The sequence below is a fragment of the Streptomyces sp. NPDC017991 genome (assembly GCF_044328075.1).
In the GTDB taxonomy this organism is placed as follows: domain Bacteria; phylum Actinomycetota; class Actinomycetes; order Streptomycetales; family Streptomycetaceae; genus Streptomyces.
Genome location: NZ_JBIRGP010000012.1, coordinates 113,166 through 228,508 on the forward strand (window position 1 = coordinate 113,166; position 115,343 = coordinate 228,508).

General features: G+C 70.8%; 91 protein-coding genes and 1 pseudogene (2 of these 92 cut by a window edge). 61 read left to right on the forward strand and 31 right to left on the reverse strand.

Going from position 1 to position 115,343, the window contains the following annotated elements; translation table 11 throughout:
• On the reverse strand, positions 1-313 hold the beginning of the coding sequence (locus ACH4DZ_RS31310; RefSeq protein WP_398290771.1) for an aldehyde dehydrogenase family protein. It extends 1,193 nt beyond the left edge of the window; the window shows 313 of its 1,506 coding nt (coding positions 1-313); the start codon lies at positions 311-313; its stop codon lies off the left edge, out of view.
• Positions 314-442: 129 nt separating this feature from the next.
• Between ACH4DZ_RS31310 and ACH4DZ_RS31315 the strand changes: the two genes are divergently transcribed.
• The 8 genes from ACH4DZ_RS31315 to ACH4DZ_RS31350 all read left to right on the forward strand — a co-directional run bounded on the left by ACH4DZ_RS31315 (position 443) and on the right by ACH4DZ_RS31350 (position 9,168).
• Positions 443-1,228 (forward strand): IclR family transcriptional regulator, encoded by a 786-nt coding sequence (locus tag ACH4DZ_RS31315; protein ID WP_398290772.1) that lies wholly within the window; start codon positions 443-445, stop codon positions 1,226-1,228.
• Positions 1,229-1,282: 54 nt separating this feature from the next.
• Entirely contained in the window at positions 1,283-2,485 is a 1,203-nt protein-coding gene (locus ACH4DZ_RS31320; RefSeq protein WP_398290773.1) for a CaiB/BaiF CoA transferase family protein, read from the forward strand.
• A complete protein-coding gene (locus tag ACH4DZ_RS31325; RefSeq protein WP_398290774.1) occupies positions 2,482-3,348 on the forward strand; it encodes a citryl-CoA lyase in 867 nt (288 codons plus the stop codon). The genes ACH4DZ_RS31320 and ACH4DZ_RS31325 overlap by 4 nt, the downstream gene beginning before the upstream one ends.
• A gap of 164 nt (positions 3,349-3,512) precedes the next feature.
• Complete coding sequence (locus ACH4DZ_RS31330) at positions 3,513-5,696, forward strand: PQQ-binding-like beta-propeller repeat protein (RefSeq protein WP_398290775.1); 2,184 nt, start codon at positions 3,513-3,515, stop codon at positions 5,694-5,696.
• 44 nt (positions 5,697-5,740) lie between these two features.
• Complete coding sequence (locus tag ACH4DZ_RS31335; RefSeq protein ID WP_398290776.1) at positions 5,741-6,757, forward strand: ThuA domain-containing protein; 1,017 nt, start codon at positions 5,741-5,743, stop codon at positions 6,755-6,757.
• A gap of 79 nt (positions 6,758-6,836) precedes the next feature.
• Positions 6,837-8,030: an acyl-CoA dehydrogenase family protein gene (locus ACH4DZ_RS31340; protein ID WP_398290778.1), complete on the forward strand. Its 1,194-nt coding sequence runs from the start codon at positions 6,837-6,839 to the stop codon at positions 8,028-8,030.
• Between the two features lie 97 nt (positions 8,031-8,127).
• Complete coding sequence (locus tag ACH4DZ_RS31345; RefSeq protein ID WP_398290780.1) at positions 8,128-8,622, forward strand: GNAT family N-acetyltransferase; 495 nt, start codon at positions 8,128-8,130, stop codon at positions 8,620-8,622.
• A gap of 36 nt (positions 8,623-8,658) precedes the next feature.
• A complete protein-coding gene (locus tag ACH4DZ_RS31350; protein ID WP_398290782.1) occupies positions 8,659-9,168 on the forward strand; it encodes an SRPBCC family protein in 510 nt (169 codons plus the stop codon).
• A 76-nt stretch (positions 9,169-9,244) separates the two neighbouring features.
• On the opposite strand, the pseudogene ACH4DZ_RS31355 reads toward ACH4DZ_RS31350, so the two are convergent.
• Positions 9,245-10,007: pseudogene (locus tag ACH4DZ_RS31355) on the reverse strand (PIG-L family deacetylase).
• A 19-nt stretch (positions 10,008-10,026) separates the two neighbouring features.
• Positions 10,027-10,563 (reverse strand): DUF6328 family protein, encoded by a 537-nt coding sequence (locus tag ACH4DZ_RS31360; protein WP_398290783.1) that lies wholly within the window; start codon positions 10,561-10,563, stop codon positions 10,027-10,029.
• Between the two features lie 326 nt (positions 10,564-10,889).
• On the opposite strand from ACH4DZ_RS31360, the gene ACH4DZ_RS31365 reads away from it, so the two are divergent.
• On the forward strand, positions 10,890-11,315 hold the full coding sequence (locus ACH4DZ_RS31365) for an SRPBCC family protein (RefSeq protein WP_189767685.1): 426 nt from the start codon (positions 10,890-10,892) through the stop codon (positions 11,313-11,315).
• A gap of 52 nt (positions 11,316-11,367) precedes the next feature.
• Here ACH4DZ_RS31365 and ACH4DZ_RS31370 read toward each other — a convergent pair whose 3' ends face one another.
• The gene (locus ACH4DZ_RS31370) at positions 11,368-12,441 is read right to left on the reverse strand and encodes an alkene reductase (protein ID WP_398290785.1); all 1,074 of its coding nucleotides are present in this window, start codon (positions 12,439-12,441) and stop codon (positions 11,368-11,370) included.
• A gap of 128 nt (positions 12,442-12,569) precedes the next feature.
• On the opposite strand from ACH4DZ_RS31370, the gene ACH4DZ_RS31375 reads away from it, so the two are divergent.
• Positions 12,570-12,950, forward strand: a complete 381-nt coding sequence (locus ACH4DZ_RS31375) for a MerR family transcriptional regulator (protein WP_398290787.1) — start codon at positions 12,570-12,572, stop codon at positions 12,948-12,950.
• 75 nt (positions 12,951-13,025) lie between these two features.
• On the opposite strand, the gene ACH4DZ_RS31380 is transcribed toward ACH4DZ_RS31375, so the two are convergent.
• Positions 13,026-13,907, reverse strand: a complete 882-nt coding sequence (locus ACH4DZ_RS31380; protein WP_398290789.1) for an alpha/beta hydrolase family protein — start codon at positions 13,905-13,907, stop codon at positions 13,026-13,028.
• Positions 13,908-14,183: 276 nt separating this feature from the next.
• Here ACH4DZ_RS31380 and ACH4DZ_RS31385 point away from each other — a divergent pair, with 276 nt between their 5' ends.
• The 6 genes from ACH4DZ_RS31385 to ACH4DZ_RS31410 all read left to right on the forward strand — a co-directional run bounded on the left by ACH4DZ_RS31385 (position 14,184) and on the right by ACH4DZ_RS31410 (position 27,793).
• Complete coding sequence (locus ACH4DZ_RS31385) at positions 14,184-14,774, forward strand: TetR/AcrR family transcriptional regulator (RefSeq protein WP_398290791.1); 591 nt, start codon at positions 14,184-14,186, stop codon at positions 14,772-14,774.
• A gap of 81 nt (positions 14,775-14,855) precedes the next feature.
• Complete coding sequence (locus ACH4DZ_RS31390) at positions 14,856-15,710, forward strand: DUF4132 domain-containing protein (RefSeq protein ID WP_398290793.1); 855 nt, start codon at positions 14,856-14,858, stop codon at positions 15,708-15,710.
• Entirely contained in the window at positions 15,707-20,914 is a 5,208-nt protein-coding gene (locus ACH4DZ_RS31395; protein WP_398290795.1) for a hypothetical protein, read from the forward strand. Before ACH4DZ_RS31390 ends, ACH4DZ_RS31395 begins: the two co-directional genes overlap by 4 nt.
• A 164-nt stretch (positions 20,915-21,078) precedes the next feature.
• Positions 21,079-22,248, forward strand: a complete 1,170-nt coding sequence (locus ACH4DZ_RS31400) for an AAA family ATPase (RefSeq protein WP_398290797.1) — start codon at positions 21,079-21,081, stop codon at positions 22,246-22,248.
• 5 nt (positions 22,249-22,253) lie between these two features.
• Positions 22,254-25,979 carry a DUF5682 family protein gene (locus tag ACH4DZ_RS31405; RefSeq protein WP_398290799.1) on the forward strand — a complete coding sequence of 1,242 codons (3,726 nt, stop codon included), beginning with the start codon at positions 22,254-22,256 and terminating at the stop codon, positions 25,977-25,979.
• Positions 25,976-27,793: a hypothetical protein gene (locus ACH4DZ_RS31410; protein ID WP_398290801.1), complete on the forward strand. Its 1,818-nt coding sequence runs from the start codon at positions 25,976-25,978 to the stop codon at positions 27,791-27,793. Before ACH4DZ_RS31405 ends, ACH4DZ_RS31410 begins: the two co-directional genes overlap by 4 nt.
• Positions 27,794-27,815: 22 nt before the next feature.
• Here ACH4DZ_RS31410 and ACH4DZ_RS31415 read toward each other — a convergent pair whose 3' ends face one another.
• Complete coding sequence (locus tag ACH4DZ_RS31415; RefSeq protein WP_398290803.1) at positions 27,816-29,021, reverse strand: cysteine desulfurase-like protein; 1,206 nt, start codon at positions 29,019-29,021, stop codon at positions 27,816-27,818.
• A 220-nt stretch (positions 29,022-29,241) separates the two neighbouring features.
• Here ACH4DZ_RS31415 and ACH4DZ_RS31420 point away from each other — a divergent pair, with 220 nt between their 5' ends.
• From ACH4DZ_RS31420 to secD, 4 genes are all read left to right on the forward strand, one after another.
• Positions 29,242-29,739 carry a DUF2975 domain-containing protein gene (locus tag ACH4DZ_RS31420; RefSeq protein ID WP_398290805.1) on the forward strand — a complete coding sequence of 166 codons (498 nt, stop codon included), beginning with the start codon at positions 29,242-29,244 and terminating at the stop codon, positions 29,737-29,739.
• A complete protein-coding gene (locus ACH4DZ_RS31425; protein WP_398290807.1) occupies positions 29,739-29,975 on the forward strand; it encodes a helix-turn-helix domain-containing protein in 237 nt (78 codons plus the stop codon). The genes ACH4DZ_RS31420 and ACH4DZ_RS31425 overlap by 1 nt, the downstream gene beginning before the upstream one ends.
• Positions 29,976-30,122: 147 nt before the next feature.
• A complete protein-coding gene (locus tag ACH4DZ_RS31430; protein WP_398290809.1) occupies positions 30,123-30,584 on the forward strand; it encodes a hypothetical protein in 462 nt (153 codons plus the stop codon).
• 70 nt (positions 30,585-30,654) lie between these two features.
• Entirely contained in the window at positions 30,655-32,946 is a 2,292-nt protein-coding gene (gene secD, locus ACH4DZ_RS31435) for a protein translocase subunit SecD (RefSeq protein ID WP_398290811.1), read from the forward strand.
• Between the two features lie 259 nt (positions 32,947-33,205).
• On the opposite strand, the gene ACH4DZ_RS31440 is transcribed toward secD, so the two are convergent.
• On the reverse strand, positions 33,206-33,829 hold the full coding sequence (locus tag ACH4DZ_RS31440; RefSeq protein WP_398291107.1) for a DinB family protein: 624 nt from the start codon (positions 33,827-33,829) through the stop codon (positions 33,206-33,208).
• Between the two features lie 26 nt (positions 33,830-33,855).
• Complete coding sequence (locus ACH4DZ_RS31445; RefSeq protein WP_398290813.1) at positions 33,856-34,494, reverse strand: TetR/AcrR family transcriptional regulator C-terminal domain-containing protein; 639 nt, start codon at positions 34,492-34,494, stop codon at positions 33,856-33,858.
• 50 nt (positions 34,495-34,544) lie between these two features.
• On the opposite strand from ACH4DZ_RS31445, the gene ACH4DZ_RS31450 reads away from it, so the two are divergent.
• Entirely contained in the window at positions 34,545-36,086 is a 1,542-nt protein-coding gene (locus tag ACH4DZ_RS31450; protein ID WP_398290815.1) for an FAD-dependent monooxygenase, read from the forward strand.
• Between the two features lie 49 nt (positions 36,087-36,135).
• On the opposite strand, the gene ACH4DZ_RS31455 is transcribed toward ACH4DZ_RS31450, so the two are convergent.
• The 7 genes from ACH4DZ_RS31455 to ACH4DZ_RS31485 all read right to left on the reverse strand — a co-directional run bounded on the left by ACH4DZ_RS31455 (position 36,136) and on the right by ACH4DZ_RS31485 (position 43,470).
• A complete protein-coding gene (locus ACH4DZ_RS31455) occupies positions 36,136-38,526 on the reverse strand; it encodes an ATP-binding cassette domain-containing protein (protein WP_398290817.1) in 2,391 nt (796 codons plus the stop codon).
• Positions 38,527-38,622: 96 nt separating this feature from the next.
• Complete coding sequence (locus ACH4DZ_RS31460; RefSeq protein WP_398290819.1) at positions 38,623-39,036, reverse strand: VOC family protein; 414 nt, start codon at positions 39,034-39,036, stop codon at positions 38,623-38,625.
• A gap of 80 nt (positions 39,037-39,116) precedes the next feature.
• On the reverse strand, positions 39,117-39,665 hold the full coding sequence (locus ACH4DZ_RS31465; protein WP_398290821.1) for a TetR/AcrR family transcriptional regulator: 549 nt from the start codon (positions 39,663-39,665) through the stop codon (positions 39,117-39,119).
• Positions 39,666-39,676: 11 nt separating this feature from the next.
• On the reverse strand, positions 39,677-40,258 hold the full coding sequence (locus ACH4DZ_RS31470) for a sugar O-acetyltransferase (RefSeq protein WP_398290823.1): 582 nt from the start codon (positions 40,256-40,258) through the stop codon (positions 39,677-39,679).
• Between the two features lie 141 nt (positions 40,259-40,399).
• The gene (locus tag ACH4DZ_RS31475) at positions 40,400-41,680 is read right to left on the reverse strand and encodes an MFS transporter (RefSeq protein WP_398290825.1); all 1,281 of its coding nucleotides are present in this window, start codon (positions 41,678-41,680) and stop codon (positions 40,400-40,402) included.
• A gap of 182 nt (positions 41,681-41,862) precedes the next feature.
• Entirely contained in the window at positions 41,863-42,447 is a 585-nt protein-coding gene (locus tag ACH4DZ_RS31480) for a TerD family protein (RefSeq protein WP_398290827.1), read from the reverse strand.
• 183 nt (positions 42,448-42,630) lie between these two features.
• Positions 42,631-43,470, reverse strand: a complete 840-nt coding sequence (locus ACH4DZ_RS31485; RefSeq protein ID WP_398290829.1) for a GntR family transcriptional regulator — start codon at positions 43,468-43,470, stop codon at positions 42,631-42,633.
• Between the two features lie 314 nt (positions 43,471-43,784).
• On the opposite strand from ACH4DZ_RS31485, the gene ACH4DZ_RS31490 reads away from it, so the two are divergent.
• The 5 genes from ACH4DZ_RS31490 to ACH4DZ_RS31510 all read left to right on the forward strand — a co-directional run bounded on the left by ACH4DZ_RS31490 (position 43,785) and on the right by ACH4DZ_RS31510 (position 50,029).
• On the forward strand, positions 43,785-45,041 hold the full coding sequence (locus tag ACH4DZ_RS31490; RefSeq protein WP_398290831.1) for an extracellular solute-binding protein: 1,257 nt from the start codon (positions 43,785-43,787) through the stop codon (positions 45,039-45,041).
• Positions 45,042-45,109: 68 nt separating this feature from the next.
• Positions 45,110-46,099: a carbohydrate ABC transporter permease gene (locus ACH4DZ_RS31495; RefSeq protein WP_398290833.1), complete on the forward strand. Its 990-nt coding sequence runs from the start codon at positions 45,110-45,112 to the stop codon at positions 46,097-46,099.
• Positions 46,096-46,935, forward strand: coding sequence for a carbohydrate ABC transporter permease (locus tag ACH4DZ_RS31500; RefSeq protein WP_398290835.1), 840 nt, complete (start codon positions 46,096-46,098; stop codon positions 46,933-46,935). The genes ACH4DZ_RS31495 and ACH4DZ_RS31500 overlap by 4 nt, the downstream gene beginning before the upstream one ends.
• A 51-nt stretch (positions 46,936-46,986) precedes the next feature.
• The gene (locus tag ACH4DZ_RS31505; protein ID WP_398290837.1) at positions 46,987-48,519 is read left to right on the forward strand and encodes a beta-N-acetylhexosaminidase; all 1,533 of its coding nucleotides are present in this window, start codon (positions 46,987-46,989) and stop codon (positions 48,517-48,519) included.
• A gap of 82 nt (positions 48,520-48,601) precedes the next feature.
• Positions 48,602-50,029 carry a cellulose binding domain-containing protein gene (locus tag ACH4DZ_RS31510; RefSeq protein WP_398290839.1) on the forward strand — a complete coding sequence of 476 codons (1,428 nt, stop codon included), beginning with the start codon at positions 48,602-48,604 and terminating at the stop codon, positions 50,027-50,029.
• Positions 50,030-50,094: 65 nt separating this feature from the next.
• Here ACH4DZ_RS31510 and ACH4DZ_RS31515 read toward each other — a convergent pair whose 3' ends face one another.
• Positions 50,095-50,808 carry a TetR/AcrR family transcriptional regulator gene (locus ACH4DZ_RS31515; RefSeq protein WP_398290841.1) on the reverse strand — a complete coding sequence of 238 codons (714 nt, stop codon included), beginning with the start codon at positions 50,806-50,808 and terminating at the stop codon, positions 50,095-50,097.
• Positions 50,809-50,936: 128 nt separating this feature from the next.
• On the opposite strand from ACH4DZ_RS31515, the gene ACH4DZ_RS31520 reads away from it, so the two are divergent.
• Complete coding sequence (locus tag ACH4DZ_RS31520; RefSeq protein WP_398290843.1) at positions 50,937-51,797, forward strand: NmrA family NAD(P)-binding protein; 861 nt, start codon at positions 50,937-50,939, stop codon at positions 51,795-51,797.
• A gap of 23 nt (positions 51,798-51,820) precedes the next feature.
• Here the strand turns inward: ACH4DZ_RS31520 and ACH4DZ_RS31525 are convergent, their stop codons facing one another.
• Together ACH4DZ_RS31525 and ACH4DZ_RS31530 are read right to left on the reverse strand one after the other, a co-directional pair.
• Positions 51,821-53,458 carry an amidase gene (locus ACH4DZ_RS31525; protein WP_398290845.1) on the reverse strand — a complete coding sequence of 546 codons (1,638 nt, stop codon included), beginning with the start codon at positions 53,456-53,458 and terminating at the stop codon, positions 51,821-51,823.
• Between the two features lie 341 nt (positions 53,459-53,799).
• Positions 53,800-54,015 carry a hypothetical protein gene (locus tag ACH4DZ_RS31530; protein ID WP_398290847.1) on the reverse strand — a complete coding sequence of 72 codons (216 nt, stop codon included), beginning with the start codon at positions 54,013-54,015 and terminating at the stop codon, positions 53,800-53,802.
• Positions 54,016-54,025: 10 nt separating this feature from the next.
• Between ACH4DZ_RS31530 and ACH4DZ_RS31535 the strand changes: the two genes are divergently transcribed.
• From ACH4DZ_RS31535 to ACH4DZ_RS31550, 4 genes are all read left to right on the forward strand, one after another.
• Positions 54,026-54,814, forward strand: a complete 789-nt coding sequence (locus ACH4DZ_RS31535) for a BTAD domain-containing putative transcriptional regulator (protein WP_398290849.1) — start codon at positions 54,026-54,028, stop codon at positions 54,812-54,814.
• Between the two features lie 127 nt (positions 54,815-54,941).
• The gene (locus ACH4DZ_RS31540) at positions 54,942-57,899 is read left to right on the forward strand and encodes a polyketide synthase (RefSeq protein WP_398290851.1); all 2,958 of its coding nucleotides are present in this window, start codon (positions 54,942-54,944) and stop codon (positions 57,897-57,899) included.
• A complete protein-coding gene (gene redW, locus ACH4DZ_RS31545; RefSeq protein ID WP_398290853.1) occupies positions 57,896-59,074 on the forward strand; it encodes an L-prolyl-[peptidyl-carrier protein] dehydrogenase in 1,179 nt (392 codons plus the stop codon). The genes ACH4DZ_RS31540 and redW overlap by 4 nt, the downstream gene beginning before the upstream one ends.
• Positions 59,075-59,141: 67 nt before the next feature.
• Positions 59,142-59,456 carry a RedY protein gene (locus ACH4DZ_RS31550; protein WP_398290855.1) on the forward strand — a complete coding sequence of 105 codons (315 nt, stop codon included), beginning with the start codon at positions 59,142-59,144 and terminating at the stop codon, positions 59,454-59,456.
• A 47-nt stretch (positions 59,457-59,503) separates the two neighbouring features.
• Here ACH4DZ_RS31550 and ACH4DZ_RS31555 read toward each other — a convergent pair whose 3' ends face one another.
• The 7 genes from ACH4DZ_RS31555 to ACH4DZ_RS31585 form a co-directional block, all read right to left on the reverse strand.
• The gene (locus ACH4DZ_RS31555) at positions 59,504-60,136 is read right to left on the reverse strand and encodes a DNA-binding response regulator (protein WP_398290857.1); all 633 of its coding nucleotides are present in this window, start codon (positions 60,134-60,136) and stop codon (positions 59,504-59,506) included.
• Between the two features lie 452 nt (positions 60,137-60,588).
• Positions 60,589-61,851, reverse strand: coding sequence for a RedV protein (locus ACH4DZ_RS31560; protein WP_398290859.1), 1,263 nt, complete (start codon positions 61,849-61,851; stop codon positions 60,589-60,591).
• A 14-nt stretch (positions 61,852-61,865) separates the two neighbouring features.
• Positions 61,866-62,648, reverse strand: coding sequence for a 4'-phosphopantetheinyl transferase family protein (locus ACH4DZ_RS31565; RefSeq protein WP_398290861.1), 783 nt, complete (start codon positions 62,646-62,648; stop codon positions 61,866-61,868).
• A 10-nt stretch (positions 62,649-62,658) separates the two neighbouring features.
• Positions 62,659-63,549, reverse strand: coding sequence for a DUF6206 family protein (locus tag ACH4DZ_RS31570; RefSeq protein WP_398290863.1), 891 nt, complete (start codon positions 63,547-63,549; stop codon positions 62,659-62,661).
• Between the two features lie 10 nt (positions 63,550-63,559).
• On the reverse strand, positions 63,560-64,003 hold the full coding sequence (locus ACH4DZ_RS31575) for a DUF6041 domain-containing protein (protein ID WP_398290865.1): 444 nt from the start codon (positions 64,001-64,003) through the stop codon (positions 63,560-63,562).
• A gap of 123 nt (positions 64,004-64,126) precedes the next feature.
• Positions 64,127-65,365: a beta-ketoacyl-[acyl-carrier-protein] synthase family protein gene (locus ACH4DZ_RS31580; protein WP_398290867.1), complete on the reverse strand. Its 1,239-nt coding sequence runs from the start codon at positions 65,363-65,365 to the stop codon at positions 64,127-64,129.
• A complete protein-coding gene (locus ACH4DZ_RS31585) occupies positions 65,362-65,610 on the reverse strand; it encodes an acyl carrier protein (protein ID WP_398290869.1) in 249 nt (82 codons plus the stop codon). The genes ACH4DZ_RS31580 and ACH4DZ_RS31585 overlap by 4 nt, the downstream gene beginning before the upstream one ends.
• A 449-nt stretch (positions 65,611-66,059) precedes the next feature.
• Here ACH4DZ_RS31585 and ACH4DZ_RS31590 point away from each other — a divergent pair, with 449 nt between their 5' ends.
• The 12 genes from ACH4DZ_RS31590 (at position 66,060) to ACH4DZ_RS31645 (ending at position 87,191) form a co-directional block, all read left to right on the forward strand.
• Positions 66,060-67,067 (forward strand): beta-ketoacyl-ACP synthase III, encoded by a 1,008-nt coding sequence (locus ACH4DZ_RS31590; RefSeq protein WP_398290871.1) that lies wholly within the window; start codon positions 66,060-66,062, stop codon positions 67,065-67,067.
• A gap of 53 nt (positions 67,068-67,120) precedes the next feature.
• Entirely contained in the window at positions 67,121-67,375 is a 255-nt protein-coding gene (locus tag ACH4DZ_RS31595) for an acyl carrier protein (RefSeq protein WP_398290873.1), read from the forward strand.
• A gap of 61 nt (positions 67,376-67,436) precedes the next feature.
• On the forward strand, positions 67,437-67,697 hold the full coding sequence (locus ACH4DZ_RS31600) for an acyl carrier protein (protein WP_398290875.1): 261 nt from the start codon (positions 67,437-67,439) through the stop codon (positions 67,695-67,697).
• Positions 67,694-69,589, forward strand: coding sequence for an aminotransferase class I/II-fold pyridoxal phosphate-dependent enzyme (locus ACH4DZ_RS31605; RefSeq protein WP_398290877.1), 1,896 nt, complete (start codon positions 67,694-67,696; stop codon positions 69,587-69,589). The genes ACH4DZ_RS31600 and ACH4DZ_RS31605 overlap by 4 nt, the downstream gene beginning before the upstream one ends.
• A 7-nt stretch (positions 69,590-69,596) precedes the next feature.
• Positions 69,597-71,294 carry an amino acid adenylation domain-containing protein gene (locus ACH4DZ_RS31610; protein ID WP_398290879.1) on the forward strand — a complete coding sequence of 566 codons (1,698 nt, stop codon included), beginning with the start codon at positions 69,597-69,599 and terminating at the stop codon, positions 71,292-71,294.
• Positions 71,295-71,305: 11 nt separating this feature from the next.
• A complete protein-coding gene (locus ACH4DZ_RS31615) occupies positions 71,306-79,459 on the forward strand; it encodes an aminotransferase class I/II-fold pyridoxal phosphate-dependent enzyme (protein WP_398290881.1) in 8,154 nt (2,717 codons plus the stop codon).
• A gap of 190 nt (positions 79,460-79,649) precedes the next feature.
• Positions 79,650-80,372, forward strand: coding sequence for a thioesterase II family protein (locus ACH4DZ_RS31620; protein WP_398291109.1), 723 nt, complete (start codon positions 79,650-79,652; stop codon positions 80,370-80,372).
• A 13-nt stretch (positions 80,373-80,385) separates the two neighbouring features.
• Positions 80,386-81,483 carry an SAM-dependent methyltransferase gene (locus ACH4DZ_RS31625; RefSeq protein ID WP_398290883.1) on the forward strand — a complete coding sequence of 366 codons (1,098 nt, stop codon included), beginning with the start codon at positions 80,386-80,388 and terminating at the stop codon, positions 81,481-81,483.
• A gap of 19 nt (positions 81,484-81,502) precedes the next feature.
• The gene (locus ACH4DZ_RS31630) at positions 81,503-84,229 is read left to right on the forward strand and encodes a PEP/pyruvate-binding domain-containing protein (RefSeq protein WP_398290885.1); all 2,727 of its coding nucleotides are present in this window, start codon (positions 81,503-81,505) and stop codon (positions 84,227-84,229) included.
• Between the two features lie 80 nt (positions 84,230-84,309).
• On the forward strand, positions 84,310-85,548 hold the full coding sequence (locus ACH4DZ_RS31635) for a Rieske 2Fe-2S domain-containing protein (RefSeq protein ID WP_398290887.1): 1,239 nt from the start codon (positions 84,310-84,312) through the stop codon (positions 85,546-85,548).
• Positions 85,548-86,201: a methyltransferase family protein gene (locus ACH4DZ_RS31640; RefSeq protein WP_398290889.1), complete on the forward strand. Its 654-nt coding sequence runs from the start codon at positions 85,548-85,550 to the stop codon at positions 86,199-86,201. The genes ACH4DZ_RS31635 and ACH4DZ_RS31640 overlap by 1 nt, the downstream gene beginning before the upstream one ends.
• A 72-nt stretch (positions 86,202-86,273) precedes the next feature.
• Entirely contained in the window at positions 86,274-87,191 is a 918-nt protein-coding gene (locus tag ACH4DZ_RS31645; protein ID WP_398290891.1) for a lysophospholipid acyltransferase family protein, read from the forward strand.
• A gap of 37 nt (positions 87,192-87,228) precedes the next feature.
• Here ACH4DZ_RS31645 and ACH4DZ_RS31650 read toward each other — a convergent pair whose 3' ends face one another.
• Positions 87,229-88,173 (reverse strand): helix-turn-helix domain-containing protein, encoded by a 945-nt coding sequence (locus tag ACH4DZ_RS31650; RefSeq protein WP_398290893.1) that lies wholly within the window; start codon positions 88,171-88,173, stop codon positions 87,229-87,231.
• Between the two features lie 157 nt (positions 88,174-88,330).
• Here ACH4DZ_RS31650 and ACH4DZ_RS31655 point away from each other — a divergent pair, with 157 nt between their 5' ends.
• From ACH4DZ_RS31655 to ACH4DZ_RS31665, 3 genes are all read left to right on the forward strand, one after another.
• Complete coding sequence (locus tag ACH4DZ_RS31655; protein ID WP_398290894.1) at positions 88,331-89,368, forward strand: saccharopine dehydrogenase family protein; 1,038 nt, start codon at positions 88,331-88,333, stop codon at positions 89,366-89,368.
• Positions 89,369-89,511: 143 nt separating this feature from the next.
• Positions 89,512-90,579, forward strand: coding sequence for a phospho-N-acetylmuramoyl-pentapeptide-transferase (gene mraY, locus ACH4DZ_RS31660; protein WP_398290896.1), 1,068 nt, complete (start codon positions 89,512-89,514; stop codon positions 90,577-90,579).
• A gap of 87 nt (positions 90,580-90,666) precedes the next feature.
• The gene (locus tag ACH4DZ_RS31665) at positions 90,667-91,326 is read left to right on the forward strand and encodes a class I SAM-dependent methyltransferase (protein WP_398290898.1); all 660 of its coding nucleotides are present in this window, start codon (positions 90,667-90,669) and stop codon (positions 91,324-91,326) included.
• 90 nt (positions 91,327-91,416) lie between these two features.
• Here ACH4DZ_RS31665 and ACH4DZ_RS31670 read toward each other — a convergent pair whose 3' ends face one another.
• A complete protein-coding gene (locus ACH4DZ_RS31670; RefSeq protein ID WP_398290900.1) occupies positions 91,417-92,076 on the reverse strand; it encodes a hypothetical protein in 660 nt (219 codons plus the stop codon).
• A gap of 136 nt (positions 92,077-92,212) precedes the next feature.
• Positions 92,213-94,699, reverse strand: coding sequence for an excinuclease ABC subunit UvrA (gene uvrA / locus ACH4DZ_RS31675; protein ID WP_398290902.1), 2,487 nt, complete (start codon positions 94,697-94,699; stop codon positions 92,213-92,215).
• 215 nt (positions 94,700-94,914) lie between these two features.
• On the opposite strand from uvrA, the gene ACH4DZ_RS31680 reads away from it, so the two are divergent.
• Together ACH4DZ_RS31680 and ACH4DZ_RS31685 are read left to right on the forward strand one after the other, a co-directional pair.
• Positions 94,915-95,154, forward strand: a complete 240-nt coding sequence (locus tag ACH4DZ_RS31680; RefSeq protein WP_107017285.1) for a hypothetical protein — start codon at positions 94,915-94,917, stop codon at positions 95,152-95,154.
• The gene (locus ACH4DZ_RS31685; protein ID WP_398291111.1) at positions 95,151-95,525 is read left to right on the forward strand and encodes a toxin Doc; all 375 of its coding nucleotides are present in this window, start codon (positions 95,151-95,153) and stop codon (positions 95,523-95,525) included. Before ACH4DZ_RS31680 ends, ACH4DZ_RS31685 begins: the two co-directional genes overlap by 4 nt.
• A 96-nt stretch (positions 95,526-95,621) precedes the next feature.
• Here ACH4DZ_RS31685 and ACH4DZ_RS31690 read toward each other — a convergent pair whose 3' ends face one another.
• Complete coding sequence (locus tag ACH4DZ_RS31690) at positions 95,622-98,216, reverse strand: PA14 domain-containing protein (RefSeq protein ID WP_398291113.1); 2,595 nt, start codon at positions 98,214-98,216, stop codon at positions 95,622-95,624.
• A gap of 491 nt (positions 98,217-98,707) precedes the next feature.
• On the opposite strand from ACH4DZ_RS31690, the gene ACH4DZ_RS31695 reads away from it, so the two are divergent.
• The 6 genes from ACH4DZ_RS31695 to ACH4DZ_RS31720 all read left to right on the forward strand — a co-directional run bounded on the left by ACH4DZ_RS31695 (position 98,708) and on the right by ACH4DZ_RS31720 (position 105,899).
• The gene (locus ACH4DZ_RS31695) at positions 98,708-99,721 is read left to right on the forward strand and encodes a LacI family DNA-binding transcriptional regulator (protein WP_107017287.1); all 1,014 of its coding nucleotides are present in this window, start codon (positions 98,708-98,710) and stop codon (positions 99,719-99,721) included.
• A 164-nt stretch (positions 99,722-99,885) separates the two neighbouring features.
• Positions 99,886-100,977: an ABC transporter substrate-binding protein gene (locus ACH4DZ_RS31700; protein ID WP_398290904.1), complete on the forward strand. Its 1,092-nt coding sequence runs from the start codon at positions 99,886-99,888 to the stop codon at positions 100,975-100,977.
• Position 100,978: 1 nt separating this feature from the next.
• Positions 100,979-102,577, forward strand: coding sequence for a sugar ABC transporter ATP-binding protein (locus ACH4DZ_RS31705; RefSeq protein ID WP_398290906.1), 1,599 nt, complete (start codon positions 100,979-100,981; stop codon positions 102,575-102,577).
• Positions 102,570-103,532, forward strand: coding sequence for an ABC transporter permease (locus tag ACH4DZ_RS31710; RefSeq protein ID WP_398290908.1), 963 nt, complete (start codon positions 102,570-102,572; stop codon positions 103,530-103,532). The genes ACH4DZ_RS31705 and ACH4DZ_RS31710 overlap by 8 nt, the downstream gene beginning before the upstream one ends.
• Complete coding sequence (locus tag ACH4DZ_RS31715) at positions 103,529-104,560, forward strand: ABC transporter permease (RefSeq protein WP_398290910.1); 1,032 nt, start codon at positions 103,529-103,531, stop codon at positions 104,558-104,560. Before ACH4DZ_RS31710 ends, ACH4DZ_RS31715 begins: the two co-directional genes overlap by 4 nt.
• A gap of 250 nt (positions 104,561-104,810) precedes the next feature.
• Complete coding sequence (locus tag ACH4DZ_RS31720; protein ID WP_398290912.1) at positions 104,811-105,899, forward strand: glutamate--cysteine ligase; 1,089 nt, start codon at positions 104,811-104,813, stop codon at positions 105,897-105,899.
• 66 nt (positions 105,900-105,965) lie between these two features.
• On the opposite strand, the gene ACH4DZ_RS31725 is transcribed toward ACH4DZ_RS31720, so the two are convergent.
• Positions 105,966-107,780, reverse strand: coding sequence for an ABC transporter ATP-binding protein (locus tag ACH4DZ_RS31725; RefSeq protein WP_398290914.1), 1,815 nt, complete (start codon positions 107,778-107,780; stop codon positions 105,966-105,968).
• Between the two features lie 299 nt (positions 107,781-108,079).
• Between ACH4DZ_RS31725 and ACH4DZ_RS31730 the strand changes: the two genes are divergently transcribed.
• Both ACH4DZ_RS31730 and ACH4DZ_RS31735 read left to right on the forward strand, forming a co-directional pair.
• On the forward strand, positions 108,080-109,282 hold the full coding sequence (locus ACH4DZ_RS31730; protein ID WP_398290916.1) for an FAD-dependent oxidoreductase: 1,203 nt from the start codon (positions 108,080-108,082) through the stop codon (positions 109,280-109,282).
• 187 nt (positions 109,283-109,469) lie between these two features.
• A complete protein-coding gene (locus ACH4DZ_RS31735) occupies positions 109,470-110,108 on the forward strand; it encodes a hypothetical protein (protein ID WP_398290918.1) in 639 nt (212 codons plus the stop codon).
• Positions 110,109-110,217: 109 nt separating this feature from the next.
• Here ACH4DZ_RS31735 and ACH4DZ_RS31740 read toward each other — a convergent pair whose 3' ends face one another.
• Positions 110,218-110,781, reverse strand: coding sequence for a GNAT family N-acetyltransferase (locus ACH4DZ_RS31740; protein ID WP_398291115.1), 564 nt, complete (start codon positions 110,779-110,781; stop codon positions 110,218-110,220).
• A 73-nt stretch (positions 110,782-110,854) separates the two neighbouring features.
• Between ACH4DZ_RS31740 and ligA the strand changes: the two genes are divergently transcribed.
• The 5 genes from ligA to ACH4DZ_RS31765 form a co-directional block, all read left to right on the forward strand.
• Positions 110,855-113,014, forward strand: a complete 2,160-nt coding sequence (gene ligA, locus ACH4DZ_RS31745) for an NAD-dependent DNA ligase LigA (RefSeq protein WP_398290920.1) — start codon at positions 110,855-110,857, stop codon at positions 113,012-113,014.
• 116 nt (positions 113,015-113,130) lie between these two features.
• The gene (locus ACH4DZ_RS31750; RefSeq protein ID WP_398290922.1) at positions 113,131-113,703 is read left to right on the forward strand and encodes a hypothetical protein; all 573 of its coding nucleotides are present in this window, start codon (positions 113,131-113,133) and stop codon (positions 113,701-113,703) included.
• A 160-nt stretch (positions 113,704-113,863) separates the two neighbouring features.
• The gene (locus tag ACH4DZ_RS31755; protein ID WP_189767551.1) at positions 113,864-114,010 is read left to right on the forward strand and encodes a hypothetical protein; all 147 of its coding nucleotides are present in this window, start codon (positions 113,864-113,866) and stop codon (positions 114,008-114,010) included.
• A gap of 293 nt (positions 114,011-114,303) precedes the next feature.
• Positions 114,304-114,744 (forward strand): hypothetical protein, encoded by a 441-nt coding sequence (locus ACH4DZ_RS31760; protein ID WP_398290924.1) that lies wholly within the window; start codon positions 114,304-114,306, stop codon positions 114,742-114,744.
• Positions 114,745-115,115: 371 nt separating this feature from the next.
• On the forward strand, positions 115,116-115,343 hold the beginning of the coding sequence (locus ACH4DZ_RS31765; protein ID WP_398290926.1) for an endonuclease/exonuclease/phosphatase family protein. Its footprint extends 714 nt past the window's final position; only the first 228 of its 942 coding nucleotides appear in the window; it begins with the start codon at positions 115,116-115,118; the stop codon falls past the right edge of the window.

Here is a 115,343-nt window from a genome sequence, read left to right on the forward strand (position 1 = left end):
GTTTGCCCAGTTCCAGGGCGAGGAGGCGGGCCAGCCCCTCGCGGTGGGCGGACGCGGCGCGGGATGCTCGTTCCAGGACGTCGGCGCGCAGTGCGGGGGCGAGGCCGGCCACCGTACGGGCCGAGGAACGGGCCCAGGCCAGGGCGCGGGCGATCTCGTCCCCGGTCGCCGTCGAGGTCCGGCTGACGACGCGGCGCAGGTACGGGCCCGTCCGGGTCGACGCGGGTCCGCCGCCACCCCATTGTCCGGCGACGTAGGGAGGCGCTTCGGCCACCGCCGCGTCCATGCCGGCTTTGAGAAGGGAATCGAGCATGAGGTCTCCCAGGAAACCGCTCAGTGGTACTGGTGGACTGCTCTGTGGGTCGGCGTGTAACGTACGGGCGCCAACTCGCGGTGACAAGAGGGCCGTTCGAGGAAGTTTCGAAGCAGAGGGGGAAGGCGCGTGAGCGGGACCGACCATGAGGGGGCGGCGGCCGAGGCGACCGGGGTGCGCAGTGTGCGCAGGGCTCTGGACATCCTGGGGCTGCTGACCGAGGATCAGCCGACGGTCACGCTGCGGGAGATCGTCGATGCCACCGGGCTGGCCAAGACCACGGTGGTCCGCATGGTGCAGACCCTTGAGCAGTGCGGTCTGCTCTGGGACACCCCGGCCGGCTACACGGCGGGTCCCGGCCTGTGGCGCTGGGCCCACCTCGCGCACACCAGCTGGGAACTGCCGCGCGAGACACGCAAGTTGATGCGTGAACTGGCCGAGGAGCAGCAGGAGACGGTCAATCTCTTCATGCTGCGCGGACTGTCCCGCGTCTGTGTGGCCCAGCAGGAGAGCCCGCAGCCGCTGCGCCATGTCGTACGGGTCGGTGACGAACTCCCGCTGTGGGCGGGTGCCTCGTCGAAGATCCTTCTTCGTACGGCTCCCGATGCCCTGCTGCGCCGGATCGCCGCGGGCTCCCCGCACGGTGAGGGGCACGCCAGGCAGTTGCGGGTGTGGGCGGATCTGGCGGCGGAGCGGGGCTTCGCGGTCAGCCGGGGTGAGCGCGACGAGGGGCTGACGGCCGTCGCCGTGCCCGTCGTGGGGCGCGGTGGGGCCGTGGTCGCCTCGCTCTCGCTCAGCGGTCCGAGCCATCGCTTCCCCGAGTCCGTCGTCGAGCGGTTCGCCACCGCGCTCGCCGAGGTGTCCCGGCGGATGTCGGAGCAGGGTTTCGACCATCCGCTCAGCCCGACGAAGTGAACCAACGACCGCAGGACCCGCTCGAACCGCTGTGACCGCAGAAGGAGCCGGTGCATGTCCGAACGACCGCTCTCAGGAATCCGCGTACTCGATCTCACCAATGTGCTCGCAGGGCCGTACTGCAGTTACCACCTCATGCTGCTCGGGGCCGAGGTCGTCAAGGTCGAACAGCCGGGCAGGGGGGATCTCGCACGGAGTCTCGGACCCGATCCGGAACTGAACCGGGCCGGTATCGGCGCCTCGTTCCTCGCCCAGAACGCCGGCAAACGATCACTCGTCCTCGACCTCAAGGATCCCGGCGACCGGGCCGACTTCGAGGAACTGCTGCGCGGCGCGGACGTCCTCCTGGAGAACTTCCGGGCCGGCGTGCTGGCCCGGATGGGGTACGGGGCCGACCGGCTGCGGGAGCTGAATCCGCGGCTGGTCAGCTGTGCGATCACCGGCTTCGGGCAGTCGGGGCCGATGAGTGCCGCGCCCGCCTACGACCAGATCATCCAGGGGCTCTCGGGGATGATGAGCATCACCGGTACCACCGACACCGCCCCGCTCAGGGTGGGTTTCCCGGTGTGCGACTCGCTGGGCGGTCTCGGCGCGGCTCTCGCGATCAGTGCGGCCCTGGTCGGACGGGAGAGGACCGGACAAGGGGCCCGGCTGGACGTCTCCATGCTGGAGGTCTCCCTCTCCGCGATGGGCTGGGCCGTCTCCAACTACCTGGTCAGCGGGGTGGATCCGGAACCGATGGGCGACCAGAACGCCACCGCGGCGCCTTCCGGGACGTTCGAGACCGCCGACGGGGGGCTGAACATCGCGGCCAACCGGCAGGAGCAGTTCGTCACGCTCTGCCGGCTCGCCGGGCTGCCCCGGCTGATCGACGACCCGAGGTTCGCCGAGCGGGAGGCACGGAAACGGCACCGCGCGGAACTCAACTCCGAACTCAACGCGGCGTTGCGCCGGAAGACCGCTCTGGAGTGGGAGGCCGTGCTGTCCGCGGCCGGTGTCCCGGCGGCCCGCGTCCTGACCGTCCCCGAGGCCGTCGAGCTGGAACAGCTGGCGCACCGCGGCTTCTTCACGGATCTGCCCTATCCGGACGGGTCCGGCCGCACGCTGAGAGTCAGCGGCAACGGCGTCCTGGTGGACGGCGAGGCGCTTTCGCCCGACACCCCGCCTCCGCTGCTCGACCAGCACGGCGAGGAGCGTGAGCGGCTGATCGCCCGCTGGCGGGCGCACCGCCACGCCGCCGAGGCCCGGGCGTCATGACGCCGGCCGGGCCGCAGGACGGCCTGGTCGCCCAGTGGTGGGCCACCGCCGTCAGCCGGGTCGAGCCCGGCATCATCGAACTGCGCGAGCACCCGGTACAGGACCTCATCGGCCACGCGACCTTCGTGGAGACGATCTGGCTGATGCTTCGCGGTGAACTCCCCCGCACCGAGCAGGCCGGGCTCCTGGAGGCCGCCCTGGTGGCCGGCGTCGACCACGGCCCGCAGGCGCCCTCGATCGCCGCCGCCCGGATGGCCGCCACCTGCGGGGTGGGGCTCAACAGTGCCGTGGCCACCGGCGTGAACATGCTCGGCGATGTGCACGGCGGGGCAGGTCAGCAGTGTGTCGAGTTGCTGAGCGAGATCGTCGAACGGCACGGCCGGGGTGCCGAACGGCCCGCCCAGGGAGCCGAACAGCCCGACCGGGACGCGGAGTTCGAGCTCGCCGTGGCGGAGGTCGTCGGTGAGTGGCGGGCCCGCTCGCGCTACCTGCCCGGCTTCGGTCACCGCTTCCACCCCCGCGATCCGCGCCGCGACCCGCTGCTCGCCCTGGTGGACCGGGCCGTGGCGGACGGTCTGGTGCAGGGCTCCCATCTGCGGGCGGCCCGCGCGGTGGAGGAGCTGCTCAACCGCGGGCGTGACGGAAGCAGGCCCGTGCCCATGAACATCGACGGCGCCACGGCCGTCATCTACGCCGAGCTGGGCTTCGCCGCACCACTGGCCCGCGGACTGTTCGTGCTCAGCCGCAGTGTCGGCATCCTGGCGCACGCCTGGGAGGAGACCGGGCAGGGGCGCCGCAACAAGAGCCCCATGCCGCCGTCCATGGTGCCGGTCCACCTGACGGCGCCAACAGCGCACCCGTAAAACCTGGTTGACCCTCGCGTCGACCCTGATGGCTCGGAAATCCCTGTCACGTGTCTTGTCATGGACGCACAGCCGTCCCTAACGTGACCTCCCATCACCTGAACCCATTCTGCGGCTCGCACGAACCATCTAGCGGACCTTGATCGAATCGAGGGAACTCGGCGATGGAAAGACGGACCTTCCTCCTGACGGCCGCGGCGGGCAGCGCGGCCGGCGTCCCCACCCTGGCGTCCACCGCGGAAGCGGCCTCCGGCAGCGCCGCGAACGGCGCCGCGAACGGCGCCCCGGGCCTCGCGCTCCCGGTCCCCCGGCAGTCGGCCGCGCTCGGCACCACCGGCGGCGACTGGCCCAAGGTGGGCGGCGACTACGGCAACCAGAACCACTCCACGCTCCAGGACATCACCCCGGCGAACATCAAGCGGCTCGGCGGGGCCTGGCACATCAACCTGGAGGGCGGCTCCACCAGCGCGTACCAGCAGTGCACGATCGTCGTGCACAACGGCGTGCTGTACGTCGAGACCACCCAGCAGAACGTCTTCGCGATCGACGGCAGGACGGGTGAGGTGATCTGGAGGACCGGCCTCGGGACCGAGACCACCAACATGCGCGGGGTCGCCGTCGCCGAGGGCAGGGTCTTCACCATCTCCGGCGCCGACATCGTGTACGCCCTCGACCAGAAGACCGGCGCGGTCGTCTGGCAGAAGCCGCTGATCGTCGACGACAACGGCGGCGACGACGGCTGCGACAACGACAGCGGCCAGTGCGGCGGCAACAGCGGCGGCCTCGCGGGCGCGGTCGTGCACTGGGACGGTCTGGTCTACATCGGCACCGAGGGTTCGACCGCCGGGGCCCGCGGACGCGGGTACGCGCTCGACGCCCGGACCGGCGCCGTCGTGTGGACCTTCTGGGGCCCGCCGGGACCCGGTGCGTACGGCCACGACACCTGGGAGGGCGACTCCTGGAAGACCGGCGGCGCGGTCCCCTGGATCCACCCGGCCGTCGACCCCGAACTCGGCCTGGTCTACTGGACGTTCGGCAATCCGTATCCCCGAACGGACGGGTCCTCGCGCGGCGGGGACAACCTCTTCGCCAACTCGATCGTCGCCATCGACGCCAAGACCGGCAAGCGGCGCTGGCACTTCCAGTCGGTCCACCACGACATCTGGGACGCCGACAACGTCATGGCGCCGGTCCTCGCCGACCTGCTCATCGACGGCAGGAAGCGCAAGGTCGTCGTCTACGGCTCGAAGACCTGCTGGTACTACGTCCTCGACCGCCGTACGGGTGAGGCCGTCCACGGTATGGAGGAGCGGCCGGTCCCCCAGCACATCCTGCAGAAGACGTCACCCACCCAGCCCTTCCCCGGCGGCGAACCGTTCGTGTCCCCGTACCCGGAGCTGGACAAGACGACCCGGCCCGTCCCCTTCTATCCGACGGGCGGCCTGTACGAGGTCTTCTGGGACCGGGCCACCATCCTCTTCCCGGGGGCGGGCGGCGGAGCCGACTGGGGCTTCCCCTCCTTCAGCCCCCGGACCGGATACGTCTACGTCGGTTACGGGCTCGTCAACTCCTCCTACTCCAACGCCCGCGGCGGTCGCGTCAACACGGCCCGGCCGCTCGGCGAGCTGTTCGGCGGCGGGCTGGTCGCGATGGACCCGCGCACCAACTCGGTCGCCTGGCGCAAGGAGGGCCACTGGTCGCTGGCCCACGGCAACGGCATCCTCACCACCGCGGGCCGCGTCCTCTTCCAGGGCCGCCCGGACGGCGTCCTCGAAGCGATGGACGACACCGACGGCAGGACCCTGTGGACCTGGCAGTGCGGCGCCGGGGTCAACACCGTCCCGGTGTCGTACGAGATCGACGGCGAGCAGTACGTGGCCGTGCTGGCCGGAGGCAACGGCCTCCCCTTCCCCGACATCCCCCGGGGCGACCACCTCTGGGCGTTCAAGCTCGGCGGCAAGGTGGGCCAGGCTCCCGCGCCCACTCCCCCGTCCCGCCGCAACCAGATCCGTACCGCCGCCGTGACCGGGGCGGCGGCACGCGACACCGTCACGCTCGGCCGCGTCTGGAACACCTCCACGGGCGCGCCCGGAGCCACCGAGAACACCGTCGCCCAGAACGCCATGGCGCCCCAGCACCTGACGGTCCCGGCCGGCACCACCGTCACCTTCACCAACCCCGCCGACAACGCCCAGGTCCATGGCGCGGTCGCCTTCTTCGACGCGGAGTTCGACACCGGGCTGCTGATGCCGGGCCAGTCGTACACGTACACCTTCGGCGGGCCCGGCGAGTACTTCTACAACGACCCGGCCTTCCCGCAGTCCACCGGGAAGATCGTCGTCCGGTGAAGCGCCGTTCAGTGCATCGCCGTCCAGAAAGAGGGCCGGTCACCATGACATCCGGAACACGCGCGGCGCGTACGGCCGTGTCCGTGGTCGCCGCCGCAGCCGCCACACTCCTCGTCGCACTGGCCGCCTTCTTCGGCCTTCAGGAGCAGGGGGACGCGCGGGGCGGAGGCGTACCGGCGGGAGCCCGACACACGCGCTCCGCCGCGGAGTTGGGCAGCCCGGACTACGGGGTCTGCCGTGGCGTGCGTGCCGAGTGCTACCACGACTGGGGCAACTTCTCCCCGGCCACCGACGGCTACCGGGTGCTCCTCTACACACGCACCGCCGGCCCCCGCCACGCGAACCTCGGTCCCGCGCTCGGCGCCGGACTCAACCCGGCGCTCGCCGACACCAACGTCGTACAGAACGCCCTGGTCGAGATGGGCAGGGAGCACGGTTTCACCGTCGACTGGACCGAGGACGTCACCCAACTCTCCACGCCCGCACGGCTCTTCCGGTACAACGCGGTCGTCTTCCACTCCACCAGCCGCGACGCCCTCGACGACGCCGCGCAGACCTCCCTGCGCCAGTACATCCGCGGCGGCGGTGGCTTCGCCGGAGTCCACAACGCGTTCGGCACGGAGTACAACTGGCCCTGGTACGAGGGCCTGCTGGGCGGCGCCAACTTCTACGACCACGGACCCGGGCAACGCGGCAAGGTCGTCGTACAGAACCGGCGCGACTCCTCCACCGCCGGTCTGCCGGCCCGCTGGGACTTCTCCGACGAGTGGTACAACCTCGTCCCGGCCCCTTCGAAGGTCCGCGTCCTGGCCACCGTCGACGAGTCCACGCTCGCCGAGGGTGTCACGGGCAATCAGGGGCACCCCGGCCATGGCAGGAACCACCCGGTCGCCTGGTGCCAGTACTACGACGGCGGACGGGCCTGGCTCACCACCCTCGGCCATGACGCCGAGGCGTTCTCGACGGACGGCTCGTTCCCCGGCGCCGAGCACTTCCAGCGTCTGCTGCTCGGGGGCATCGAGTCCGCCATGGGCAAGGAGCCGTTCTGCCGGGCGGGCTGACTCACTCCTGCGCGGTACCGGTTCGCCCATTCGCCGAATTCCCGTGCATCCTACAAGGAAAGCGTGGAAGAAGGCGAAGATGAGATCTTCCATGGATGACGGGATCGTCGCCGACTTCTACGACTTCGAGTCCGCGCTGTCGGACGAGGAACGCAAGATCCTGCTGAAGACACGCGCCTTCATGCACGACGAGGTCAAACCGCTGGTGAACGAGAACTGGGCCGCGGGCACCTTTCCCCAGGAGCTGATCACCAAGTTCCGGGAGAGCGGCCTCGTAGGACTGTCGTACGAGGGCTACGGCGAGCACCGTCCCGCCGTGAGTCACCTGCTGACCGGGATGATGGCGCTGGAGATGAGCCGGGTGGACGCGTCGGTCGCCACGTTCTTCGGCGTGCACACCGGCCTGGCCATGTACTCCGTCCACGCCGGTGGCAGCCAGGAGCAGCGGGACCGCTGGCTGCCCGGCATGGCCGCCATGGACACCATCGGGGCCTTCGCCCTGACGGAACCGCTCGACGGATCCGACGTCGCGGCCGGTATGGGCACCACGGCCGAGCGGCAGGGCGACACCTGGGTCCTCAACGGCGCCAAGCGGTGGATCGGCAATGCCACCTTCGCCGACCATGTCGTGGTCTGGGCGCGGGACCTCGCGGACGAGCAGGTCAAGGGATTCGTGGTCGGCAAGGGCACACCCGGCTTCACCACGGAGAAGATCGCGAACAAGATCTCCCTGCGGATCGTCGAGAACGCCGACATCACCCTGACCGATGTCAGGGTGCCGGAGGCCGACCGGCTCCAGAACGTCGAGTCCTTCCGTGACGTCGCGGAGGTGCTGCGCGCCACCCGCAGCGGGGTCGCCTGGCAGGCGCTGGGGGTGATGATCGGCGCGTACGAGCTGGCGCTCGCCTATGCCACCGAGCGCGAGCAGTTCGGCCGGCCGCTCGCCGGATTCCAGCTCGTGCAGGATCTGCTGGTCAAGAGCCTCGGCAACATCACCGCCTGCTGGGGCATGCTGCTGCAGCTCGCGCGGCTGCAGGACTCGGGCGTGTTCAAGGATCAGCACTCCTCGCTGGCCAAGGCCCATGTCACGGCACGTATGCGCGAGGTCGTCGGCTGGGCCCGGGAGATCTTCGGCGGCAACGGGATCGTGCTGGACTACGACGTCGCCCGCTTCTTCTCGGACGCGGAGGCCATCTACTCCTTCGAGGGGACCCGGGAGATGAACACGCTGATCGTCGGGAAGGCGGTCACCGGCGAGAGCGCGTTCGTCTGAGGCCTGGTGTTATGGGCCCGGTGCTCCGGGCCCTCCGGGGCCGGTGCTCCGGGGCCTGGTGTGAGGACGGCGATCTCCTGCCTGTGATACTCGCCTGATGAACCGGAGCATTACAGGCAGGAGTGGCTCGATCTCGGTACGCCGGGCCACCACGCGGGACGCCAAACGGCTCACGCGGCTCGTACGCGGCTCACGCGCCTACGAGGGCCGGTACGCGGCCATGGTGGCGGGCTACCGGGTCGGCCCCGACTACATCGAGACCCACCGCGTCTTCGTGGCCGTCGCCGCCGCGGAGGGGCACGAGGGCCAGGTGCTCGGGTTCTACTCGCTCGTCCTTGCCCCGCCGGAACTGGACCTGATGTTCGTCGCCGATCAGGCTCAGGGTCGCGGGGTGGGACGGCTCCTTGTGGCACACATGAAGTCCGAGGCACGGGCAGCCGGGCTCGACCGTGTCCGCGTGGTGTCCCATCCCCCCGCCGAGGGCTTCTACCGCAGCGTGGGCGCGGTGCACGTCGGAACCGCGCCGGCGACGCCGCCCGCGGTGGTGTGGGACCGTCCCGAGCTGGAGTTCCACTTTCCTACTTGCCAGTAGACTTGCCGGTAACTTCTGCGTCCATGGAGAGTGCCCATGCCCCGCACGTTCACCGTCACTCGTAGCATCCTGGTCGAGGCGTCGCCGTCGACGGTGTACGACCAGGTCGGCCGGCTTTCGCAGATGGGCCGCTGGAGCCCCGAGAACCTCGGCGCGACCGTCCCGGGCGGGGACGTGCCGGCCCAGGTCGGGATGGTCTTCGAGGGGCACAACAAACGTCGCGGCTTCCGCTGGACGACCCGCTGCACGGTCACCGCGGCGGAGCCCGGCAGCCGCCTCGCCTTCCGCGTCCACGCGATCGGAATCAGGCGTCCGCGCCTCAAGGCGCCCATCGCCACGTGGGAGTACCGGTTCGAGGCGGAGGGCGGCGGCACCCGGGTGACGGAGACCTGGACCGACGACCGGCGCTCCTGGCCCACGCTCGTGGCCAACGCCTTCGACCGCGTGGCCACCGGCGGCAAGACCTTCGCCGTCTTCCAGGTCGGCAACATCGACAGAACCCTGCGCAACCTCAAACGGGAACTGGAAGCACCGGCACACCCCTGACGGGACCTGACGGGCCCTGGTGGGCTGGGCTTGCTGCGCTCGACGCGCTTGACGGCCCTGGTGCACGGCGTCCGGCTCAGGCCGTCAGTTCTGTCCGCGGGACCGCGACGGAGCGGAGGTCGTGGCGGATGTACCACTCGGTGGAGAGCAGCCGCGCCCGGTCGGACGCCGGGAGACCGGCGATCAGTGCCGGGACGGCTCCCCTCTCCACCTCTGTGCGGTGAGCCAGCACGGCGGCCACCTTCCGCTCCAGCCAGGGGCCGACGTCGACCGTCGCGGTGATCCACTCGTCCGGCACGCTGCGCATCGTCTTACCCCTGGGGGCCAGGTGTCCGGCCCACGCCCGGACCGCCGAGTGCGGGTGCGTGGCCAGGTACAAGGCGCTCGGCTGCCAGGGTTCACCGGCGTCCGGGTGGAGCCGCTCCAGGCCGGCCGCCTGGACGGCGAGCATCGTCACCCGATGGGTGTGGACATGGTCCGGATGGCCGGTCAGCCCGCCGTAGGCGTCATGGGTGACCACGACCTCCGGACGGAACTCCCTTAGGTGCGCCACCAGTTCGCCCGCCGCCCGGTCGAGCGGCACATCGCAGAACCGCGCCCTGCCGGGTGCCGACCGGGGGGACGCGGCCGTCGGCGTGGCCGAGCAGCCGTGGAGCGCCGGCGCCGAGGATCCGAAGCGCCTCGGCCAACTCCGCGGCGCGCCCGGTGTCCGGGGCCCACGTCGCGGTGACGACCGCGACGCGCGCGCCCGCCGCGGCGTGCCGCGCGAGCACTCCGCCCGCCGACAGGGACTCGTCGTCCGGGTGGGCGAACACCGCGGGCAGACTGGGTGCGGTCATGGGACCTCAGGGGTTCTCGTCACGGGTTCTCGTCACGCGAGGCGCGTCGGCGCAGCCAGAGCGGCAGCGCGTACCAGCACACGGCGAAGTACAGCATCACCCCGGCGACGAGGAACTCCGCTATCAGGCCCGGCAGAACGACGCGCAGGATGAGCAGCAGTGTCGAGCCGATGGTGAGGGCGAGCAGGGCCATTCCGAACATCATCAGCCGGTGGGCGGTCTCCACCAGCTCGTCCTTCATCCGCTGGCCGGACAGGAAGCGGTGGATCGAGACCGGGGCGATGAGCGAACCGGTGGCCGCCGCACCGAGGACGACGGTGACCACGTAGATCGTCCGGTCGATGGTCCCGAGGTCCTGGAACCCGGCGGTGAAGGCCACGCTGAGCAGGAAGCCGAAGAGGATCTGTACGCCGGTCTGCGCGACCCGGGTCTCCTGGAGGATCTCGTTCCAGCGACGGTTCGCCTGCTCTCTCGGCGCTTCCGCGTCCTCCCGGGCGTCCCTGGGTTCCGAGACCTCGGAGGGAATCGTGGGGGCGGGCGGGTCCGTCACAGCCATGATGTCCTCCACAGGTACGGATACGGGTTCCGGTACGGGCACGAGTACGGGTCCGGATACGAGTCCGGGTCCGGATACGGGTGCGGGTTCGGGTGACGGGCCGTGTGCGGCACGTCGGAGAGTGCCGCATACCCCGCATGGTCTGCGTCAAGCCCGTTCGCCTCGGAGGCAGTTGGGACACCGGCAGTGTGCACGGCGCCGGGTGGGCCCGTCGACGGGTCGGGAGCGGCCTGTCATCCGCCGCGTGTGGGAGGGGAGCGCGCGGGTATCCGGGCCCTGCCGATCCGCCCGGACCGGCGCCGAACCGACCACGAAAGGCGGCCCCCGTGTCCGCATCCCTGGTGGAGACCGTCGACATCCAGGCCCCTGTTTCCGTCACCTGGGCCCTGTGGAGCGATGTGACGAGGTGGCCGTCCTTTCTCAGCCACGTACGGCTGGTGGAGCCCCTGGACGAGCGGCGCTTCGCCTGGCAGCTGTCCCTGCCCGGCGCGGACAAGAACTTCGTCGCCGAACTGGCCGAGGTGGTCCCCGAGGAGCGGATCGCCTGGCACACCGTCGAGGGCGTGCACCACGCGGGAGTTGTCACATTCCACCGCCTCAGCGACACGTCGAGCCGCGTCACCCTGCAGATCGAGTACGACCCGAAGGGTTTCGTCGAGCGCCTGGGCGCCCTGACCAATCTGGACTCGACGCTCGCCAACTACGACCTCGGCGAGTTCCAGAAACTCGCCGAGACCGCCGCGTCGGCCTGACTCCGCCGTCCCGCCGTCCCGGCCCCTCGATCCGGCGTTCCGCCGACCGGTGTCAGGCGCTGTACTGGTGGGCCGGGTAGGTCAGGTATCCGGCGTCACCGCCCTGGTAGTAGGTCGCCTCGTCGACGGGGGCGATGGGGACACCGGTGCGCAGGCGTTCCACGAGGTCGGGGTTGGCGATGAAGGCGCGGCCGAAGCTGATGAGGTCCGCGCCCAGGCCGAGCCAGTGGTCGGCGTCCGACCGGCCGGTCTGCTTGGGCCCCATGGGGAGGACCGGATTCATGACGAGGGTGCCGGGCCAGGCGCGGCGGAGCTCCACCAGCACCTCTTCGTCCGTGGTCGCCTCGATGTGCACGTACGCCACGTCCAGCTGCGCCAACTCGCCGAGCAGAGCGGTGTAGAGCTCCGTGACCTCCGTCTCCTCCACTCCCCAGAAGGTCCCGCCCGGCGAGAGCCGGATGCCGGTGCGCGCCGCGCCGACGGCCTCGACGGTCGCGGACACCGCCTCGACGGCGAACCTGATCCGGTGGGCCACGGAGCCGCCGTAGCCGTCCGTACGCAGGTTGGCGTTGGAGGAGAGGAACTGCGAGATCAGATATCCGTTGGCGCCGTGCAGTTCCACGCCGTCGAATCCCGCGTCCACGGCTCGGCGGGCCGCGTCTGCGTAGGAACGGGCGTGTTCCGGCACCTCGGAGGTCTCCAGTGCGCGGGGCACGGGCGCGGGCTGGGGTCCGGTCGGCGTGAACACGTCGCCGACGGCGGCCACGGCCGACGGGCCGACCGGCTGCGTACCCGTGGTGTCGGGGTGCGAGACGCGCCCGCCGTGCATGAGCTGGGCGAAGATCCGTCCGCCGTTGGCGTGCACGGCATCCGTCACCGGCCGCCACGACGCCTGCTGCTCATCGGTGTGCAGACCCGGCGTCCCCGGGTTGGACTGCCCGATCAGACTGGGCTGCACGCCCTCGGTCACGATCAGCCCGGCGCTCGCCCGCTGCGCGTAATAGGTGGCCATCGACGGCGTGGCCAGACCGCCGGCCGCAGCCCTCACCCGGCTCATGGGGGCCATCACCACGCGGTTGGGCAGCGTCAGGGCACCGAGGTCGTAACGCTGGAACAGGCTCGTCACTTGCGACTCCTTCGCGATCCGTGTCCCGGGTACCGGGCACAACGGTTACGCTAAAACCTGACATTGACGTCAGGGGCAAGTTCTGTGACCCAGGTAACAGCGGAACGCGGGGAGAGCGGGGAGAGCGCATGCGTATCGGAGAGCTCGCCGAACGGGCCGGTGTCAGCGTCCGGTCGCTGCGGTACTACGAGGAGCAGAAGCTGCTCACCAGCACCCGCAGTGCGAGTGGGCAGCGGCACTACACCGACTACGAGATCGAACGCGTCAGGTTCATCCAGAGCCTCTACGCGGCCGGCCTGTCCAGCCGGACCATCGCCGAGCTGCTGCCCTGCGTCGACTCACCCAGCGAGGAGAACTCGGACGCCGCCCTCGACCGCATGACCCAGGAACGCGACCGGCTCAGCACGCACATCGCGGAACTCGTCCGGACCCGCGACGCCCTCGACCAGCTGATGGTGTCGGCCCGGACATACCGCGACCAGCTCCAGGAGGCCACGACCTCCGTCTGACCGGGCCGTGCCACTGACAGCCCGATTCCGCCTGACACCGCCGTGTCATGCCACGGTCGGCGGTCGCGCGGAGCGTCACTTGGATTCGATCCGGCCCACTGGTTCGGCACCTTCCGCAAGCGCCTTTCGCACCGTCGCCCAGCTGTCGTCCTCGATGCCGAGCGCATGGCGGAGGTAGGCCCAGGTGACCCGCTGGAGCAGGGCGACCCGCTCGGGGTTCTCGTCCGTCGTCTCCTGGACCTCGTAACCGGCGATCCCGCCGAGCGAGTGTTCCGCCCCGAACAGGGTGAGCAGACTCTTGTCACCCGGGCTCAGGAAGTACGGGTCGGCGAGCCATTCCGGCCCCCGGACCGACAGCGGGGAGTCGTCCCGGTCCCCGGCGACCACGAGGGCCGGTGCGGTCATGTTCTCGAAGCTCGGGTTCATGAACGGAAAGTGCTCGGCCGCGAACGGCGTCAGGTCGGCTCCACCCCTTCCCGCCGTGGCGAGCAGCACGCCCGCCTTGATCCGCGCGTCGGACAGGTCCACTTCCTCCTTGCTCACCGGATCCAGGACCCGCAGGCCCAGCAGATTGCCCGCGGTCTGACCGCCGAAGGAATGCCCGGCGGCGGCGATACGGGTCCGGTCGAGGCGACCGCCCAGACCGGGAACGGCCGCTTCCAGCAGATCGAGCCGGTCGAGAACCCGCTTCATGTCCTCGACGCGGTATCGCCAGATCCGCGGCGTACGGGGATCGTCCTGGGCAAGGCCCACCGTGCGGGAGTCGAGGTGGGTCGGCTGGACGACGACGAAGCCATGGGCGGCCCAGAAGTCGGCCAGCGGGCCGTAGCCGTCGAGCGACGAACCGAAGCCGTGCGAGAGGACGACGATCGGCAGCCCGCTCCCGGTCACCGGCGCGGAGATCCTCACCCGGAGGTCTTCGCCGCGGCCGGGCGCCTCCAGTGTCACCGGCTTCACCGAGACGACGGGGGTGGGTGCGAGTTCCAGTGCGGATGCGAATGCGAATGCGATGGACGCGCTCGATGGAGTTGGCGGAGTTGCCGGAGTTGACGCAGTCACGGGGATTCCCTCTTTCGACCGTTCGACGTGCTGACTCTGCGCGGTTGGCCACCAGCTCCCCCACCTGCCATCATGGGGAAACGGGACAACGTCCCGCATTGGGATCGAACATACGGGACACTGTCCCGTTTAGTAAAGCCGGCGATGGAAGCCGACAGTGAGAGGGACGGTGCGGTGAGCGGAAACGATCAGGGCGCGGGACGTACGGCCCGCCCCAAACGTGCGGACGCGCGCCGCAACGAAGAGGTCCTGCTCGACGCGGCCGCCGCGGTCTTCGTCGCGTCGGGCGTCGAGGCGCCGATCCGTGACATCGCGACCGAGGCAGGCGTCGGGACAGCCACGATCTACCGTCACTTCCCGACCCGGGCGGACCTCATCGTCGCCGTCTACCGGCACCAGGTGGAGGCCCTGGCCGAGGCCGGCCCCGCGCTGCTGGCGTCCAGCGCGAATCCGTACGCCGCACTGGCACAGTGGATCGACCTGTTCGTCGACTTCGTGGTCACCAAACAGGGGCTCGCCTCCGTGCTGCAGTCCGACGACCCCTGCTTCGACCCCCTGCACTCCTACTTCCTTGAGCGCCTCGTGCCCGTGTGCGCCGAACTACTCGACGCCGCGGTCGCGTCGGGGGAGATCGACCCCGGCATGGATCCGTACGCACTCATGCGCGGCGTCGGCGGACTCTGCGCGGGCGCGGGCAACAACCCACGCTACGACGCACGTCGACTGGTGGAACTTCTCGTCACGGGCCTGCGCCGCCAACACTGAGAGGTCGGCTCCGAGGGAGCGTTGTCAGTGGCCTCACCTAGAGTTCTCGCCACTTGATCGGTGAAGTGCGGGGAGGCACATATGGGGTGGGTCACGGCCGGCGATTACGAGGTCGGCCTCGACGGCGGAAAGGTGGTGTGCCGCAACGCCGCGGGACGGCGGTTGAAGTCCGTGCCGACCAAACTCGCGGAGGATCCCGCGGTCATGGGACTGCGGCAGCTCGCCGAGTGGCTGGAGCGGCACGAGCGCCAGTGCCTCACCGACGTCGAGAAGTGGATGGTGCGCTCGCTTCCGGTGCCCTTCGCCGTCATCGCCCGGGTGTGGCCGGATCCCGCCTGGCGGAGCGCGCTCCGCGATCTCGTCGTCACCGGTCCGGACGACGAAGTGGCCGGATTCCTGCGGGACGTCGACCTCGACCGCGGCCTCGGTCTGGTCGACCTCGACGGGGACAGCGTGCGCATCACCCCCGAACTCGTCCGTCTCCCCCATCCCGTCCTTCTCGACGACCTGGAGGAACTGCGGGAGTTCGCCGTCGAGATCGGTGTCGAGCAGCGCGCCCAGCAGCTCTTCCGCGAGGTGTGGCACCGTCCCGCGGCCCTCGACGCCGAAGCCACCACCGTGGAGGACTACGCGGGCGGCGCGTTCAAGCAACTGCGCTTCCTGCAGGGCCGGACCACCCAGCACGGCTACCGCGTGCGCGGCGGCAACGCGGTCTGCTCCGTGCGGGAGGACTCCCGCGGCGTCGAGGCCCGCGTCTGGATCGGCGACTACGACGGCTTCGAGCAGGCCGAGACCGGCCCCCTGATGTGGACGGACGGCACGGGCCGGGTGCTGAGGCTCGGTCAGGTGGGGCCCGTCGCCTGGTCGGAGGGCATGCGCATGGCGGCCACCCTGTTCGCCGGGCGGGACATCGAGGACGAGGAGCAGGCGGCATGACCACGTACGCGCACATCGACACGGCCGCGTTGCTCGACGCCGGCGCCGTCCTGCCCCTGGGCACCACCGCCGGCGAGGACGCCGACACCCTCACCGCGCGGACGTACAGCCATCCCGCGCTGGACGGCCGGGTGGCCGTCCGTCTCGTGCCGGGCACTCTCGGCGAGGCCGAGGACCTGGCTCTGGAGTTCCTCGGTCTGGCCCGTGAGCCGCAGCCGCCCGAGGTCGGCCTGGTCCGCCGCGAGACCCTCGGTTTCCCCGCCTGGGCACTGGTCAACGACCCTGCCAACGGTCACCACGCACTGGCGCTGGTCAAGGACGTCGAACGGCTCGCGCGCCAGGCCAAGTCACGTCCCGGCACGGCCAAGGAGGGCTTCGAGGCGCTCGGCGAGCGGCTCGGCCGGGCCGTGCCGCACTTCCTGCCGACCTTCTACGAGCAGGCCGCGCGGGTCTTCCTCCAGCACGAGAACACGACGTACGGGGCCACCTTCTTCGGTAAGGCCCGCGAGGCCGAGCGGGTGCACGCGCTCACCGTCGACGAGGAGCGGCAGCGTGCCGTGTTCCTGGAGTTCGCCTTCGCCGGTGCGCTGACGGTCAAGGCGCTCAAGCAGCATGTGAAGGATCTGGCCGGCCGACTCGACCCCGCCACGGCGTGGGCGCAGTTCCGGCAGCTGTGCGTGGAGCGCTGCGCGGCCGGCATGCCGCCGTACGCGTCGCTGCCGCAGGACGCCCGTGGCCTGATCAAGGCCGCGGGGCTCGACCGGGTCACCGAGGAATGCGCGTTCGTGGCCGACCTGGTCGCCTCACCTGCCGCGGTGCGGGCGCCCGCCTCCTTCTGGACCGCGTACCGAGCCACTCTCGCCGTCCTCACCGAGCGGCAACCGGCCGTACGGGCCCGGCTGCTGGAGATCATGCCGACGGGCCTGGGACGCGATGTCAAGAACGACGAGTTCTGGTTGACGCTGCTCGCGGAGAGCGGCGCCGATCGTCTCCTCACCGGTGAGGACGGTGAGGACGGTGAGGACGGTGAGGACGGTGAGGCCGGCGTGGGCGGCGTGGGCGGCGTGGGCGACTCGGGTGATTCGGGTGATTCGGGTGATGCGGGTGATGCGGGTGATGCGGGTGACGAGGTCGCCGCAGCCGGTTCGGCCAGCTCGACCGGTTCGGCCAGCTCGGCCGGCGACATCGTCACGGCGGACGGCATCGACGCGGCGGACTGGCTCAGCCGCTGGGCCGCCCACCGCAAGCACGGCGGTACGGTCGGCGGGCGCTCCCCGGCCACCCTTCAGCTCGTCGAACGGATGGCGCCGCGGCTGCGCGCCGACGGCCGGCCCGTGGACCTCTTCACGGGCCGCTGGTACGCCGGTGCCGACCTCGACCTGCTGGACCTGTGCGTGGCATGGGGCATCCCGCTCGCGATGCCCGCCGCGGACAAGGACGTGCATCTCGCCCTCGACCGCTGGCTCCACGAGCGCCGGCCCGGTGGCCGCGACCTGGCCGCCACCGCAGCGGACGCGCGCTGCCGGCCGCTGCTGCACCGGGCCATCGGGGCGTTGGGCAACGACCGGTCGCTCTCCCCGGAGTTGCTGGTGAGCCTCGCCGCCCATCCCGTACTCAGCGACGTGCTGCGCGAGTGGCTGGACGACGCGGCCGGGACGTTCGGCGCGTCGACAGGCCTGCCCGGCGCCCGTTCGGCACTCCACCGCCTGCGCCCCTTCCGTCCGGTCGCCGCCCAGGTCAGCCCGGAAGCGGTCGCACGTGTCGCGGCGCACGAGATCGCCCCGCTGCTCGGCCACACCCTGCGTTCCGGTATCCCCGACGAATTGGGCTGGCCCGCCCTCGACGAGGCGCTGCGGCTCATGGACAGCGAGACCGGCCGCAACCAGGACGACCACCTGCGCCTCACGGAGGCCTGGCCCGCGCTGATCCTCTCCCGCGGCCACAAGGCAGTCGTCGTAGGCCCGGACGAGGTGCTCCTCGACCACGATCTGCGGCTGCCCGTCGAGTTGGACCGCTGGACGCATCCGCGGTTCCGCTACACCGACGGTGAACTGCTCGTGATGTGGCCGCACGACAACAAGCAGTTCGGCTACTGGTCGGCCCGGCCGTCCGAGGTGTTCACCCTCGGCGGCGAGCAACTGCCGTACTGGTACGGCAGCGACGCCGGTGATCCCTCCATTCCGCTGTCCGATGGCGGCCGTGCCACGGGCGGACGTACCCTGCACGCTGGCGACACCGTCCTGCCCGCCGACCGCCCTGTCATCGGTGACGGCACGACGTGCTGGCGTCAGGGCAGGCAGGGGTTGCAGCAGGTCTGGCTGGAGTACGACCCGGCCACCGGGACGCACGGCCGTGCGTCCCTGCCCGCCTTCCTTCAGTCGGGCATCCGTGAGGAGGCCACGCTCCTGCAGCACCACTGCCAGGTCCTGCCGCTGCAACCCGGCCTCGAACAGACCCCGTTCGGCACGGACGGCACGGTGCTGGGCCGATGGGTGCGTTCGGAGGGCTCCGGCGCCGAGGCCCGGACGACCAGCGGTACGCCGGACGGCCGGACCGTGACCCTGCGGTCGGCCCACAGCCGGTCGGCCGGCTTCCCCCTCGGTGCGCTGCGGCTGCCAGGAGGCGCCGAACCCGTCGCCGCACAGTTCCACCGGCAGGTCGTGCTGTTCGCCGCCGAGGACACCTCGGACACCGGCGAACTCTGCCGGGTGACACCTGGTCAGGGCGGCGGGGAGTTCGCAGCCGGGACTCGGCTCGTACCGCCGGTCGCCTTCTGGCACGCGCTGCGCCCCCGTGACGAGCGGGCGTCCGCCGTACTGCGCGCGCTCACCGACAGGACGGCGGCCGACATCCTGGCCGCCGCGGCACGGGCGTTGACCGAACGGGAGGCCCTGGTCCTCAAAGCTGGTGATGCCGCCGCCCTGAAGACCGATGATGCCACCGGGACCACCGCCGACGGCAAGCCCGTCGTCCCGTCCGCGGACGACTTCGTCCGGCGTGCCGTGTCCAAGGCCCTGCCCGACCTCACCGACGAGCGGATGCTCACCGGTGTGTCCGGCCTGGTCCGTGCGTCGCTCCGCGTCGCCGGGTCGGTCGCCGCGTTCGTGGAGCCGCCGGTCGAACGTCCGCAGGGCGACCGGCGGCGGAGCGAAGGCATGTTCGCGGACTACAGTCCCGTGCACGGCGACGACCGGACCGTGCGGGCGGCCGCCGACGGCCTCGCCGAAATGTGGGGAGGGTGGCGCAGCGACACCCGGTGGACCACTCTGCGCCAGATCCGGGCCGTGAACCATGTCCTGTCCGGACGGCCCGCCGACGGCAAACCACTGCCCGACCTCGCCAGGACGGGCGCTCTCGGTGACGGATGGCGGAGCGAGGAACACACGATCCCCGGTATGGGCAGCGCGTGGACGTCCCTTCTCGCCGAGCTTCGTCCCCTGGCCTACCGGGCCACCTCGCCCGTGGTGGCCGAGGCCGAGCGGGAGGCGCTGCTCCTGCTCTTCGAAGCGATCGCCGAAGGGCCGCTCGCCGCGCCCGGAGGCGGGCTGCGGGAGATCGTGCTGAGCGAGCCGCACACCCAGCAGGAGCGTGCCGGTCAGGTGCTCCGCCGGGAGGGCCGCACCGTGGTCGTCCTCGGCTGCCAGAACGTCGACACCCAGCACGCCCGGGTCAGTTGGCTCGCGCTCGACCACGACCCCTCCGGCGCGTTCGGCGCCGTCGCCCATTTCGCCCTGGACAAGGAGACCTCGGTGGTGTCGGCGTTCCCCGAGAACGGCCTCGCCGCCGTCACCCGGCTGATCCGGGACAAGGGCGCCGCCCCGTGGCTGCCCGAGGCGCCCGCCGCTCTCGCCGACGCGACCCGCGGCGGCTTGGGTCCGATCCAGGCCGCGGTGCTGCTCGCCGGGCGTCCGCAGGATCCCGGAGCCGTTGCCCTCGCGACGATCGGGCTCAAGCCCCGGCAGCTGGACCTGGGCAACGGCCGCCTGTCGTCGCTCAGCCGGGCTGACCGGTCCGCGCTGCTGAGCGCCCTGCTGCCGGAGGACCCCGCGGACCTGTGGACCACCGGTCCCGACACAGCGGCCGCGGGCCGGGTGTGGGCCGAGCGACTCGGTTCCGTCGTCCGCCTGCCGGAGGACCTCGCGGTCGACCTCGCCGGTCTGCCCGCCGGTTTCGCCGAGTCCGTGCTCAATCCGGGGCTCACCCCCTGGATCAGCCGCACCACGGTGCAGCGTCCGGACAAGGACGGCGGTCTCGTCCCGGCGGACCCCGCCGCACTGCCCGGCGCGCACGACCTGACCCGCGCGGTGGCCGCCCTGGCCTCACTCGCCTACGCCCTGCCGTACAGGCACCCGCTGCGTGCGTCCCTGCCCGAGGGCCTCGCCGCCCTGCGGCACCGCCTCACCGACCCCGAGCTGCTGCTCGGACTCGATGTCATGTGGACCGAGAAGGGCGGCTCGACGGCGGTCGAACTGCGCAAGGCGTACGGGCTTCCCGCCACCGGGGGCGCCGACGCGTACGGCCTGACACCCGTCGGGGACGCCCTGGCGCTGCGGCCCTGGTACGCCGAGCGGGAGACGGTCCTGCTGCGCACCGCCGCCCTGACCGGCCCGGACGACGCGGTCCTCGGGCTCCTCGCGGGCCTGGTGGGTCCGCAGCGCGACGCCGGTATCCAGTCCCTGCGTGCGATCCTCGACGACGAGCTGGCCCACGCGCTGAAGGCCGGCACGGACCCCGAAGGCCCCACCGGGTACGCCCAGGACCCGACCGTCGTCGCTCCCGCACTGGTCGCCGCGGTGGCCGCGGCACACGGTCTGGGCGAGGACGCGGCGACGCTCTACCTCCAGTTGCTGGCCCTGCCCGATCCGACGGACCGCAACTGCGCCCGCTGGACCGGCTGGAAGCCCACCCGGCTGAAGAGGGCCCGCGCCGAACTGGCCGTCACCGACCTGGTGGTCGAGGCGAAGCGACCGCGCGCCGGGCGCACCCTCTTCCTGCCGTGCGGATGGCGCGACCTCAAGTCCCCCGCCCTGCCGGTGGAGACCTGGAAGGAGAGCCTCTACCCGATACGCGAGAGCACGCGTGCCGTGCCGCTCCTCCCGGTGCCCGAACTGTTCGCCCGCGCCTGGCGGCGGGTCCAGGGCGGGGACGCGCCCGCCTACGAGAAGCTCACCACCCGTGCCACCCGGAAGGGCCGCCGCCGATGACCACCCCCCGACCGGAACCACCGGGACTACCGGGACTACCGGGACGAGCCTCTGACGACGGCTCTCTCGGTGACGGCCCCCACGACGACTGCTCCCACGACGACCGCCCACCTGATGACACCCTCTCCGCCCATGACCCACCGACCCGACCGGACGTGCCACCGATGACCACCACCCTGGCCTCCGCCCCGGGCCGCCAGATCACCCCGCCCGAGGACCGGCACGCCACCGAGCTGGCCTTCCTGGCCGCGTACGACGACGGGCCGCGGCCACCGGCGTGGCGGCTCACGCCCCGCGCCGTCGTCACCTTCGTCATGGGCAGCGACGGCCGGGCCCTGCGGCTGCCCGACGGCGCCCAGGTGCCCGAAGGTGTGCCGCGGCGTCTCGTGGTCGAGGGGAAGTTCGTCGGCGACCGTGCCCTGGTCGAGCGGTGCGTCGTCACTCTCGCCGGTGAGCGCGGGCTGCTGCTCGTCGGCGAGCCCGGCACCGCCAAGTCCATGCTGTCCGAGCTGCTGTCCGCCGCGGTCTGCGGCACCAGCGGTCTGGTCGTCCAGGGCACCGCGGGCACGACCGAGGACCAGCTGAAGTACGGCTGGAACTACGCCCTGCTGCTGGCCCAGGGGCCCAGCCGGCAGGCCCTGGTGCCGTCCCCCGTCCTGACCGCCATGACCAGGGGGGCCGTCGCCCGGGTGGAGGAGGTCACCCGCTGTCTGCCCGAAGTGCAGGACGCCCTGGTGTCGTTGCTCTCCGAGCGCCGCATCGCCGTGCCCGAACTGGCGGGCACCGAGGACGCCCTGGCCCACGCGGCGCCCGGTTTCAGCCTCATCGCGACCGCCAACCTGCGCGACAAGGGCGTCTCCGAGATGTCGGCCGCGCTCAAGCGCCGCTTCAACTTCGAGACCATCGGTCCCATCGCGGACCTCGACGCCGAGACCGCGCTCGTCCGCAGTCAGGCCCGTGCCTCGGTCGAACGCGCCGGGGCGCCCTTCCGGGTCGACGACGCCGTGCTGGAAGCCCTCATCACGGCCTTCCGGGATCTGCGGGAGGGCCGGTCCGCGGAAGGCTGGGAGGTCGAGCGGCCCTCCACGGTGATGAGTACGGCGGAAGCCGTGTCCGTGGCGGGCGCCCTCGGACTCGCCGCCGCCTACTTCCCGGGCGACCGTGATGTCCTCGGCCTGCTGCCGGGCCATCTGCTCGGCGTGGTCCGCAAGGACGACCCCGCCGACGCGGCCCGGCTCCGCGGCTACTGGGACGGCCCCGTCAGGCGCCGCGCCGAGCAGGGCTCCGCCACCTGGCGCACCCTGTGGGACCTGCGCTCCGTCCTGGAGGACTGACCACCGTGCCCCTCTCCCCCGAGGAAGCCGTCGCGGCTCTCACCGACCCGGCGGCGCCCTATCTCATCGGCGTACGGCATCACGCGCCCTCGTTGGCCGCGGCCGTGCCCGCCCTGCTGGACGCTGCCCAGCCGGATGTCCTGCTCGTCGAACTCCCCGACGAGATGCAGGAATGGCTGCCGTGGCTCAGCCACGAGGAGACGCGGGCACCGGTCGCCCTCGCCGCCGCTCCCCGCGACGGGGGCGGCGGCCGGGGCCCGGCCTTCTATCCGTTCGCCGACTTCTCGCCCGAACTGGCCGCCGTGCGCTGGGCCGCGCGGCACGACGTGCCGGTCGTCGCCTGCGACCTGCCGCTCGCGGACCGGGCGTGGAGCACCGGCCGACCCGACCCCGCACGCCCGCACGACGGTCAGGAGGAGGGGCAGGAGGGTACGGAGGGCCACGAAGGTATGGAGGGCCCCGAGGGTACGGGCCGGTCCCCGGCCCCGCTGCCGACCGGGAGTTCCGCGCCCGCACCGGCCGCCGAGGCCGCGGCGGGCCTCGTCAGCGCCCTGCGCGCGCGGCTGACCGGCCGTACCGGTGATGATCTCTGGGACCGTCTCGTCGAGGCCGCCGCCCCGGGCTCACCTCCCGAAGCACTGCGGCGCGCCGCGCTCCTGACGGGCTGGGCGCTGCGCGAGGAGGCGTCGGCCTCGGGAGGCGTGCCCGAGCTGGACCTTCGGCGCGAGGAGTGGATGCGCGCCCGGCTGGCCGCAGCCACCGCGAACGGCGAACGTGCCGCCGTGGTCGTCGGCGCCTTCCACGCCGCGGCGTTGACGTCACCGGCACCCTCGGCCTCACCGGCGTCCTCGGCCTCTCCTGCGTCCTTGACGTCATCGACGTCGTCGACATCTCAGGCGTCACCGGATAAAGGCGTGAGAAGGCCGTCGCCCGTTTCCGGCCGCATCGCGACCGGCGCCTCGGGGGCTTGGACGACCTCCCTCATCCCCTACACCTACGCCCTGCTCGACGAGCGGTCCGGCTATCCGGCGGGGATCCGGGACCCGGAATGGCAGCACCTGGTGCTGCGCGCGGCGGGCGATCCGGTCGCACTGGAGGAGTCCCTGACACGCGCCGCCGTACAGGTCTGCGCCGAACTGCGCACCATGGGCCACCCGTCGGGCCCCGCCGAGGCCCGGGAGATCAGCCGCCTCGCCGGAGATCTCGCCCGGCTGCGCGGCCTGCCCGCGGCAGGCCGCGGCGAACTGGTCGAGGCGGTGCAGACGGTACTCACGCAGGGCGAGCCTTACGGGCGCGGCCGGGCCGTGGCGCGGGCGATGGAGCGGGTGCTCGTGGGAAAGCGGGGCGGCCGTCCGGCACCCGGAGCACCCCGCAGCGGACTGGCTCCGGCGGTGGAGGCCGAGTTGGCGGCGGTGCGGCTGCCCGGTCCCGACAGCCATGGCACGGACGCCACTCGGGAGCTGCGACTGGACCCGCTGCGCTCCGGCCTGGACCGCCGCCGCGAACTGCTGCTGCACCGCCTGACCGTGTGCGGTGTGCCGTACGGCGAGCCCAGGGAGTCCGTCGGCGCCGGCGGCACGGAGGCCCTGACCTCGCGCTGGGAGGTGCGCTGGACACCTGCCACAGCGGCCATGCTGAGCGCGGCCGGTGTCCGCGGAGTCACCCCGGCGCAGGCCGCCGAAGGTCTGCTGCGTGAACGGCGGCGGGCCGAGCAGGACGAGGGCGGGCCCACGGCCGCACAGACCTTGCAAGGGCTTCGGCAGGCGGCGGAGTGCGGCCTGCCGACCCTCACCGACGAACGCCTCACCGAGGTCCGTGACGTGCTCCCCCGGTCCGCCACGCTGCCGGAACTCCTCGGCGCCCTGGCCCTGTTGGACCGCCTGCGGACCGGTCATGTCGCGGGACTCGATGCCGACGAGGAACGGACCGCCACGACGGCCGCCGTGGCCGAGGCGCTGACCACCGCGGCCGTGCGGCAGGTCGACGGCCTCACCGGCTCCGAGGAGCCTGCCGACGCGCACGCGCTGGTCGAACTCGCCCATCGCGCCGACCTCTTGGGCGGCATACGGCTCGCCGACGCACTCGCCCGGCTGGCCGCCGACGGCTCCCCGCTGATGCGCGGTGCCGCCGGGGCCGTACGAGTGCTCCTCGGACACGAGGATCCACACGCTCTCGGCGATCGGATCGCCTCCTGGGTCGACGGGGCCGGCACCCCCGAGGCCCGCTCCGCCCTCACCGATCGCCTCGTCGGCGTGCTGACCGCCGCCGGTCCGCTGCTGGAGGCGGCGGCTCCCGCCCTGGAGCCACTGCTCAACCGTGTGATCGAGATGCCCGACCGGGACCTGCTCGATCGGCTGCCCGCCCTCCGGGGAGGCTTCGACGCGCTCAGTCCCGCGGCCCGCGACCGGCTGCTCGACATCGTCGAGGAGCGCCTCGCCACCACGCGGCTGAGCGACACCGGCGGCGTCGACCCCGTCGCGCTCGCCACCTGGACCCGCGCCGACCTCGCGGCCCGCGCCGCCCTGCGCACGCTCGGGCTGCTGCCACCGCCCCCCGTGGACAAGCCCGTACCAACGGCGGAGACCCCCGCACCGCACAAGCCCGACGAGCCGGTTCCCGAGGAGCGCGTCCTCGGGGCCGCCGACCGCTGGCGGCTCGTGCTCGGACGCCGTACGGATCAACTGCCGTCCTCTGCTTCGGCGTTGGCGACCGCGCTGGACGAGCTGTACGGCAGCGGACGCGGCGAGGGCAGCAGGGGCGGGCTGACGCCGGGCTCACGCGGCGGCCGCGAGGCTTCGTACCCGGGTGTGCGCGAGTGGTCCGAGGAACTCGCCGCCCTTTTCGGCCCGGGCATCCGGGAGGAAGTGCTCGCGGCTGCCGCCGCGTCGGGCCGCAAGGACGTGCTGGCCGAACTCGATCCGCAGAGCGTGCGGCCCTCCGTCGACCTGCTGCGTACCGTGCTCCGGCACGCGGGAGGACTGCCCGAGGCACGACTGGCCGCCCTGCGCCCACTGGTCCGCCGTCTGGTCGAGGCGCTGACCCGGGAACTGGCCACGCGTCTGCGTCCCGCCCTGCACGGCACGACCCTGCCGCGCCCCAGCCGACGGCCGGGCGGCGGACTCGACCTGTCCCGCACGCTGCGCGCCAACCTCGCGACGGCACGCCGCGGCCCGGACGGGACCGTCCAGGTCATTCCGGAGCACCCCGTCTTCCGCTCGCGCGCCAAACGCGCCGCGGACTGGCGGCTGATCCTGGTCACCGACGTATCCGGGTCCATGGAGGCCTCGACGGTCTGGGCCGCCCTCACGGCTTCGGTCCTGGCGGGCGTACCGACCCTGTCCACGCACTTCCTGGCCTTCTCCACGGAGGTGATCGACCTCACCGGTCATGTCGACGATCCGTTGTCGCTGCTGCTTGAGGTCAGTGTGGGCGGCGGCACCCACATCGCCGCGGGGTTGCGCCATGCACGTGAGCTCGTGACCGTGCCGTCCCGCACCCTCGTCGTGGTCGTCAGCGACTTCGAGGAGGGGTATCCCCTCGGTGGTCTGCTCGCCGAGGTCCGCAGCCTCGTCGGGGCGGGCTGCCATGTCCTGGGCTGCGCGAGTCTCGACGACACCGGCCGCCCCCGGTACTCGACCGGTGTCGCCGGACAACTCGTCGCCGCGGGCATGCCCGTCGCCGCCCTCAGCCCGCTCGAACTCGCCCGCTGGGTAGGGGAGAAAGTCTCTTGAGCCTCGACCTGCCTCCGGTCGCCCCGTCCGTGACCGCCGCACTCGTGGAGGGGCTCACCCCCCGCCTCCGTAAGCGGCTGGACGCCGGCGTCACCAAGCTCGCGGACCGCCCGTGCGTGCGCGACGGCGACACCGTACGCATCGCCGTCGACGACGACACCCACCTCGAACTGCACGCTCCCGGCGGCAGCGTGACCAGCGCGGACGCGATCCGTTGCGGCTGCCTGCTGGCACCGGACTGCCTGCACCGCGCGGCTGCCGCCTCGGCCGCACCAATCGCCGAGCCCGAGCCCGGGCCGGATACGGATGCGGATGCGGAGCCTGAGCCTGAGCCTGAGCCTGAGCCAGGATCCGAGTCCGGCCCGGGCACCGGCGCCGGATCGACACCCGAAACTGCCCCCGGACCAGCGGCGCATTCCGAGACCGCCACCGCCACCGCCCCCACCACCCCCGCCACTCCCGAGCAGCGCACCGCCGCGCTGGCCCTGTACGACGCCACGGCCGCCGTACTCGAAGCCGGCACGGACGGGGCCGGGGCCGTACTGCAGGCGGAGTTGCTGCGCGCCGCGCACACCGCACGGGTCGGTGGCCTGCCCAGGCTCGCCGGCTCGGCGGTCTCCGTGGTCACCCAACTCCGTGCAGCTCGGAGCGCCGACCCGGCGTACCGCCTCACCGACCTCACCGCGGCTCTCCGGGACGTCCTCATGACAGCCCGTCGCCTTCCGGACGCCACCGGCGCCGAACTCGCCGACCTGCGCGGCACCGCACGGCAGCCCTACGCTCCGGACGGATCCCTGCGGTTGTACGGGCTGTTCTCCGAGCCCGTCCTGACGGCGACCGGTTACGCGGGAGCGGTCACCTGGACCGCCGACGCCGAAGGCAGGCTCTACACGGTCTCCGATGTCGCCCCGGGCGGTTCCGGCCGGGCCGTGGGCGCGGCCGACCGGGCTGTGCGTGTCGGCGACACGGCTCTCACCCACCGCGAGCTGTCGCGGGCCGGGCTCGCCGTGTCCGGCGCGACCGTCTCCCCGACGGGCCGACTGGGCGCGGGTGCGGGCGTGCGGGCCGTGCGTGCGGCGGGGGCCGCCTGGAGCGAGGCTCCTCTCGACCGGCTGTGGGCGGCGCCGGTCGCCGAACAGGTGTCTCGTGCCCTGACCGGCGGGGAGGGACTGCTGTTCCTCGATGTGACCCTCACCGGGACGATCCGGGAGGCGGCGGGCGACTGTCTGCTCGCCGACTGCGAGGGCCTGACTCTCCGTCTGGCCGCCGCGCACGACCACCCCGCGCTGCCCTACCGCGACAACCTCCGTCTCCTCGCGACCGCTCCGGGCACCCGCTTGCGCGTCGTCGCCCGCCTCGACCCCTCTCCCGTGCCCCGGGCGCTCCTGGTCGCCGCCGGCCACCCCAGTGCTGCCGGTGCCCATGTCGACCTGGGCCTCGACCGCCTTCAGCACGCGGACCTGCCCGCTCCCGGGATGGCACCTACACCTACCGCCGAGGGTTCCCCCCTCGACGAGGCACCGCTGCATCTCCTGCGACGCCGTGTCCATCAGGCGGCCTCGGCGGGCCGTCGCGTGCTCGCCTTCTCCGGTGACAGTGCTGCCGACAGCAGTCGCCTGAGCCGTTACGGCTTCGCCTGTGCCGGAGACCTCCTCGACGAACTCCACGCCGCCGCCGCGGACCGGTCCCGGGATGTCTTCGGCCGCCTCGTCCCCGCCGACCTCAACCGGTTCGCCCGCGCCTGGCTCGCGGCGGCCCACTACACCGAGGAGGTGGACCGGGCGCTGTGCGCCGCTGCGTGGGGCGCCTCCTGAGAAGGGTGGCCGGACAGGCCCTTCAGAGCGACAGGAACTCGGCCAGGCCCGCCAGGAACCGCTCGATGTCCTCCGCGCTGCTGTAGGGAGCGAGACCGATCCGGAGGCCGCCGGTGTCGCCGAGGCCGAGACGGCGGGAGGCCTCGATCGCGTAGAAGGACCCCGCCGGGGCGTGGACACCGCGCTCCGCGAGGAAGCTGTACGCCTCCGCCGTCGACCGGCCCTCGAAGGTGAGCAGCACGGTGGGTGTGCGGTCGACCGCCCTGGAGTGGACCTGGACTCCTCGGAGCGCGGTCAGCCCCTTGTCGAGCTGTGTGCGCAAGGTCTGCTCGTGTGCTTCGAGTGCCGTGAAGGCCGAGGCGAGACGCTGCCGCCGCGTCCCGGTGGCGTCGGTGTCCAGGTTGGCGAGGAAGTCGACGGCCGCCTGCGTGCCCGCGAGGAACTCATAAGGCAGGGTGCCCAGTTCGAAGCGTTCGGGGACCACGTCGGTGGAGGGCAGGAGTTTGTCAGGACGCAGTGTCTCCAGCAACTCCGGCCGGGCGGCGAGTACTCCGTGGTGGGGGCCGAAGAACTTGTACGGGGAGCAGACGAAGAAGTCCGCGCCCAACTCCTCCACATCGACCAGCGCGTGGGCGGCGTGGTGGACACCGTCGACGTAGGTGAGCGCTCCGGCCTCGTGTGCCAGGCCGCAGATCTCGGCGATCGGGGGGCGGGTGCCGATCAGGTTGGAGGCGGCGGTGACGGCCACCAGCCGGGTCCGCGGGGACAGTACGGCGCGCATGTCGTCGGCGGTCAGCTCTCCGGTGGCGGGATCGAAGTCGGCCCAGCGCACGGTGGCGCCGGCCTGTTCGGCGGCCTGGATCCAGGGGCGGATGTTGGCGTCGTGGTCGAGTCGGGTGACGACCACCTCGTCACCGGGCGCCCAGGTCCTGGAGAGGGTGCGAGCGAAGTCGTAGGTGAGCTGGGTGGCGCTGCGGCCGAAGACGATCCCCTCCGGCCGCGCTCCCAGAAAGTCGGCCAGGGCCTGTCGGGTCCTGGTGACGATGGCCTCGGCGTTGCGCTCCCCCGGCGTCATCCGGCCCCGGATGGACAGCGGCTGCCCCATCGCGTCGGCGATCGCCCGGATGACGGGCTGCGGGGTCTGGGTACCGCCGGGACCGTCGAAGTGGGCGACTCCGGCGCTCAGCGCCGGGAACTGGGCGCGGAGGGCGGTGATGTCGTACGTCACGAATGCTCCTGTCGGTGCCATGCCGGGCCAACCGGCTGTGCTCTGGGCCGGCCCTGCCCATCGAGCCCGGCCGCCCCTGCATCGTGATCGTTCACCACGCCTGCCACAAGAGGCCCCTCTGGGGTCCGCTGCAGTGCCCTGAGGTGCTCACGCATCAGAGCACTCCACGAAATCCGGGAGATCGATTGATTTTCGATCGATACCGATCGATAATCGATACATGCATCAACTCTTCATAGCCGTACTCCGGGTCGGCATCCTCACGACGGTCGCGGTCGGGCTCTTCGGCCAGATCGTGGTCATTCCGACGACGGCGGCCGATGAGGTCGAGCGTTTTCCGCCCTACGGCCCGTTCGCCACGCCCTATGTGACGATGGCGATCATCGGCGTCGCCTGTGTCCAGGTCGCCCTCTTCGCGGTGTGGATGCTGCTCGACATGGTCCAACGTGACGCGATCTTCACGGCGCTCGCCTTCCGCTGGGTCGATATCGTCATCGGGTCCTCGGTCGTGGCGACGCTGTTGGCCGGCGGGGTCGCCGTGCATATCCTCCTGGCCGACATTCCCACTCCGGACGATGGCATGGAGCTCCTCGGAGTCCTGGGCGCCACGGTCATGGCTGTCGGCGTGGGAGCGGCGTTCGCGATGCTCACCGTCATCATGCGCGGACTCCTGCGCAAGGCGACGGACCTGGAGACCGAGATCGCCGGGGTCGTCTGATGGGGATCATCGTCGACCTCGACGTCCAGCTCGCCCGGCACAATCTGTCGGTCGGTGAGTTCGCCGCCGCCGTCGGCATCACGCCCGCCAACATCGCCGTGCTCAAGAACGGCCGCGCGAAGGCGGTGCGGTTCACGACCCTCGACGCGATCTGCCGCACGCTCGACTGCCAGCCCGGTGATGTGCTGCGCTGGGTACCGGACGCCGACGCCGACAGTCAGGCGTCCCGCACCTGACTCCTTCATCCGCCATCCGTCATCCGTGATTCGCCATCCGTGCCGGTCCGCGTGAACCTTGTGCGTTCCCCGTGCGTTGTCCTTGAAGGCCGCTCTCTGTCGGCCGGGCCGCGGTCGGTCGGAGTCGGGTCAGGGAGGGGGCGGGTCATGGCAGAGCACATCCGCACGGCCTCGCCCACCGCCCGGCACCGGCCTCCCGTCACCGGCGTACTGCTGGCGGCGCTGTTCACCCTCCTCGGCGTACTCGGCCTCCAGGGCGACCCCGCCGCGGCCTCCTCCGACACACTGACATCGGTCGCGGTCACCGCACACCACGGCCCGGCACCCGCACCCGCACCCGCACCCGCAAAAGCCAAGGCCAAGGCCGACACCCACACCGGTGTCGACGACACCTGCGCCACCGCCTGCGGCCAGCCGCCCCGCGCGGGCCGGGTCACCGCGGGCGAGTGGCACGCGCCGCCTCCCGGCGGGGTGTCGGTCCCACCCGGCCTCGTGGTCCCCCTGCCGAAACCAGGGCTGCCGCCGCCGACCGCACTCGGCGCCTTCACACCTGCACAGCATTACGAGCGGCACAGCGGGCGCGGCCCGCCGCCTCCCACCGGCATCTGACGTCACCCAGTCGACAGTCGATCTCCACCGCGCCCCTTTCCCGGGTGCGGTATGCCTGTTGGAGGCACCCATGACGCGCGCCGTCCGCGTGCGGGCGTTCTTCGCCCTGGCCGTCCTGGCCCTGTCGCTCTACATCACCCTGACCGTCCCGGTCCGCCTCGGGCTCGACCTGCGCGGCGGAACCCAGATCGTCCTGGAGACCCGGGACTCCCCCACCGCCGAAGCCGACTCCGAAGCCACCGACCGAACGCTGGAAGTTCTGCGCCACCGCATCGACGCGCTCGGCGTCTCCGAGCCCACCATCGCCCGTTCCGGGGACAACCGCATCATCGTCGAGCTGCCCGGTGTCCAGGACCCGAGCGAAGCCGCCGACGTCCTCGGCCGCACCGCCCAACTGACCTTCCACCCCGTCCTCAGCGCGGATCCAGGCACGGATCCAGGCACAGAGACCGGCACAGGGACCGGCACGGATCCCGGCACAGTCGACTCCGACGAGTCCGGTCACCCCGTACGCCTGGGCCCGTCGGCGCTCACCGGCGCGGACGTCGACAGTGCCGAGGCGCGTATCGACCCGCAGACCGGGGCCGGCTGGTTCGTCGGCATCGAGTTCAAGGGTGCGGGCGACGCCTGGGCCGAGTTGACCGGCAGGGCCGCGTGCCACCCGGCCGGCGACCCGGCCCGCCGCGTGGCCATCGTCCTGGACGACAAGGTCATCTCCTCCCCGCAGGTCGACTCGTCCGTGGCCTGCCGTACGGGCATCGCCGGAGGGTCCACCCGGATCACCGGCTCGTTCAGCCGGGAGGAAGCCCGCGAACTGGGCCTGCTGATCAACGGCGGAGCCCTGCCGGTACCGGTCGAGACCCTCGAACAGCGCACCGTCGGCCCCACGCTGGGCGCCACCGCCATCGAGGCCAGCGCCCGGGCCGCTGTCATCGGCACCGCGCTGACCTCCCTGTTCATCATCGCCGTCTACCGGCTCCTCGGTGCCCTGGCCGCCCTGGCCCTGGCCTGTTACGGAGTCATCTCCTACGCCGCTCTGGCCGCGCTCGGCGCCACCCTCACCCTCCCGGGGCTCGCGGGGTTCGTCCTGGCCATCGGTATGGCAGTCGACGCCAACGTGCTCGTCTTCGAACGGGCCCGTGAGGAGTACGCGGCCCGTCGCAAGGGCCTGCGCTCGGCCCTCAACTCGGGATTCCGCAATGCCTTCAGTGCCATCGCCGACTCCAACATCACGACCCTCATCGCCGCCGGTCTGCTCTTCCTCCTCGCTTCCGGGCCGGTGCGAGGCTTCGGCGTCACCCTGGGCATCGGCGTACTCGCCTCCATGCTCAGCGCCCTGGTCATCACCCGGGTCCTCGCCGACCACGCGGTCGCCCGGCGATCCGTACGACGCCGTCCCCGGCTCACCGGCATCGCGGACACCGGGAAGGTCCGCGACTGGCTCACCCGCCGCGACCCGGACCTGATGCGGCGCGGGCGCACCTGGCTGGCGGCATCCGCCGTCGCCCTCGTCCTGGCCACCTCGGGCATCGCGGTCAGGGGGCTGGACTTCGGCGTCGAGTTCACCGGCGGACGGCTCATGGAGTACACCGCCTCCGCCCCGGTCGACGCCGACCGCGCCCGGGCCGCGCTGGCCGACGCGGGCCTGCCCCGCGCCGTCGTGCAGACCTCCGGCGACGGCGATCTCTCGGTACGCACCGATCAGCTGACCGACGCCGAGGCGGCGAAGGTGGACAAGGCGGTCGGCGATCTCGCGGGCGGTGCCGAGAAGATCCGCGACGAGCTCATCGGTCCCAGCCTCGGGGACGAACTGCGCCGGGGAGCCCTCATCGCCCTCGCGTCGGCCCTGGCCGCGCAACTGCTGTATCTCGCGGTCCGCTTCCGGTGGGCTTTCGGGGCGTCCGCGGTCGCCGCGATGGTCCACGACACCGTGATCCTCATCGGCGTCTTCGCCTGGCTCGGCAAGCCGGTCGACGGAGTGTTCCTCGCCGCGCTGCTGACGGTGATCGGTTACTCGGTCAACGACTCCGTCGTCGTCTTCGACCGGATCAGGGAACTGTCGGCCGCCGACCGGACCGACGGCCCCGGTGACGAACGAAAGGGGACCCCCTTCCCGGTGCTCACCAACACGGCGATCCTGCAGACCCTCCCCCGGACGGTCAACACCGGTATGGGAGCCGTGTTCATCCTCGCCGCCCTCACCCTGCTGGGCGGCGACTCCCTGACCGACTTCGCGCTCGCCCTGCTCATCGGCATCGTCGTCGGCACGTACTCCTCGATGTTCACGGCCGCACCCCTGGCCATCGAACTCCACGCCCGCCACAACCCGCCGCCCGGCACACGGAAACGGGGCTTGCGGTAGGGGCCGGACCGCGCGGTGCCAGACCGTTCCCGTATCCGGACCACAAGGCTCCATGGAGCCTTGTGGTCACCGGCCTCGGGGGCACTTCGCCGGAGTACGGTGCACCACCTTTCCCCGGGCGTCCGCCTCCAGGGAGGCCGTGTTATCCCCGGGCGCGGGCGCCGGGGGTGCCGTGCGTGGGCGTCTCGCTCGTGCTGATCGTCATGGAGGTGATTGTGCCGGGCCGCACTGACAGCCGGTAGAGCGGTACGGCTGTGCGTCACATGTTCCGTTCGGCCTCCTGGGCCGCGCGCTCCAGCCGGCTCCGGTACTCCTCCCACCACGCCGAATCACCCGTCGCCATACTGCCGTTGCCCTTGTCCATGCCGACCGAGCCGTCCATGAGTTCGCGGAGGATGTCGGCATGGCCGGCGTGCCGGTGCGTATCGGCGATCACGCGCACGACGGCGTGGTGCAGGGTCACCTCGTTCCTCTCGCTCGGCCACCACGGCACCCGGCCGACCGTGCCCAGGGCGAGTGCGTCGATCGTCGCGTCCGCGTGTGCCCAGGTCCGGCGGTAGAGGTCCACGATGTGCTCGCGTGACTCTTCGGCGGCGGCCCACATGTCCGCGTTGGTCTCGGCGCCGTCCTCAAGCCAGGGCAGCGACTCGCCGGACGGCCGTCCGAAGGTGTCGCCGAGGTAGCCCGACTCCACGCCGGCCACGTGTTTGACGAGGCCCAGGAGGTTGGTTCCGGTCGGTGTCGACGGGCGGCGGATGTCGTACTCCGAGAGCCCTTCGAGCTTCCACAGCAGGGCATCGCGGGCGGACTGCAGGTAGAAGTGCAGGTCGGCCTTGGGAGCAGCCTCGGGATCGGTCTTGGGAGCGGCCTCGGGATCGGTCATGTGACCGGCGTCGGGATCCAGTGTGTTCATGAGGTCGAGTCTCCCGCTCGCGCGATGACCGCGGACAGTCCGAACTCGAAGCGCTCGTCGAAGGATCGCTCGTCGAGGTGGCGGAGGACGCGGTGGAGGGCCGGGTGGGCGGTCCTGGAAACCGCGTTCGCCAGGCCGTCGTTCAGGGGCCGTTGAGGCGCCGACTGTTCCTCCTGGGTGAGACCGAGGGCGAGGTAGATGATCGTCCACGTGGTCCAGGCGGCGTCCCGGTCGTCGAGACCGCCGTCCAGCAGCGCGGTCACCAGCGCGTCCGCGAAACCCAAGGTGTGCGGTTCGGCCGCGAACGTACCGACCACGAGTGCGGCGCCGTCGCGGTGGGCGAGCAGGGCGCGGCGGTACCGGCGGGCGAGTTCGCGGACGCGTTCGTCCCAGTCGTCCGGAAGCCCGTCGAGCGGGGCCCCGCCGACGACGGCGTCCGCCATCAACTCCAGCATCCGGGCCTTGGTCTTCACGTGCCAGAGCACGGTGTTCATGCGTACGCCGAGCCGGTCGGCGACCGCCCGGGTGGACAGGGCGTCCAGGCCCTTCTCGTCCAGCAGTTTCAGCGCGGCCCGGATCACCGTCGCGGGGTCCAGCCGAGGGGCCCGGCCCTCACTCGCTTGCCTATTGGTCATTGACCTAGTTTACTGCGGACACGTTATTGGTCACTGACCTAGGAGAATGCATGGAACAGCAGGTTGTCATCGCGGGCGGCGGTCCGGTCGGGCTGTGGCTGGCCGCCGAACTGCGGCTGGGCGGGGTCGCCGTCACCGTCGTCGAGGAGCGGGCCGACGTCGACCCGCGCTCCAAGGCGCTCACCATCCATCCGCGGACCATCGAGATCCTCGCCTCACGCGACGTGCACAAGCCCTTCCTCGCGGAGGGCCTGCGGATACCGGCCGGGCATTTCGCCATGCTCGACCGGCGGCTCGACTTCGGGGCGCTGGACACCCCGTTCCCGTACACCCTCGCGCTGCCCCAGGCCCGTACCGAGGAACTGCTGGAGGAGCACGCGCTCGCGCTCGGCGCCACGATCGTGCGCGGGCACCGCGTCGGCGGGTTCACCGAGGACGCGGGGTCGGTGACCGTACAGGTGCAGGGGCCGGACGGGCCGTACGAGCTGCGGGCGGCGTACCTCGTCGGGTGCGACGGCACCCGCAGTACCGTGCGCACGGCCGCCGGTATCGACTTTCCCGGCACGCCCTCCACGGTTCTGGGCTGGCTCGGCGATGTCGTTCTCGACCGCCCGCCGCGGCCCGGGTCCGGTGTCTTCGGTCTCCAGGGCGCGCTGATGGTCGCACCGCTGCCCGGCGGGCGTCATCGCCTCGTCGGCCTCAGTCCCGACAGCCTCACCACCGAGTCGCCGGCTGACCTCACTCTGGAGGAGCTGCGGGCCAAGGCCGTCGCCATCACCGGCGACGACTACGGGATGCGCGACCCGGTGTGGCTCTCCCGCTTCGGCAACGCGACCCGGCTGGCGGCGGAGTACCGGCGCGGCCGGGTCATGCTCGCCGGTGACGCCGCCCACCAGCACTTCCCGACCGGGGGCGTCGGCATGAACGTCGGCATCCAGGACGCGCACAACCTCGGCTGGAAGCTCGCCGCGGCCCTCGCGGGCCGGGCTCCGGACGACCTGCTCGACAGCTACCACTCGGAGCGTCACCCCGTCGGCGCCCAGCTGATGGAGCACAGTCGGGCCCAGACGGCCCTGATGACCGGTTTCACCCCCGAGGGCCTCGACCTGCGGTCGTTCCTCAGCGAGATGATCGCCACCCAGCCGGACTTCGACAGGGCGCTGTCCGAACGCCTCACCGCGCTCGCCGTCACCTACCCGGCCGCGGACCCGGCGGCCCACCCGCTCACCGGAAGCCGCGCCCCCGACCTGGCCTTCACCGACTCCGGGAGCGGCCTGCACGGGCGGTTGCGCGCGGACAGTCACCTGCTCCTCGACCTGACGGGCGACGTACCCGCTCAAGGCCTCGGCCCGGAAGACACCCACCTGGAAAGCCTCCGCCCGGAAGGTGTCCTCGCGGGCCGGGCACACCCCGGGCTCACCGTGTGCACCGCGACCCTCGACCGGCCCCCGGCCGCCTGGGCCGCGGTGCGCGCCGCCCTGATCCGCCCCGACGGCCACATCTCCTGGATCGGTACGGACCCGGACGACACCGCGCTGGCCGCCGCCGCGGACCGGGCGCTCGCCACCACGCACCGGCCGGCGGCCGGCTGACCGCGCCCGTCATCGGCCGCGGGGCCGCGGCGCCGCGAGGACGTACGGTTCAGTCGCCCACGTACTCCGCGAGGTGCTCCCCCGTGCGGGTGGAGCGGGCGGCGACCAGGTCGGCCGGGGTGCCTTCGAAGACGATCCGGCCGCCGTCGTGGCCCGCGCCGGGGCCGAGGTCGATGATCCAGTCGGCGTGCGCCATGACCGCCTGGTGGTGCTCGACGACGATGACGGACTTGCCGGAGTCGACGAGCCGGTCGAGCAGGCCGAGCAACTGCTCGACATCGGCGAGGTGAAGGCCGGTGGTCGGCTCGTCGAGGACGTACACACCGCCCTTGTCGCCCATGTGGGTGGCCAGCTTGAGCCGCTGACGCTCGCCGCCGGACAGTGTGGTGAGCGGCTGGCCGAGGCTGAGGTAGCCGAGCCCGACGTCGGCGAGGCGTGCTAGGACGCGGTGCGCGGCCGGGGTGCTCGACTCGCCCTTGCCGAAGAACTCCACGGCCTCGGTCACGGACATCGCGAGCACCTCACTGATGTCACGGCCGCCGAGGTGGTACTTCAGGACCTCGGCCTGGAACCTCTTCCCCTCGCACTCCTCGCAGGGAGCGGCGACACCGGCCATCATCGCCAGGTCGGTGTAGACGACGCCCACGCCGTTGCAGGTGGGGCAGGCACCCTCGGAGTTGGCGCTGAACAGCGCCGGCTTCACGTCGTTGGCCTTGGCGAACGCCTTGCGGATCGGGTCGAGCATGCCGGTGTAGGTCGCCGGGTTGCTGCGCCTGGAACCGCGGATGGCGCCCTGGTCGATCGACACCACACCCTCGTCGTCGTGGATCGATCCGTGGACGAGCGAGCTCTTTCCGGATCCGGCGACACCGGTGACGACGGTGAGCACCCCGAGGGGGATGTCGACGTCGACGCCTTGCAGGTTGTGCGCGGTCGCGCCGCGGATCTCCAGCGAGCCGGTGGGCTCGCGTGGCGTCTTCTTGAGGGTGGCCCGGTCGTCGAGGTGGCGGCCGGTGACCGTGTCACTGGCCCGCAGCCCCTCGACCGTGCCCTCGAAGCAGACGGTGCCGCCCGCCGTACCCGCGCCGGGGCCGAGGTCGACGACGTGGTCGGCGATCGCGATCGTCTGGGGCTTGTGCTCCACGACGAGCACGGTGTTGCCCTTGTCCCGCAGCCTCAGCAGCAGGTCGTTCATCCGCTGGATGTCATGGGGGTGCAGCCCGATGGTGGGCTCGTCGAAGACGTAGGTGATGTCGGTGAGCGAGGATCCGAGGTGGCGGATCATCTTGACGCGCTGCGCCTCGCCGCCCGACAGCGTGCCCGCCGGCCGGTCGAGTGAGAGGTAGCCGAGACCGATCTCCACGAACGAGTCGAGGGCCTGCTGCAGCGCGGCGAGCAGTGGCGCCACCGACGGCTCGTCGAGACCGCGGACCCATTCGGTCAGGTCGCGGATCTCCATCGCGCAGGCGTCGGCGATACCGACTTCGCCGATCTTCGAGGACCGGGCCCCTTCGCTGAGCCGGGTGCCGTCGCACTCGGGGCAGGTGGCGAAGGTGACCGCCTGCTCCACGAACGCCCGGATGTGCGGTTGCATCGACTCCTTGTCCTTGGACAGGAACGACTTCTGGAACTTCGGGATCAGCCCCTCGTAGGTGAGGTTGACGCCGTTGACCTTGACCTTGACGGGCTCCCCGTAGAGGAAGTCCTGCAGCTGCTTCTCGGTGTACTCGCGGATCGGCTTGTCCGGGTCGACGAAGCCGGACTGGGCGTAGACCTGCACGGTCCACTGGCTGTCGGACTTCCAGCCGGGGATGGTGAACGCGCCCTCGGCGAGGGACTTGGAGTCGTCGTAGAGCCGGCTGAGGTCGATGTCGGAGACCGAGCCCCGGCCCTCGCAGCGCGTACACATCCCGCCGGTGCGGTTGAAGGTCGCCTTCACCGTCTTCTTGGCGCCGCGCTCCACGGTGATCGCACCGCTGGCCCGGACCGAGGCGGTGTTGAACGAGTAGGCGCTCGGCGGACCGATGTGCGGTGCGCCGAGGCGGCTGAAGAGGATGCGCAGCATCGCGTTGGCGTCGGTGGCGGTGCCCACGGTGGAGCGCGGGTCGGAGCCCATCCGCTGCTGGTCGACGGTGATCACGGTGGTCAGCCCGTCGAGGACGTCGACCTCGGGGCGGGCCGATGTCGGCATGAAGCCCTGGAGGAAGGCGCTGTAGGTCTCGTTGATCATCCGCTGCGACTCGGCGGCGATCGTGTTGAACACCAGGGAGCTCTTGCCCGACCCGGAGACACCGGTGAACACGGTCAGTCGGCGTTTGGGGATCTCGATGCTGACGTCTTTGAGGTTGTTCTCCCGCGCGCCGTGCACGCGGATCAGGTCATGACTGTCGGCGGCGTGCGGCGCGGGCGACCGCGTGTCCGTCCTCGGGGCCATGCTCATCAGGTCTCCATCTGTTGATCTGTCGATCTGTTGCTCTGTCGATCTGTTGCTCTGGTGATCCATCGCTCTGGTGATCTGCTGCGCCCGCCGGAGCGCTCAGCGCCGTTCCTGGATGCGGATCATGTTGCCCGCGGGATCGAGGAACGCACAGTCCCGGACACCGTACGGCTGCTCGGCCGGCTCCTGGACGACCTCGCCGCTGCCCGCCGCCCTGACCCGCTCGAAGGTGGCGTCGAGGTCGGGGGTGGCCAGGAGGATGCCCGCGTACGCGCCCTTCGCCATCATCTCCGCGACGGTGCGGCGCTCGTCCTCGGTGACGCCGGGGTCGGTGACCGGGGGCTCCAGGACGATGGACGGGCCGACCCGGCCGGCGGCCCCGACCGTGATCCGGCGCACGGCGCCGTGCCCGACGTCGTCGCGGACCTCGAAGCCGAGGGCGTCCCGGTAGAAGGCCAGGGACGCGTCCGGATCGGTGTGCGGGAGGAAGCTGGCGTGCACGGTGACGTCCATGGCAGTCACGCTAGACGCGGCACGGGGGTCGGCGCTTCTCGATTCCTGATCGATCCGGCGCCCGCGGCCGGTCGGCGGGCTCACGTGTCCGTGGTGGTGATGCGGGTGATCGCCTCAAGGGTCAGGGCACGGTCCTGGGGCTCGTCGTCCAGGGCGCGGTGGAGGGTCAAACCCTCGATGAGGGCGTCGAGTTGGCGTGCCGTGTCCGGGTCGAAGTGCTTCTCCAGATGGGTGCGGCTGCGGGCCATCCACTCACGGGTGAGTTCCCGGTAGACCGGCCTGCGCGCGGCGAGAACGTACAGCTCCTGCGTGAGTACGAGGTCGCGCCTGCTTCCCTCCGACAGGGCGTGGACGAGATCCGTCACGGCCTGGCGGGCCTGGTCGCGGTCGGCCGGAGCCGCGAGATGGGCGTCGAAGACGGCGACGATGTGGTCGGCGAAGCGGGTGAACGCCTCCCGGATCAGCTCGTCCATACCGCTGAAGTGGTAGGTCATCGACCCCAGCGGGACGCCGGCGCGCACGGCGACCTTCCGGTGGGAGACGCCGGTGATCCCCTCCTCGGCGATGAGATCGAGGGTCGCGCCGATGATGCGTTCGCGGCGCTGCGGGTCGGTGTGTCCGGTGGCCATGGCAGGAGCCTTCAGAGGGTGCGGACCGGGCGGGCGGGGTTGCCGACGGCGACGACACCGGCGGGCACGTCCCTCGTCACCACGGACCCGGCGCCGATGACGGAGTTGTCACCGATGCTCACACCGGGCAGCACGGTGGCGCCTCCCCCCAGCCACACGTTGTTCCCGAGGGTGATCGGCTGCGCGGCCTCCAGCTTGTCCCGCCGGGGCTCCGGCTCCAAGGGGTGGGTGGGGGTGAGCAGTTGGACGTTCGGACCGATCTGGCAGTCCTCGCCGATGACGATCGCGGCGACGTCCAGCGCGGTCAGGTTGTAGTTGACGAAGGTGCGCGCGCCGATCGTGATGTTGCTGCCGTAGTCGACGTACAGCGGCGGTCGCAGGTGTACGTCGGGTCCGAGGGAGCCGAGCAGTTCGGCGAGGATCGGGCGGGCCCCTTCGGTGTCTTCGAGATAGGCGGCCTGATAGCGGGCGGCCAACCGCACGGCCCGCTCGTACCGGCGGACGATCTCCGGGTCGTCGGCGATGTAGTGATCGCCCGCCAGCATGCGTTCGAGGTTCGTACGGGGATCCTGGGCGAAGTAGTCCGTCGACATGCGTACGATCGTACACTCGCCGCCGGACCGGACCCGGGAGACGTGCACGTCGGGGGGCGCACCCTAGGGCCTGTCTGAACAATTCCCGCCTGACGCCGCGAGGCCGCCCTCCGGGCGACGACGGGAATTGCCGGACAGGCCCTAGCGGCGTCCGGGCTGCAGCACTCCCGCCAGCAGGAGCACCAGCAGGCCGGCGAAGGGCACCACGAGCAGGCCCACCCGCAGGCCGGCCGCGTCCGCGACCAGGCCGACGACCGGTGGGGAGAGCAGGAAGCCCAGGCGCATGAGCCAGGAGACGGTGGCCAGCCCCGAACCGGGCTTGAGGCCGGGCAGTTCGTCGGCCTCGTGCATCGCCGCGGGCACCAGCGTCGCCACGCCGAACCCGGCCGCCGCGAACCCCGCGATCGTGCCGGGCACCGTGGGCACGGCCAGCGCCAGGCCCATGCCGGCCACGACGACGAGGCCGCCGGCGCGGGCCACCGTGCGCTGGCCGAACCGGTCGACGAGGCGGTCGCCGATGATGCGGCCCACGAACTGGGCTCCGACCAGGGCGATATAGCCGCAGGCGGCCAGCGTCACCGACGCGGACAGCGAGCCGGAGAGGTAGAGAGCGGCCCAGGAACTGCCCGCGTCCTCGACGAGCGTGCCGGCCGTGGCGATGAGCACGAGGGCGCCCAGCACGTACGCCGTACGCCGACCCGCCGTCGGAGGCCCCACCCGCCGCTCGCCACGGCTGCCGGGACCGGACTCCGCCGCCGGGCCCTGCGCCGATCCGATGTCCACCACGGTCTCGGTCCCGGCGTCGCCCCCGGTTCCGAGCTTGGGCTCGGTCTCGGTCTCGGGGCCGGACAGGCAGAACCGCAGGGCGACGCACACGGCCACCGCGAACACCACCGCCGAGACCGTCAGATGCCGCCCGCGTGAGAGGTCGAGCGCTATGGCCGCGGCGGCCATGGATCCGCCGGTGACGGCGCCGATGGACCAGATCGCGTGGAAGGAGTTGATGATGGAACGTCCGTAACGTCGCTGCACGCGCAGCCCGTGGGCGTTCTGCGCCACATCGGTGACCGCGTCCATCGCTCCGGCCAGGAACAGCGCCCCCGCGAACAGCACCACCGAGTCGGCCAGACCCGCGACGAGGGTGCCCGCGCCGGTCAGCAGGGTGCCGGTCACCGCCGCCCGCGCCGAGCCCATCCGACGGATCACCACTCCCGCGGCGAGACCGGCCGCGATGGCGCCCGCCGGGAACGCCGCGACGGCCAGACCGTACGCCGCGTTCCCCATACCGAGATCCGCCTTGATCTGCGGATACCTCGGCAGGAGGTTGGCGAACAGGGCTCCGTTGGTGAAGAACAGCACGGCAACGGCCACCCGAGCCTGCCGATCGGCCGACGCGGGCCGGCGCAGTACGTCAACAGTCATGAAGGGGAGCCTATAGCTGGAGCGTACGAACGTACACTCTCGCTTCTGGAGCAAGCCAGGACATCGACGAGCCAGGACGCCCGGCAGACCACGACACACGGCGGGGCGGGACCGGCACGTACGCCGGTCCCGCCCCGTCCCGCCTCCGCGTGACCGCTTCCGTGCGACCGCTTCCGCGTGACCTACTTGCTCGCGGCGAAGCGCATCAGGGCCTGCTCGTCGCCCTGCTTGATCTTCCCGGTCTCGTTGATCACCTGCAGCTTCCAGGCCCCGCCGACCCGGATCGCCTTGGCGACGGCGCAGCCGTTGTCGTTGCTGAGGAGGCTGGGCCAGATGTCCGCGACCTGCTGGGTGGTGCCGCCGCTGGCGTCGTACACCTTGAAACTGATGTTCCGCGCCTTCTGGAAGGAGCTGCTCTTCTTGTACGCGGCGGCGACGAAGACGATCGAGGTGATGTTCGTCGGGACGCGGGCGAACTCGACGGTCACCGTCTCGTCGTCACCGGCGCCCTTGCCGGTCTGGTTGTCGCCGGAGTGCAGCAACGAGCCGTTGCCCAGCGGGTCCAGGGAGTCCAGGCCCGCCAGCCGGACCGGGTCCGAGCCCTGCATGGCGATGGCGATCAGGTCGAGGTCCGTGCCCGTCTTCTGGCGCAGCTTTCCGATCAGTCCGCCACTGCTGCCGACGGTGGGGTCCCAGGACACCCCGATCGACAGATGAGTCACTCCGTCGAGATCCGCCGGGCCGTCTTCCTTCGTAAGCGTGATCATGCCTGTTCCTCTTGATCGTGAGAATGCCTGTATGCAGTGTGCCTCCCCCGTGTCACACCACATAGCCCGGGACCCACACGAATCACCAGATCCCCACCCCGCCCGGGTCACAGGCGGCGCGACGCGCCCATCAGGCGATCCGCCCCCTCACCTCACCACCTCACCACCTCACCGCGGGACACCTCACTGCCCCGCCTGGATGTCCCCCCGCGTGGAGGACGCGATGGTCTCGCGGTGGGCGAAGTCGCCCGGGGGGATGCCTGGGTGGTGGCCGAGACGGTTCGGTGGTTCCGTGGCCGTGGGGTCGAGGGTGAGGCGGGAGACAATGCGGTAGCGGTCGCCCCGGTAGATCGAGTGGACGTATTCGACGGGCCGTCCGGTGGTGTCCGAGGTGAGCCGTTCGAAGAGCAGCGCCGGGGACAGTTCGGGAACGTCGAGCAGTTCGGCCTCGGCCCGGGTGACGACGGTCGGCTCGATCGCCTGTACGGCCTCCTGGACGTGTACGCCGTGCTGTTCGCGCAGGTGCTCGTACAGGTCACCCGCTTCCAGTTCCCGGGCGGACAGGGTCGGGACCAGATCGGCCCTGATGTGCAGATGCTCGATGGCCATCGGGGCGCCGTCGACGAGGCGCAGCCGTGCCACGTACACGATCTCGGCGGCGGGTGACATCCGCAGTCTGCGGCCCACGCGTGCGCCGGCCGCGAAGGTGGTGAACTCCAGCAGGCGGCTCGACCAGGCGCCGGAGGCCTGGGGTGCCGTCATGGTCTGCCGGCCGGAGACGAGTTCCTGGGTGATCTTCTCGGGCGCGACGAACATGCCCCTGCCGTGTTCCCGCACCAGGAGGCCCGCGGCCACGAGTTCGTCGACCGCCGCGCGCAGGGTCGGGCGGGACACCCCGAGACGGGCGCACAGGGAGCGCTCGGAGGGGATCGCGTCACCCGGGCTGCGTGACTCGACGAGGTCGAGGACGAAGTCGCGGACCCGCTCCCGTTTCAGTACCGCACCCGATGCGTCTTCCCTCATGCCGTCCCCACCCTCACGCCGCTCCCCCTCATGCCGCTCCCCCCATGCTCTGCCCCTCGTGCTGTCGTGCGCGAGATTCCCTTTACCAGTTGACCAGTTGTCGCGCGCAGTGTCACTCCTGGTCGGGCGAAGTGTAACCGCTGTCTATGGCTCGGCACCCGGGTACCGCCCTGCCTGAACGCCAACAACCCATGCGGCACAAGGGGTTGACGCCGTCGATTGGTCTATGCCAGTTTCATCCCCGCATCGAGAGGTGAGCTGTCCAGTGGGCTTCACTGGTCAGGTGGTCTGCTCATGTCCTCCAGAGGTGAACCGTGAAGCTCCGCTTGTTCGCCGGTGTGTCCGCGCTCGTCGTGACCGCCGGGCTGAGTGCCTGCAGCAGTTCCTCCGACACCTCCGACGGGAACACCGCCCTCGACGTCTGGCTGATGCGCGACAGCGTCTCGGACCGGTTCCGGAAGGACTTCGTCAAGAGCTTCGAGGCCGCTCACCCCGGCATCGAGGTCAAGGTGCAGATCCAGGAGTGGGACGGCATCGGCGAGAAGGTCACCGCGGCCCTCGCCAGCGGCGACGCACCCGACGTCATCGAGACCGGCAACACCCAGGTCGCCCAGTTCGCGCAGAGCGGGGGGCTGCTCGACCTCAGCGACAAGGTCGGCGAACTCGGCGGGAAGGACTGGCTCAAGGGCCTCGCCGAGCCCGGCGCTTTCGAGGGCAAGCAGTACGGCATCCCGTACTACGCCGCCAACCGCGTCGTCGTCTACCGCACCGACCTCTTCGAGGAGGCGGGCGTCGACCCGGCCGCGATCAGGACCCGCGACCAGTGGATCGCCGCCAGCAGGAAGCTCAACACCGGTGATACACAGGGCATTTACCTGCCCGGCCAGAACTGGTACACCCTCGCGGGCTTCGTCTGGGACGAGGGCGGCGACCTCGCCACCGAGTCCGGCGGCAAGTGGAAGGGCTCGCTGGACACCCCCGAGGCGATCCGCGGCATGGAGTTCTACAAGAAGCTGCAGGCGCTCGGCAGGGGCCCCAAGGACTCCGACGAGGCCAACCCCCCGCAGGCGGACGTGATGGCCAAGGGGAAGGTCGCCCAGATCGTCTCGTCCCCGGGCGGCGCCAACACGGTCGTCGAGAACAACCCCGCGCTCAAGGACAAGCTCGGGTTCTTCCCGATCCCGGGGAAGACCGCCGATACCCCCGGCGCCGTCTTCACCGGCGGCTCCGACCTCGTCATCCCCACGGCCTCCGCCGACCAGGACGCGGCCTACACCTTCGTCAGGGAACTCACCGGCGACACCTGGCAGAAGAAGCTCGCCGTCGCCATGAGCTACGTACCGAACAAGACCACGCTGTCCGACGCGGTCGCCGCCGACCCGGGCGCCTCGGCCATGGCGGTCGGCGCCGCCGAAGGCCACGCCACGCCCAACACACCCGGCTGGGCCGCCGTCGAGGCCAAGAACCCGATCAAGGATTACCTGACCGCCGTACTCACCGGCGGCGACCCGCGGAAGGAAGCCGCGAAGGCGTCCGAGGCCATCACCGCGGCGATGAACACCGGCACCTGAACCGGCCGGTCCCCGAAACGTCCTCGCACCGGCTGTCCGCGCCGGTGCCGCGCTGGAGGAAGTGTGCCGTGACGGCCGTCCGAGAGCAGACCGCGCCCCATCCCCCACCGACCGCCGGGCGCCCCCGGCGCTCCCCCGGCTCAGGACCGCGCCGCCCGTCGAAGGACGGCGGGCCCGGCGTCTGGCCGTACGTCCTGATCGCACCCGCCGTCCTCGGCACGTTCTACCTGCTCGTCTACCCCCTCGTCCGCGCCGTGGTGATCTCGCTGCAGGACTTCGGGCTGCGTCAACTCATCCTGGGCGACGCGCGGTTCGTCGGACTCGACAACTACGGGACACTGCTCGGTGACAGCCGCTTCTGGGAGGTCGTGCGCCGCACCTTCCTCTTCATGGCGGTCAACGTCGTCCTGATCATGGTGCTGTCCACGCTGGTCGCGCTGATGATCGAACGGCTGGGCCGCTTCGGCCGGACCGCGGTCCTCAGCTCACTCGTACTGACCTGGGCGATGCCCGTCATCGCGGCGACCACCGTCTTCCAGTGGCTGTTCCACTCGGAGTTCGGCATCGTCAACGCGGTCCTGACGGACCTGGGGTTCGCCTCCTTCGACCGCTACGCCTGGTTCGCGCACGGACCGGCCGCCTTCGCCATCCTGGTCGCGCTCATCGTGTGGCAGTCCGTGCCGTTCGCGGCGATCACCCTGTACTCGGCCCTCACCACCGTCCCCGTCGAGCTGTACGAGTCGGCGCGGCTCGACGGGGCGTCGGGGACGCGGATCTTCCGTTCCCTCACCTTCCCGGTCGTGCGGCCGATCTTTCTGCTGGTGTTCTCGCTCGAAGTGATCTGGACGTTCAAGGCGTTCGTCCAGATCTGGGTGATGACCAACGGCGGCCCCGGCGACGCGACCACGATCCTGCCCGTCTACGCGGTCCAGACCGCCCTGTCGAGCCAGCGTTACGACCTCGGGTCGGCGGCCTCCATGGTGACCGTCGTGCTGATGTCGGGCGTGCTCGTCCTCTACTTCCGCCAGATGTTCCGCCAGGAGGACGAGTCCGCATGAGCACGACCCGGCCCCGCATGCGCCGCATCCCCCTCAACGCCGCCGCCGTCGCCACGGTCGCGCTCTGTCTGTTCCCGGTCTACTGGATGGTCGCGACCGCGTTCACCCCTGCCCGCGACATCCGGTCCGACAGTCCGCGGTTCGTCCCCCGGACCTGGACGCTCGACCACTTCCGCACCGCTGTCGGCGCCGACGGCTTCGGGCTGTTCTGGCGCAACAGCCTCCTCGTCACGCTGAGCGCCGTCCTGCTCTCCCTCGTCATCGCGCTCGGCTCCGCCTACGCGGTGGCGCGGATGAGGTGGAAGGGGCGCCGGCAGTTCATGCTCATGGTCTTCATCGCCCAGATGGCGCCCTGGGAGTCGCTGATCATCCCGGTCTACATCATCTCCCGGGACACCGGCATGCTGGACCGGCTGCCGACCCTGACCCTCGTCTACTTCATGATGACCCTGCCGTTCACGGTCATCGTCCTGCGCGGCTTCATCGGCACGATCCCGCCGGAGCTGGAGGAGTCCGCCCAGGTCGACGGCTGCACCCGGCTCGGCGCGTTCCGGCACATCGCGTTCCCGCTGCTGGCACCGGGGCTCATGGCCACCTCGCTCTTCGGCTACATCACCGCCTGGAACGAGTTCGCCTACGCCAACTTCCTCATCATCAAACAGCAGGACAACCGCACCCTGCCCGTGTGGCTGTCCTCCTTCCAGAACGTCTTCGGCACCGACTGGGGCGCCACCATGGCCGCCTCGACCCTCTTCGCGGCCCCGGCGCTCGTGGTGTTCCTGCTGCTCCAGCGCCATGTCACGTCCGGTTTCGCCGCCGGCGCGGTCAAGGGCTGACCCCTGCCACTCCCCCATGTGCTCCCCGTGCACCAGCTCCGGAGGCGATCCGTGCCCGCACAGCCACCCGCGCCCACCCTCGTCCCCCGCCCCACCGAGGCCGTGCTGCGGCCGGGACACTTCACGCTCGACGCCGGCACAGCCCTGCGGATCGGCGAAGGCGCCGAACCTGCCGCGGAACTGCTGCGCACCCTGCTCGCCCCCGCCACCGGGCTGCCCCTGCGACCCTCCCCGGAGGGGCAGTTCACCCTGGCACTCGATCCCGGCCCCGGTGAGCTGGGTGAAGAGGGATACCGACTCACCGTCGACCCGCACACCGTGCTGCTGCGTGCCGCGCGCCCCACCGGCCTGCTCCGCGGCATCCAGACGGTCCGCCAACTCCTGCCCCCGGCCGTCCTGTCGGCGGACCCGCAGCGTGTCACCCGGTGGCTGCTGCCGTGCGCCGACATCACCGACGTCCCCCGTCACCCCTGGCGCGGCGCGATGCTGGACGTGGCACGCCACTTCCAGCCCGTCTCCTATCTGCGCCGGTACGTCGACGTGCTCGCCCTGCACAAGATCAGCGTCTTCCATCTCCACCTCACGGACGACCAGGGCTGGCGCATGCCGGTGGCCGCCCGTCCCAAGCTCACCGAGATCGGCGGCCACCGCGCCGAGTCCCAGCTGGGCCCGGCCGGCAGCGGCACGTACGACGGAATCCCGCACGGTGGGGCGTACACGCGGGGCGAACTGACCGGCCTGGTCCGGTACGCCGCCGCCCGGGGCGTCACGGTCGTGCCGGAGATAGAGATGCCCGGGCATGTACGCGCCGCCCTCGCCGCCTATCCCTCCTTGGGCAACCGCCCCGAGCGCACCCTCGACGTGTGGACGCGCTGGGGTGTGTGCGACACCGTCCTCGGCGTCCACGACGAGGTCCTCGACTTCTGCCGCGGTGTCCTCGACGAGGTCATGGACGTCTTTCCGTCCCCGTACGTCCACCTCGGCGGCGAGGAGTGCCCGACCGGCGAGTGGACCCACAGCGCCGCCGCACGGGAACGGGCGTCGGCGGAGGGCCTGTCGGGTCCCGAGGCGCTGCACGGCTGGTTCCTCGGGAAGGTCGGCGAGCATGTCGTCAGGAACGGGCGCACCCCGGTCGGCTGGGCCGAGACCGGGGCCGAACTGCCCCCCGAGTTCACCGTGATGACCTGGCGCGACCCGGCCCACACCCTGACAGCGGCCCGCCGCGGCCACTCCGTCGTCAACGCCCATCACCGGGCCACCTATCTCGACTACGCCCAGTCCGACGACCCGAACGAACCCCAGGCCCAGCCGGGAGCCGTCGTCGATCTGCGTGCCGTCCACGCCCACGACCCGGTGCCCGAGAACGCGGACGCCGAGGCCGCCGGGCGGGTGCTGGGGACCCAGGCCCAGTTGTGGACGGAGTTCGTGTCGACGCCCGCGCACATCGAATACCTCACCTACCCGCGATTGTGCGCCCTCGCCGACCGCGGCTGGAGCGGCGCCACCGACTGGTCCGACTTCCGGTCCCGGCTCGACGGGCACATGGCCCGGCTGGACGCACTCGGCGTCCACCACCACCCCTGACCTCACCCCCTACCCCCACCCATCCCTCCCCCGACCCGTCCGTTTCCGGGAATCACCCCCACCTTTCTGGAGAGGAACCACCATGAGATTCGCGAAGAACCGGCTGCGCGCCACCGCACACACCGCCGTCGCGGTGGCCATGGGCGCCGCCGCGCTCACCGCACTCCCGGCCACCGCGAGCGCGGCCGGCGACGGACTGAGCGTCCAGTACCGTACGAGCGCCACCGGCGCCGGCGCCGACCAGGCCGAACCGTGGTTCAAGGTGAAGAACACCGGTACCGCGACCGTGCAGTTGAGCAGCGTCAAGGTGCGGTACTACTTCAAAGCCGATTCGGCGGGCGCCACCTATCGCTTCGCCTGTTCCTGGGCCGTCAAGGGCTGCGCCAACGTCACGGGCACCTTCGGCACGCTCGCCGACCCGACCGCCACGGCCGACCGGTATCTGGAGATCGGCTTCACCTCCGGGGCCGGGTCGCTCGCCCCCGGCGCCGACACCGGCGATCTGCAACTGCGCTTCCACCAGTCGACCTGGGCGTCGGTGAACCAGAGCGACGACTACTCCTTCGGCGCCTCCCAGACGTCGTACGGCGACTGGTCCAAGGTCACCGCGCAGCTGGGCGGCGCCACCGTGTGGGGCCGGGCGCCCGCGGGCAACGGGCCGACGGATCCGCCCACCGACCCGCCGACCGATCCTCCGGCCGACGCCGCCACGCTGTTCGACGACTTCAACTACACCGGGTACAGCGACCCGAGGATCTCGGCGAACGGCTGGAACGTGCGCTCCAACTCCGGTGGCCCCGGCGTGCCCGGCGCCACCTGGGCGCCGGAGAAAGTCACCTTCGCCGGCACGGGCGGGAACTCCGTCATGAACCTGGAGACCTCGACCGCCGGCACCGCGGCGAGCACCAAGCAGACCGAGATCCTCACCAAGGCGACGAAGTTCAAGAACGGCACCTACGCGGCGCGGGTCCGGTTCAACGACGCGCCCAAGTACGGTCCGGACGGCGACCGCCTCGTCCAGACGTTCTTCACCATCAACGACCTCAAGGCACCGCTGGCGGACGACTACTCCGAGTACGACTTCGAGTACCTGCCCAACGGCGGCTGGGGTGAGCCGTCCAACATCCTCTACACGACGTCGTGGGAGACCTACCAGGCCGAGCCGTGGGTGGCGGTCAACGAGCACACCGAGGCCAGGCAGAGCTTCAGCGGCTGGCACGACCTGGTGCTGACCATCGACAACAGCACCATCAAGTACTACATCGACGGGCGGCTCTTCGGTACGCACGGCTCCGCGTACCTGCCGGAGCGGCCCATGTCGATCAACTTCAACCAGTGGCTGATCGACCTGGCGGGACAGACCAGCACCACGGCTCGGGCGTACGACCAGCAGGTGGACTACGTCCTGCATGTGAAGGACCAGGTCCTCACGCCGGCGCAGGTCACCACGAGGTTGAACGCCTACCGCAGCGCGGGCACCACCTTCCAGGACACCGTGCCCGGCAGTTGACCACCCGCCCGGGCCCGGGTCCGAGCGGCGTGGATCCAAGTGACTCGGGCCCGGGTCACGGCTCGTCAGCCGTCGGAGGCGAGACGGTCCAGCCACTCCCTCAGCAGGTGCTGCTCAGCGCCGCTGAGGGTCGACTGCTCGGGCAGCGTGGCGCGCAGGGCCCGGGCGGCGCCGGCCGGGCCCACGTCCTGCACGGCCGGCTCCTCGTTGGTGACGGCGGTGACCATGGACTCCCGAAGAATGGTCAGCAGGGCCGGGTCGCGCCGGTCCACGGGCAGGGACAGCCAGGTGAGCACGGCGCCGCGTGCCGTGGCGTGGATGAGCGTGGCCGCCAGTTCCTCGCCGACACGGAGGAGGCCACCGGCGGCAAGGCGGCGGATCCGGCCCATCAGGACCTCCATACCGGCCCTGAACGCCGCCGAGGTCGGCCTCGTGGGCTCGCTGTACATCAGCGTGTACAGCGCGGGGTTGGCCAGACCGAACTCGACCGCCAGGTCCCACCCGGCCCGCAGGTCCTCGATGAGGTCCCGCGGGTCGGGGTCGACGTGTTTGGCCGCGAGAAAGGTCGCGAAGCCGTGTTCGGCGACCGCTTCCAGCAGCCCGTCCTTGTCGCCGAACAGCCGGTAGATGGCCGGCGGCTGCAAGCCCGCGGCGACCGCCACCGCACGAGTGGTGACGGCGTCGCGGCCCTCGCGCGCGAGCAGGTCGGCGGCGGCCTCGATGACGCGCTGCCTGGTCTCGACGGCTGCCCCGTCCCTGGCGCGTGATTGTGGTGGCATATATCAACGATACCGCACCGACGTTTCCAGCGTTAATATCGGTGATACGCTCATGATGTTTCCACTGGAACGCCATCGCCGTATCGCTGTCACCACGCCATCACTCCACCACGCCATCGGAGCCCCACATGATCATCGTCACCGGAGCCACCGGACTGCTCGGACGCCAGATCGTCGAACGACTGCTCACCCTCGTACCCGCGGACAGGATCGGCGTCAGCGTCCGTGATCCGCAGAAGGCGGCGGCCAAGACGTTCGCCGAGCAGGGGGTACGGGTCCGACAGGGCAGCTTCACCGACGCCGCGAGCCTCGCCCACGCCTTCGAGGGCGCCTCCCAGGTACTCATCGTCTCGGTCGACAAGATGGGCGAAGAGGCCGTACGGCAGCATCGCGCCGCGATCGACGGCGCCGTGGCCGCCGGTGCCCGCCGCATCCTTTACACCAGCCATATGGGAGCCGATGCCTCGTCGCGCTTCCAGCCCTGCCGCGACCATGCCGCCACCGAGGAAGCGCTGCGCGACTGCGGCGTGCCGTTCACCTCGTTGCGCAACGGCTTCTACGCCTCCAACGCGATGCAGTTCCTGGGTCAGGGCCTGCAGACCGGCCAGGTCGCTCTCCCCGCGGACGGACCCGTGAGCTGGACCGCGCACGCCGACCTCGCCGACGCGGCCGCCGCCGTGCTGGCCGACGAGGGCCGCTTCGACGGACCCACTCCTCCGCTCACCGCCGGCCAGGCATTGACCTTCGACGACATCGCGCGCATCGCCACCGACGTCACCGGCCGTTCCCTCACCAGGAGCACCGCCCCGGACGACCAGTTCCTGCAGCAGCTCATCGGCCACGGTGTGCCCGCCGAGACGGCCGACCAGTTGCTGGGCGTCTTCACCGCGGCCCGCGCCGGAGAATTCGCCACCGTGGACCCGACACTGGCCAAGTTGCTCGGCCGGGAACCCATCGCTCTGAGCACGGTCCTGCGCGAACACATGTGACACCCGGAGGTACATCGGCCGGGTCAGAAGCCGACGTCCGCCGGCCGGTAGGTCGGCGGGCGACGGACCCGGCCGGCCTGCTCATAGGCGTGGGCGAGGCGGAGCAGGACCGGTTCGCTCCATGCCGTGCCCATGAACGTCAGCCCGACGGGCAGGCCGAACGCGAAACCGGCCGGGACGCTGACCGCGGGGTAGCCCGCGAGGGCGGCGGGCGTCGAAGCGCCTCCGCCGTAGCTGTCCCCACGGATCAGGTCGATCTTCGCGGGCGGCCCGGTGGTGGGCATCACCAATGCGTCCAGCCGGTACCGGCGCAGCACCGCGTCGATGCCCTCGGCGCGCGAGAGGCGGTGGTTGGTGGCCAGCGCCTCGCGGTACTCGCGTTCACCGAAGTCGAGTCCTTGCACCGCCTCCAGTCCGTCCTGCCGTACGTAGCGCAGCTCGCGGTCGGCGTGTTCGCGGTTGAACGCGATCAACTCCGCCAGGCTGCGCGGGTGGTCACCGGGGGCGGTGGCCAGGTAGCCGTTGAGGGCGCGCTTGATCTCGTAGGCCTGGACGACCATCGAGCTGGGCAGGTCCTCCAGTTGCTCGGCGGTCGGGATGTCAGCCGGGTCGATCACGGTCGCCCCGGCCTCGCGCAGGGTGGCGATCGCGCGTTCCGCGATGTCGTCGGCATGGTGGCTGTAGCCGAAGTACACCGTTCGCGGTACGCCGATGCGCGCTCCCTTCAGCCCGTCGGCGTCGAGGAATCGGGTGTAGTCACGGTGGAAGTGGCCGCGGCTCGCGCTGGTCGCCGGATCACGGTCGTCGACCCCGACGAGGGTGCCGAGGAGGATCGCGGCGTCGCGGACCGTGCGGGCGATCGGGCCGACGCTGTCCTGGCTCGGCACGCCGGGGATGACACCGCCGCGTCCGACCAGTCCGACGGTCGGTTTCACTCCGACGACGCAGTTGGCCGAGGACGGGTCGATGATCGAGCCGTTGGTCTCGGTGCCGATCGCGGCGACGCACAGGCCGGCCGCGGCGGCGACCGCGCTGCCGGAGCTCGACTCGTTCGGCGACCGGTCCAGTTTGTAGGGGTTCCGGGTCTGCCCTCCCCGGGCGCTCCAGCCCGCGTGATGGGTCAGCGACATGCCGCCCGCCCACTCGCTCAGGTTCGTCTTGCCGAGAATGACTGCGCCGGCCGCGCGCAGCCTGGCCGCGACGGCGGCGTCGGCAGTCGGACGCAGGCCCCGCAGGGCGAGTGATCCGGCCGTGGTGTGCATCCGGTCCGCGGTCTCCACCAGGTCCTTGAGCAGGACGGGCATGCCGTGCAGCGGTTTCCGGGGATCACCCTCGGCGTCCAGGCGCCGGGCTTCCCGCAGCGCGTCGGGGTTCACCTCGATCACGGAGTGCAGGAGGGGGTCGACCCGTTCGATGCGTTCCAGGTAGTGGCGGGTGAGCCGTTGGGCGTCGAGCCGTCCGTCAGCCATCCGTTGGCGCAGTTCGCTGATGCCCAGCTCATCCAGTGCCGTGGTCGATGCGTGGCGCGTACTGCTCGCGGTGCGGGCCTGGGCGGGGGTGCCGCCGAGCAGGGGTGTGGCGGCCGCGGCGGTGCCGAGTGCGAGCACGGTGCGGCGTGGGGTGTCGGTCCGGTCCGTTCGGTGCGACTCCTGGGACGTCATGCACCAGCACGCTAGAGGTGTGACCGGCGTTTCTCGCTCCGACTGTCCCCCGCCTCGGGGGTGCGAGCAGCCCCATGCGGCGACGGGGGACAGCCGGAGCAGCCTGCTGCCTGCTGCCTGCTGCCTGCTGCCTGGCGGACCACGTTCACCACGAGGTGTGAGACGCCTCGGGAGTTGTTCTGCAACTCAGCTTTCTCGCAATGGAGTTGGCAGACATTCCGCGTGTCGTCCGGCCGTCTCGCCGAACCGCGCCCTACTGGGCCTCGTCCGAACGGCCGAGGTCCCGTTCCCCCGTCCTCCCACCGCGGTCCACCCTTGGTCGGCTCCTGTCACCACCCACCTCAACGAAAGGTTGAGCCGATCACGCCCCAGGACTCGACCGCCCGTGTACGGGGGAAATCGACCGGCTGACCGATGACATGCGCCAGAAGGGCTGAAAGACTGAACCCCAGCAATTTCGGCCGCGTTTTCTGAAACAGCGCGGCTTTCACGCCGGTCTCTCCATGAAGCAGCACATCGCGCAGCACACAACGGGGGAACAGCTTGCGGATCAACATTCTGGGACCTGTGTCCATCAGCGTGAACGGCAAGCATCACAGCATACGTGCCAACAAGGTACGGGCATTTCTCGCCCTTCTCGCGCTGGAAGCCGGCCGGGCCGTATCGAACGAGGACCTGGCAGAGGAACTGTGGTCCGGGCATCTCGTGGGCAACACCCGGAACGCCTTACAGGCGCATGCGACACGGCTGCGCAAGGTGATCGTCGGCTCCGCCCAGCAGCATCAGGGCGCCTCCGTCCTGCGGGCCGTGCACAACGGCTACCTTCTCGAAGTGCCGCCCGAGTGCGTCGACAGCAACAGGTTTCTCGACCTGGCCGCGCGCGGGGCCGCCGAGTTACCGGTCCGTCCGGAGCGCTCACTTCAGCTCCTGCAGCAGGCTCTCGGGCTCTGGCAGGGACCCGCGCTGCTCGACGCCGGCGACGGACTGCGGGCCCGCGGCGCGGCCGGTCTCTTCGACGAGCGCAGGCTCACGGCCTGGGAGAACCTGGTCAGCGCCTATCTGGCCGTGGGGGACGACGCGGGCGCGATCGCGGAGCTTCGTCAGCTCGTCGCCCGGTACCCGCTGCGCGAGCGGTTCTGCGAACTGCTCATGCTGGCGCTGTACCGGACCGGTCGGCAGGGTGAGGCCCTGGATCTGTTCCAGTGGGCCAGAAAGCGACTGGACGAGGAGCTGGGGGTCCGGCCGGGCGCCCTGCTCCAGCGCCGTCACACGGAGATCCTCGCCCAGGACCCGTCGCTGACGCTCCCCTCCGCGGTCATCCCGGGCCGGCGGGAGCCCGCGGCCGCCAGAAACTGACGTGTGCGGGACCGCGTCTTCCTCGCGGCTTGTGTTTCCCCTCCGGGATCAGCTGTTCTCCGACTTTCCGCTCTCACGGAAATCTTGAACCGTCGGCCGGGCCAACCAGCGGGAGTGTTCAGACATCATGCGGTTCGATTCGGCGGAACCCGTGGCGATCGTGGGGATCGCCGCCCTGTACCCGAATGCGCAGGGCACCGAAGAGTACTGGCAACTGGTGAACGAGGAATTTCCCGTCACGGCCACCTCCCGTGCGACGCCGGGCCTCGACGACATAGAGGTGAACGTCGCACGGTTCGGAATTCCCCCGGCCCAGGCGCGTTCCATGGCCCGCATGCAGATTCTCATGCTGGAGGCCGCCCGGCAGTGCCTGGCGGACGCGGGGCATCCCGAGCGCGCTCTGCCCGTTGAGCGAACGGATGTCATCACCGGCACGTGCTTCGGCCTGGACCGCCAGCACGCCAACGCGCTGCGCGTCGAGGCGAGTCGTTACGTCCGCGAGGTCGAACACGCGGCTCTCTCCGCGGGCGCCGGCTCCGACAGCGCGAGGCGGGCCGCGGACGAACTGCGGGTGCTCCTGGCCGGGCGCCTGCACGGTTCCCCGCACGACCGGGTCGGGGAGATGGCGAGCACGATCCCGGCGCGCATCGCGACAGCCTTCAAGTTCCACGGCAGGACGCTGGCCATGGAGTCCGCGGACGCGACCTCGTACGTGGGTGTCGCCCAAGCCGTGCTCAACCTCCGCGGCGGGCTGTCGGACGCGGTGCTCGTCCTCGCCGGGCAGCGCCGGGAGAGCCCGCTGTTCGTCAGAGCCCTCGACGCCAAGGGGCTCACCTCCGCCGCAAGCCGCCCCTTCGCGTCGCAAGGCTCCGAAATCGGCCGCGGTTCCGGTTCCGGTTCCGGCTTCGTGCTCGGCGAAGGCGTCGGGGCGCTCCTGCTCAAGCGCCTGTCCACCGCCGAACGCGACGGCGACCGGATCTACGCCACGATCCTCGACTGCTCGCTGCGTCACGACCCCCGCCCCGGCCCGTTCACCGCTTCGCCGTCCGTCGGGCTCCGCCACGCGACGGCCGTCGGCTCACTGCGTGCGGCGGCGGTGCGCCCGGAGACGATCCAGTACGTCGAGTGCGTCGGATCCGGTGTCGACCACGAGGTCCGCGTGGAGCTGGCGGCGCTCGCCGCGCTCCACGAGGGCGCCACCGCCGGATCCGTGGCCGTCGGAAGCGTGAAGGACCGGCTCGGACACACCTTCGCCAATGCGGGGATCGCCGCACTCAGCAAGGTCGCGCTCGCGTTGCACCACCGCAGGGTCCCGCCCCAGCTGGCACCGGACGACGCGGCGGAGTTCGCGCGCGCCGGCACACCACTGCGGCACGCCGGCGCGGGCCGGCCGTGGCCGGCGGGAGAGGGGGGCCACCCGCGTCGGGCGACCGTGCACGGCACTTCCCTCACCGGCACGCTCTGCCACCTCGTACTCGAAGAACACGAGGAACACGAAGGCCCCGTACGCGGCGAAGGACCCGACGGACTCATAACCGAAGGACATGACCGGACGGGCTCGCACGGCCGGACGCCGGCCGTCGAGGCCGCGCGCCTGACCCGGACCCGCCTGGGGGCCCGCCTGACCCGGCTGCCCGGAGACGGCCCCGCAGCCCGGTACGCGGTCGGCGACACGGCGTCGGACACCGAGCCGATCGCGGTGGTGGGGCTGGCTGGATGGTTCGCGGACTCGCCCGACGCGGAGAGCTTCTGGCGGGCCATCCGCTCGGGCGTCAGCAGGATCGGCCCGGTGCCGGAGACCGTCCTGGACCGGGACCTGTACTACGCCCCGGGCGCGCTGAGCCTGACCCACAGTTACACCGACCAGGGCGGTCACACGGCGCTGCCGACCGCTCCCCCACCCGGCCTGCGGATCTCGCCTTCGCGCCACGCCTCCATGGACGGCGCGCAGCGCCTGGCCCTCGGTGTCGCCGCACAACTCCTCGCCGGACGCGGCACGACCGCTCCGGGCGGCCGGGGACTGATCGCCGTCGGCAGCAATCTCGGCCTGTCCCGTGAGCGCCGCTTGAACGCCGAGTCGTCGCTGCAGGACCTGGAGGACACGGTCGCCGGTCTCGACGCCCTCGGCGGTCTGTCCCCGCTGCAGAGGAAGTCGCTCCTCACGTCCCTGCGCGAGCACCTGGGCCCGCCGGACGAGGGCGTACTGCCGGATCTGCTCGACGGCTGCCTGGCCGGCGGGATCGCCGCCCTCCTCGCCAACGAGTACGGGCTCGACGCGGTCCCCCTCGCCGTGGAGGCGGCGTGCGCCTCCTCCCTCGCAGCGATCGACGTGGCGGTCGGCGCGCTGCGCGCGGGGGCCGCCGACTTCGCGATCGCGGGCGGCGTGGAACTGGCCTGCAACGCCCGGGACATGGTCCTGTGCTCCGCGCTCGGTCTGCTGTCGCACAGCAGGAACGCGCCGTTCGACGCGGGCGCCGACGGCTTCACGCCGGGCGACGGCTGCGGTCTGTTCCTGCTCAGGCGCTACGGTGACGCGCTGCGCGACGGCGACGAGATCCTCGGTCTCGTCCGGGGCGTCGGAGCGTCCAACGACGCCAAATCCCTGATCGCGCCCGATGTCGCGGGACAGACACGTGCGATGGAACGGGCCTTCGCCCAGGTCGACTTCGACCCCTCGGCGGTCGACTACCTGGAGGCGCACGGCACCGGCACCAAGGTGGGGGACCGGGTGGAGATCGCCGCGGTCGCGAAGGTCTACGGCGGGGCCCGGCGCACCCGTCCGCTGGAGATCGGGTCGGCCAAGTCGTTCTACGGCCACACCTTCGCCGCCGCCGGGAGCGCCGGACTTCTGCGCACGCTGCTGGCGATGCGGGCGCGGACACTGCCGCCCAACACGAACCTGCACACCCTCAATCCGGCGCTCGACCTGGCCGCGGTTCCCGCCGTGGTCTCGACCGAGCCATCGGCGTGGGTCAAGGACCCCGGGCGGCCGAGGCGCGCCGCGGTGAGCTCGTTCGGCACGGGCGGCATCAACTATCACGTACTCGTCGAGGAGCACGAAGAACGCATGGGCGGAGCACGATGAACTTCGAGTTCGACGCGGACGTCGAGGAGATGCGCACCATGATGGTGGCGTTCGCCAGGCGCGAGCTGGACGGCCGGCGCGAGGAGACCGGTGCGGCCTTCGACGCCGACGGGTTCCGCAGGCGCTGGCTCCTCGCGGGCAAGCAGGGTGTGGTCGGTGGCGTCGTCCCTGTCGAGTATGGGGGCAGCGGCCTGGACGCGGTCGCCGCGTCAGCGGTCATGGAGGCCCTGGGGTACGGCTCCTCCGACACGGGCTTCGCCTTCTCCGTCGCGGCGCACCTGTTCGCCGCCCTGATGCCGATCGTGGAGTTCGGTACGAAGGAGCAGAAGCGGCGTCTGCTGCCGGCGCTCTGCTCGGGAGAGCGCATCGCGGCGCATGCCATCACCGAGCCCGAGGCGGGTTCGGACGCGCTGAACCTGCGTACGCGCGCCGAGTTCCGGGGCGACCACTACGTGCTGCACGGCAGCAAGTGCTTCACCACGAACGCGCCGGTCGCCGATGTCTTCGTCGTGCAGGCGGCGACGGAGCCGGGACGTGGCTTCTTCGGTCTGACGGCGTTCGTCGTCGAGGCGGGCACGCCCGGACTCAGCGTGGGGCCGCCCTATACCAAGGTCGGTCTGCGGGGCTCACCGACGGCCGACGTCCACTTCGACGAGTGTGTGGTGCCGTCGGCCGATGTGCTCGGGGCCCGGGGCGCGGGGGCGAGTGTGTTCTCCTCCTCCATGAAGTGGGAGCGCACCTGCCTCTTCGCCGCCTATCTCGGTGCCATGCAGCGTGTCCTGGAGTCGACGGTCGAGTACGCGGCAGAGCGTGAGCAGTTCGGTGCTCCCATCGGTAGTTTCCAGGCGGTGGGCCATCGTCTCGTCGACATGACCCTGCGGCTGGAGTCCGCCAGGCTCCTGCTCTACAGGGCCGCGTGGGGGCTGGCGCGGGGCTCCGAGGACGAGGTGGCTCCCGCGCTGGCGAAGCTGGCCGTCAGCGAGGCCGCCGTGCAGTTGGGCCTCGACGCGATTCAGGTGCGCGGTGCTCTCGGCATCCTCGAAGGGGAGGCCGAGACGCTGTTGCGTGACGCGCTCCCCGCGCGGATCTTCTCCGGCACCAACGAGATCCAGAAGAACAACATCGCCCGGGCGCTGGGTCTGAGCGGCAGCCGCCGCCGGGCCGGACGGCGCTGATCCACCGATTGCTCCGGCAACCACTCGTCGGGCCGGTCACCTTGTCCGGCCCGGAACGGAGTACACCATGGCCATCATCGTTCACCGTATCCGTCTGCTCGACGGTGTGGCACCGGACCGCTTCGAGACATGGGTACGGGACGTCGACTACGCCACCTGCCCCGAACTGCCCAGTGTCCTCTCGTTCGGCGTCCAGCGCGTGGACGCCGAACGAGACGCGCCCCTCGCCTACGTCGAAATCATCGAGGTATCAAGCCTCGCGGACTTCGAGCACGACATGCAGAGCCCGCCATTTCGAAAGCTGGTCTCCGACTTCGACCAGATGGCCGAGGTCGTGTCCGAGACGGTGGGCGAGCGTATCGGAGACGGCTATCGCGTGTGAATAGCGGATGAGCCTTCGGCGGCGAAAGGCGTATTGATTTGCAGTCGTCAGCTCCGGCCCGAGTCCTTTGAATTCTGTTCAATGGCCGCCATGAGTCCGGTCTCGTAGGCGACGGCCACGGCCTGGGCGCGACTTCCGACACCCAGTTTCCTCAGCAAATGGTGAACGTGGGAGCGAACGGTCGCTGTGGAAACCGATAGTTTCTCCGCTATCTCCGCATTGGACTTTCCCTGGGTGAGCAGGGCGATGACCTCGGTCTCCCGTGGGGTCAGCGAGGGCACGACGCTCGCGGCGAGCGCGGAGGCAGGGCGCTGCGGCAGGCTGTCGAGGCTCCTGCGGGCCGCCTCGGGGATGACCATCGCACTGCCCGCGCTGACCGTCCGCAGGACATGGATCAGCTCGTCGGCGGAGGTGTCGGGGGCGAGGACGGCGCGGACCCCGAGACGCAGGATCTCGATCGAACGGCTGGCGTTCTCGGCCTTCGTGATGTGGACGACCTTGGTCAGTGCCGCCAGAGCGGTCAACTCCCGCTTGTCCTCGATGGTCAGAGCGGGGGCGACCACCACGGTGACGTCCGGTGTCGAGTCGGCGGCGGCGGCTTCCGAATCCGTCCCGGTCGCGTAACCGATGACAGCGATGTCGGGCTGCTGATCGAGCAGCGCCCGCATACCGGCACCCACGATCGATCCCTCACAGCAGAGCAGCACCCGGATGCGGCGTCCGGCACCACCGCCCGGGGCGGTGCGATGCGCCGGAGAAAGCGACCAGTCGTCCCGCACGGCTCGGTGTTCCGACCTCCGCCGGTGGACGCTCATCGTTCGGTGATCAGGTAGGTCGTCCACGCGAAACGATGAGTGGCATTGAGGCCCGTTCGCCGAGAGCAGTGCAAGGTTCGTTCCTCCCCCGAGATTGACGCGACCCTGCGTGTTCCAGGAGACCCTCGCTGCTTATCGGTCTCGCAACATCGAGGCCGCATGGCATATGCAGGGTAACACAGGAGTCACAGACTCACGGCTCTCCCAGGACCTCATGGAGTTTTACCACCGAGTAACCTCGCTCCTTATGTGTCCGGTATTTGGTGGCTGGTTATGACAACGCCCGGAAGAATTTCACGGGACCTTTGGACGACGTGTCAGATCGTGTATACGGCACGGTCTCCTATCCGGCGCGGGGACCGCGGGAAACCTGTGAGAGGGCGCCCCAATCTGCTCACGAAGATGGTGCGCCCCGGCAGTCCCAGCCGGTCCTGCAGCTCCTTTCGTACGTCGTCGTGCTGCAGGACGACGCTGACGGGATGCAGTACGAGCCCCGCCTCCGTGGCCCGCAGCCAGTATTCCGCCAGCCTGGCTCCACCGCGGACGGTGGCCTCGACACCGGGAAGCGCGTCGGCCAGACCCATGGCGACGATGACCGGCGTCGGCCGTACGACGCGGGCGAGTTGGCGGGCGAGCACCCGGTGGTAGCCCACGTGGCGGAGCACATTCATCGTGGTGGGAGCCAGCGCGAGGCGCAGGGCGTGGCGCCGTGTCGCCGACAACGGCCCGAACAGCTGGCTGAGGGCGAATCCGTCGCCGCGCGCTTCTGCCTCGGCCTCGTCCCGGCGCACGAACGAGTACGTCTCGTGCCAGGCCTGTCGATGGCTGAAGTCACGTCCCCCGTGGCGGGCCACGAGGCCGGCGAAGGCCGCGCGCTCGCTGTCGGCCACGAGATGCCGGACGGTGACGCCCGCGCCCTCCGCGACGCCGGTCGACGGGGCGGACAGACCGTCCAGGACGGCTGGTTCGACCGCATCGGGGCGGTAGGGCGCACGGTTGGTCCGTCGGGCCATGGCGGTGCGGCGGAGTTCGGCGAGAGAACCGTCCGGCCGGTCCGTGCGGCGCAGCCGGACCGCGCACAGGGGTGACCATGACACCGGCCAGGTGTCACCGAGTGAGCTACCCACGTCGTGGGCTCCGCCCGCCCGTCCGCCGGCGGGCGGTTCGACGAATCGGATCCGGTCCGTCGACCAGCCTTGGAGGGCCAGGGAGCGCAACAGGATCTGCAGGTACGCGCCACAGCTGACCAGCATCTCGACGGCGTGCGCGGGCAGGGAGGTGAGTGCACGCTCCCGGTCGAGGGCCAGGATCACGTACTCGTCCGTGCCACCTCCCCGGGTTCCGCTTTCACCGGAGGTGCCGCCGGGGGCTTCGGGGCCGCCGGTGGGAGCCTCGTCGACGAGCCGTTCCACTGCCCGGCGCGCGCCGCGGCCGGTGGGCCGGGCGACGCCCCAGGGCTGGCAGTTGTGCGACGACGGGCTGAGCGCGGCGATGTCGGCCGCTGCGCGCAGAGCATGTTCGAAGGGCGCTCGGCGTTCCGCGGAGGGCGGGCGGGGTGTCGAGGTGGGTGAGCTGGTCACGGTGTCCGTTCTCCTCACTGCCACACGAGTGCCAGGGCGTATCCGTCGACTTCCCGGGCCCAGCTGTCGAAACGGGAACCGTCGGCCGCGGGTGCGTGACGGCGCAGTTCCGGCCCGGCCCGCCAGGCGAACCGGCCGTCGGGCCACCACCGGGTGAGCCGCACCTCGCGGCTGTCCACCCGCAGGCCGAAGCCGAAGTGCTTGAGCACCGCCTCCTTGCAGGCCCACCGCAGGGGCAGTGGCATGGCGCCCACTCCCCCCAGTCGTGGGTCCGCGGCGATCTCCGGGGGCCGCGTGAGCAGTTCCGCGAGCGGCGGTGGCACCTGGCGGCTGCGCTCGACGTCGATACCGACGGCACGCGGCCCGCAGACGGCGACCGCGAAGTCCACCGAGTGGGACAGACCGACCTCCACGCGGGCGTCGACGACGGGTTTCCCCGCGCGGAGTCCGTCCGGGACGGCACCGACCGTGATGTCACGGGGGCGCACCGAGGTACCGGCGTGCCGTCGCTGATAGGCGCACACGCTGTGCTTGATGGCCAGGCGTCCCGCCAGCCACTCCAGGCGCCTCTTGACCAGGCGCAGTTGAGCCGCCTGCTGGATCTCGTCGTCACTCAGATGCCGGGCGCCGATCGTCGCGCGGTCCGTTTCGTCGCGTCCGCGCAGCCACGCGATCGACACCACGGCGACCGTCAGGGGGCCGCGGGTGTGACTGACGTACAGGGGGCGCGCGGGGTCGAGCGCCATGGTGTCGTCGAGGCTGCGGGCCGCGACACGGTCCGGCGAGGTGATCGTCATCGCCGGGCCTTCAGCGCTCCACGGGCGGGGGCAGCAGGAAGGGGTAGGTGCGGCGTCTGATCCTGTGGTGCCAGAAGCGGTCGGCCCGACGCAGCCGCTGGATGAGTTCCCACATCCGGGCGTCGTCGCGGTAGTACGCGGCCACCTCCTCCTCGGTGATCGGCCGGGACAGGCGGGCGTTGGCCTGTTCGAGGAACGCCGGGACCAGGTCGTGGAGCCGTTCCTTGTACAGGTTGCCGAGGAAGTCCAGCAGGACGCCACGGCTCTCGTAGAACTTGTCGAAGATCGACTTGGTCATCGAGACGCGGACGGCGTCGCGCAGGACCCAGGGCAGCGAGCTGAAGAAGAGCCGGACGTCCAGCCGTTCGCGGTGGCGGGCGTCCCGCATGAGGGGTGTCGTGACATCGATGTACACCAGCTCACCGCCGACATCCATCCAGTTGTTGGCCTGTGCGTCCAGGCCGAGGGTGGGCTCCACGGCACGCTCGACCCGGTCGAGGAACCGGGAGAAGAAGTCCTTCACCCAGATGTCGTCCTCGGTGTGCAGGAGCCTGGAGCACAGCCGGTGCGAGGGCAGTTCGCGCTGCACGCAGTAGGCCGTGATCCGCCCCGACGGCAGCCGCGTGTGCCACAGCTCGGTGTCGGCGACATCGAGGCCGTTGTCCCCGAGCCTCCTCAGATACTCGCGGAGGCCCTCCTCGTACCGTTCGAGGCGTCCGCGGTCGGGGAACACCGGCAGCCGCTTGCAGGCGAACGCCCCGTCACCGCTCTCCAGCCGCAGCACCAGGCTGACTTCGCCGTACCCGAGTACGTCGAGGGCACTGTCGTCCATGGTCCTGAGCGCGGCTTGAACCCGGTCTTCGAGCTGTGCGAGTTCGACGTGCGGAACGGTGAAGGACATGGCATGACCCTTAGCTCTGGTTGTCCGTCCTGGCCCGCGGGGTTGCCGCGGCGGACGGGGACGGTGTGCGCCGGTGCCGCACGAGGAGGTGGACGGCCGCGGCGAAGAACGCGGCGTCGAGCACGAGGATCTGCGGCACGCTGCTGACGAGGATGAGGACCAGGCAGACCAGCATGAGCAGTTGGCCGTAGAGCGCGGCGACGACCAGGTACCGGTCGAGGATCAGGACGACCCCGCTGACGACCATCGCCGCCGCGACGAACACGGTGACGGCTGTCGGGTGTTCGGCGAGCCAGTCGGTGAAGGGACCGAGGACGGCGACGCCGTCGTTGCCGTCCGCGGCGCCGTCGAGGCGCTCCTCGACCGACTCGATCTCCGGGAAGAACTTGCCGATGCCGGCGATGACGTAGAGGACGCCCACTATGCGCTGGAGGATCAGGTCTCGTTTGGTCACCCGATGGAGTCTTCCGGTGTCGTGGCCTGGTGGCCGGGGCTTTTTCGGACGAGATCCATGGATGACGAGATCCATGGATGAGGTCCACAGATGCTGCGATCCGGCGTTCGCGTGTACGCCGGTTCAGGCGGCCGTGATCACCAGGACCGCGTTCTGACCTCCGAAGCCGAACGAGTTGCTCACCGCGACCTCCACCCTCCGTTCCCGGGGCGATCCGGCGACGATGTCCAACTCGACCTCGGGGTCCTGCCGTTCGAGGTTGGCGGTCGGGGGGATGATGCCGTTCTCGACGGTCAGCACGGTCAGCGCGGCCTCGATCGCACCGGCGGCCCCCAGGGTGTGGCCCGTCACCCCCTTGGTGGAGGTGACCGCGGGGCCGTCGCCGAGGAGCCTCCGCAGCACCTTGGCCTCCGCCGCGTCGTTGAGCGGTGTGGACGTGCCGTGGGCGTTGACGTGGTCGACCTCCCCGGGCGTGACGCCCGCTCCCGAAAGGGCCGTGCGCAACGCTCGCAGAACCCCGGCGCCCTCGGGGTCCGGGGCGGTCATGTGGTACGCGTCGGCGGAGGCCCCGTACCCGGCGATCCTCGCCCGGACCGTCGCCCGGCGCGCCCGCGCGTCCGCCTCGCGTTCGAGGACGAGCATGCCGCTGCCCTCGCCGATGACGAACCCGTCACGGTCCGCGTCGAAGGGGCGGGAGGCGGCGGCCGGTGCGTCGAGCCTCCGGGACAGCGCGCCCATCTGCGCGAAACCCGTCACCATCAGGGGGCTGACCCCGGCCTCGGCGCCGCCCGTGACGACCACGTCGCAGCTTCCGTCGCGCAGCAGTTGCAGGGCCGTGCCGATCGCCGTGGCACCGGAGGCACAGGCCGTCGCCGTGACCAGGTTCGGCCCCTTGGCGTGCAGGTCCATCGCCAGGTGCCCGGCGGCCATGTTGGGCACGAGCATCGGGATCAGCAGGGCGGAGACCGCTTCCGGGCCCTTCTCCAGCATCCGCCGGTGCTGGGTCTCCCAGGTCGCCACTCCCCCGAGGCCGCATCCGACGACGACCCCGACGCGGACGCCGTCCCAGGTACCGGGGTCCAGCCCGGCGTCGGCGACCGCCTCGCGTGCCGCGGTGATGCAGAGCTGGCTGAAGCGGTCGTGCGCGAGGGAGCTGCGCCGGCCCACGTGCTCGCGGGCCGAGAAGCCGGGCACGGTGCAGGAGATGTCCACGGGGAGCCCGGCCAGCACCGGGTTCCTGGCCGCCGGGGACCGGCCCGCGCACACGCCCTTCCAGGTGTCGTCCGCGCCGATGCCGGCCGCGGTGACCAGACCGACACCCGTCACCGCGATGGGCGGCGAAGATGGCCTGGAGGTGGTCATGCCGATGCCCCGGCGGACGCGAGGCGTTCGATCAGGTCGGCGACCTGCGTGATCGTGTCCCCGGGAGACGCGGCGTCGTCACTGACGTGCACACCGAAGTCGGACTGGATGACGAGGAGCAGCTCGACCAGGAACAAGGAGTCCATGTCGAGGTCCTCGAACGTGGTGTCAGGACCGATCTCCGCACGGTCCACCTCGAAACGGTCGACCAGCAGATCGACCAGCCTGCCGTACATCACGCTCATACGTCCATCACGCCCATGCGATGCGCCCTGCCTTTCCGGCGCTCACAAGGCACCGCTGCGTCACTTCGCCGCTGCACTTCAGCGTGCTCGACCGGACAGGTCCTGGTCGTCATCGAGTGTGGGCGCCGGGGCTGACCGCCCGCTGACCGATGACTGACCGCGCGCTGACGGGGCGGCACCCGTCGGCGGCGAGGTGCTGTGTGCTGTGTGCTGTGTCAGTCATCGGTCAGTGCCTCGTCAGCCATCGGTCAGCGCCTCGGACCAGACTCGGCCCGGACATCACCCATGACCGCCCGAAACACCTGACCGTCCGTACGACATGGCTGTCCGGAACACATGGCCGTCCGGAAGACGAGGAGCACGCACGTGGTTGCACGTCTTCGCGACCGACCGGCACCGCGACACGTCACCGGTGACCGCCCCGGCCGGCCGGGCCAGGACGGTGTCCGATGAGCCGGGCCGCCGTGCTGACGGGAGTCGGCAGCTGCCTGCCGCCCAGGGCCGTCCCGAACGGCGAACTGGCCGCAGGGCTGGACAGTTCCGAGGAATGGATCCGCTCACGCACAGGTATCGAGCAGCGGTACTTCGCGGAGCAGGGCACGGCGACCTCCGACCTGGCCGTCGGGGCGGGCGAGAGAGCCCTGAAGAGCGCGGGTGTCTCCACCGTGGACGCGGTGCTCGTCGCGACGACCACCCCGGACCGCCCCTGTCCGGCGACCGCCCCCGTGGTGGCCGCCCGGCTCGGGATGAGGGGAACGGCCGCCTACGACGTGTCCGCCGTCTGCACCGGCTTCGTGTACGGGCTGGCGACCGCGGCGGGGCTCATCTCCGCGGGCGTCGCCGACCGCGTGCTGGTGATCGGCGCGGAGACGTTCTCCACGCTGCTCGATCCCGGGGACCGGTCCACGGCTGTGATCTTCGGGGACGGCGCCGGAGCCGTCGTACTGCGCTCGGGCGATCCGGCGGAGCCCGGCGCGCTCGGCCCGTTCGACCTGGGCAGCGACGGCGACGGCGAGGACCTGATCACGGTGCCCGCGGGCGGATCACGCCAGCGCCTGTCCGGGCGGGCACCGGCGGCCGGCGAACGGTACTTCGCCATGTCGGGCAAGGAGGTCTTCCGGCACGCGGTACTGCGGATGACCGGATCGGCCCGCACGGTCCTCGCCCGGGCGGGCTGGCGGGCGCTGGACGTCGACCATCTGGTGAGCCACCAGGCGAATCTCCGGATCACCAACCATGTCGCCGACGACCTGGGAATTCCCAGGAACCGCTGTGTCAGCAACATCGCCGAGGTCGGCAACACCGCGGCGGCCTCCATCCCCCTCGCCCTCGACCAGGCACACACCGAGGGCGCGTTGCGGCCGGGCGGGCGGATGCTGCTCACCGCGTTCGGCGGAGGGCTCACCTGGGGGTCCGCGGTACTGACCTGGCCGGACCTGGACCCGGCCCGAGCGTGAGCACAGGTACGTACAGGAGCGCGAGTACGAGCACGACCTAAGGAGCACACGGCATGAGCGTGATGTACGGCAGGCTGGTCGATCTGCTGGTCGACCGTTTCGAGGTGGACCGTGCGGAGATCGGTCCTGACACCACGTTCGAGGACCTCGACATGGACTCCTTGTTCCTCGTCGAGCTGCTCCTCGTCATCCAGTCCGACTTCGGTGTGCACGTCAGTGACGACGCCGCGTCTCCCGGGGACACGATCACGCAGGTCGCCGACCTGATCGAACGCCTCGCGTCCGCCGAGGTCCCCACCGGGCCGTAGCCGGGCCGCGGTCAAGCCGCGGTCGGGCCAGGGTCCACCGGAAAACGAGCCGAGGACGACCATGAGCACCCAGCAGTCAATCATCAACTACATCGCCGGTGTGTGGCTCGACGGTGACGCCGAGGGCCTCGACGCGCAGGTCCCCATCGCCGAGCTCAACATCATCGACTCGGCCGGGATCTTCGACCTCGTGCACTACATGCAGGACGACTTCCGTATCACCGTCCCGCTGCAGGAGATCTCCCCGGCGAACTTCCGGACGGTCGACACGATGGCAGCGCTGGTCGAGCGGCTGCGGCGAGAGGGAGAAACCGTCCGATGACGAACGCCACCGGGGACAGGCGGGACAGCGTCCGGCGTCAGGTCGTCGACATCATCGCCTCACGGACGCTGTACGACGAGACCTACCTCCTGCCCGACAGCCACTTCGAGGCGGAACTCGGTATCGACTCGGTCATCTTCGAATCGATCCTGGCCTCGGTGAAGGAGCAGTTCGCGCTGGTGGCACCGCTGCCGTCCGGCCTCGTGACGGTCGGCGACCTCGTCCACGCGGTCGAGCGGGCCTGCCAGGCCCCCGCCGCCGACGGTCCCCGACCGGCGGAGACCGCACCGGGTGGCTCGCTCCTGGAGACGGTCGTCACCACCACCATGCGGCACACCCAGTACCAGCGCGGTCAGCTGGCACCCGGCGCCGACTTCGAGAGCGAGCTCGGCATCGACTCGGTGGTCCTGGCCTCGATCGTCGCCGACACCGCACGTGAGCTGGGACTTCCCCCCGGCCTGGCGGGCACCGTCACCGCGACGTCCCTGGACGGGCTGGTGGAGGCACTGCGTCCGTACCACGAGGACGCGCACCGGGTGGATCAGGCGTTCACCGGCCCCGGCCGGGACGCGGCACGCACCCCGGCCGGGCACGCCACGGACGAGCGCGCCACGGACGACCTGGGCACGGCCTGGGACGGCCGCTCCATGAAGGACTTCGTGGAGGAACGCGACGGCGACCTCTTCGCCAAGACCCGCAGCTTCGGCAGGTACCTGCGGCGGCGCGAGGCCGAGCGGCTGTACTGGTACGGCATGCCGCTGCACTCCCGCTGCTCGAACCGGGCCGTCATCTTCGACGAACTGGAGGGCCGCGAACGTGAGTTCCTGATGTTCGCCTCGAACAACTACCTGGGCCTGGCCAACCACCCGAAGGTGATCGAGGCGGTCTGCGACGCCACGCGCCGATACGGGGCCACCCACACCGGCTCCCGGTTCATCGGCGGGACCAACGTGCTCCACAAGGAACTGGAGCGGCGCCTCGCGGCCTTCAAGCAGCGGCCCGCCTGCATCGTCTATCCCGGTGGCTACGCGGCGAACATCGGCGCGATCTCCGCGCTGGTCAAGAGCTACGACACCGTCGTCGTCGACAAGCTCAACCATATGAGCATCGTCGACGGCGCCCGGCTCTCCGGCGCCACCCGCAGGATCTACCAGCACAACGACATGGCCGATCTGGAGCGCATCCTGAAGCGCTGCGACGAGGGACCCGGCGGCAAACTCATCGTGGCGGACGGTGTGTTCAGCATGCACGGCGACATCTGCGACCTGCCCGAGATCGTCCGCCTGGCCAAGGAACACGGCGCCAGGGTCATGATCGACGACGCGCACTCCACCGGTGTGCTCGGCCGGCGCGGCTCGGGAACGGCCGAGCACTTCGGATTGAAGGGCGAGGTCGACCTCGAACTCGGCACGATGAGCAAGACCCTCGCGGGCATGGGCGGGTTCGTCGTCGGCGACGAGGAGGTCGTCGAGTACCTCCGCTTCTACTCGAACTCGTACGTCTTCGCCGCGAACATCCCCGCGGGCGTCGCCGCCGGGCTGATCGCGTCCATCGACGTCATCGAGTCGGAACCCGGGCGCATCACGAAGCTGTGGCACAACATCCGGCTCCTGCAGAGCCAGTTGGCGGACGCCGGCTTCGATCTGGAGAACACCCGCAGCGCGATCCTTCCCCTGGTCATCGGCGACGAGCGCAAGGCGATGGAGATGGGCCGCGCGGTCCGCGCGCGGGGGCTCTACTGCCAGACGGTGGTGTTCCCCGGTGTACCGCTCGGTGACGCGCGGCTGCGGGTCAGCGTCACCTCGGAGCACACCCCCGAGGACCTGGAGACCGCCGCGGGCATCTTCGTCGAGGCCGGCCGCGAGGTCGGTGTCCTGCCGTCGGCGGGGTGAGGCGACGATGACGGAAACAGCCCCGACACGGATACGGCACGACGACCGCGACACCTCCCTGATCCGGTTGCCTCGGTCGCTGTCCCGGGAGCAGGCGGCCCGACCGGCCTTCGTCGGCGAACGGACCGTCACCTACGGCCAGTTGGAGGCGAACGTCGCCGCCGTCGCGTCCGGCCTGTCCAGGCTGGGCACGGCTACCGGTGACCGGGTGGCGATCTGGATGGACAAGACGCCGCGCTACGCCGAGGCGATCCTCGCGACCCTGCGAGCCGGCTGCGCCTATGTCCCCCTCGACGGGGGCCAGCCGCCGGCGCGGGTGGAGCACATCCTCACGGACTGCGAGCCCGTGGTCCTCTTCACCGACCACCGGCACCTGAAGCTGCTCGCGGACTGTGAACTGCCCGCCTCCGTGCGGGCGATCGTGCCGGCCGACGGCACCGGCCAGGAACCGTACGGTTCCACGTCGAGGCCGACGGCACCTGTCCGGCTGTGGGCCGACTTCGCCGCGACGGCTGGGGGAAAGGTGGCTCACGTCGAGATCCCGCCCGCCCCGGATCGCGACGCCCTCGCCGCGATCCTCTACACCTCCGGCTCGACCGGCACGCCGAAAGGGGTGCGGATCTCCTACCGGAACCTGGCGAACTTCATCCGCTGGGCCCGTGCCGAACTGACCGTGGGACCGGACGACGTCTTCGCCAACCACGCCTCCTTCAACTTCGACCTGTCGACCTTCGACCTGTTCACCGCGCTGTCGGTGGGCGCCGGCGTCTGGATCGTCCCCGACGACCAGGCACGCGACGTCGCGGCGCTGGCCGGCGGAATACACGAGCACGGCGTCACGGTGTGGTACTCCGTGCCCTCCGTGCTGAACCTCATGACCCGCTCGGGAGCGCTCACCCCGGACACGGTACGCACCCTGCGGTACGTCCTCTTCGCGGGCGAGGTGTACCCGATCGGGCAGTTGCGCTCGCTGGCGGCCCGGCTGCCCGAGGAGACGGCGCTCTACAACCTGTACGGGCCGACCGAGACCAACGTCTGCGCCTACCACCGGGTCCGTGCGGAGGACCTCGGCCGGGACGAGCCCGTACCGATCGGCACCCCGGTGCCCGGCGCCCGCCTGTCCGTCGTGGACGAGGACGGACGCACGCTGCGCGGACCCGGGGCCTTCGGCGAGTTGATCGTGGAGGGTGACTGTGTCACGCCCGGCTACTGGCGACGGGCGTCGCACCCGGCCGATGCCGAGAACGCTGCCGCCGGAGACGCCGCCGCCCGAGACGCTGCCGTCGGACATGGGAAGGGCCGCCACGCCACCGGCGACCTGGTGAGCTACGAGGGAGCCGCCCTCGTCTACCGCGGACGCCGTGACCGGATGGTCAAACTCCACGGCTTCCGCGTCGAGTTGGGCGAGATCGAGGCCACGGTGCTCAAGCACCCGGCCGTCGCGTCCGCCGCCGTCGTGGTCGACACCCAGGGCCCGGAGCCGCGGATCGCCCTCTACTACACCCTCGGTCCGGGCGCCCGCAGGCCGAACCTCATCGAGATCAAGCGGCACTGCGCACGGCACCTGCCCCGCTACATGCTGCCCCAGTCGGCCGGCTGCCTCGATGAACTGCCCCACAACGCCAACGGCAAGACCGACTACCACCGCCTGGGCAGCGGGACGGCCGGTCCTGTCCGGCACTCGCAGGCCGTGCCCGGCAAATGACGGAGACGCTCATGAACCAGGATCCCCACAAGACCCCCTGGCAACCCCGGCGGGGAAAAGAGCCGAAGACCGTCGCCGGGCTGCTGCGCCGCCATCTCGAACACCGTCCGGACGCGCTCGCCTACCGATTCCTCGCCGGAACCGATACGGGCCGCGCAGACGCCGGCAGCGCGGGAGAGACAGCAGAGGTGGCAGAGGCGGTAGAGGCGGCGGAGGCGGAACACGGCGAGTCATGGAACTACCGTGAGCTCGATCTCCGCACCCGGGCCGTGGCCGCACTCCTCCAGCGCGAAGGCCTCACCGGCGAGCCGGTCCTGCTGCTGCACCCCCCGGGGCTCGACTACATCGCGGGCTTCCTCGGCTGCCTGTACGCCGGAGCCATCGCCGTACCCGCCTACCCGCCGGACACCCGGCGCTTCGGCCAGACCATGCCCCGTCTCGCGGCCATCGCCCGGGACTCCGGGGCAACGCACGCCCTCACGACCGGAGCCCTGGCGCGCTTCGCGGCCACGAAACGACGCGAGATGGACTCGCTCGGGCTCGCCGGTCTGCGCTGGCTGGCGCTGTCCGAACTGGGCACCACCGGAGCCGACGACTGGCGTGAGCCGTCCGTCGACGGCGATGCGACGGCCTTCCTCCAGTACACGTCCGGCTCGACCTCGTCCCCCAAGGGCGTCATGGTCAGCAACGGCAACCTGCTGCACAACCTCCGTTCGATCCACCGCAGGCTGGAGCACGACGCCGGGTCGGGCATGGTGTCCTGGCTGCCCCCGTACCACGACATGGGACTCATCGGCGGCATCCTCACACCCTTGTACGGCGGCTTTCCCGCTCACCTCATGTCCGCGATGTCCTTCGTACGGCAGCCGCTGCGGTGGCTGGAGACGCTGTCGCGGACCAGGGCGTCCACCAGTGTGGCCCCCAACTTCGGCTTCGAGCACTGCGTACGCCGGATCACCGACGAGCAGCGGGACAGCCTGGACCTGAGCCACTGGAGGCTGGCGCTGAACGGCGCGGAGCCGGTGCGCGCCGACACCCTCGACCTGTTCTCCGAACGGTTCGCGCCCTGCGGCTTCGAACGCCGCGCCCTGCTGCCCTGCTACGGACTCGCCGAGGCGACGCTGATGGTGACGGGGGTCGGCGCGCACGAACCGCCGCCGGTCGGCGCGTTCGCGTCCGCCGCGCTGGGTTCGGGGGTCGCCGAGTCCCTACCGGACACAGCCCCACCCGACACAGCCGTACCCGCCACAACCGTGCCCGAGGTGCCCGAGGTGCGTGGTGAGCGGGCGGTCCGGCTGGTCGGATGCGGCCCCGCCGTCGACGGGATGGACGTCGTCATCGTCGACCCCGACACCCGACGGCGGATCGACTCCGAGGGGCACATCGGCGAGATCTGGGTCGCGGGCGGGAGTGTGGCGCACGGATACTGGGGCCGCCCCGAGACCAGCGAGGTCACCTTCCGGGCCCGTATCGAGGGCGAAGGGCCGACGCCCTTCCTGCGCACCGGCGATCTCGGCTTCCTGAAGGGCGGCCATCTCCACGTGGTCGGCCGTATCAAAGACGTCGTCATCGTGCAGGGCCGCAACCACTACCCGCAGGACGTCGAACTCACCGTCGAGCGGGCCGACGAGGCGGTCCGGGCGGGGTCGGGCGCGGCCTTCTCGATCGAGGTCGACGGGGCCGAGGAACTCGTCGTCGTGCACGAGGTCGAGAGCAGGCGCCTCGACGGGGCGCCGGCGCTCCTGGCGAAGCTGCGCACGGCGATCGTCGAGGAGCACGACCTGGCACCCCACGCCGTCGTCCTCCTCAAGAGGTCGACGATCCACAGGACGACCAGCGGGAAGATCCAACGACAGGCGTGCAAGCGGGACTTCCTCGGGCTCGGACTCACCGTGGTGGCGGCCAGTGTCACGAGGGGCCTGGTGACGCCCCTGCCCGCCGGGGACCTCGCCGGCCTGTCCGCCGCCGCGCGCCGACAGCGGGTGGCCGACGCGGTCACCGAGGCGCTGACGGGTGTCCCGGCGACGGCCGGCGCGCCGGACGTGACCGGCTGGACGTTCCTCGCACTCGGCCTGGACTACCCGGCGCTCCTCACCGCCGTACGCGTCCTGGAGGAGCGGCTCGGCACCAGGATCCCCGTGGGCGCGCTGCTGGCACGTCCGAGGGTCGACACCCTGATCAGCCTGTGTCTCGGTGAGCGGCCCGGCGCGGATCCCGATGCCGCATCCGGCGGGGAACCCGGGGAGGAATCCGGGGAGGAATCCGGGGAGGAATCCGGCGGGAAGCCGCTCTCCAGGGATCAGGCGGCCGGTCGGTGGGACGCGGACGCCGTCGAGGCGTGGCTGGTCGAGGAGGTTGCGACGCGCCTCGGCCTGTCTGCCGCCTCGGTCGACGCCACCAGGCCCCTGGCCTCGTTGGGCCTGGACTCGAAGCAGACCGTGGCGATCATCGCGGAACTCGGAGCGCGGACAGGGCGCGAGCTGAGCACGGGCACCGCTTTCGAGCATCCGACCATCCGGGCCGTCGCGGCCCACGTCGGTGCCGCCGGGCGCTCGGCGGGCAAGGCGGACACGGCGGTCCCGACGGCGGAGACACCGCCACCGCAGAGGCAGCCGCAGGCGCAGGCGCAGTCGCAGTCGCAGGCGTTGCAGCAACCGTCACAGCGGCAGGACACCGGGCACGAGCCCATCGCCGTCATCGGTATGGGGTGCCGTTTCCCGGGAGCACCGGACCCGGACAGCTACTGGCGGCTCCTGGTGGACGGGCGCGACGCCATCACCGGGGTCCCGGGCGGCCGTTGGGCCACCGAGCAGGTGGACGCGCCGGCGTTCGGCGGTTTCGTCGATCGCGTGGACGAGTTCGACGCCCGCTTCTTCGGCCTGTCCGCCAGGGAGGCGGCGCGAATGGACCCCCAGCAGCGGCTGCTCCTGGAGACCGCGTGGCAGGCGGTGGAGGACGCGGGCCTCGACCCGACCGGCCTGGCGGGCAGCGCGACCGGGGTGTTCGTCGGCATCAGCAGCCATGACTACTCCGAGCTGCAGATGAGCCGGCTGGAGACGATCGACGTCCACGCGGCGACCGGCAACGCGCACTCCATCGCGGCGAACAGGCTCTCGTACACGCTCGATCTGCGCGGGCCGAGTCTCGCGGTGGACACCGCGTGCTCGTCGTCGCTGCTGGCGGTGCACCTCGCCTGCGAGAGCATGCGGCGCGGTGAGTGCGACACGGCCCTGGCCGGCGGGGTCAACCTGCTGATCTCACCGGGCCTCTCGGTGGCGTTCGCCCAGGGCAACATGCTCTCCCCCGACGGGCGGTGCCGTACGTTCGACGACTCGGCGAACGGCTACGTACGCGGTGAGGGCGTCGGCCTCGTCCTCCTCAAGCCGCTCTCCGCGGCGCTCGCCGACGGCGACCCGGTGCACGCGGTGATCCGCGGCTCGGCCACCGCCCACGGCGGCAGGAGCAACGGCCTGACGGCGCCGAGGGGTTCGGCCCAGCGGTCCGTGATCGAACGGGCCCTGACCCAGGCGGATCTGAGCGGTCAGGACATCGACTACGTCGAGGCGCACGGCACCGGCACCTCGCTCGGCGACCCCGTCGAATGGGAGGGTCTCGCCGCCGCCTACGGAAGCGGCCGGCCCGAGGGCAACCGCTGCCTGGTGGGGTCGGTCAAGACCAACATCGGCCACCTGGAGTCGGCCGCGGGCATCGCCGGGCTCATCAAGGCGGCCCTCGTCGTGCGGCACCGCCAGGTCCCGCCGACGCTCCACCTGCGCACCCCGAACCACCGCCTCACCTGGGACGGCGCCGGACTCGACGTGCCGACCCGGCTCACCGCCCTGCCGGACACCGGCAGCGTACGGGCCGGTGTCAGTTCATTCGGATTCGGCGGGGCGAACGCACACGTGGTGCTCGAATCCGCCCCCGAGCCGGACCCGATCGACGCGGTGGCTCCGAAGCGGCCCACACACGCCCTGTGCCTGTCGGCGCACACACCGACGGCGCTCACCACGCTGGCCCAGCGCTGGCGCACACACCTGGCCGCCCACCCCGACGCGGAACTCGCGGACCTCTGCCACACGGCCAACACCGGCCGGGCCCGGCTCGCCTTTCGGGCGGTCGTGACCGGCAGTTCCCAGGAGACGTTCGACACCGCGCTCGACACCCTCGCCCGTGGCGGCCCGTCGACCGCCGTGGTGCGCGGCCGGACCCGCCCGGGACCCGCGCCGAAGGTCGCGTTCCTCTTCAGCGGCCAGGGCACGCAGTACACGGGCATGGGCAAGGGCCTCTACGACACGCACAGCGGGTTCGCCCGCACCCTGGAACGCGCCGACCGCGTCCTGCGACCGCACCTCGGCGTCCCGCTGACGGAACTGCTGTTCGCGGAGGGGGGCGCCGACCGGCTGGCGAGCACCCGGTACTGCCAGGCCGCGCTGGTGGCACTGGAGGTCGCGCTCGCCGAGCTGTGGCTCTCGCTGGGTGTGCGGCCCACCGCTCTGCTCGGGCACAGCATCGGGGCGTACGGCGCCGCCTGCGTCGCCGGGGTGATGTCCCTGGAGGACGCCCTGACACTGGCCGTGGTGCGGGGCAGGCACATGGCCGAACAGCCCGGCGAGGGCGCGATGATCGCCTGCGCCGGGGACGCGGAGACGATCCGCGCCGCGGCAGCCGCCGAGGACTCCGTCGCGGTCGCCGCCGTCAACGCCCCCGGGCATCTGGTCCTGTCCGGGCCCCGTACGGAGATCGAGGGGGTACGAACGCGGTTGGAGGGCCGGTCGGTCGTCGTCAGGCCTCTCACGGTGTCGCACGCCTTCCACTCCCCGCTGATGGCAGGTGCGGCTGAACCGCTGCGCGCCGCGGCCGGCGGTGTCGCGTTCCGTCGGCCGGAGATCCCCTGGGTCTTCGACGCGACGGGCGAACTGGTCACCGGGCCGGTCGGGGCCGACGACTGGGCGCGGCACATGCTGGGGCCGGTGCGTTTCGCCGACGGCTTCGCGACGCTGCGTCGCCTCGGCTGCGATGCCTTCGTGGAGATCGGCCCGCATCCGACCCTGCTCAACATGGCACGCACCATGACGACGCCGGCCGACGAGGAGTCGGTGCTGTGGTTGCCCTCCCTGCGCCGCGCACGCGGCGGCCCCGCGGGTGACGGTGACTGGCAGACACTCCTCCAGTCGCTCGGCCGTCTGCACTGCGCGGGCGGGCCGGTGAACTGGGCCGCGCTGGACGAGGGCGCGCGCAGGCCGCGTGTCCCGGTACCGCACGCGGTCCTCGAAGGACAGCCGTACTGGTTCTCGCCGTCGGCATCGCCGTCGGCGTCGTCGGGCGGCGCCGCGCAGGACGGCTTCGCGGACGCCGGTCGGGCGCGGTCCGCCCCGGCCGCCCTTGTCACCCCGCCCGTCCATGTCACCCCGGCCGTCCATGTAACCCCGGCCGTCCTAGCCAGCTCGGCCCCGGTCACCCCGGCCGCTTCAGTCACCCCGGCCGCTCCACCGGCTCCAGCCGCTCCGGCCCTCCCCGCCTCCGACGGTGGCGAGGTCCGCAGCGAGGTGGTCGACCAGGTGGCGCGGGCCTGCGCCTTCCCCGCCGAGCAGATCCCCCTGGACGCACGGCTGGGCGCGGACCTCGGTTTCGACTCGCTGATGCGCACCGAACTGGAACGCGCCCTCGCCCGCCGCTTCCCCGAGCAGCTGGACAGGTACCGCGAGTCGGTGCCCGAGGACCCGACCGTCGGCCAGCTGGTGGCCCTGCTGGACACCGGTGACCGGCCGCCGGCCCACGGGAACCACACTCCCCCGCCTGCGGTCGACGGCCCCCCGGTGAAGCAGGAGCGCGAGTTCGAGGAGTGGGCCGAGTACGCGGAACTGCAGGGCCGTCTCCACCAGACGACGGCGAGCGGCTCGAACCCGTACGGGCGGATCCACGAGGGCCACAACTCCGGCCGTGTCTCCATGGACGGTCGCCCTGTCATCAACTTCTCCTCCTTCAACTACCTCGCGCTGTCGCACCACCCGCGCGTACGCAAGGCCGCGCAGGAGGCCATCGACCGGTACGGCACCTCCAGTTCGGCGACTCCCCTGTTGTTCGGCGAGACCCCGCTGCACCACGAACTGGACGCCGAGATCGCCTCGTTCCTCGGCACGGAGGCCGCGATCGTCTTCGCCGGCGGCCATGCGACGAACGTGGCGACCATCGGGCACCTCTTCGGGCCCGGGGACCTGGTCCTGCACGACGAGTGGATCCACGACAGCGCGCTGCGCGGCTGCATGCTCTCGGGTGCGCGGCGCCGGCCCTTCCCGCACAACGACTGGCGGGCGCTGGACTCGATACTGGGCACACTGCGCCCGCAGCACCGGCGGGCCCTGGTCCTCATCGAGGGCGCGTACAGCCAGGACGGTGATCTCCCCGATCTGCGCAGGTTCATCGACGTGAAGAAGCGCCACGGGGCGATGCTGATGATCGACGAGGCCCACTCGATCGGTGTCCTCGGGCGGACGGGCCGGGGCATCGGCGAGTACTTCGGCGTCGACCGCCGTGACGTCGATCTGTGGATGGGCACGCTCAGCAAGGCACTCGGCAGTCTCGGCGGTTACATCGCGGCCCGCGAACCGATCGTCGAGTACCTCAGGTTCACCGCACCGCTGCACATCTTCAGCACCGGTATCTCACCGGCGAACACGGCCGCCGCCCTGGAGGCGATCCGGGTCGTCAGGGACGAGCCGCAGCGCGTGGCCCGGGTGCGGCAGCTCGCCGAACACTTCCGCGACTCGGCCCGTGCGCGCGGCCTCGACATCGGTGTGTCCCGTGCCTCGGCGGTGATCCCGGTCGTCATCGGCGACTGGGAGAAGACGATGGCCCTCTCCAACTCCCTGCTGGAGCGGGGCGTGAACGTGATGCCGATCGGCTATCCGGCGGTCGCACGCGACGAGTGCCGGCTGCGCTTCTTCGTCAACGCGGACCACACCGAAGAAGACCTGGAACACTCCCTCGACCTCCTGGGACGAGCCATGTCGGAACACACACACGCAACTCCTTCCCCCGGCCCCACAGAGCACCTGACCGCGACCTCACACCCGACCGCCCCCGCCTCCGATCTCGCTACGACACCCGCACCGGCTCCCGCTCCCGCACCTCGCTCCGGGCCGTCGGGCGGCTCCGTCGCGGACGTCCTGGTCACCGGCGCGAGCGGGTTCATCGGCGGGCATCTGACGCGCCGGCTGACCGAACACGGCCACCGCGTAAGGGTGTTGGTGCGCGAGAGCAGCGACCGTTCCGCCTTCGCCGGCCTGGACGTCGAGGTGGCGACCGGTGACCTGAGCGACCCGAAGAGCCTGCGCCACGCCACATCGGGAGTCCGGCACGTCTACAACTGTGCGGGCCTGTCGGCCGACTGGGGCCCGTGGGAGGAGTTCAGGCGCATCAACGTCGACGGCAGCCGCAACCTCGTCGAGGCCGCCCACCACGCGGGGACCGTGGAGCGCCTCCTCCACCTCAGCACCACCGACGTGTACGGCTATCCGGTCACCCCCTGCGACGAGGGCGCGGAGCCCAGGGACATCGGACTGCCCTACAACCGCAGCAAGGTGCTGGGAGAGCGAGCCGTGCGGCAGGCTTCCGAGCGGACCGGGCTGCCGGTCACCGTCGTACGGCCGGTGTCGGTCTACGGGCCGCGCAGCAAGGACTTCGTGATCGAGATCGCGACGCTGCTGATGGGCCGGCAGATGGTCTACGTCCGCGGCGGCGCCGTACCGGCGGGCCTCGTCTACGTGGGCAATCTCGTCGACGGGATGATCGCGGCGTGCGCGTCGGACACCGCGGTCGGCAAGGCGTACAACATGCGGGACCCCGATCCGACGACATGGCGGCAGTACGTGGAGGCACTGGCGCGCGGTCTGGGCGTGAAGCCTCCCGCGTTCAGCCTGCCGACTCCGGTGGCGCGGGGGGTGGCCACGGTGTCCGAGAAGCTCTACGGCGCCCTGGGGATCAAGTCCCGGCCGGTGCTCACCCGCCATGCCGTCCATCTCTTCGACCGCGATCAGTCCTACGGCATCGACCGGGCACGCGACGACTTCGGGTTCAAGAGCGAGGTGGGCTTCGAGGAGGGCATCGAGCTGACGCTGGCCTGGCTGGACTCGCCGGAGGGCCGCGCAATCGTCCGCCGCTGACCCCGACCGGGAGAGGATCCACGTGCACACGATCGAGCGGCCGGCGGCGAAGGGCCCTTCGGCTCCGCGACCACCAACTGCCGGCTGGTTCCCCGGCTTCGACCCGAGCACGCCTACGACTAGAGGTACGGCTGCGGCTGCGGTTACGAGTTCGACTACGAGCACCGGTACCGGGGCGCGCACCGCCCGCCTGCGTCTCGTCTGCCTCCCGTACGCGGGCGGCACGCCGTCCGTATACCGGAACTGGGCGGCGCACCTCGGCGACGACGTGCACGTCGTGCCCGTGCTCCTGCCCGGCCGGGGACTGCGCGCGCGGGAGACTGCGTACACCGACATGGGCGCTCTGGTCGGGGATCTCACGGACGCGTTGGTCGAGCACGAACTCGCCCATGACTACGCCTTGTTCGGGCACAGCATGGGAGCGCTGCTCGCCTACGAGGTCGCCCGCGAACTGCGGGACCGCGGCCTGCCCGAGCCGGCGCATCTGTTCGTGTCGGGCAGCAGGGCACCGCACCTGTACGGCGACCGCCGCGACCACACGCTCTCCGACGCGGATCTGCGGCAGCTGGTACGCGACCTCGGAGGCCTGGGCGCCGACGACACCATCGGCAACTCGTACCTGGAACGGCGGCTGCCGGTGCTGCGCGCCGACCTCACCGTCTGCGAGACCTACCGGTGGGCCCCGCGCCGCCCCCTGAGCTGCCCGATGACCGCGTTCTCCGCCACCCGTGACCCGATCGCGCCCGCACCCGGGATGGAGGCATGGCGCGTCCACACCCGGGGCTCGCTGCTGCGCCACCACGTGGAGGGCGACCACTTCTTCCTCAACGGTCCGTCCAGGCCGTTCCTCCTGCGCGAGATCCGTGCCGAACTCGCCCGCCACCTCGACCGCCACCTCGACCGCCCACTGTGAAGAGGGAACCCTCATGGATCTACTGAGCCTGGCCAGGACCGTCAAGGACCGGGTGGAGGCACCGATCACGGATGCGCTGGCCGTGGCGAAGGTCGTCGCGGACCCGCGGACCCCCCTGTTGCTGGCGCTCTCCACCGTGGTGGTCACCCCCTTGTACCGGGCGGCCTTCCTGGCGTCCGCCTCGGGCTCGGGCGTGCTCCGGTGCCTGGCCGTCCGGCCCTGCGACCTGGACAGCCTGGTCGAGTATCTGGAGGTGCCCCAGGACCGGGAGCGGCTGCGCGTCTGGCTCGACACCGGTGTCCGCCTCGGTGAACTCGACGTACGCGAAGGGTGTTACCGCCTCCGGAGCACGCCGGCCAAGATCCTGGCGCAGACGGGGAACGACGCGGTGGCCGCCGCCCTCGAAGAGATCATGCGCTTCCATGTGCCGGCGCTTCTGGACGCGCCCCGGATGCTCAAGGAGGGCCGTCGTTTCTCCCTGGGCGACCAGGACGGTACGGTCATCGCCCGGTCCTCCCTGGCGCTGCGGGGCATGGTGCAGGAAGCGATCGACCGGCATCTGGAGCGCTCCACCCCCATCCGGCTGCTGGAGATCGGCTGCGGCACGGGGGCGTACGTCCGTCACGCCGCACGGCTCAATCCCCGCCTCACCGCCCTCGCGGTCGACCTCCAGCCGGAGGTCGCTCTGCGGGCCGCCGCCAACATGGCCGAATGGGGGCTGACCGACCGCGTGGAGACCCGCCAGGGCGATCTGCGCACCCTCGAACTCCAGCCCCAGTTCGATCTCGTCACCCTGCACAACAACATCTACTACTTCCCCGAGGCCGAGCGCGTCGAGGTGCTGGAGCGGGCCCGCTCCTTCCTGGCGCCCGGCGGCCGGCTGCTCCTCACCTCGTCGTGCCAGGGCGGCGGCAACGCCGGGCTCGACGTGCTCAACCTCTGGTTCGCCTACGCCGACTTCGGTGGTCCGCTGCCCAGGGAGGACGAGCTGGTCGCCCAGCTGGAGAAGGCGGGGTTCACGGACGTCCGGGCCGCCGGGATCGTCCCCACACAGCCGTTCCGCGTGTTCGTCGCGACCAACGGCGCCGCCGGCGCCCACGTTCAGGCCTGACGGGCCAGGAGACCTCATCATGGACACACGCACGGCAAGCACTCCGGCCCCCGACGTCTCTCCCGCCTCACTTGTGGTCGTACTCGGTCACACGTCCGGCGCCGGTACAGGCGCCGGTACCGAAACCCTCGGCGGCAAGGCGGCCCGGCTCAGCGAGATGATCGAGGCGGGACTGCCCGTCCCGCCCGCGTTCTGCCTCACCACCGGGCTGTTCGACCTGTTCCTGCGCGAGACAGGCCTCGGCGCGGAGATCCGGGCCGCCGAGGCGCGCGACGCGGACCCCGGGGCCATCCGGGAGCTGATCACGGCCCGGGAACTGCCCGAGCCCCTCACCCGTGCGGTCCTCGCCGCCTACGAGGACCTGGGCAGGCCCCGGGTCGCGGTCCGTTCGTCGGCCTGCCGGGAGGACTCCGCCGCCCAGTCCTTCGCGGGCCAGCACGACACCGTCCTGGATGTGTCGGGCGACCAGGACCTGCTCGACGCGGTGAAGGTCTGCTGGGCCTCCCTGTGGTCGGACCGCGCGGCCGCCTACCGCGACGGGACGGGCCCCGCGGGCTCCATCGCCGTCGTCGTGCAGGAGATGGTCCAGGCGGACGTCAGCGGAGTGCTGTTCACCGTCGACCCCGTCGGCGCACGGCCCAACCGCCTTGTCGTGGAGGCCTGTTGCGGGCTCGGCGAGGGGCTGGTCTCCGGACGGGTGTCCAGTGACTTCTTCGTCGTCGACGACCGCACGCTGGAGGTGATCGAGGAGCATGTGCGGTACAAGGTGACCAAGTGCGCGCCCCTCACCCCAGGCCGGATCGGCATGACGAAGGTCGACGCCGCCGACCGCGACGCGCCCTGTCTCAACCGGGAGCAGCTGGGTGTGCTCGCCGGGCTCGCGGTCGAGGTCCGCGCGCACTACGGCACGGAGCAGGACATCGAGTGGGCCATGCGCGACGGGGAACTCCACCTCCTCCAGGCCAGGCCGGTCACCACGCGTCCCCCGGACAGGGCGGCGCCGGACGGGGAACGCAGCCCGTACCTCACGCGGCAGAGCGACCCCGTGCGGCACGGCACGCTCTGGTCGAGGATGGACATCGGCGAGATCTTCGTCGGACTGATGTCACCCCTCGGTCTGAGCTTCGCGCAGTACTACCAGCGGAACGTGCACGGAGACTGCGCCGCCGCGCTCGGCGTGCGGGACACCGGTGACGTAGGGCTGCAGATGGGCTTCTTGCAAGGCCATGTGTATCTGAACATCTCCTACACGGCCTATCTGCTCGGCCAGTGTCTGCCCACCCGCGACCAGCGCCACTTCACCAAGCGCTTCGTCAGCGAGGAGGTCGACCTCGCCGCGTACGAGAACCCCTTCGGCACCTTTCCCGGGGGTGTGGAGGACCTGCGCTCGACGGTGCACTGGGTGCAGGCCACGGCCACCGAGATGCTGAGCATGAAGCAGCGTGCCGAGGAGATGGCCGGCTCGCGGCTCTACGAGTTCGACCGCGCCCGGCAACTCGACCTGGCGCGGATGAGCCGTCGGGAACTCGACGCCGAACTGACCCGCTACCTCGGCTACTTCCACGACGCGCACGTCGGCTACATGCCGTACTACATCAACGCGTTCGGGTTCTACGGCGTCCTCACGGAACTGTGCGCCAAGTGGCTCGGTGCCGACGGCGACAACCTGCAGAACCGCATCAAGACCGACATGTCGAGCCTGCGGACCGTCGCGTCGGCGCAGGAGATCTGGGGTGTGGCCCAGGCCGCCAAGGCGAGGCCCCGCGTACTGAGGATCATCGATGAGGCTCCCCTCGACGAGATCGAGGAACGGCTGCGCGGCGACGACGAGGGCCGGGCGTTCTGGGACGCGCAGGTCGAGCCCTTCCTGCGCGCCAACGGCACCCGCGGACGCCAGGAGATGGAGCTCACCCATCCGCGCTGGATCGACGACCCGTCGTACATCTTCCAGATGATCCGCCGTTACGCCGCCGACGGGATCTCCGTGGACGACCTCATGGGACGCAGCCGTGCCCACGCGGAGGGCGACGGCCGGGCGGTGCTGGAGAAGCTGCCGCTGCACAGGCGGAAGGTCCTGGAGACCGTCATCTCGATGTACAGCCTGTGCAGCGAGCTGCGCGAGACCACCCGCATGTCGATGATCACCTCGATCTGGCTGGTCAGGAACGTCGTGTACGAGGTCGGCCGGCGGCTCGTCGCGGAAGGGGTCCTGCACTCGCTGGACGAGGTCGCCTTCCTCGAATTCGAGGACGTACGGGCCTATCTGGCCGGTGCCGCCACGGAACGTGAGGCGTTCTCCCGGGCCGAGCTGGACGAGCGGCGGCGTCTGCACGAGTACCACAACCGGCTGCCCGAGCCGCCGCTCACGTTCGTCGGCGAGCACGACATCACCCAGGCGGTGCGGCCGGTGGCCGACGGGACCCGGCTCGAAGGACTGGGCTCCAGCCCTGGACGGATCATGGGCCGCGCGCGGATCGTGGAGGACCTGGTCTGGCAGGCGGACGAGTTCCAGCCCGGCGAGGTCCTGGTCACCCGCTACACCGACGCGTCCTGGACACCGCTCTTCGCCATCGCAGGCGCGGTGGTCACCGACATCGGGTCGATGCTCTCCCACAGCTCGATCGTGTCGCGGGAGTTCAACGTCCCGTCCGTGGTCAACACCAAGCACGCCACGCAGCGCATCAACACGGGCGACCTGATCGTCGTCGACGGCGACACGGGTGTCGTGGAGGTCGTCGAAGGCTGAGCAGCCCTCCTCCCCCGCCCCGCCCGTCAGCGAACCGTGCCGCGCCCCCGTGGAGCGGTCACCCCCAGGAAGGCAGCGAGATGATCCCCAATCAGTGGTACCCGATCCTTCAGACCGGTGACATCAAACGCGACAAGCCCACCGGCGTACGACGCATGGGCGAGGAGCTCGTGCTCTGGCGCGACCTCGCCGGCACCCTCGTCTGCCAGAGCGCGCGCTGCCCGCACAAGGGCGCCAACATCGCCGAGGGGCGACTCAAGGGCAACACGGTCGAGTGCCCGTACCACGGCTTCCGTTACAACGCCGAGGGCACCTGCAAGGTCGTCCCCGCCCTCGGCCCCGACGCCCGGATCCCCCAGTCGCTCCAGCTGAAGACCTACCCGGTGCGCGAGCAGCACGGGCTGGTGTGGCTGTGGTGGGGCGAGGCGCGGGAACAGCTCCCGGAGATCGAGCTGCCCCACGAACTGGCGGGCAACCCGCGCCCGCACGAGACGATCTCCTGGACCCGGCCGGTCCACTACACCCGGTACATCGAGAGCCTTCTTGAGTTCTACCACGTGACTTTCGTGCACCGGGATCACTGGACGAACAACATCGACTACACGTTCATGTACGGCACCGCGCGTAATCTGTGGACGGACGGCCGGGAGCGGTACCTCGCCGCGAACAAGATCGTCAACCACGAGGTCGAGGTCGACGGCACCACGATCCGCTCCACCTTCGACCAGTGCGAGGAGGCGAATCCCGCCAACAGCTCGCACTTCGACCTCATCTACCAGGCGCCGGGTCTGACACACGTCAAGACCGGTCTGCTGGAGATCACCACGTGGCTCACGCCGATCGACGACGAGAACACGCTGGCGATCATGCGTCTGTACGAGTACCCGCAGTTGCGGACCATGGTGCCCATCAAGCCACTCAGGCCCTGGGTGTTGCGCGCTTCGCTCCTGATGGAGAAGCTCGTCCAGGACCCCCAGGACGTGGGCATCATGCTCCGGCAGGAGCCCAAGGTCAGCGAGCGCGGCGTGAACAAGTTCATCGCCGTGGACGAGATGAACGCCAAGTTCCTGCAGATGCGGGACCGGCTCAAGGCCGAGGCGCTGGCGGGGGCGGAGGCCGAGGCGAAGGCAGCACCCACGGAAACCCCGGAGATCCCTGTGGCACAGACCGCCAAGACACCTCCCACGACCAACGGCAAAGGCAACGGCAACGGCAACGGCAACGGCAACGGCAACGGTTCGAAGGACGCGCACGGTGCCCGCCGGAAGCGGGCCGGGTCGGCGGACCGTGAGGACGGCCTGACGAAGGCCCGTTCCTGATGTACGGCGGGTACGACGCCTCGACCGGCCCCAAGATCCTGGTGACCACGTGCAACACGCTGGCCGTGACGGCCGCCGGGTGGTTCCTCCTCGGTGGCGCCGACCGGGTCGATGCCGAACCGCTGCGCCGGGGGCTGCTGTTCGCCCTCTCGGCGATCTACCTGCTGCGCTTCGTCGCCACGACCTTCGTCATGCTGAGGAGGAGCATGGAGTGGTCCGAGGCCGCGACCGTGGGCGTCTGGGTCGTCGTCATCCACGGCACGATGGCGTACTCAGGCGGCACCAACGCCGCTTCCGTGGGCGTGCTGACCTGGCTGGGGGTGCTGCTCTACCTCGTGGGTTCGTACCTCAACACGGGTTCGGAGTACCAGCGCAAACTGTGGAAGCGGGCGCCGGAGCACAAGGGCAAGCTCTACACCGGAGGCCTCTTCAAGTACTCCATGCACATCAACTACTTCGGTGACGTCGTGCTCTTCACCGGATTCGCCCTGGTGACGGGCAGCCCCTGGGCCCTGATCATCCCGGCGGTCATGGCGTGCATGTTCTCGTTCATGAACATCCCCATGCTCGACAAGTACCTGGCCGAGCGGTACGGGGCAGCGTTCGACGAGTACGCGAAGAACACGGCCAAGCTGGTCCCCTTCATCTACTGACCGGCAAGACGCCGAAAGACACACCGCACGACACATCGAACGGCACATCGAACGGCACAGGAGGAGAAGCGTATGGCCGAGGCGGGTGACGAACAGTCCCGGACGGCACAGGAGCGGGTGAGCCCGGGCGACTTGTTCACGGAAGTGATCGCCCAGGGTCTGCTGACTCTCGCGCGGGGCCGCGACCTCCTCGACCGGTGTCTCACCGAGGAGCAGAGCGTCGACGACTTCGGCTTCGATCCCGAGCTCACCGACGAGATGATCCTCGCCCCCTTCCGGCCCCTGTACGAGAAGTACTTCCGGGTGACGGTGGAGGGACTGGAGAACGTGCCGAGCGAGGGCGGTGCCCTGGTGGTGGCCAACCACTCGGGCACGCTCCCGCTGGACGCGTTGATGCTGCAGGTCGCCCTGCGCGACCGTCATCCCGCCCATCGCGCGCTGCGCCTGCTCGCCGCCGACCTGGTGTTCGAGCTGCCCGTGCTGCGCACGCTGGCCCGCCGGGCCGGGCACACCCAGGCCCGTATGGACAACGCGCTGCGGCTGCTGCAGCGCGGTGAACTGGTCGGCGTGATGCCGGAAGGGTACAAGGGCCTCGGCAAGCCCTTCGCCGAGCGGTACCGGCTGAGGCGCTTCGGCCGGGGCGGCTTCGCGGCCGCCGCTCTGCGCACGGGGACACCGATCGTGCCGTGCGCTGTCGTGGGCGCGGAGGAGATCTACCCGATGGTCGCGGACGCCCGCCCCGTGGCCAGGCTCCTGCGGCTGCCGTACTTTCCGATCACCCCCACGTTCCCTCTGCTGGGGCCGCTCGGTGCGATTCCCCTGCCGACGAAGTGGACGATCCGTTTCGGTACGCCCCTGCCGACCGACCACTACGCGCAGGACTCGCTGGACGACCCGATGTTCGTCCACAAGATCTCCGACGAGGTCCGGGACACCGTTCAGGACATGCTCACGGAGATGGTCGGCGAGCGCCGCTCGCTGTTCGGCTGAGCCGTGCTCGGGCAGACCGTGCTCAAGCAGGGCGTGTTCAAGCAGGCCGTGAGCGGAAGGTGCGGCGGTAGGTGTCCGGGGGTACGCCGAGCGTGTGGTTGAAGTGGCGGCGCAGCGTGGTGGCGGTACCCATGCCGGTGGCCTCCGCGACGGCCTCGACACCGCTGTCGGTGGTCTCCAGCAACTCCTGGGCGCGGCGGATGCGTTGGGACAGCAGCCACTGCAGCGGGGTGGTGCCGGTCGCCGCCCTGAAGTGACGGCCGAGGTGGCGCGAGCTCATCCCCGCCCGGCGCGCCAGGTCGTCCACGGTCAGCGGCTGGTCGAGGCGTTCGATCACCCAGGGCAGCAGGGCGGCGAGCGGGTGGTCGTCCCGGGCGGGTACGGGCGCGGCGACGAACTGGGCCTGGCCACCGGCCCGGTGCGGCGGCACGACCAGGCGGCGGGCCACCGCGTTGGCGACCGCCGAACCGTGGTCGAGGCGGACGAGATGGAGGCACAGGTCCATCGCGGCGGCCTTGCCCGCGGAGGTGAGCACGCTGCCGTTGTCCACGTAGAGCACGTCCGGGTCGACCTGCACACGGGGATGGCGGGCGGCGAGCGCGTCGGTGTGCGCCCAGTGCGTGGTGGCGCGCCTGCCGTCCAGCAGTCCGGCGGCGGCCAGCACGAAGGCGCCCGTGCACAGCGAGACCACCCGTGCGCCCGCCTCGTGGGCCGCGCGTACCGCGTCGACCAGTTCGCCGGGCGGGTCCTCGTCGACGTCGGCCCAGGCCGGGACGACAACGGTGTCGGCGTGCGGCAGCCGGTCGAGCCCGTGGTCGGGCTCCAGCCGGAACCGGCCGACCCTGACGGCGGCGGCCCCGCAGACCTCGACCTCGTACCAGGGGACATCCACCCCGGCCGGGGCACTGCCGAACACCTCGCAGGCCACCGACAGTTCGAAGTGCAGCATTCCCTCGGTGGCGACCACTGCGACAGAACCCATGTCCGTAATTGTACGCAGCATGTCGTTCCGGACACTCACGATCAGGTGGCGGCACTCGACAGGATGATCGCAGCGGATCCCGAACGGGGCGGATCCGCAGGTCCGCAGCGGATCAGCAGAGCTGATCCTGACGGAACCTTGAGCACGGGGAGTAGTCATGGCACCAGGTCCGGGGCACACGGTGGCGGTGTTCGGCGCGTACGGGCACACCGGGCGATTCGTGGTGGCGGAACTGCTGGAGCGCGGGTTCGTACCGGTGCTCTCCGGCCGCGACGCGGACAAGCTGCGGGCGCTGGCGGGGGCCCGTCCCGGGCTCGACGTCCGGCCCGCCGCGGTCGACGATCCGGCCGCGCTCGACCGCGCACTGGCCGGCGCGGCAGCGGTGATCAACTGCGCCGGCCCCTTCACCACCACGGCCGCCCCCGTGATCGAGGCGGCCCTGCGCGCCGGGATCCCGTACGTCGACGTGGCGGCCGAGATCGAGGCGAACGCCGACACTCTCGCGCACTTCGGGGACCGCGCCCGTGCCGCCGGAACCCTGGTCGTGCCCGCGATGGCCTTCTACGGCGGACTCGGCGATCTGCTGGTCACCGCGGCCATGGACGGCCGGACCGCGGCCGACGAGGCGCACATCGCCTATGGGCTGAGCGGCTGGTACCCCACCGCCGGGACGCGTGTCGCGGGCGCGGCCGTCCAGGCGCGGCGCGAGGGACAGCGCGTCCGCTACCGGAAGGGGCGCCTTGAGTACCACCGGGACGACCTGCCCACCCTCGACTGGCACTTTCCCGCCCCGATGGGCACGCGGGTGGTGATCGGGGAGTTCACGATGGCCGATGTCGTCACCGTGCCCAGCCACCTGTCCATCCCCGAGGTGCGCACCTACATGACCACCGAGGCGGCTCGTGACCTGGCGGCCCCGGACACTCCGGCGCCCACCGCCGTCGACGGGAGCGGGCGGTCCGCGCAGACCTTCCTCGTCGATGTCGTCGTACGGTCCGGCGGTACCGAGCGCCGTGTCACGGCCTCGGGGCAGGACATCTACGCCGTCACCGCGCCCCTCGCCGTGGAGGCCGTCCACCGCGTCCTCGACGGACGGACCGGCAGGACGGGCGTCGCCTTCGCCGGTGATGTCTTCGACGCCCCCGACTTCCTCGACGCGCTCGCCCCGCACATCACGTACGCGACGACGAAGTAGCGTTCCGCGTCGGGGCGTGTGGCGGCAACTACCCACCGGCGTGCAGCGATTGGCTCTATGCATAGGGTGTGGGCTGCGACAGCCGCCCGTACCCGTGCGGCGGTCACGCACGAGAACGCAGTCGAGGGGAAAACCGCCGTCCGATGAACCAGATCCTGTTTGCCGGGGCCATAGGCCTGTTCCTGACACTCGGCGGCACACCACTGCTGATCAAGCTGCTGGCCCGTAAGGGCTACGGCCAGTTCATCCGTGACGACGGACCCCGCGGCCACCACGGCAAGCGCGGCACGCCCACCATGGGCGGCATCGCCTTCATCCTGGCCACCCTCACCGCGTACGCCCTGACCAAGGTGATCACCGGTGAGCCGCCGACATTCCCCGGTGTGCTGGTGCTGTTCCTGATGGCGGGCATGGGTGTGGTCGGTTTCCTCGACGACTACATCAAGATCGTGAAGCGGCGTTCGCTGGGGCTGCGGGCCGGTGCCAAGATGGCGGGCCAGCTGATCGTCGGCATCCTGTTCGCCGTGCTGGCCATCCGGTTCGCCGACGACCGCGGACTGACTCCCGCCTCGCTGAAGCTGTCGTTCGTGACCGACTTCGGCTGGACCATCGGGCCGGTGCTGTTCGTCGTATGGGCCCTGTTCATGATCCTGGCCATGTCCAACGGGGTGAACCTGACCGACGGTCTGGACGGACTCGCCACCGGCGCCTCGGCGATGGTCCTCGCCGGCTACACCTTCATCGGCCTGTGGCAGTTCCAGAACTCGTGCGCCAACGCGATGAACCTCACCGACCCCGGCTCCTGCATCGAGGTACGCGACCCGCTCGACCTGGCCGTCGTCGCCTCCGCGTTGATGGGTGCCTGCATCGGGTTCCTCTGGTGGAACACCTCACCCGCCAAGATCTTCATGGGCGACACCGGTTCGCTCGCCCTCGGTGGCGCGCTGGCGGGTCTGGCCATCTGCTCCCGCACCCAGCTGCTGCTCGCCCTGCTGGGCGGGCTCTTCGTCCTGATCACCCTGTCCGTGGTCATCCAGGTCGGCTCGTTCAAGCTGACCGGCAAGCGGGTCTTCAAGATGGCCCCCCTGCAGCACCACTTCGAACTCAAGGGCTGGTCCGAAGTCCTGGTCGTGGTCCGCTTCTGGACCATCCAGGGGATCTGCGTCATCGTCGGCATCGGCGTGTTCTACGCGGGCTGGGTGGCGGGCTGAGCCCTTTCCGACCCGCCCGGGTGTGTGCAGGCGCGGCGGCCCCCTGATTCCCGGTACGGCGACCGGCACCTGGGCTAACCTCCGGGTGTGAGCACCGGACGGGAAGACCCGGAGACCGAGAGGTGGCTGGCGGACACGCGGGCGTCCTACGACGCCGACGCCGCCGGCTACGCGGAGGAGACACGGAGCCTCCTGGCCGAACTGCCGCCCGAGCAGGAGGTCATGGCACTGTTCGCCGAGTCGGTGCGGGCGGCGGGCGGCGGTCCCGTCGCGGACGTGGGGTGCGGGCCGGGGAGGATCACCGCCCATCTGAGTGACCTCGGCGTGGACGCCTTCGGTATCGACCTGTCACCCCGGATGATCGAAGTGGCCCGGAGCGAGCACCCCGGCCTGCGGTTCGAGGTGGGCTCGATGACACAACTCGCCCTCGCGGACGGCTCCTTGACCGCCCTGCTCGCCTGGTACTCGATCATGCACGTCCCCGACGACGCGATCGGCGAGGTCCTCACCGGCTTCCACCGGGTGCTACGGCCCGGCGGCCTGCTGCTCCTGGGTTTCCACGCCGCCGACACCTCGTCGCCCGATCCGCAGGACGACAACGAAGGCCGGCCGGAGTCCTACGGCCGCCTCCGCCGACCGGGCCAAGTAGCCACCTGGCTCGGCGAGACGGGCTTCACGGTAGAGACCCACCCCACCATCACGCTGGCCGCACGCACGCTCGGCGGAGTACTGCTGGCACACCGCTGACGCTCCGACCGGGAAGGCTCACCGGGCCGGGTAGGGCCCAGTGGACGGCTCAGGGGACGGCCCACAGTTTGGCCCTGCTCCACTACTCCACTACTTCACATGGCCGGTGAAGACGGCGGTCTCCGATTCGTAGTCGGGTGCCACTTCCACCTGCAAGTACTTCTGCCTCTTGGGGAGTTCGCAGGCCCAGACGACGGAGAGGGAGCGCCCGGCGAGAATGCGGGTCTCGGGGAGGCCGTCGAGCCCTTCGTCGAAGATGGCGTCGCCTTCTTTGCCCTCGTCGCCGTAAGCGCAGTTGACGCTGAGTTCGTCGGCGTTGACGCTCGCGTCGGACTCGTTCACGATCTTGATGGTGAACTTGGCGTACGGCGTGTTCTCCGGGGACGCGTAGTCACCGGACACGCCCCGGGAGAACTTCGACAGGCTGACCTCCACGTCGTTCTCGTAGACGACCGCCTGGGTGAGGCTGTAGACGCCGTCGCCGGACTCGGCGACCGGTTCGGTGTCGCCGTCGGTCCCGGCGGGCGCGTCGTCCGCCGGCGCGACTTCGGTGACCGTGACGGTCGGGCCCGGCTCGGCCGCGCCGTCACGGCTGCCACTCACCGCGACGCCCGTGGCGACGACAGCGACGACGACGGCAGCCGCGGAGCCGATGATGACCCCGTTCGAGGGGTTCTTCCTCGCGGGTGGCGGAGGCAGCGGCGGAGGCGGGAGGCCCGGCATGAGTGGCGGTGTCGACTCGTGGCTCATGTGTCCCCCTGAGTGCTGCTGCCGAGGCATGCATCATGTCGTCGCGAGCGGGACTTGTGGACCCTCTGTGGCCAAATACTTCTCATGATGCGCGAGCACTGTCCGATTCCAGCATCAGCCGGCCGTCGGCGGCGGCTCAGGTCCCCGCCAACCGGCGTGCCAGGTACGGCGCCGTCGCGCTGTCGCGTGCTCTCGCCACCTTCGCCGGTGGGCCTTCGGCGATCACGCGGCCACCTGCGTCCCCGCCGCCGGGGCCCAGGTCGATGATCCAGTCGGCGGTGGCGATCGTGTCCAGGTCGTGTTCGACCAGGACGACCGTGTTGCCCGCGTCGACGAGCCGGTGCAACTGGCGCAGCAGCAGGGCGACATCGGCGGGATGCAGTCCGGCCGTCGGCTCGTCGAGGAGGTAGAGCGCGTGACCACGACGGGCCCGCTGCAACTCGGTCGAGAGCTTGATGCGCTGGGCCTCACCGCCACTGAGTTCCGTCGCGGGCTGCCCCAACCGCAGGTACCCCAGCCCCACTTCCCGCAGCGTCTCCAGGCTCCGGGAGGCGGCGGGGAGGTCGGCGAGGAACCCGGCGGCCTCGTCCACGGGCATGGCCAGTACGTCCGCGATGTTCTTGCCCCGGTAGGTGACTTCGAGCGTCTCGGGGTCGTAGCGCGCGCCGTGGCAGGCCGGGCACGGGGCGTAGGTGCCGGGCAGGAACAGCAGCTCGACCTCGACGAATCCCTCCCCCTGGCAGGTCTCGCAGCGGCCTTCCGCGACGTTGAAGGAGAACCGCCCCGCCGAGTACCCGCGTTCCCGTGCCTCGTCGGTCGCCGCGTACAGCTTGCGGACCGCGTCGAACATGCCGGTGTACGTCGCCAGGTTGGAGCGGGGCGTCCGGCCGATGGGCCGCTGGTCGACCCGTACCAGCCGGTCGAAGGAGTCGAGCCCGGACGCGCCCCGCAGGTCGACCTCCAGCTCCGCGCCGTCGTCCGAGGCCTCGGATCCGCTCTCGTCCGGGCTCTGGCCCAGGTGGCGGCGTACGACCTCGGCGAGCACCTGGGTCACCAGCGTGGACTTCCCGGATCCGGACACGCCGGTCACCGCTGTCAGCACCTGCAGAGGGATGTCCACCGAGACGTTCCGCAGGTTGTGGCGCGAGACGCCGCTCAGGCGCAGCCGGCCCCGCGGCTTCCGCGGGCGGTGCTCGACCGGCGGGGCGTGCCCGAACAGGTATCGGCCGGTGGCCGACTCCTCGACCTCTTCGAGGCCGGGCACCGGACCGCTGTACAGGACCCGTCCGCCGCCCTCGCCCGCCTCGGGCCCGATGTCCACCACCCAGTCCGCCCGTCGCACGACATCCATGTCGTGCTCCACGACGAAGAGCGAGTTCCCCGATGCCTTGAGCCGGTCCAGTACGTCCAGCAGGGGCTCCGCGTCGGCCGGGTGCAGGCCGGCGGAGGGCTCGTCGAGGACGTAGACGACGCCGAACAGTCCGGAGCGGAGCTGGGTGGCGATGCGCAGCCGTTGTGCCTCGCCGGGCGACAGGGTCGTCGAGCGGCGCCCCAGACCGAGATAGCCGAGGCCGAGCCCGAGCAGCACGTCGATCCGGGCGACCAGGTCGGCGCAGATCCGTACCGCGACCTCGCTTCTCTCGCCGGCCGGGTCCGTCGTGGTGGCCGCCGCGTCCCCGGGCAGCTCGGCGACGGGCCGCAGCAGCGCGACGACCTCGGTGAGGGGCAGCGCGTTGACCCCGGCGATGGAGTGGCCGGCGAAGGTCACGGCCAGGGCTTCCTGCCGCAGCCCGCTGCCCCCGCACTCCGGGCAGGGCACACTCCGTACGAAGCGCATCGCCCGTTCCCGCATCCGCTCGCTCTTGGAGTCGGCGAGGACATGCATGACATGGGCGCGGGCGCTCCAGAACTTCCCGTAGTAGCCGTAGTCGATCCGGTCGGCCTCCGGCTCGATCAGAACGGACGGCTGTTCATCGGTGTGGAGCAGCCACTCCCGGTCCTTCTTCCTGAGCCTGCGCCACGGCCTGTCGATGTCGATGCCCAGACCGCTGACGACACTGCGCAGGTTGGCGCCCTGCCAGGCACCGGGCCAGGCCGCGATGGCGCCGTCGCGGATGCTCAGGGAGGGGTCCGGTACGAGCAGGTCCTCGGCCACGTCGATGACGGCTCCCAGCCCGTGGCACCGCGTACAGGCACCGGCGGCGGTATTGGGTGAGAACGCCTCGGCGGCGAGCCGCGGGGCCCCGGGCGGATACGTACCGGCGCGGGAGTACAGGATGCGCAGCAGGTTGCTCAGCGTGGTGAGAGTACCGACCGTGGACCGTGAGCTGGGGGCACCGTGCCGCTGCTGCAGGGCGACGGCCGGCGGCAGCCCGGAGACCTCCTGGACGTGGGGGGCGCCGACCTGCTGGAGCAGCCGCCGGGCATACGGCGCGACGGACTCGAAGTACCGCCGCTGAGCCTCGGCGTAGAGCGTGCCGAAGGCCAGCGAGGACTTGCCCGAACCGGAAATCCCGGTGAAGGCGACCATCGCGTCGCGGGGAACATCCACGTCGACGTTCTTGAGATTGTGCTCGGCGGCACCTCTGACGTGCACGAACGGATCGGACGCGGCATGCTCCACAACCCCTCCTCACCCGGCGGACTCCCTTACACGTCCACCCTGACCCTCCTGCCCCGTTTCAGCACCTGGGGCGGGGAGGAACCGGGGCGCAGCCCCGTTCCTCCAGGGGCGCGGGGAACTGCGCGACCAGCCCCCACCGAGCCCGCGGACGAACCCCCGCACCCCCGGCGGGACAACACTTGCCCACCCCGGTACCTACTAGGTACCATCCGAACATGCCGTCCTTGAACATCACCTACAGCGACGAGGAGATGCAGGAACTGCGCGCCGCAGCCGCAGCCGCAGGCACCTCCCTCAAGCAGTACGTCCACGACCTCTCCCTCCGCGAACGCCAGCGCCAGCAGTTCGTGCGCTACGCCGTCTCGTGGGGCGAACTGCAGCGCGCCGAGTTCGACGAGGCGTTCCCGGACGAGATCCCGCCGGCCGGCCGCCACCAGGGAGCCGAAGCCGCCTGATGCTCCATGTCGACATCGCCTGGCTGCTCGACATCCAGGAGCAAACGGTCCCCGAGGACGTGACGGTCGGGGACTACTCGGCTCTGGTGGCCGCGGTCGCCCGCCACAAGACCCGCATCCCCCGCCCCGGCATCGCCGCACAGGACGCGTCCTGGCGGGCGGCGGCACTCCTGCACACGATCGTCCGGCTGGAGCCCCTGCCGTACCGGAACTCCCTGTACGCCTGTCAGGTCGCCGTCGCCTACATGCACACCTCCGCCGAGGGCATCGATCCGCCCTACGGGGCGCTGGTGGAGCTGGTGCGCGACATCCAGGCCCGCAAGGCCACGGTCTACCAGGCCGCCGACCGGATCCGTACCTGGCGCATCTGACGCCGTGCGCGCCGGCCGACGGAGACCCGGCAGCGGACGGAGGCCGCCCGGTGAGCAGCGGGGAGGCATCTCACCGGGCGGCCCTGGCGCGTGACGTCAGACGCAGCCCGCGGGAGTCGCCCGGGACACGTCGTCGATCAACGCCTCGTGCGCCGCCTTCACCCGCCGCACATCGGGCTTGACGACCGCGCGGTCGTACGTGATCAGCCCGTTGAGCTCGCCCTCGACGTCCGCGATCTGGGTGTACACCGCGCCGTTGCCGCCCTTGCAGGCCAGCGCGTGCACCTCGGCGAGCTTGGTGAGGTAGTCGTCGGTGTACGTGGCCGGGTCGACGTCGACATAGGACTGCTGCACCGACCAGGCATGTCCGGGCACGGCGAGTCCGAGGCCGCCGTACTCACCCATGACCAGCGCCCGCCTGCCGTCCGGACGCGGTGGCAGTGCGGGGCTCGGATAGCCGTGCTCGTCCATGATGTCGCCCGTACCGCCGTCAGCGCCGAGGTTGAGGCCCGACTGGTTGTTGACCAGCCGCGTCGGGTCCCAGGCCTTGGCCTGTTCGGCGATGCGGCCCACGTCGTACTGACCCCACCCTTCGTTGAAGGTGACCCACATGACGATCGACGGGCTGCTGATGTGCTCGTCGATCATCTGCTTCATCTCGCGCTCGTAGGTGGCGCGGGCGGTGGCGGACGGGTTCACTCCCGCCGTCATGGCCGGCATGTCCTGCCACACCATCAGGCCGAGTCTGTCGGCCCAGTAGAACCACCGGTCGGGCTCGACCTTGATGTGCTTGCGGACCGAGTTGAAGCCCATGGCCTTGTGCATCTTCAGGTCGTGGGCCAGGGCCTTGTCGCTCGGAGCGGTGTGCAGGCCGTCGGGCCAGAAGCCCTGGTCGAGGGTGGCCATCATGAAGACCGGCTTGCCGTTGAGGACGGTACGAGGGGTTCCCTCCACGTTCTCCACGGCGATGGACCGCATGCCGAAGTAGCTGCTGACACGGTCCTTGCCGACGCTGACCTTGAGGTCGTACAGGAACGGGTCGTCCGGCGACCACAGCCGCGCGTCACGGATCCTCAGGGTGAGCGGGCTGCCCGTGCGGCCGGAGACGGTGGCCACCTTGCGCTTGCCCTCGTACGCCGTCGCGGTGACCGGGACTCCGTCGCGTACACCCTTGGGCGCGACGGTCAGCGTGCCCGCGTCCACGTCCGGGGTGAGGGCGAGCGAGTCGACGTGGTCGGCGGCGACGGGCTCCATCCACACGGTCTGCCAGATGCCGGAGGACGGCGTGTACCAGATGCCGCTCGGGTCGAGGCGCTGCTTGCCGATCGGCGGGTTCTCGCCGTCCGCGGCGTCCGTCGGGTCGTAGACGCCGACGATCAGCTCCTGGGTGCGGCCGGGCTTGAGGGCGTCGGTGACATCGGCGCCGAACTTGTCGTAACCGCCCTGATGGTCGGCGACCTTCGTGCCGTTGACGTAGACCTCGGAACGCCAGTCGACCGCGCCGAAGTTGAGCCGCAGACGCTGCTTCGAGCCGATCTTCCAGTCCTTCGGAACGGTGAAGGTGCGCCGGTACCACATCCGGTCCTCGTGCCGCTCGATGCCGGACAGCTGGGACTCGACGGGATACGGGACGAGGATCTTCTCGGCGAGCTTCCTGCCCACCGGGGGCTGCTCCCCCGCCTCGGCCGCCGCGAACTGCCAGCTGCCGTTGAGGTTCTTCCAGGTGTCGCGGGTGAGCTGCGGCCTCGGGTACTCGCGGTGGGCGTTGGCCGGGGTGACGTCCTTGCCCCACTTGGTGCTCAGCTGGTGGGTCGAGCGGTTGGTGCCGCTGCTCCAGAAGGACTTGACAACGTTGCCGTCCTCGGCGGAGAGGCCCCCTGCCCCGTCGTAGCGCACATCGGCGCTGCCGCGCGCGGTGCCGGTCTTGTTGCCGACCACGGGTTCCTTGAGCGCGATCAGCAGGGACTTGGAGTCGGCCGGGTCGAGCTCGATGCGCCCGAGCGGCCAGGTGGCCCCGCCGATGACCGCGTCCAGGTGGTCGACGAGACCGGCCGGGGGCGCCTTGAGTTCCTGGGCGAAGTCGAGCCGCAGCGTGCGACCGTCCTTGAGGACGGTGGTGGCGATGGCCCCGTCGTAGTCGTAGCCCGCGGGCAGCAGGAACGCCGACTGCGGGATCGCGGTCTTGGCGCCGCCGGGCGGAGTCCAGCGCAGATGGAGGTTGGAGCCTCCGTAGTGCTCGAAGTACTCGACCTTGATGTCGTACGCGGTGCCGGCGGTCAGTTCCACCGGTTCCGCACTCTGTTCGCGGTCCCAGTCGTCGACCCAGTGGTCGATGGTGAGTTTGCCGTCGACCCAGAGACGGAAGCCATTGTCCCCGATGATCGAGAAGGTGGTGGGACCGGTCTTCTCGGGCACGATCCGGCCGGTCCAGCGCACGCTGACGTCGTCCGACCTCCCGGTCGCGGCCCGCAGCCGCGACTCCAGGTTGTCGAAATCGAGCCGCGCGTCCATCCCGGTGGCCTTGAGCTCATGGAAATCGAAGGCGCCGGGGGCGGACTGGGTGTAGTACTCCCCCTTGAGGCCGTGGACCTCGACAGGATCCTCCACGGCCGTCGCGACAGGTGCGGCGGCCAGTCCCGCGGCCCCGAGTAACACCGCGACGAACAGAGCGAGTCGTTGTCTGAGTTGTATGCGTGATCTGAGCGATCCGAGTGACGTGAGTGATCTCCTGCGCACGAATCCTCCTAGGGAGTTCCTGACGAATCTCCTCGGCCTCGCCACACCCGGTCCAGGCGGCCTCGTGACACCTGGTCCTGGCGGCGTCGCGACGCCCGGCACGCACCCCTCATCCGCGGACCGGTTCCACCCGGCCCGGTCGGGGGCCCACACCCTTCAGGCAGTGCGAAACCACCGAACGTCACCCCCTCACCCACGGAGACCCGCCAGGACCCGTCGGAAACCCCCGAGGTCGTGTCCGCGGAGTCCCGCCCGCCCCGCCGTCCGGGTGGACGGCAGGACTCCGCGGACACGACCTAGAGTGAGGAAGGGTGGCGGCTCGGAGCTTGAGTCTGTACAACGTTGGAAGCAGAGGCAGTTGGCATGAGAGCACGGGCTCCCACCCGCTGTCCAGGTTCATGACACAGCTCCGGTCGCGGAGTTCCCGTCGATGCCGAGGAGATCCCTTGCGGGTCAGCCTGAAGGACGTGGCCGAACGGGCCGGCGTCTCGATCAAGACCGTTTCCAACGTCGTGAACAACTATCCGCACATCACCCCGGCGATGCGCGCCAAGGTCCAGGAGGCGATCGACGAGCTCGGCTACCGGCCGAACCTCACCGCACGGCATTTGCGCAAAGGCCGTACGGGCATCATCGCGCTGGCGGTCCCCGAGCTGGGCAACCCGTACTTCGCCGAACTGGCGGGCGCGGTGATCGACGCCGCCGCCGAGCACGAGTTCACGGTCCTGCTCGACCACACACGGGGCGAGCGTCAGCAGGAACTGCTGGTCAGCCAGGGGTTCCGGGCCCGGGTGATCGACGGACTGATCCTCAGCCCGCTGGAGCTGGAGGCCGAGGACCTGCAGGGCCGGGCCGACGACGTGCCCCTGGTGCTGCTCGGCGAGCGCGAGTACGGTCTGCCCTTCGACCACATCGCGATCGACAACGTCGCCGCCGCGCGGGCGGCGGTGCGCCACCTGCTCGACCGCGGCCGGACCCGGATCGCCTATCTCGGGGTCCGTACGGACTCCGCGAACCGTCCCGCCCATCTGCGGCTCGACGGCTGGCGTGCGGAGCTGGCGGCGGCGGGCCTCACCCCCGACGAGGACCTGATCGTGCCCGTCGGCGGCTGGGACCGGGACGACGGCGCCCGGGCCATGGCAGAGCTGCTGGACGCGGGCCATCGGCCCGACGCGGTCTTCGCCTTCAACGACCTCATCGCGATCGGCGCCATGCGGGTGCTGCACGAGCGTGGGCTCAGGGTGCCGTGGGACATCGCCGTGGTCGGCTTCGACGACATCGCGGAGAGCCGTTTCGGCGCCGTTTCGCTGACCACCATCGCGCCGGACAAACAGGCGATCGCCCGCCTCGCGGTGGCCTCGCTGCTGCGCAGTCTTTCCGGCCGCCAGGACCCCGGCGGACGTGAACTCACGGCGGAGTTCCGGCTGGTGGAGCGGGAGAGCACCCTCGGGCGGCGCTGACGGCGGGTCGAACGAATCGGTCGAGATTTCGGACGGAGGGGTTTACACAGTCTCTCCAACGATGTAAAAACCTCCCCTGAACGCCGTGCACGCCGTATCGACCGTCAAGTGCCGAACTCCCGGGAGCGCTCTCAGCTCCGGGGCCGCGCCGTTTGGGGATCTCCATGAAGCCGACCGCATCTTCTCGCCGCACCACCGCTCGCGCCCTCCTCGCCACCGGCATCCTCACGAGCCTGGCACTCACCGGATGCACCAAGTCCGAGGACTCCTCCGACGACAAGGTCACCGAGCAGCAAGCCGACGCGGGTCAGGAGGTCGCCTCGCCGAGCGCCGGCTCCGGGCCCTCCTGCACCATCGACACGTTCGGGGGCGAGAAGCTCGATCTCAAGGACGCCACGGTCGGTTTCTCGCAGTCCGAGAAGGAGGCCAACCCCTTCCGGATCGCCGAGACCGCCTCGATCAGGGCCGAGGCGAAGAAGCGCGGCGTCAAGCTCCTCACCGCCAACGCCCAGTCGCAGTTCTCCAAGCAGATCAGCGACGTCCAGGACCTCATCGCCAAGGGCGCCGACGTGCTGGTCGTCGCCCCGCTCAACTCGGACGGCTGGGAGCCCGTGCTGAAGACGGCGGCGGCCAAGCACATCCCGATCGTCACGGTCGACCGCAAGATCAACGCCGAGGCCTGCAAGGACTATGTGAGCTTCATCGGTTCCGACTTCGTGGAGCAGGGCAAGCGGGCCGCCGACCAGATGATCGAGGCGACCGGCGGCAAGGGCGAGATCGCCATCCTGCTCGGCGCGGCGGGCAACAACGTCACCACGGAACGCACCAAGGGCTTCGTGGACCAGATCAAGGCGGAGGCGCCCGGCCTCAAGGTGGTGTTCCAGCAGACGGGTGAGTTCGCCCGCGAGAAGGGCCAGTCGGTCACCGAGAACCTCATCCAGTCCAAGCCCGGGATCAAGGGCATCTACGCCGAGAACGACGAGATGGGCCTCGGTGCCGTCAACGCCCTCAAGGGCGCGGGCAAGAAGGCCGGCGATGTGAAGATCGTGACCATCGACGGCACGCGCAACGCCGTCCAGGGCATCGTGGACGGCTGGATCAGCGGTGTCGTCGAGTCCAACCCGCGCTTCGGTCCGCTCGCCTTCCAGACCCTCGACAGCTTCACCAAGGGCGACGAGGTCTCGCAGGACATCGTCATCAAGGACACCGAGTACACCGAGGCCAACGCCGAGTCGGACATCGCCAAGGCCTACTGAGATGCTCTCCGTCACTGGCGTGTCCAAGCTCTTCCCCGGCGTGAAGGCGTTGTCCGACGTGGACTTCACCGCCCGCGCCGGGGAGGTGCACGCCCTCGTCGGCGAGAACGGCGCGGGCAAGTCGACCCTGATCAAAGTACTCACCGGTGTCTACCAGCCGGACGCCGGCGAGGTCGTCCACAACGGCTCGCCGGTCCGCTTCTCCACACCCCTGCAGGCCCAGCAGGCGGGCATCTCCACCATCTACCAGGAGGTCAACCTCGTCCCGCTGATGAGCGTGGCGCGCAACCTCCTCCTCGGCCGTGAACCGCGCGGCCGGCTCGGTCTCATCGACTTCCGGCGGATGCACCGGGAGGCGGACGAGGCACTGCGGGGCCTCGGCATCCGGGTCGACGTGAGCCGGCCGCTGCGTGAACTGGGCGTGGGCGCACAGCAGATGGTGGCCCTCGCGCGAGCCGTCGCCATCGACGCACGTGTCGTGATCATGGACGAGCCCACCTCCTCGCTCGAACCGCGCGAGGTGCGCACCCTGTTCGACGTGATCGGCATGCTCCGCGAGCGCGGCATCGCGGTGGTCTACGTGAGCCACCGCATGGACGAGCTGTACGAGATCTGCGACGCCGTCACCGTGCTGCGTGACGGCCGGGTGGTGCACACCGGGCGGCTCGCCGACCTCGACCGGCTGCGGCTGGTCTCGCTGATGCTGGGCCGGGAGATCGGCGAGGTCCGCAGCGAGGGCCTGACCAAGTTCACCGGCTCGCACCAGGCGTCGGCCGAACCGGTGCTGCGCGCCGAGGGGCTGACCATCCGTCACCAGTTGAAGGACGTCTCGCTCGCCATCCGTCCGGGCGAGGTGGTGGGCCTGGGCGGACTCCTCGGCTCGGGCCGCAGTGAGACCGCGAGGGCGATCGCGGGCGCGCTGCCGACCGACTCCGGCCGGGTGTCGGTCGACGGCACGCCGGTGCGTACCGGCTCCACACCGGCCGCGATCCGCGCCGGCATCAGCCTGCTGCCGGAGGACCGTAAGGCCGAGGGCATCTCGCCCGGACTCTCGGTACGGGAGAACATCGCGCTGGCCGCCCTTCCGGGACTCTCGCGGTTCGGTCTGGTGGACAACGCCCGCGTCGACAAGGTCGTCGACATGTTCGTGCAGCGGCTGCGCATCAAGTCCGCGGGGCCGCACCAGAAGGTCGGCGAGCTCTCCGGCGGCAACCAGCAGAAGGTGCTGCTGGCCCGCTGGCTCGCCATGCACCCGAAGGTGCTGCTCCTCGACGAGCCCACCCGGGGCATCGACGTGGGTGCCAAGGCGGAGGTCCAGTCCCTCATCGACGAACTCGCCGAGGAGGGACTCGCCGTGCTGCTGATCTCCTCCGACACCGAGGAACTGATCGAGGGCAGCGACCGGATCATCGTCCTCAAGGACGGTGTGGTGGTCGACGAGCTGACCGGCGACGCCGTCACCGAGGACGCGCTGATGCGCGCCATCGCCGCCGAGCCCTCGGCGCCCTCCGGAGCGGCGGACCTCACCACATCGCCGGACCTCACCACATCACCGAACTTCTCGAAGAACGCGGAATCCGCCGGGAGCGCCCATGACTGACCTGACGCTCATCCGCGGTCAGGTGGACCGCGAGCGGCTGCTGCGCCTGCTCCAGGAGTACGGCGTCTACGCGGGCGTCGTGGCTCTGCTCGTCTTCAATTTCGTCTTCACCTCGCACTTCGTCTCGGCGGAGAACTTCCGCACCCAGGCCGTGCAGGTCGCGCCGGTGCTCATCGTCGCGCTCGGCATGGCTCTGGCGATCGGCACCGAGGGCGTCGACCTGTCGGTGGGCTCGGTGATGGCCCTGTCCACCTCTCTGCTGTCCCTGTATCTCGGTTACGGCCCGTGGATCGCCGTCCTCATGGCGGTGGCGGGCGGCATCATGATCGGCCTGGCGAACGGTTCACTGATCGCCTTCCTGGGCGTCCAGCCGATCGTCGCCACCCTGGCCCTCATGGTCGCCGGACGCGGGATCGCCCTGGTGCTGCTCCCCCAGCTGGAGGACGTACGCGATCCGGGAATGGCGTCGCTCGGCTCCGGTGACGTGCTGGGCGTGCCGTATCTCGTCCTCATCGCGGCGGCCCTGGCGCTGCTGGTGGCCTTCGTGGTGCGGCGCACCACCTTCGGGCGCCAGTTGCTCGCCGTCGGCGACAGCAGGCCCGCGGCACGCCTCGCGGGGCTGCCCGTGCGCCGGGTCCTCATCGTGGTGTACGCGTGCTCCGGCGCGCTGGCCGCGGTGGCGGGCATCCTCGCCACCGCCCGGCTGACGGCCAGCGATCCCACCTCGCTGGGCAACCTCATGGAACTGTCGGCGATCACGGCGGTGGTCGTCGGCGGCACTCCCCTGTCCGGGGGCCGCGTACGCATCGGCGGCACGGTCGCCGGGGCCGTCCTGATCCAGCTGCTGACCACCACGCTCATCAAGCACGACCTGCAACCGTCGTGGACGCAGATGGCCCAGGCCGTGGTGATCATCGCCGCCGTCTACGCGGCCCGTGAACGGGGGAAGCGATGACCATCGGGACCACGGAGGCCGAGAGGCGACCGGCCACCGTCCATCAGGAGGCCGAGAAGGCCGACGCCCCCACCCGGGCGGAGCGCTTCAGCGCCCTCGCCCAGCAGCACGGCGCCCTGGTCACCCTCCTGGTGGCCATGGTCGCGGCGTCGCTGAGCTTCGACACCTTCCTGACCGGCGACAACCTGGAGAACATGGCGCTGTCCTCGGCCTTCCTCGCCGTGGTCGCGCTGGGCATGACGTTCGTCATCGTCACCGGCGGGATCGACCTGTCGGTCGGCTCGCTCTTCGCCCTCGGCGGAGTACTGGCGGCCTGGGGTTCGCAGTACGGCACGGTGGTGGCGCTCCTGCTCCCGCTCGCGGTGTGCGGGCTGATCGGGGTCGTCAACGGCCTGCTCATCGCCCGGTCGGGCCTGGCCCCCTTCATCGTCACCCTGGCCGCCATGCTCGGGGCGCGCGGCATCCTGCTGGCGATCACCGACGAGGGCTCGAAGACCTATCTCGTCGACAAGGACTCGTTCTTCGCCACCCTCGGACAGGGCTCGCTGCTGGGCATCGGCCTACCGATCTGGATCACGGTGGCCCTGTTCGTCCTGGGCGCCGTCGTCCTGCGGCTCACCCGATTCGGGCAGTACGTGTACGCGGTCGGCGGCAACGAGGACGCGGCGGCCCTGATGGGTGCCCCCGTGGCGCGTACGAAGATCACCGTGTACGCCCTGTCGGGGCTGTGCGCCGGTCTCGCGGGCGCGCTCAACGCGGCCTGGCTGGTGTCGGGCGTGACGATCCTCGGGTCGGGCATGGAGCTGGAGGCCATCTCTGCGGTCGTCATCGGCGGCACTCTGCTCTCCGGCGGCTTCGGCTTCGTGAGCGGTTCACTGGTCGGTGTGCTCCTTCTGAAGGTGATCCAGAACGTCATCAACCAGATCGGCTCCCTGGACTCCGCGTACCAGCAGGTGGTCAGTGGTGCCTTCCTCGCCGTGGTGGTGGTGGCCCAGACCTGGCTGGGGCGCAGGCGCCGGGTGCTGTGAACCGGTCCCGTTCGGGCGGCGTCGCAACGCCGCCCGAACGGGACCGAGGCATGTCGGGCGCTGTGCGTCCTCGTCGTCCTGTCCCGTGCCCGCGCGGCAGCGCCGCACGGCGTACGCGCAAACCCTCTCGGCCACCGGGTGTCCACCCGCTGTTCCAGGGCATTCGGACCCCCGGGAGGAGGTGTCGGCCTCCGCCTTCCCGGCTTTCTGCGTCGTCGCTCGCGACGACCCTTATGAGAGGCTTTGTCACGTGCGTACCGTGGGAGTGGAAGAAGAACTTCTCCTGGTCGATCCGGAGAGCGGAGAACCACAGGCGCTGTCCGCCGCGGTACTCGCCCGCGCCGCCAGGGACGATCCGTCGGAGGAGACGTTCGAGAAGGAGCTGCACACCCAGCAGCTCGAATTCGCCACCCACCCGCAGGCGGAGATGACCGAACTCGGCGCGGAGATCGTCCGGTGCCGCAAGGAGGCGGCGCGTGTCGCGGGGGACATCGGGGCCACCGTCGTCGCGCTCGCCACCTCCCCCCTGCCGGTCAGGCCGTCGGTCAGTACGAGTTCCCGTTACCAGTGGATGATCGAGGAGTTCGGCCTGCCCGCTCAGGAGCAGCTCGTCTGCGGCTGCCACATCCATGTGTCGGTGGAGTCCGACGACGAGGGCGCCGCGGTGCTCGACCGTATTCGCCCCTGGCTGTCCGTGCTGACCGCGCTCAGCACGAACTCCCCGTTCTGGCAGGGAAAGGACAGCCTCTACAGCAGCTACCGGAGCCGGGTGTGGATGCGCTGGCCGATGGCCGGCCCCACGGAACTCTTCGGTACGGCGGAGGCCTACCACCGACGGGTCGACGCCATGGTGGCCACGGGGGTGTTGAAGGACAGGGGCATGATCTATTACGACGCGCGGATCGCCGAGCGGTACCCCACCGTCGAGATACGCGTGTCGGACGTCTGCCTGGAGGCGAGCACCGCGACCCTGCTGGCCACCCTCACCCGTGGACTCGTCGAGACGGCGGCGCGCGAGTGGCGTGCGGGAACCGCCCCGGCGGCGCACCCCGTGGAGCTGTTGCGCCTGGCCGCCTGGCGGGCCGCGCGGTCGGGTCTTGAGGAGGAACTGCTGCACCCGTCGACGATGCGGCCGGAACCGGCCGGGGACGTGGTGCGCGCCCTGCTGGAACATGTCGGGCCCGCCCTGCACGACAGCGGTGACACCGACCGTGCGCACACGGCCGCGGCGGACTTGCTGCGTGACGGCAACGGCGCCCGGGTCCAGCGCGAGATCCTGGAGCGGACCGGAAGCCTGAGTGACGTGGTCACGGAGTGCGTGCGTCGCACGCAGACCTGAGCGCGCTCACCGCGCTGACCGCGCTGACCACCGACGGGCCGCGTGCGGTCAGTGCGGTCAGTGCGGTCAGTGCACGGTCGCCCGGGTGGGGCCGTCGTCGAGGAAGCCGCCGGACTGGTGCTGCCAGAGCTTGGCGTAGGCGCCGGCCGAGGCGAGCAGTTCCTGGTGGGTGCCCTGTTCGACGATGCGTCCGCGGTCGAGGACGACAAGCCGGTCCATGGTGGCGACCGTGCTCAGCCGGTGCGCCACCACGAGCGCAGTCCGTCCCTCCATGAGCCTCCACAGCGCCTCCTGGACCAGGACCTCGCTCTCGGAGTCCAGGGCGCTGGTGGCCTCGTCGAGCAGCAGGATCGGCGCGTCGCGCAGGATCGCCCTGGCGAGCGCGACCCGCTGACGCTGTCCGCCCGACAGCTTGACCCCGCGCTCGCCGACCATGGTGTCGAAGCCGTCCGGCAGGGCGTCGGCGAACTCCGTGACATGTGCGATCTCGGCCGCGCGCCGGATCTCCCGGTCCGTGGCGTCCGGGCGGGCGAACACGATGTTGTCCCGCAGCGAGCGGTGGAACATCGCCGGATCCTGCGGCACATAGGCGATGAGGCTGCGCAGTTCGGCCTGGCGCAGCCTGCTGATGTCCTGCCCCCCGATCAGGATCCGGCCGGCGTCGAGGTCCGTCATCCTCAGCAGCAGCCTGCTGAGTGTGGTCTTGCCTCCGCCGGACCGGCCGACGAGACCGATCTTCGTCCCGCTGGGCACCGCCAGTTCGAGCCCCTGGAAGAGGGGTCCCGCCCCCGCGTGGGCGAAGGTGACCTCCTCGAAGCGGACATCGGCGGCCTGGGACAGCAGCGGCTCCGGCGGCACCGGGTCCAGCACGGTCGGCGGCATCAGCAGCAGTTCGGTGAACTGCCCCGCCTCGGTCATCGAACTCTCCAGGCGGCGGTACACCTGATTGAACTCGAACATGATCCGCGTCGCGTTCGAGTAGTACGTGAAGGCCACCACGACCGCCTCCACACCGTGCCCGCCGCCGGCGAGGGCGACCGCGAGCAACAGGCCCAGCGCGTTGGTGAGTACGGACATGGGTGCGACCAGTGTGTCGATGCGCAGGTTGCCGTAGTCCCACGCCCGCAGGGTGAGCCGCCTCGACTCGGCGACCCGGGACCGGTGTTCGGCGGCTTCGCGTTCCTCGGCCGCGAACGCGCGGACCGTGTCCATGTTCATCAGGCTGTCGGCGACATGGCCCGACACCCGGGCGATCGCCTCCTCGCGCCGGTCCACCAGCGCCTGGCGGCGGCGGATGAGGGGCACCACGCACAGCGCGGTGAGCACGAGCATCGTCAGCAGGCCGACGACGAGCAGCGGTTCATAGCGCCACAGGATCACCGATCCGAACGCGAGTGGCACCACGCGGCCCACGACCTGGAACGTCAGCGTGTCGACGAACTCCTCGAACCGGGAGGCGAAGCTCAGCACCCGCTTGGTCAGCGACCCGGCGAAGTTGTCGTGGAAGAAGGCCGCGTCCTTGGCGAACAGCTCGTCCATGCCGATCACGTACAGGTTCTCGATGCCGCGGGCGGCAAGCCGGTTCAGGCAGTGCAGGCCCAGGCGCCACAGCGTCTCCCCGAGCAACAGGACACCGGAGAAGCCGACGACGTAGGGAAGCGCCTCGGTGACGGTGATGCCGCCTTCGGTGGCGATCCTGGCGACGAGTTTCGCGACGATGAGCGGCGCGATGTAGTTGATGCCGATGTTGCCCATCGCCGGCAGCAGCATGGCCGGTACCGAGAACAGCCGTAACCGTGCCAGTTCCCGTCCGTAGTGACGGAGTGCCAGAAGCACCGCACCCCTGCGCGGTTGGATCCTGCGTGTCTCAGGCGATCCCATCCCACCCCCGAGTGGTCGTAAGGCGGCCCGTCGCCCGTTTCTCCGGTGGATCGCCGTTGCCGCACGCCGACAACAGGTGTGAGTACGGGTGGGCCGGAACCGGAATTGTCCCGCGACAACACCCGATGAGTCCAAGTGTTTTGCGGCCCGTACGCCCATACGCATGTGCGAAGTCGGTGGTCTGATTCCCCTTCCGTCAATGGCGTGCCACAGCCCTCACACCTCGCGGGAGGCACACATGGAGGTGCGGGCATACAGTGCGACGGAGGCTCCGTACACGTATGAGTGGGGGATACGAAGTGGTGCGCACACTTGTCATCGGCGGCGGGATCGCCGGCACGGCTGCCGCGCTGGCTCTGCACAAGGCGGGTACGGACGTCACCGTGTACGAGGCTCATCCCGACTCGGCCGAGGACATCGGGGCGTTCCTCACCCTCGCGAGCAACGGCATGCGGGCCCTCGCCCAGATCGACGCCTCCGCCGCGGTCACGGCGGTCGGCTTCCCCCTGCGTTCGATGCGTGTCCTCGACGACACGGGCGCCACGGTGGCCCACGTACCGCTCGGCGAGGCCGGCGACCCGCTCCTGCGGTACCGGTGCCTGCACCGTGGCGAACTCGCCACCGCGCTGCAGGCGGAGGCCGCTCGCCGGGGCATCGGCATCCGGCACGGAGCGCGTCTGGTGTCCGTCGAGGACACCCAGGACGCGGTCACCGCGCACTTCGCCGACGGCAGTACCGCGACCGGTGACCTGCTCGTCGGAGCGGACGGACTCAACTCCGTCGTACGGCAGGGGTTCGCCCCTGCCGTACAGCCCCGTTACGCGGGACAGCGTGTCTTCTACGGCTACACCGACGACGCGCTCCTCGCCGAGGAGAACGCCGGGGAGAGCGAGCGCATCACCATGGTGCGGGGCAGCGGGACCGCCTTCGGCTACGCGGTGTCGCCCGCGGGGGAGACGTACTGGTTCGCGCGCGTGGCCGGTGAACCCCTGGCCGCCGAGGAGATCGCCCAAGGCACACCCGGCCACTGGCGCGAGCTGCTCCTGCCGCTGCTGCGCAAGGACACCACCCCTGCCGCGGGTGTCGTCGCGGCCACCACCGACCGCCTCATGGTCACCAACGCCACGGAGATCCCCACCGGTACACCCTGGCGCTCCGGTCGCGTCCTCACCATCGGCGACGCGGCCCACGCGGCCTCCCCCGCCACCGGGCAGGGGGCCTCCATGGCACTGGAGGACGCGGTCGTTCTCGCGAAGTCCCTGCGCGACGCTCCCGACACCGAGGCCGCGCTCTCGCTCTACGAGTCACTCCGTCGTCCGCGCGTCGAGGAGAACGTCACCGTCAGCGGCAACATCTCCCGAGGCACTCCCCCTTCGCCCCGTCCCGGCCGGGGGACCCCCGCGTCGCGGCCGGCCGACGACGACCTCGCCCGGCACCTGGACTGGCACACCGACCTGTGGTCCCGGACCGACGGCAACACACCGGGAACACCACCTCACTAGTCAGCACATGACACATGTCAGGAACAGCCCGTTCCACACATGCGTACTATCTCTACACTGGCGCAAAGCGCGCAGTTGAGTCCTTCGGACGGACCAGCCCCGACAGACACCATCCCGCTCTCCACTCGCGCACGGACGTGCAGCCCCATTTCGCACATGTGCCGGGGGACCGAGAAAGGCTCCACTCATGTCTGAGAACCAGATCTCCACCACGGAACTCACCTCGCAGTACATCGCACAGGTGACCAGCGACCTGGAGCGCAACAGCAAAGAGCAGGAGCGCATCGCGACGGACATCTCGGGCCTGCAGGAGCAGTTGCTGGCTCTGCAGCACGACCACACGGTGCTGGTGAACATGCACCAGGCACTGGGCGGCACCAGCCCCGTCGCCGGGGTCACCCCCGCCGCACCCTCCGTGCCGAGTCAGTCCTCCGCCCGGACCAAGCAGTCCAAGGCCGCCAAGGAGGTCAAGGCCGCCAAGCCGAAGCAGGCTGCTGCCACGGGCGCGAAGAAGGCCGAGACCAAGAAGCCGGAGGCCCGGAAGAGCGCGGCCAAGGCACCGAGGACAACCGCTCAGCCGAGCCTCGTCGACCTGATCCGCGGCCACCTCGAAGCGCAGAAGGAGCCGCGCTCCGCCGCCGAGATCACCACCGCGCTCACCGCGGCCCACCCCGAGCGCACCATCAAGACCACCGTCGTGCGCACCACCCTCGAAAACCTGGTCGCCAGGAGCAGCGCCCACCGCAACAAGCAGGGATCCTCGGTCTTCTACACCGCCACCACCGAGGCCCCCGCCAAGGCCGAGCCCACCGCGGCGGCCGGCTGACCTTCCTCGTCGGCGCCCGGCCCCGAGGCTGCCGGCACGCTCACTGGCGCCCGTTCGCGTACGCCATCGCGTGCCGGGGCCGCCGACGGCCCAAGGCGTCCGCGGTCGGTCACAGCTCGGTCCGACCGGCCGGGTGCAGGTGGGTGAACTCGTCGGCGAGGATGCCCATCATGACCACGTCGTGATGCCGGCCGGCGAAGAACACGTGGTCACGCAGACGCCCTTCCTCGATGAAGCCGAGCCTGCCTTGCAGTGACAGCGACGCCTCGTTGTGTGCGAAGACGTGCGCCTGGCATTTGTGGAAGCGCCGCTCGGCGAACATGTAACGCAGCAGCAGTGTCGCGGCCTCTGTCGCATATCCCCTGCGCCGGTGCTCCGCGCCCAGGGAGATGCCGTACTCGAACCAGCCCGCGCGCGCGTCGGCGTGGTGCGAGCCGACCACACCGACCGGCTCTCCCGTGTTGACGGCTTCGACCAGCAGGACGAAGCGGTCGCCGTCGGGCCCGGCGAGCGCCAGTTCCTTCGCCCGGGCACGATGGCCCTCGGCGGAGCGGGGAGCCCGCACGAGGTCCCCCAGCCGCTCCTCGTCGGCCTCGAAGCGCATGAGCGCCGTCCAGTCGTCGGGTTCGACACCGCGCAGCCGCACTCGCTCACCGGTCCAAAAGGATGTCATCCCCCATTGGAGCACGCCGTGTCCGGCGTCCGGGCCGGAGCCGTTGTCAGTGGTGGCAGGCAGGATGACCTGCATGACCTCACCAGTTGCAGTGATCGTGGATGCCGTCGCCTACGCACAGGCCGTCGAGGACGCCGTGAAGGCATCGGCCGCCTACTACACGGGCGGCACCTCGCCGATGGACGACGACACCTACGACCGGCTCGTGCGCGCCATCACCGTCTGGGAGGCGGAGCATCCCGACGAGGTGCTGCCCGGCTCGCCGAGCGGGAAGGTCGCCGGCGGCGCGGTGGACGGCGATGTGCCGCACACGGTGGCGATGCTCAGTCTGGACAACGTGTTCTCGGCCGACGAGTTCACCGCCTGGACGGCGTCGCTGGCCCGGCGCGTCGGCCACGACGTGGAGCGGTTCAGCGTCGAACCGAAGCTCGACGGCCTGGCGATCGCCGCCCGGTACAGAGCCGGCCGCCTGGAGCGGCTGATCACCCGCGGGGACGGCACGGCCGGGGAGGACGTCTCGCACGCGATCGGCACCGTCGAGGGCCTGCCGGAGGTCCTGGCCCAGCCCGTGACGGTGGAGGTGCGCGGTGAAGTCCTGATGACCACGGCGCAGTTCGAGCACGCCAACGAGGTGCGCACGGCGCACGGCGGACAGCCCTTCGCGAATCCGCGCGGCGCCTCGGCGGGCACCCTGAGAGCCAAGGAACGTGCCTACACCGTGCCGATGACGTTCTTCGGTTACGGTCTGCTGCCCCTGCCGGACACGGACGCCGGGCAGGCCGGGCCACTGCGCGAGCTGTCCCACAGCGAACTGATGGACCGCGCCGCGGAACTCGGGGTGAACACCACCGCGGGCACCGCCGTACCCGGCACCACCGCCGAAACGGCCGAGGAGGTCCTGGCCCGGGTGCGGGAGATCGCCGCGCTGCGCGCCTCGCTGCCGTTCGGCATCGACGGGATCGTCATCAAGGCCGACCTGGCCGCCGACCAGCAGGCCGCGGGATCCGGTTCGCGTGCCCCGCGCTGGGCCATCGCCTACAAGCTGCCGGCGGTGGAGAAGATCACCCGGCTCCTTGAGGTCGAGTGGAACGTGGGCCGTACCGGCATCATCGCCCCACGCGCCGTACTCGAACCGGTCGTCATCGACGGGGCCACCATCACCTACGCCACCCTGCACAACCCGGCCGACATCACCCGGCGCGACCTGCGCCTGGGCGACCACGTCATGGTCCACCGCGCCGGTGACGTCATCCCCCGTATCGAGGCGCCCGTCGCCCACCTGCGCACGGGTGACGAACAGCCCGTCGTCTTCCCCGAGGTGTGCCCGCGGTGCGGGAGCGGCATCGACACCGGCGAGCAGCGCTGGCGCTGCGAGAACGGCCGCAACTGCCATCTGGTCGCCTCCCTCTCGTACGCGGCCGGCCGTGATCAGCTCGACATCGAGGGTCTCGGCCACACCCGCGTCGTCCAGCTCGTCGAGGCGAACCTGGTCAGCGATCTCGCGGATCTGTTCACCCTCACCCGTGACCAGCTCCTGAATCTGGAGCGGATGGGTGGGACGAGCACCGACAACCTCCTCGCGGCGCTCGCCACGGCCAAGGGGCGCCCGCTGTCACGGGTGTTGTGCGCGCTCGGCGTACGGGGCACGGGGCGGTCGATGTCCCGCCGCATCGCCCGTCACTTCGCCACGATGGACCACGTCCGCGCGGCCGACGCCGCGTCGATGCAGCAGGTCGAGGGCATCGGCACGGAGAAGGCCCCGTCCATCGTCTCCGAACTCGCCGAACTGGCCCCGCTCATCGACAAGCTCGTCGCCGCCGGGATGAACATGACCGAGCCCGGCGCCACTCCCCCGAGCGCGCCGACGACCGAGGACTCCGAGGCCGCCTCGGGCAGCGACCGAGGTGCCGAGGGCCCGGCCGGCTCAGGGGGTTCTGAAGGGACGGGGGACTCGCCGGCGCCGGCGAGCGGGCCGCTGAGCGGGATGACGGTGGTGGTGACCGGCGCGATGACCGGCGTACTGGAGAAGCTCAGCCGCAACCAGATGAACGAACTCGTCGAACGGGCCGGAGGGCGCTCCTCCTCCAGTGTCTCCAGGAAGACCACCCTGGTGGTGGCGGGAGAGGGCGCCGGATCCAAGCGCGCCAAGGCCGAGACCCTCGGCATCCGCCTGGCCACCCCCGACGAGTTCGCCGCGCTCGTCACCGACCACCTCGAACAGCCCGCTCAGTAGTCCACCCCCGGCCGACCGTGCTCCGCGGCCTCCCGGCCGGGGCCGCTGGCGCGGGACGGGGCCACCGTGACAGGCTCTGCGTCGCTCGTGAACAGGCTGTTGGTGAGGGGAAATCCGTGGACACCCAGACGTGGGACGCACTGGTCGCATCGATGAAGAACGCGTACACCGCGGATCTGGCCCAGGGGAGGGCGCCCCGCCCGGTCATCATGCCGCTGGTCCGCGGTGAACTGGTGGGGCTCGTCTGGCTGCGCCCGGCCGAGACCGGCGAGGACTCCATGAGCGCGATCGTCGAGCTCTCGAACGTCGCCGCGGCGGCAGGCGCGGACGAGGTCGTGCTCGCCTGGGACACGCAGAACGTCGCGACCGGATGCGGGCTTCCGGTCATCGGCCCGGCGCCCTGTCTGAATCTGGTGCACGCCACGAAGGACGGTCACGTACTGCATCAACTCCCCTGCACGCACCGGCCCGTGGACTCCTCGCCCGGGGGTCCGGACACGGCCGAGCCCGTGTGGCTGCCCGCCCCGGGGCCGCAGCCCGGTGGCACGCTCGCCCCGCCGATCCAGGCCGCTCTCACGTACTCCTTCACTCCGCTCGATCTCGACCACCCCTCCCCCTTCGGCGTCACCGTTCTCCTCATGGAGGACGACGGCTACGCCGTGCACCTCACCGACACCCTCGCCCTGTGACCCAGGTGTCTCGCGCCGCTGCCGCCAGGTTCCGGGTTACAGGTTCCGGGTTCCGGGTTCCGGGCAAGGTGGAGGCCGGTTGCCGTTGTGGTCTCCCCGCGGCGGGGTATACGGGACTGTGCACGGACCGCACCACCGCCCCCGGCCCAGGAGTAGAGCCATGGCAGGCATCATGAACAAGATCAAGCAGTTCGCCCGGAGCCCGCAGGGACGGCGCACCATCGAGCAGGCGCGCCGCGCCTCCGCCGATCCGCGTCGCCGGGCCCAGGCCCAGCGGCTGCTGGGCAAACTGCGTGGACGACGCTGACCTCGATCGAGCGGCCCGCCCTCAAGCAACGCGAAGACCCCACCCGAAGAACATCGGGTGGGGTCTTGTCGAGCGCCGGGCAGGCCTTGCACCTGCATTTCCCCGCAGGAAGCGGGGCGTCTTTCCTTGGACCACCGACGCGAGAGGCGCCGCACTCGGCGGCTCGCTCAAGATCGAGTCTATCAGCATCCGCGGCCCGCTCTGCACACGCGTGCGACGGGAAAGCGTGAAGACCGTGAAGGTGTAGAACGCAATTCCCGTTTGCCGAACGCAGAGCCGGATACCCGGTGTTCATGGCTGGAGCGAACAACAAAACCACGAACGGACAGTCGCCCACCGCGCATGCGCGAGCGGCGAAGACCACCGTGACCGAAGGTGCCACGGCGCCCGCGAAGGAGTCACAGAAGGCCGCCACCGAGGCGGTGAAGAACGCCGGGGAGGCTGCCGGGGCCGTGGGCCGTGGCAGCAGGGAAGCCCTGGTGAACCTCGGCGGAGTCGCGTCGCAGAAGGCCAAGGAAACGGCCAGGACGGTGCAGGGCGGTGTTTCCACGGCCGCTCAGCAGACAGTCGGCAAGGCCGGCCTCGCCTGGACCCTCCTGAAGGCCAGGAAGGTCGTGGCGGCCGGCGCCGGCGCGGCGACCGCGGCTGTGGTCCTCTGCTCCTACACCGTGGGCCGGCGTGCCGGTCTGCGGCAGCGAGGCCCGCTTTCCCGTCTCAGTGGCGGTCGTCTCTGAGCGACAGGACGCCGCCAAGGCACCTGCTCGCAGGCCCGTCGGAGCTCTGCTCCGACGGGCCTGTCGGCGTGCGGTCGTCCCGCCCTCCCCCGGTCCGGGGCGGCCGTGGCAGGAACCTGATCACCGTGCTGAGCGTCGTTACAGGCACGTCGTGCTCATGAGGCGGGGCGAAGAACGGTTCCGGGACGGACACGGGATCCCGGGACGGATACGGGTGGGGCTCGGTGCAGCGGACGGCGAACGGCAGCGCGGCGACGAGGACGAAGGCCGCGGCGCCCGGCCGATGGCACCGAAAACTCTCCTGGCGACGACCGCCTCAACGGCCTCGGGGCCCGGACGCGGACGGCCGGTCGTCCTGGACGCGTGGGCGCGTGCTCGCGTCGCTCGCCGTACTGACGGCCGCCCTGCTGGCCTTCCATCCGGTGGTGCCCAACACGGTGGGCCGCTTCGGCAGCCTGCTGGAGACGTTTCTGCCCTGGCTCGGCCTGGCCGTACCCCTGTTGCTGGTTCTCGCTCTGCTGCGCCGCTCGGCGACCGCGCTGGTGGCCCTGGTACTGCCCGTGGCCGTATGGGGGCAGGCGTTCGGCGGACGGCTCCTG

Excerpts from the sequence above, each read along its gene's own strand:
- ACH4DZ_RS31320 (WP_398290773.1), top strand. The coding sequence starts at position 1,283 with ATGTCCGAACGACCGCTCTCAGGAATCCGCGTACTCGATCTCACCAAT.
- ACH4DZ_RS31325 (WP_398290774.1), top strand. The coding sequence starts at position 2,482 with ATGACGCCGGCCGGGCCGCAGGACGGCCTGGTCGCCCAGTGGTGGGCC.
- ACH4DZ_RS31330 (WP_398290775.1), top strand. The coding sequence starts at position 3,513 with ATGGAAAGACGGACCTTCCTCCTGACGGCCGCGGCGGGCAGCGCGGCC.
- ACH4DZ_RS31335 (WP_398290776.1), top strand. The coding sequence starts at position 5,741 with ATGACATCCGGAACACGCGCGGCGCGTACGGCCGTGTCCGTGGTCGCC.
- ACH4DZ_RS31340 (WP_398290778.1), top strand. The coding sequence starts at position 6,837 with ATGAGATCTTCCATGGATGACGGGATCGTCGCCGACTTCTACGACTTC.
- ACH4DZ_RS31345 (WP_398290780.1), top strand. The coding sequence starts at position 8,128 with ATGAACCGGAGCATTACAGGCAGGAGTGGCTCGATCTCGGTACGCCGG.
- ACH4DZ_RS31350 (WP_398290782.1), top strand. The coding sequence starts at position 8,659 with ATGCCCCGCACGTTCACCGTCACTCGTAGCATCCTGGTCGAGGCGTCG.
- ACH4DZ_RS31360 (WP_398290783.1), bottom strand. The coding sequence starts at position 10,563 with ATGGCTGTGACGGACCCGCCCGCCCCCACGATTCCCTCCGAGGTCTCG.
- ACH4DZ_RS31375 (WP_398290787.1), top strand. The coding sequence starts at position 12,570 with ATGCGTATCGGAGAGCTCGCCGAACGGGCCGGTGTCAGCGTCCGGTCG.
- ACH4DZ_RS31390 (WP_398290793.1), top strand. The coding sequence starts at position 14,856 with ATGGGGTGGGTCACGGCCGGCGATTACGAGGTCGGCCTCGACGGCGGA.
- ACH4DZ_RS31395 (WP_398290795.1), top strand. The coding sequence starts at position 15,707 with ATGACCACGTACGCGCACATCGACACGGCCGCGTTGCTCGACGCCGGC.
- ACH4DZ_RS31400 (WP_398290797.1), top strand. The coding sequence starts at position 21,079 with ATGACCACCACCCTGGCCTCCGCCCCGGGCCGCCAGATCACCCCGCCC.
- ACH4DZ_RS31420 (WP_398290805.1), top strand. The coding sequence starts at position 29,242 with ATGCATCAACTCTTCATAGCCGTACTCCGGGTCGGCATCCTCACGACG.
- ACH4DZ_RS31425 (WP_398290807.1), top strand. The coding sequence starts at position 29,739 with ATGGGGATCATCGTCGACCTCGACGTCCAGCTCGCCCGGCACAATCTG.
- ACH4DZ_RS31430 (WP_398290809.1), top strand. The coding sequence starts at position 30,123 with ATGGCAGAGCACATCCGCACGGCCTCGCCCACCGCCCGGCACCGGCCT.
- secD (WP_398290811.1), top strand. The coding sequence starts at position 30,655 with ATGACGCGCGCCGTCCGCGTGCGGGCGTTCTTCGCCCTGGCCGTCCTG.
- ACH4DZ_RS31440 (WP_398291107.1), bottom strand. The coding sequence starts at position 33,829 with ATGACCGATCCCGAGGCCGCTCCCAAGACCGATCCCGAGGCTGCTCCC.
- ACH4DZ_RS31445 (WP_398290813.1), bottom strand. The coding sequence starts at position 34,494 with ATGACCAATAGGCAAGCGAGTGAGGGCCGGGCCCCTCGGCTGGACCCC.
- ACH4DZ_RS31450 (WP_398290815.1), top strand. The coding sequence starts at position 34,545 with ATGGAACAGCAGGTTGTCATCGCGGGCGGCGGTCCGGTCGGGCTGTGG.
- ACH4DZ_RS31455 (WP_398290817.1), bottom strand. The coding sequence starts at position 38,526 with ATGAGCATGGCCCCGAGGACGGACACGCGGTCGCCCGCGCCGCACGCC.
- ACH4DZ_RS31460 (WP_398290819.1), bottom strand. The coding sequence starts at position 39,036 with ATGGACGTCACCGTGCACGCCAGCTTCCTCCCGCACACCGATCCGGAC.
- ACH4DZ_RS31465 (WP_398290821.1), bottom strand. The coding sequence starts at position 39,665 with ATGGCCACCGGACACACCGACCCGCAGCGCCGCGAACGCATCATCGGC.
- ACH4DZ_RS31470 (WP_398290823.1), bottom strand. The coding sequence starts at position 40,258 with ATGTCGACGGACTACTTCGCCCAGGATCCCCGTACGAACCTCGAACGC.
- ACH4DZ_RS31475 (WP_398290825.1), bottom strand. The coding sequence starts at position 41,680 with ATGACTGTTGACGTACTGCGCCGGCCCGCGTCGGCCGATCGGCAGGCT.
- ACH4DZ_RS31480 (WP_398290827.1), bottom strand. The coding sequence starts at position 42,447 with ATGATCACGCTTACGAAGGAAGACGGCCCGGCGGATCTCGACGGAGTG.
- ACH4DZ_RS31485 (WP_398290829.1), bottom strand. The coding sequence starts at position 43,470 with ATGAGGGAAGACGCATCGGGTGCGGTACTGAAACGGGAGCGGGTCCGC.
- ACH4DZ_RS31500 (WP_398290835.1), top strand. The coding sequence starts at position 46,096 with ATGAGCACGACCCGGCCCCGCATGCGCCGCATCCCCCTCAACGCCGCC.
- ACH4DZ_RS31510 (WP_398290839.1), top strand. The coding sequence starts at position 48,602 with ATGAGATTCGCGAAGAACCGGCTGCGCGCCACCGCACACACCGCCGTC.
- ACH4DZ_RS31515 (WP_398290841.1), bottom strand. The coding sequence starts at position 50,808 with ATGCCACCACAATCACGCGCCAGGGACGGGGCAGCCGTCGAGACCAGG.
- ACH4DZ_RS31520 (WP_398290843.1), top strand. The coding sequence starts at position 50,937 with ATGATCATCGTCACCGGAGCCACCGGACTGCTCGGACGCCAGATCGTC.
- ACH4DZ_RS31525 (WP_398290845.1), bottom strand. The coding sequence starts at position 53,458 with ATGACGTCCCAGGAGTCGCACCGAACGGACCGGACCGACACCCCACGC.
- ACH4DZ_RS31530 (WP_398290847.1), bottom strand. The coding sequence starts at position 54,015 with ATGTTGATCCGCAAGCTGTTCCCCCGTTGTGTGCTGCGCGATGTGCTG.
- ACH4DZ_RS31540 (WP_398290851.1), top strand. The coding sequence starts at position 54,942 with ATGCGGTTCGATTCGGCGGAACCCGTGGCGATCGTGGGGATCGCCGCC.
- redW (WP_398290853.1), top strand. The coding sequence starts at position 57,896 with ATGAACTTCGAGTTCGACGCGGACGTCGAGGAGATGCGCACCATGATG.
- ACH4DZ_RS31550 (WP_398290855.1), top strand. The coding sequence starts at position 59,142 with ATGGCCATCATCGTTCACCGTATCCGTCTGCTCGACGGTGTGGCACCG.
- ACH4DZ_RS31565 (WP_398290861.1), bottom strand. The coding sequence starts at position 62,648 with ATGACGATCACCTCGCCGGACCGTGTCGCGGCCCGCAGCCTCGACGAC.
- ACH4DZ_RS31570 (WP_398290863.1), bottom strand. The coding sequence starts at position 63,549 with ATGTCCTTCACCGTTCCGCACGTCGAACTCGCACAGCTCGAAGACCGG.
- ACH4DZ_RS31580 (WP_398290867.1), bottom strand. The coding sequence starts at position 65,365 with ATGACCACCTCCAGGCCATCTTCGCCGCCCATCGCGGTGACGGGTGTC.
- ACH4DZ_RS31585 (WP_398290869.1), bottom strand. The coding sequence starts at position 65,610 with ATGAGCGTGATGTACGGCAGGCTGGTCGATCTGCTGGTCGACCGTTTC.
- ACH4DZ_RS31590 (WP_398290871.1), top strand. The coding sequence starts at position 66,060 with ATGAGCCGGGCCGCCGTGCTGACGGGAGTCGGCAGCTGCCTGCCGCCC.
- ACH4DZ_RS31595 (WP_398290873.1), top strand. The coding sequence starts at position 67,121 with ATGAGCGTGATGTACGGCAGGCTGGTCGATCTGCTGGTCGACCGTTTC.
- ACH4DZ_RS31600 (WP_398290875.1), top strand. The coding sequence starts at position 67,437 with ATGAGCACCCAGCAGTCAATCATCAACTACATCGCCGGTGTGTGGCTC.
- ACH4DZ_RS31605 (WP_398290877.1), top strand. The coding sequence starts at position 67,694 with ATGACGAACGCCACCGGGGACAGGCGGGACAGCGTCCGGCGTCAGGTC.
- ACH4DZ_RS31610 (WP_398290879.1), top strand. The coding sequence starts at position 69,597 with ATGACGGAAACAGCCCCGACACGGATACGGCACGACGACCGCGACACC.
- ACH4DZ_RS31615 (WP_398290881.1), top strand. The coding sequence starts at position 71,306 with ATGAACCAGGATCCCCACAAGACCCCCTGGCAACCCCGGCGGGGAAAA.
- ACH4DZ_RS31625 (WP_398290883.1), top strand. The coding sequence starts at position 80,386 with ATGGATCTACTGAGCCTGGCCAGGACCGTCAAGGACCGGGTGGAGGCA.
- ACH4DZ_RS31630 (WP_398290885.1), top strand. The coding sequence starts at position 81,503 with ATGGACACACGCACGGCAAGCACTCCGGCCCCCGACGTCTCTCCCGCC.
- ACH4DZ_RS31635 (WP_398290887.1), top strand. The coding sequence starts at position 84,310 with ATGATCCCCAATCAGTGGTACCCGATCCTTCAGACCGGTGACATCAAA.
- ACH4DZ_RS31640 (WP_398290889.1), top strand. The coding sequence starts at position 85,548 with ATGTACGGCGGGTACGACGCCTCGACCGGCCCCAAGATCCTGGTGACC.
- ACH4DZ_RS31645 (WP_398290891.1), top strand. The coding sequence starts at position 86,274 with ATGGCCGAGGCGGGTGACGAACAGTCCCGGACGGCACAGGAGCGGGTG.
- ACH4DZ_RS31650 (WP_398290893.1), bottom strand. The coding sequence starts at position 88,173 with ATGGGTTCTGTCGCAGTGGTCGCCACCGAGGGAATGCTGCACTTCGAA.
- ACH4DZ_RS31655 (WP_398290894.1), top strand. The coding sequence starts at position 88,331 with ATGGCACCAGGTCCGGGGCACACGGTGGCGGTGTTCGGCGCGTACGGG.
- mraY (WP_398290896.1), top strand. The coding sequence starts at position 89,512 with ATGAACCAGATCCTGTTTGCCGGGGCCATAGGCCTGTTCCTGACACTC.
- ACH4DZ_RS31670 (WP_398290900.1), bottom strand. The coding sequence starts at position 92,076 with ATGAGCCACGAGTCGACACCGCCACTCATGCCGGGCCTCCCGCCTCCG.
- ACH4DZ_RS31680 (WP_107017285.1), top strand. The coding sequence starts at position 94,915 with ATGCCGTCCTTGAACATCACCTACAGCGACGAGGAGATGCAGGAACTG.
- ACH4DZ_RS31700 (WP_398290904.1), top strand. The coding sequence starts at position 99,886 with ATGAAGCCGACCGCATCTTCTCGCCGCACCACCGCTCGCGCCCTCCTC.
- ACH4DZ_RS31705 (WP_398290906.1), top strand. The coding sequence starts at position 100,979 with ATGCTCTCCGTCACTGGCGTGTCCAAGCTCTTCCCCGGCGTGAAGGCG.
- ACH4DZ_RS31710 (WP_398290908.1), top strand. The coding sequence starts at position 102,570 with ATGACTGACCTGACGCTCATCCGCGGTCAGGTGGACCGCGAGCGGCTG.
- ACH4DZ_RS31715 (WP_398290910.1), top strand. The coding sequence starts at position 103,529 with ATGACCATCGGGACCACGGAGGCCGAGAGGCGACCGGCCACCGTCCAT.
- ACH4DZ_RS31725 (WP_398290914.1), bottom strand. The coding sequence starts at position 107,780 with ATGGGATCGCCTGAGACACGCAGGATCCAACCGCGCAGGGGTGCGGTG.
- ACH4DZ_RS31735 (WP_398290918.1), top strand. The coding sequence starts at position 109,470 with ATGTCTGAGAACCAGATCTCCACCACGGAACTCACCTCGCAGTACATC.
- ACH4DZ_RS31740 (WP_398291115.1), bottom strand. The coding sequence starts at position 110,781 with ATGACATCCTTTTGGACCGGTGAGCGAGTGCGGCTGCGCGGTGTCGAA.
- ligA (WP_398290920.1), top strand. The coding sequence starts at position 110,855 with ATGACCTCACCAGTTGCAGTGATCGTGGATGCCGTCGCCTACGCACAG.
- ACH4DZ_RS31755 (WP_189767551.1), top strand. The coding sequence starts at position 113,864 with ATGGCAGGCATCATGAACAAGATCAAGCAGTTCGCCCGGAGCCCGCAG.
- ACH4DZ_RS31760 (WP_398290924.1), top strand. The coding sequence starts at position 114,304 with ATGGCTGGAGCGAACAACAAAACCACGAACGGACAGTCGCCCACCGCG.